90 protein-coding genes (1 of these 90 running past the window's edge) are annotated in these 115,343 nt (G+C 71.6%); 45 read left to right on the top strand and 45 right to left on the bottom strand.

Annotated elements, in window-relative coordinates; translation table 11 throughout:
• Positions 1 to 1,003, top strand: the 3' portion of a protein-coding gene (locus tag ACIGO6_RS23935) for a TerD family protein (RefSeq protein ID WP_399879498.1). 356 nt of this gene lie to the left of the window's left edge; only the last 1,003 of its 1,359 coding nucleotides appear in the window; its start codon lies off the left edge, out of view; the stop codon is at positions 1,001 to 1,003.
• 19 nt (positions 1,004 to 1,022) lie between these two features.
• On the opposite strand, the gene ACIGO6_RS23940 is transcribed toward ACIGO6_RS23935, so the two are convergent.
• Positions 1,023 to 2,240: a glycosyltransferase gene (locus ACIGO6_RS23940; RefSeq protein WP_399879500.1), complete on the bottom strand. Its 1,218-nt coding sequence runs from the start codon at positions 2,238 to 2,240 to the stop codon at positions 1,023 to 1,025.
• A gap of 93 nt (positions 2,241 to 2,333) precedes the next feature.
• Between ACIGO6_RS23940 and ACIGO6_RS23945 the strand changes: the two genes are divergently transcribed.
• From ACIGO6_RS23945 to ACIGO6_RS23970, 6 genes are all read left to right on the top strand, one after another.
• Positions 2,334 to 3,119 carry a glutamate racemase gene (locus tag ACIGO6_RS23945; protein ID WP_399879289.1) on the top strand — a complete coding sequence of 262 codons (786 nt, stop codon included), beginning with the start codon at positions 2,334 to 2,336 and terminating at the stop codon, positions 3,117 to 3,119.
• Between the two features lie 79 nt (positions 3,120 to 3,198).
• A complete protein-coding gene (locus ACIGO6_RS23950; protein ID WP_399879291.1) occupies positions 3,199 to 3,741 on the top strand; it encodes a hypothetical protein in 543 nt (180 codons plus the stop codon).
• A 95-nt stretch (positions 3,742 to 3,836) separates the two neighbouring features.
• Positions 3,837 to 5,450, top strand: coding sequence for an apolipoprotein N-acyltransferase (lnt, locus tag ACIGO6_RS23955; protein ID WP_399879292.1), 1,614 nt, complete (start codon positions 3,837 to 3,839; stop codon positions 5,448 to 5,450).
• 68 nt (positions 5,451 to 5,518) lie between these two features.
• Complete coding sequence (locus ACIGO6_RS23960; protein WP_399879294.1) at positions 5,519 to 5,998, top strand: NUDIX hydrolase; 480 nt, start codon at positions 5,519 to 5,521, stop codon at positions 5,996 to 5,998.
• A gap of 54 nt (positions 5,999 to 6,052) precedes the next feature.
• A complete protein-coding gene (locus ACIGO6_RS23965; protein WP_399879296.1) occupies positions 6,053 to 6,853 on the top strand; it encodes a 3-hydroxybutyrate dehydrogenase in 801 nt (266 codons plus the stop codon).
• Between the two features lie 100 nt (positions 6,854 to 6,953).
• Positions 6,954 to 8,924, top strand: coding sequence for a helix-turn-helix domain-containing protein (locus ACIGO6_RS23970; RefSeq protein WP_399879298.1), 1,971 nt, complete (start codon positions 6,954 to 6,956; stop codon positions 8,922 to 8,924).
• A gap of 39 nt (positions 8,925 to 8,963) precedes the next feature.
• On the opposite strand, the gene ACIGO6_RS23975 is transcribed toward ACIGO6_RS23970, so the two are convergent.
• From ACIGO6_RS23975 to ACIGO6_RS23985, 3 genes are all read right to left on the bottom strand, one after another.
• Positions 8,964 to 10,343 (bottom strand): MFS transporter, encoded by a 1,380-nt coding sequence (locus ACIGO6_RS23975; RefSeq protein ID WP_399879300.1) that lies wholly within the window; start codon positions 10,341 to 10,343, stop codon positions 8,964 to 8,966.
• 808 nt (positions 10,344 to 11,151) lie between these two features.
• Positions 11,152 to 11,676 (bottom strand): hypothetical protein, encoded by a 525-nt coding sequence (locus ACIGO6_RS23980; protein ID WP_399879301.1) that lies wholly within the window; start codon positions 11,674 to 11,676, stop codon positions 11,152 to 11,154.
• Between the two features lie 216 nt (positions 11,677 to 11,892).
• On the bottom strand, positions 11,893 to 12,123 hold the full coding sequence (locus tag ACIGO6_RS23985; RefSeq protein WP_399879302.1) for a hypothetical protein: 231 nt from the start codon (positions 12,121 to 12,123) through the stop codon (positions 11,893 to 11,895).
• Between ACIGO6_RS23985 and ACIGO6_RS23990 the strand changes: the two genes are divergently transcribed.
• The 7 genes from ACIGO6_RS23990 to ACIGO6_RS24020 all read left to right on the top strand — a co-directional run bounded on the left by ACIGO6_RS23990 (position 12,073) and on the right by ACIGO6_RS24020 (position 22,410).
• Entirely contained in the window at positions 12,073 to 12,375 is a 303-nt protein-coding gene (locus ACIGO6_RS23990) for an FCD domain-containing protein (protein WP_399879502.1), read from the top strand. The two genes, ACIGO6_RS23985 and ACIGO6_RS23990, sit on opposite strands and share 51 nt — an antisense overlap.
• Before the next feature lie 728 nt (positions 12,376 to 13,103).
• Positions 13,104 to 15,698: a Pls/PosA family non-ribosomal peptide synthetase gene (locus ACIGO6_RS23995; protein ID WP_399879504.1), complete on the top strand. Its 2,595-nt coding sequence runs from the start codon at positions 13,104 to 13,106 to the stop codon at positions 15,696 to 15,698.
• A 10-nt stretch (positions 15,699 to 15,708) separates the two neighbouring features.
• On the top strand, positions 15,709 to 18,972 hold the full coding sequence (locus ACIGO6_RS24000; protein ID WP_399879304.1) for an amino acid adenylation domain-containing protein: 3,264 nt from the start codon (positions 15,709 to 15,711) through the stop codon (positions 18,970 to 18,972).
• Positions 18,973 to 19,014: 42 nt separating this feature from the next.
• Positions 19,015 to 20,019: a TauD/TfdA family dioxygenase gene (locus tag ACIGO6_RS24005; protein WP_399879306.1), complete on the top strand. Its 1,005-nt coding sequence runs from the start codon at positions 19,015 to 19,017 to the stop codon at positions 20,017 to 20,019.
• The gene (gene sbnB, locus ACIGO6_RS24010; RefSeq protein WP_399879308.1) at positions 20,016 to 21,086 is read left to right on the top strand and encodes a 2,3-diaminopropionate biosynthesis protein SbnB; all 1,071 of its coding nucleotides are present in this window, start codon (positions 20,016 to 20,018) and stop codon (positions 21,084 to 21,086) included. The genes ACIGO6_RS24005 and sbnB overlap by 4 nt, the downstream gene beginning before the upstream one ends.
• 35 nt (positions 21,087 to 21,121) lie before the next feature.
• A complete protein-coding gene (gene sbnA, locus ACIGO6_RS24015; protein WP_399879310.1) occupies positions 21,122 to 22,147 on the top strand; it encodes a 2,3-diaminopropionate biosynthesis protein SbnA in 1,026 nt (341 codons plus the stop codon).
• 98 nt (positions 22,148 to 22,245) lie between these two features.
• Positions 22,246 to 22,410 carry a hypothetical protein gene (locus tag ACIGO6_RS24020; protein WP_399879312.1) on the top strand — a complete coding sequence of 55 codons (165 nt, stop codon included), beginning with the start codon at positions 22,246 to 22,248 and terminating at the stop codon, positions 22,408 to 22,410.
• An 85-nt stretch (positions 22,411 to 22,495) separates the two neighbouring features.
• Here ACIGO6_RS24020 and ACIGO6_RS24025 read toward each other — a convergent pair whose 3' ends face one another.
• The 3 genes from ACIGO6_RS24025 to ACIGO6_RS24035 form a co-directional block, all read right to left on the bottom strand.
• Positions 22,496 to 23,623, bottom strand: coding sequence for an alpha/beta hydrolase (locus ACIGO6_RS24025; protein ID WP_399879314.1), 1,128 nt, complete (start codon positions 23,621 to 23,623; stop codon positions 22,496 to 22,498).
• Between the two features lie 189 nt (positions 23,624 to 23,812).
• A complete protein-coding gene (locus ACIGO6_RS24030; protein ID WP_399879315.1) occupies positions 23,813 to 25,117 on the bottom strand; it encodes a glycosyltransferase in 1,305 nt (434 codons plus the stop codon).
• 165 nt (positions 25,118 to 25,282) lie between these two features.
• Positions 25,283 to 26,014: an SDR family oxidoreductase gene (locus ACIGO6_RS24035; RefSeq protein ID WP_399879317.1), complete on the bottom strand. Its 732-nt coding sequence runs from the start codon at positions 26,012 to 26,014 to the stop codon at positions 25,283 to 25,285.
• Positions 26,015 to 26,200: 186 nt separating this feature from the next.
• Here ACIGO6_RS24035 and ACIGO6_RS24040 point away from each other — a divergent pair, with 186 nt between their 5' ends.
• Positions 26,201 to 26,629 (top strand): VOC family protein, encoded by a 429-nt coding sequence (locus ACIGO6_RS24040; RefSeq protein WP_399879319.1) that lies wholly within the window; start codon positions 26,201 to 26,203, stop codon positions 26,627 to 26,629.
• A gap of 105 nt (positions 26,630 to 26,734) precedes the next feature.
• Here the strand turns inward: ACIGO6_RS24040 and ACIGO6_RS24045 are convergent, their stop codons facing one another.
• Positions 26,735 to 28,597, bottom strand: coding sequence for a glycoside hydrolase family 3 protein (locus ACIGO6_RS24045; protein WP_399879321.1), 1,863 nt, complete (start codon positions 28,595 to 28,597; stop codon positions 26,735 to 26,737).
• 211 nt (positions 28,598 to 28,808) lie between these two features.
• Here ACIGO6_RS24045 and ACIGO6_RS24050 point away from each other — a divergent pair, with 211 nt between their 5' ends.
• Positions 28,809 to 29,828: a LacI family DNA-binding transcriptional regulator gene (locus tag ACIGO6_RS24050; protein WP_399879323.1), complete on the top strand. Its 1,020-nt coding sequence runs from the start codon at positions 28,809 to 28,811 to the stop codon at positions 29,826 to 29,828.
• A 39-nt stretch (positions 29,829 to 29,867) separates the two neighbouring features.
• Here ACIGO6_RS24050 and ACIGO6_RS24055 read toward each other — a convergent pair whose 3' ends face one another.
• The 4 genes from ACIGO6_RS24055 to ACIGO6_RS24070 are packed head-to-tail and all read right to left on the bottom strand — an operon-like array spanning position 29,868 to position 34,477.
• Positions 29,868 to 31,223 carry a GH1 family beta-glucosidase gene (locus tag ACIGO6_RS24055; RefSeq protein WP_399879325.1) on the bottom strand — a complete coding sequence of 452 codons (1,356 nt, stop codon included), beginning with the start codon at positions 31,221 to 31,223 and terminating at the stop codon, positions 29,868 to 29,870.
• A 50-nt stretch (positions 31,224 to 31,273) separates the two neighbouring features.
• Complete coding sequence (locus ACIGO6_RS24060; RefSeq protein ID WP_399879506.1) at positions 31,274 to 32,113, bottom strand: carbohydrate ABC transporter permease; 840 nt, start codon at positions 32,111 to 32,113, stop codon at positions 31,274 to 31,276.
• 28 nt (positions 32,114 to 32,141) lie between these two features.
• Positions 32,142 to 33,146, bottom strand: a complete 1,005-nt coding sequence (locus tag ACIGO6_RS24065) for a carbohydrate ABC transporter permease (RefSeq protein WP_399879327.1) — start codon at positions 33,144 to 33,146, stop codon at positions 32,142 to 32,144.
• 14 nt (positions 33,147 to 33,160) lie between these two features.
• Positions 33,161 to 34,477 carry an ABC transporter substrate-binding protein gene (locus ACIGO6_RS24070; protein ID WP_399879329.1) on the bottom strand — a complete coding sequence of 439 codons (1,317 nt, stop codon included), beginning with the start codon at positions 34,475 to 34,477 and terminating at the stop codon, positions 33,161 to 33,163.
• 189 nt (positions 34,478 to 34,666) lie between these two features.
• On the opposite strand from ACIGO6_RS24070, the gene ACIGO6_RS24075 reads away from it, so the two are divergent.
• Positions 34,667 to 35,989, top strand: coding sequence for an ROK family protein (locus tag ACIGO6_RS24075; RefSeq protein ID WP_399879331.1), 1,323 nt, complete (start codon positions 34,667 to 34,669; stop codon positions 35,987 to 35,989).
• Between the two features lie 265 nt (positions 35,990 to 36,254).
• Here ACIGO6_RS24075 and ACIGO6_RS24080 read toward each other — a convergent pair whose 3' ends face one another.
• The 5 genes from ACIGO6_RS24080 to ACIGO6_RS24100 all read right to left on the bottom strand — a co-directional run bounded on the left by ACIGO6_RS24080 (position 36,255) and on the right by ACIGO6_RS24100 (position 45,514).
• A complete protein-coding gene (locus ACIGO6_RS24080) occupies positions 36,255 to 38,687 on the bottom strand; it encodes a beta-glucosidase (protein WP_399879333.1) in 2,433 nt (810 codons plus the stop codon).
• Positions 38,688 to 38,784: 97 nt separating this feature from the next.
• A complete protein-coding gene (locus ACIGO6_RS24085; RefSeq protein WP_399879335.1) occupies positions 38,785 to 39,864 on the bottom strand; it encodes a DUF1996 domain-containing protein in 1,080 nt (359 codons plus the stop codon).
• A gap of 70 nt (positions 39,865 to 39,934) precedes the next feature.
• Positions 39,935 to 42,106: a discoidin domain-containing protein gene (locus ACIGO6_RS24090; protein ID WP_399879337.1), complete on the bottom strand. Its 2,172-nt coding sequence runs from the start codon at positions 42,104 to 42,106 to the stop codon at positions 39,935 to 39,937.
• 134 nt (positions 42,107 to 42,240) lie between these two features.
• Positions 42,241 to 44,436, bottom strand: a complete 2,196-nt coding sequence (locus ACIGO6_RS24095) for a discoidin domain-containing protein (RefSeq protein ID WP_399879339.1) — start codon at positions 44,434 to 44,436, stop codon at positions 42,241 to 42,243.
• Between the two features lie 235 nt (positions 44,437 to 44,671).
• Entirely contained in the window at positions 44,672 to 45,514 is an 843-nt protein-coding gene (locus tag ACIGO6_RS24100) for a helix-turn-helix transcriptional regulator (RefSeq protein ID WP_399879340.1), read from the bottom strand.
• A gap of 214 nt (positions 45,515 to 45,728) precedes the next feature.
• On the opposite strand from ACIGO6_RS24100, the gene ACIGO6_RS24105 reads away from it, so the two are divergent.
• The 6 genes from ACIGO6_RS24105 (at position 45,729) to ACIGO6_RS24130 (ending at position 57,349) form a co-directional block, all read left to right on the top strand.
• Positions 45,729 to 46,667 (top strand): SDR family oxidoreductase, encoded by a 939-nt coding sequence (locus ACIGO6_RS24105; RefSeq protein WP_399879342.1) that lies wholly within the window; start codon positions 45,729 to 45,731, stop codon positions 46,665 to 46,667.
• 198 nt (positions 46,668 to 46,865) lie between these two features.
• Entirely contained in the window at positions 46,866 to 50,630 is a 3,765-nt protein-coding gene (locus ACIGO6_RS24110) for a S8 family peptidase (RefSeq protein WP_399879343.1), read from the top strand.
• A 220-nt stretch (positions 50,631 to 50,850) separates the two neighbouring features.
• Positions 50,851 to 51,408 carry a pyridoxamine 5'-phosphate oxidase family protein gene (locus ACIGO6_RS24115; protein WP_399879345.1) on the top strand — a complete coding sequence of 186 codons (558 nt, stop codon included), beginning with the start codon at positions 50,851 to 50,853 and terminating at the stop codon, positions 51,406 to 51,408.
• A 106-nt stretch (positions 51,409 to 51,514) separates the two neighbouring features.
• Positions 51,515 to 52,498, top strand: coding sequence for a hypothetical protein (locus ACIGO6_RS24120; protein WP_399879347.1), 984 nt, complete (start codon positions 51,515 to 51,517; stop codon positions 52,496 to 52,498).
• A gap of 58 nt (positions 52,499 to 52,556) precedes the next feature.
• Positions 52,557 to 54,404 carry an HSP90 family protein gene (locus tag ACIGO6_RS24125; RefSeq protein ID WP_399879349.1) on the top strand — a complete coding sequence of 616 codons (1,848 nt, stop codon included), beginning with the start codon at positions 52,557 to 52,559 and terminating at the stop codon, positions 54,402 to 54,404.
• 2 nt (positions 54,405 to 54,406) lie between these two features.
• On the top strand, positions 54,407 to 57,349 hold the full coding sequence (locus ACIGO6_RS24130) for a hypothetical protein (RefSeq protein ID WP_399879350.1): 2,943 nt from the start codon (positions 54,407 to 54,409) through the stop codon (positions 57,347 to 57,349).
• Positions 57,350 to 57,377: 28 nt separating this feature from the next.
• Here ACIGO6_RS24130 and ACIGO6_RS24135 read toward each other — a convergent pair whose 3' ends face one another.
• Positions 57,378 to 57,932 (bottom strand): family 1 glycosylhydrolase, encoded by a 555-nt coding sequence (locus ACIGO6_RS24135; RefSeq protein ID WP_399879351.1) that lies wholly within the window; start codon positions 57,930 to 57,932, stop codon positions 57,378 to 57,380.
• Positions 57,933 to 58,392: 460 nt separating this feature from the next.
• On the opposite strand from ACIGO6_RS24135, the gene ACIGO6_RS24140 reads away from it, so the two are divergent.
• The 5 genes from ACIGO6_RS24140 (at position 58,393) to ACIGO6_RS24160 (ending at position 64,303) form a co-directional block, all read left to right on the top strand.
• The gene (locus ACIGO6_RS24140; protein WP_399879353.1) at positions 58,393 to 59,697 is read left to right on the top strand and encodes an ABC transporter substrate-binding protein; all 1,305 of its coding nucleotides are present in this window, start codon (positions 58,393 to 58,395) and stop codon (positions 59,695 to 59,697) included.
• A gap of 10 nt (positions 59,698 to 59,707) precedes the next feature.
• Positions 59,708 to 60,664, top strand: coding sequence for a carbohydrate ABC transporter permease (locus tag ACIGO6_RS24145; RefSeq protein WP_399879355.1), 957 nt, complete (start codon positions 59,708 to 59,710; stop codon positions 60,662 to 60,664).
• Positions 60,661 to 61,479, top strand: a complete 819-nt coding sequence (locus ACIGO6_RS24150; protein WP_399879357.1) for a carbohydrate ABC transporter permease — start codon at positions 60,661 to 60,663, stop codon at positions 61,477 to 61,479. The genes ACIGO6_RS24145 and ACIGO6_RS24150 overlap by 4 nt, the downstream gene beginning before the upstream one ends.
• Positions 61,476 to 63,857, top strand: coding sequence for a glycoside hydrolase family 3 N-terminal domain-containing protein (locus ACIGO6_RS24155; protein WP_399879359.1), 2,382 nt, complete (start codon positions 61,476 to 61,478; stop codon positions 63,855 to 63,857). The genes ACIGO6_RS24150 and ACIGO6_RS24155 overlap by 4 nt, the downstream gene beginning before the upstream one ends.
• Positions 63,858 to 63,943: 86 nt before the next feature.
• A complete protein-coding gene (locus ACIGO6_RS24160; protein WP_399879361.1) occupies positions 63,944 to 64,303 on the top strand; it encodes a DUF6463 family protein in 360 nt (119 codons plus the stop codon).
• A 5-nt stretch (positions 64,304 to 64,308) separates the two neighbouring features.
• Here the strand turns inward: ACIGO6_RS24160 and ACIGO6_RS24165 are convergent, their stop codons facing one another.
• Positions 64,309 to 64,881 (bottom strand): dihydrofolate reductase family protein, encoded by a 573-nt coding sequence (locus tag ACIGO6_RS24165; protein ID WP_399879363.1) that lies wholly within the window; start codon positions 64,879 to 64,881, stop codon positions 64,309 to 64,311.
• Positions 64,882 to 65,104: 223 nt separating this feature from the next.
• Positions 65,105 to 66,769, bottom strand: coding sequence for a PucR family transcriptional regulator (locus ACIGO6_RS24170; RefSeq protein WP_399879364.1), 1,665 nt, complete (start codon positions 66,767 to 66,769; stop codon positions 65,105 to 65,107).
• Positions 66,770 to 66,974: 205 nt separating this feature from the next.
• On the opposite strand from ACIGO6_RS24170, the gene ACIGO6_RS24175 reads away from it, so the two are divergent.
• The 4 genes from ACIGO6_RS24175 to ACIGO6_RS24190 all read left to right on the top strand — a co-directional run bounded on the left by ACIGO6_RS24175 (position 66,975) and on the right by ACIGO6_RS24190 (position 74,944).
• Complete coding sequence (locus tag ACIGO6_RS24175; RefSeq protein ID WP_399879366.1) at positions 66,975 to 68,243, top strand: aspartate aminotransferase family protein; 1,269 nt, start codon at positions 66,975 to 66,977, stop codon at positions 68,241 to 68,243.
• Positions 68,244 to 68,302: 59 nt separating this feature from the next.
• A complete protein-coding gene (locus ACIGO6_RS24180) occupies positions 68,303 to 69,742 on the top strand; it encodes an NAD-dependent succinate-semialdehyde dehydrogenase (protein WP_399879508.1) in 1,440 nt (479 codons plus the stop codon).
• A 57-nt stretch (positions 69,743 to 69,799) separates the two neighbouring features.
• Positions 69,800 to 71,245, top strand: a complete 1,446-nt coding sequence (argG, locus tag ACIGO6_RS24185) for an argininosuccinate synthase (RefSeq protein ID WP_399879368.1) — start codon at positions 69,800 to 69,802, stop codon at positions 71,243 to 71,245.
• Positions 71,246 to 71,560: 315 nt separating this feature from the next.
• Positions 71,561 to 74,944 (top strand): CARDB domain-containing protein, encoded by a 3,384-nt coding sequence (locus tag ACIGO6_RS24190; protein ID WP_399879370.1) that lies wholly within the window; start codon positions 71,561 to 71,563, stop codon positions 74,942 to 74,944.
• Between the two features lie 37 nt (positions 74,945 to 74,981).
• Here ACIGO6_RS24190 and ACIGO6_RS24195 read toward each other — a convergent pair whose 3' ends face one another.
• The 3 genes from ACIGO6_RS24195 to ACIGO6_RS24205 all read right to left on the bottom strand — a co-directional run bounded on the left by ACIGO6_RS24195 (position 74,982) and on the right by ACIGO6_RS24205 (position 79,462).
• Positions 74,982 to 77,234 carry a hypothetical protein gene (locus ACIGO6_RS24195; RefSeq protein ID WP_399879371.1) on the bottom strand — a complete coding sequence of 751 codons (2,253 nt, stop codon included), beginning with the start codon at positions 77,232 to 77,234 and terminating at the stop codon, positions 74,982 to 74,984.
• Positions 77,235 to 77,334: 100 nt separating this feature from the next.
• Positions 77,335 to 78,780 carry a glyceraldehyde-3-phosphate dehydrogenase gene (locus ACIGO6_RS24200; RefSeq protein WP_399879373.1) on the bottom strand — a complete coding sequence of 482 codons (1,446 nt, stop codon included), beginning with the start codon at positions 78,778 to 78,780 and terminating at the stop codon, positions 77,335 to 77,337.
• Between the two features lie 79 nt (positions 78,781 to 78,859).
• The gene (locus ACIGO6_RS24205; RefSeq protein WP_399879375.1) at positions 78,860 to 79,462 is read right to left on the bottom strand and encodes a hypothetical protein; all 603 of its coding nucleotides are present in this window, start codon (positions 79,460 to 79,462) and stop codon (positions 78,860 to 78,862) included.
• A 186-nt stretch (positions 79,463 to 79,648) separates the two neighbouring features.
• Here ACIGO6_RS24205 and ACIGO6_RS24210 point away from each other — a divergent pair, with 186 nt between their 5' ends.
• Positions 79,649 to 80,050, top strand: coding sequence for an SseB family protein (locus ACIGO6_RS24210; RefSeq protein WP_399879376.1), 402 nt, complete (start codon positions 79,649 to 79,651; stop codon positions 80,048 to 80,050).
• A 7-nt stretch (positions 80,051 to 80,057) separates the two neighbouring features.
• On the opposite strand, the gene ACIGO6_RS24215 is transcribed toward ACIGO6_RS24210, so the two are convergent.
• From ACIGO6_RS24215 to ACIGO6_RS24235, 5 genes are all read right to left on the bottom strand, one after another.
• A complete protein-coding gene (locus ACIGO6_RS24215; RefSeq protein ID WP_399879378.1) occupies positions 80,058 to 80,474 on the bottom strand; it encodes a MarR family winged helix-turn-helix transcriptional regulator in 417 nt (138 codons plus the stop codon).
• Between the two features lie 72 nt (positions 80,475 to 80,546).
• Positions 80,547 to 81,578, bottom strand: coding sequence for a LacI family DNA-binding transcriptional regulator (locus tag ACIGO6_RS24220; protein WP_399879380.1), 1,032 nt, complete (start codon positions 81,576 to 81,578; stop codon positions 80,547 to 80,549).
• Positions 81,575 to 82,480: a carbohydrate ABC transporter permease gene (locus ACIGO6_RS24225; protein WP_399879382.1), complete on the bottom strand. Its 906-nt coding sequence runs from the start codon at positions 82,478 to 82,480 to the stop codon at positions 81,575 to 81,577. Before ACIGO6_RS24225 ends, ACIGO6_RS24220 begins: the two co-directional genes overlap by 4 nt.
• The gene (locus ACIGO6_RS24230) at positions 82,477 to 83,457 is read right to left on the bottom strand and encodes a carbohydrate ABC transporter permease (RefSeq protein ID WP_399879384.1); all 981 of its coding nucleotides are present in this window, start codon (positions 83,455 to 83,457) and stop codon (positions 82,477 to 82,479) included. The genes ACIGO6_RS24225 and ACIGO6_RS24230 overlap by 4 nt, the downstream gene beginning before the upstream one ends.
• Positions 83,454 to 84,773, bottom strand: coding sequence for an ABC transporter substrate-binding protein (locus ACIGO6_RS24235; RefSeq protein ID WP_399879386.1), 1,320 nt, complete (start codon positions 84,771 to 84,773; stop codon positions 83,454 to 83,456). Before ACIGO6_RS24235 ends, ACIGO6_RS24230 begins: the two co-directional genes overlap by 4 nt.
• A gap of 184 nt (positions 84,774 to 84,957) precedes the next feature.
• Here ACIGO6_RS24235 and ACIGO6_RS24240 point away from each other — a divergent pair, with 184 nt between their 5' ends.
• The 3 genes from ACIGO6_RS24240 (at position 84,958) to ACIGO6_RS24250 (ending at position 89,687) form a co-directional block, all read left to right on the top strand.
• On the top strand, positions 84,958 to 86,979 hold the full coding sequence (locus ACIGO6_RS24240; RefSeq protein ID WP_399879387.1) for a beta-galactosidase: 2,022 nt from the start codon (positions 84,958 to 84,960) through the stop codon (positions 86,977 to 86,979).
• A 67-nt stretch (positions 86,980 to 87,046) separates the two neighbouring features.
• Positions 87,047 to 88,609 carry a glycosyl hydrolase 53 family protein gene (locus tag ACIGO6_RS24245; RefSeq protein ID WP_399879388.1) on the top strand — a complete coding sequence of 521 codons (1,563 nt, stop codon included), beginning with the start codon at positions 87,047 to 87,049 and terminating at the stop codon, positions 88,607 to 88,609.
• Positions 88,610 to 88,850: 241 nt separating this feature from the next.
• Entirely contained in the window at positions 88,851 to 89,687 is an 837-nt protein-coding gene (locus tag ACIGO6_RS24250) for an undecaprenyl-diphosphate phosphatase (protein ID WP_399879390.1), read from the top strand.
• A 26-nt stretch (positions 89,688 to 89,713) separates the two neighbouring features.
• On the opposite strand, the gene ACIGO6_RS24255 is transcribed toward ACIGO6_RS24250, so the two are convergent.
• Positions 89,714 to 90,772, bottom strand: coding sequence for a fatty acid desaturase family protein (locus ACIGO6_RS24255; RefSeq protein ID WP_399879392.1), 1,059 nt, complete (start codon positions 90,770 to 90,772; stop codon positions 89,714 to 89,716).
• A gap of 144 nt (positions 90,773 to 90,916) precedes the next feature.
• On the opposite strand from ACIGO6_RS24255, the gene ACIGO6_RS24260 reads away from it, so the two are divergent.
• Positions 90,917 to 91,849 carry a glutaminase gene (locus ACIGO6_RS24260; protein WP_399879394.1) on the top strand — a complete coding sequence of 311 codons (933 nt, stop codon included), beginning with the start codon at positions 90,917 to 90,919 and terminating at the stop codon, positions 91,847 to 91,849.
• Between the two features lie 13 nt (positions 91,850 to 91,862).
• Here ACIGO6_RS24260 and ACIGO6_RS24265 read toward each other — a convergent pair whose 3' ends face one another.
• The 3 genes from ACIGO6_RS24265 to ACIGO6_RS24275 form a co-directional block, all read right to left on the bottom strand.
• Positions 91,863 to 93,044, bottom strand: a complete 1,182-nt coding sequence (locus ACIGO6_RS24265; protein ID WP_399879396.1) for a D-alanyl-D-alanine carboxypeptidase family protein — start codon at positions 93,042 to 93,044, stop codon at positions 91,863 to 91,865.
• A 113-nt stretch (positions 93,045 to 93,157) separates the two neighbouring features.
• Positions 93,158 to 94,297, bottom strand: a complete 1,140-nt coding sequence (gene rho / locus ACIGO6_RS24270; protein WP_399879398.1) for a transcription termination factor Rho — start codon at positions 94,295 to 94,297, stop codon at positions 93,158 to 93,160.
• Between the two features lie 300 nt (positions 94,298 to 94,597).
• Positions 94,598 to 94,999, bottom strand: a complete 402-nt coding sequence (locus ACIGO6_RS24275; RefSeq protein WP_399879400.1) for a nuclear transport factor 2 family protein — start codon at positions 94,997 to 94,999, stop codon at positions 94,598 to 94,600.
• An 84-nt stretch (positions 95,000 to 95,083) separates the two neighbouring features.
• Between ACIGO6_RS24275 and ACIGO6_RS24280 the strand changes: the two genes are divergently transcribed.
• Positions 95,084 to 95,671: a PadR family transcriptional regulator gene (locus ACIGO6_RS24280; RefSeq protein ID WP_399879401.1), complete on the top strand. Its 588-nt coding sequence runs from the start codon at positions 95,084 to 95,086 to the stop codon at positions 95,669 to 95,671.
• A 4-nt stretch (positions 95,672 to 95,675) separates the two neighbouring features.
• Complete coding sequence (locus tag ACIGO6_RS24285; RefSeq protein ID WP_399879403.1) at positions 95,676 to 96,401, top strand: class I SAM-dependent methyltransferase; 726 nt, start codon at positions 95,676 to 95,678, stop codon at positions 96,399 to 96,401.
• Positions 96,402 to 96,443: 42 nt separating this feature from the next.
• On the opposite strand, the gene ACIGO6_RS24290 is transcribed toward ACIGO6_RS24285, so the two are convergent.
• From ACIGO6_RS24290 to ACIGO6_RS24315, 6 genes are all read right to left on the bottom strand, one after another.
• Positions 96,444 to 97,187, bottom strand: coding sequence for a GntR family transcriptional regulator (locus tag ACIGO6_RS24290; protein WP_399879405.1), 744 nt, complete (start codon positions 97,185 to 97,187; stop codon positions 96,444 to 96,446).
• A gap of 161 nt (positions 97,188 to 97,348) precedes the next feature.
• Positions 97,349 to 97,495, bottom strand: coding sequence for a hypothetical protein (locus ACIGO6_RS24295; RefSeq protein WP_399879407.1), 147 nt, complete (start codon positions 97,493 to 97,495; stop codon positions 97,349 to 97,351).
• 12 nt (positions 97,496 to 97,507) lie between these two features.
• The gene (locus ACIGO6_RS24300) at positions 97,508 to 98,476 is read right to left on the bottom strand and encodes an acetylxylan esterase (protein ID WP_399879409.1); all 969 of its coding nucleotides are present in this window, start codon (positions 98,474 to 98,476) and stop codon (positions 97,508 to 97,510) included.
• A gap of 234 nt (positions 98,477 to 98,710) precedes the next feature.
• Positions 98,711 to 99,295, bottom strand: a complete 585-nt coding sequence (locus tag ACIGO6_RS24305) for a hypothetical protein (RefSeq protein ID WP_399879411.1) — start codon at positions 99,293 to 99,295, stop codon at positions 98,711 to 98,713.
• Between the two features lie 257 nt (positions 99,296 to 99,552).
• Positions 99,553 to 100,272, bottom strand: coding sequence for a ferredoxin reductase (locus ACIGO6_RS24310; RefSeq protein ID WP_399879412.1), 720 nt, complete (start codon positions 100,270 to 100,272; stop codon positions 99,553 to 99,555).
• Between the two features lie 49 nt (positions 100,273 to 100,321).
• Complete coding sequence (locus ACIGO6_RS24315; protein WP_399879414.1) at positions 100,322 to 100,927, bottom strand: sulfite oxidase-like oxidoreductase; 606 nt, start codon at positions 100,925 to 100,927, stop codon at positions 100,322 to 100,324.
• Between the two features lie 596 nt (positions 100,928 to 101,523).
• Here ACIGO6_RS24315 and ACIGO6_RS24320 point away from each other — a divergent pair.
• Positions 101,524 to 102,345 (top strand): putative protein N(5)-glutamine methyltransferase, encoded by an 822-nt coding sequence (locus ACIGO6_RS24320; RefSeq protein ID WP_399879416.1) that lies wholly within the window; start codon positions 101,524 to 101,526, stop codon positions 102,343 to 102,345.
• A gap of 42 nt (positions 102,346 to 102,387) precedes the next feature.
• On the opposite strand, the gene ACIGO6_RS24325 is transcribed toward ACIGO6_RS24320, so the two are convergent.
• A complete protein-coding gene (locus ACIGO6_RS24325; protein ID WP_399879418.1) occupies positions 102,388 to 104,469 on the bottom strand; it encodes a SpoIIE family protein phosphatase in 2,082 nt (693 codons plus the stop codon).
• A gap of 243 nt (positions 104,470 to 104,712) precedes the next feature.
• On the opposite strand from ACIGO6_RS24325, the gene ACIGO6_RS24330 reads away from it, so the two are divergent.
• From ACIGO6_RS24330 to ACIGO6_RS24345, 4 genes are all read left to right on the top strand, one after another.
• A complete protein-coding gene (locus ACIGO6_RS24330; RefSeq protein WP_399879420.1) occupies positions 104,713 to 105,606 on the top strand; it encodes a hypothetical protein in 894 nt (297 codons plus the stop codon).
• A 131-nt stretch (positions 105,607 to 105,737) separates the two neighbouring features.
• Positions 105,738 to 106,106: a hypothetical protein gene (locus ACIGO6_RS24335; protein WP_399879422.1), complete on the top strand. Its 369-nt coding sequence runs from the start codon at positions 105,738 to 105,740 to the stop codon at positions 106,104 to 106,106.
• A 110-nt stretch (positions 106,107 to 106,216) separates the two neighbouring features.
• Complete coding sequence (locus tag ACIGO6_RS24340) at positions 106,217 to 108,232, top strand: FAD-dependent oxidoreductase (RefSeq protein WP_399879424.1); 2,016 nt, start codon at positions 106,217 to 106,219, stop codon at positions 108,230 to 108,232.
• Positions 108,233 to 108,280: 48 nt separating this feature from the next.
• The gene (locus ACIGO6_RS24345) at positions 108,281 to 108,832 is read left to right on the top strand and encodes a PadR family transcriptional regulator (RefSeq protein WP_399879426.1); all 552 of its coding nucleotides are present in this window, start codon (positions 108,281 to 108,283) and stop codon (positions 108,830 to 108,832) included.
• Positions 108,833 to 108,870: 38 nt separating this feature from the next.
• On the opposite strand, the gene ACIGO6_RS24350 is transcribed toward ACIGO6_RS24345, so the two are convergent.
• Both ACIGO6_RS24350 and ACIGO6_RS24355 read right to left on the bottom strand, forming a co-directional pair.
• Positions 108,871 to 109,422 carry a hypothetical protein gene (locus tag ACIGO6_RS24350; protein WP_399879428.1) on the bottom strand — a complete coding sequence of 184 codons (552 nt, stop codon included), beginning with the start codon at positions 109,420 to 109,422 and terminating at the stop codon, positions 108,871 to 108,873.
• Between the two features lie 170 nt (positions 109,423 to 109,592).
• On the bottom strand, positions 109,593 to 110,615 hold the full coding sequence (locus ACIGO6_RS24355; RefSeq protein ID WP_399879430.1) for a fibronectin type III domain-containing protein: 1,023 nt from the start codon (positions 110,613 to 110,615) through the stop codon (positions 109,593 to 109,595).
• Between the two features lie 215 nt (positions 110,616 to 110,830).
• On the opposite strand from ACIGO6_RS24355, the gene ACIGO6_RS24360 reads away from it, so the two are divergent.
• Entirely contained in the window at positions 110,831 to 111,730 is a 900-nt protein-coding gene (locus tag ACIGO6_RS24360; RefSeq protein WP_399879432.1) for a glycoside hydrolase family 75 protein, read from the top strand.
• 54 nt (positions 111,731 to 111,784) lie between these two features.
• Here the strand turns inward: ACIGO6_RS24360 and ACIGO6_RS24365 are convergent, their stop codons facing one another.
• The 4 genes from ACIGO6_RS24365 to ACIGO6_RS24380 form a co-directional block, all read right to left on the bottom strand.
• Positions 111,785 to 112,195, bottom strand: a complete 411-nt coding sequence (locus tag ACIGO6_RS24365) for a PTS-dependent dihydroxyacetone kinase phosphotransferase subunit DhaM (protein ID WP_399879434.1) — start codon at positions 112,193 to 112,195, stop codon at positions 111,785 to 111,787.
• Complete coding sequence (gene dhaL, locus ACIGO6_RS24370; RefSeq protein ID WP_399879436.1) at positions 112,188 to 112,787, bottom strand: dihydroxyacetone kinase subunit DhaL; 600 nt, start codon at positions 112,785 to 112,787, stop codon at positions 112,188 to 112,190. Before dhaL ends, ACIGO6_RS24365 begins: the two co-directional genes overlap by 8 nt.
• 50 nt (positions 112,788 to 112,837) lie before the next feature.
• Entirely contained in the window at positions 112,838 to 113,830 is a 993-nt protein-coding gene (gene dhaK, locus ACIGO6_RS24375) for a dihydroxyacetone kinase subunit DhaK (RefSeq protein WP_399879438.1), read from the bottom strand.
• 598 nt (positions 113,831 to 114,428) lie between these two features.
• A complete protein-coding gene (locus tag ACIGO6_RS24380; RefSeq protein ID WP_399879440.1) occupies positions 114,429 to 115,103 on the bottom strand; it encodes a restriction endonuclease in 675 nt (224 codons plus the stop codon).
• Positions 115,104 to 115,343 lie beyond the last annotated feature (240 nt).

The following is a 115,343-nucleotide window of genomic DNA, read 5'->3' on the forward strand; positions in this document are numbered from 1 at the left end:
GGTGGCTCGCTTCGACAATCCGGGCGCGACCGTCGAAACGGCCTTCGTGCTCGGCGAGTTCTACCGGCGCCAGGGCGCCTGGAAGTTCCGCGCCGTCGGCCAGGGCTACGACAGCGGGCTGGAGGGCCTGGCGACCGACTACGGCATCACGGTGGACGAACCGCAGCAGGCGCCCCCGGCAGCCCCGCCCGCACCCGCGCCCACCATGCCGCCACCGGCCCCCGCGCCCGCCGTGCCGCCACCGGCCCCCGCGCCCGCCGTGCCGTCGCCGGCCCCCGCGCCCGCCGTGCCGCCCCCGGCCCCGCCCGTGACCCGGCCGGCCGCCGCCCCGCCGCCCCCGTCGGCGGCGCCCCCTGCCGAGCCGGTCCGCCTGACCAAGGTCACGCTCACCAAGGCGGCGCCCTCCGTCTCGCTGACCAAGCAGGGCGGCACCTCCGGCATCCTGCGCGTGAACCTCAACTGGCAGGTGCGCAAGCAGTTCTCCGGCTGGGCGCGCAAGCTGGGCCGCCCGGTCGCCATGCACGACGACCTCGACCTCGACCTGTGCTGCCTGTTCGAACTCTCCGACGGCAGCAAGGGCGTCGTCCAGGCCCTCGGCAACGCCTTCGGGTCCCTGCACCAGCCGCCGTTCATCCACCTCGACGGCGACGACCGCACCGGCGCCGTGGCGACCGGTGAGAACCTCACCGTCAACCTCGACCACCAGCGGTACTTCCGGCGCATCCTCGTCTTCGTGACCATCTACGAAGGGGCGCGCTCCTTCGCCGACCTGCACGCCACCGTCACCCTCCAGCCGCAGTACGGCGCCCCGGTCGACTTCTCGCTCGACGAGTGCACGGTTCCTTCCACGGTGTGCGCCCTCGCGCTGATCACCAACACCGGAGACGACCTCGTCGTCCAGCGTGAGGCCCGTTACCTGGTGCCCGAGCGCGGCGTGAGCCCTCAGCGCACGGTCGACCGCGCCTACGGATGGGGCATGAACTGGACGCCCGGCCGGAAGTGAACCGGCACCGGGTGGGCGCTCAGCCCTCGTCGGGCACGGCGTCCGGACGGGCGTAGGTGCGGCCCTTCCAGGCCGCACCGCGCCCCCGGTAGTGCTGCACCGCGGAGTCGACCGTCATCAGCAGGTACAGAAACGCGGTGAACGGCAGCAGCGGAGCGAGCCACAGCGGCTGCCGGTAGTAGCGCAGCATCGGCATGTACGTCCCTGCCATCACCAGCCAAGCGGCGCCGCCGAGGAGCGTCGTCGCCGTACTCCCCGTCGCCGCGCCCACGACGGCCGCCACCGGCGGCACCAGGTACACCAGCGCCAGGCCGACGACCGTCCCGGCGAGCACCAGGGGGTTGTGCCGCAGTTGCGCGTACGCGCTGCGCGAGACCATCCGCCACAGGTCACGCAGCCGCGGATACGGACGCACACTGTCCACCCGGTCGGCCAGCCCCAGCCAGATGCGGCCACCGCCGCCCTTGACCGCCCGGGCGAGGGCCACGTCGTCGATGACCGCGTGCCGGATGGCGTCCGGGATCCGCGCGCGCTCGGCGGCGTCCGTGCGCAGCAGCACACAGCCGCCCGCCGCTGCCGCCGTCCGCGGCCCCGTCCTTGCGGCAGGGTCCCTGCCGATCCACCGGAACGGGTACAGCTGCGCGAAGAAGTAGACGAAGGCCGGCACCACGAGTCGCTCCCACATGCTCGCCACCCGCAACCGGGCCATCTGGGAGACGGCGTCGAAACCGCCGGCGCGGGCCGCCGACACCAGCCGGCGCAGGCTGTCCGGCGCGTGGGCGATGTCGGCGTCCGTCAGCAGCAGGTACTCGGGTCCACGCGTGCGTGCCAGGTCGATGCCGTGCCGCACCGCCCAGAGCTTGCCCGTCCAGCCGGCGGGCGGCTCCCCGGGCGAGGCCACGGTGAGCGACAGTCCCTCCTGCCGCCGGGCCAGCTCGCACGCCAGCTTCCCCGTGCCGTCGGTGCTGCCGTCGTCGATCAGGAAGACCTCCGCCCGCCCCGGGTACTCCTGGGCGAGCAGCGACGGCAGGCTCGCGGGCAGCACCGCCGCCTCGTCGCGCGCCGGGACGACGACGCAGACGGACGGCCAGGTGTCCGGTTCCGCTTCGGGCGGCAGCCTGACGTCCGTACGCCAGAAGAAGCCCCGCGCGAGCAGGAGCCACAGCCAGGCGGCGAGCGACAGGGCGGAGACGGCGGTCACGGTGGTCGTGGCAGTCACAGCGGACACGTCGGTCATGGCAGTCACGGCGGGAGTCCACGCTTCGGCGCTCACGTGCGCAGTCTGCCCCACGGCAAGGGCCCGCAGCGGCCCATCGTCTATGGTTGCCGGGTGAAGATCGCGCTCATGGACTCCGGAATCGGTCTGCTGGCGGCCACCACCGCGGTACGGCGCCTGCGACCGGACGCCGATCTCATCCTGTCCCTGGACCCCGACGGCATGCCCTGGGGTCCGCGCACGCCCGAGGACCTGACCGGGCGGGCCGTCGCCGTCGCCGAGGCCGCCGCGGCCCATCGGCCGGACGCCCTGATCGTCGGCTGCAACACCGCCACCGTGCACGCGCTGCCCACGCTGCGCGCCCGGCTCGAGCCCGGCCTGCCGGTCATCGGCACGGTCCCGGCGATCAAGCCCGCCGCGGCCGGCGGGGGACCGGTGGCCATCTGGGCGACGCCCGCCACCACCGGCAGCCCCTACCAGCGCAACCTCATCGAAGAGTTCGCCGGCGGTGCGGCCGTCACCGAGGTGCCGTGCCACGGACTGGCCGAGGCCGTCGAGCACGCGGACGAGACCGCGATCGCCGAGGCCCTCGCCGCCGCGGCCGCCCTGACGCCCGCGGACGTAACGACCGTCGTCATGGGCTGCACCCATTACGAACTCGTCGCCGAGCGCATCCGGACCGCCGTGCAGCGGCCCGGCGGCCCGCGCCTCGTCCTGCACGGGTCCGCCGGCGCGGTCGCCGCGCAGGCGCTGCGCCGGATCGGTGCCCGGCCCGACCCCGGGGCCCCGGCCGTGGGCACCCTCACGGTGCTGCTGAGCGGACGCGAGGGCGCGCTGCCCGCACCCGCGCTGGCCTACGACGAGGGTCTGCTCCTGCGCGCGGTGACGCCCGCCCGCTGACCGGCGGGCACGCCCGGTCGGCCCACTCACGCAGCGCGACGAGGTACCCGCGCAGCGAAACGTGAGTAACCTCTTGTCCATGAGGCATCGCCACGGCGAGACCACCCCCCGGCCCGAGGTGTGGACCGGACGTGCCACCAACCGGGTCCAATGGTTCCTGGCGCTCATCGGCGTCGCCTGCATGGCGCTCGGCATCACGCTGGCCGTCGACTCCGCCTGGGAGTCCGGCGTCGCCCCGCTGGCCATGGCGGTCGTCGGCTGCATCGCGGCGGGGCTGCTGGTGCTCTTCGGCACGCTGGCGTTCGTGCACGTCGCGCTCAGAGTCGACGAGGACTGCCTCGAGGTGCGCTGCGGCCACATCGGCGTGCCGCGTCGCCGCATCCCTCTCTCCCACGTCGCCGGCGCCGAGTTCGCCCCGCACGTCACTCCGCGTCACTGGGGCGGCTGGGGCTACCGCTGGCGGCCGGAGAAGGGCACCGCGGTCGTCGTGCGGCGCGGGGAGGGCGTGATCCTCCGGCTGTGGGACGGCCACACCTTCACGATCACCGTCGACGACGCGGAGGCGGCCGTCCAGGTCATCAAGGACCGGCTGCGGCCCAAGGCACCCGGTCCTGCGCGCTGAGTGCGCCCCCGGCCCGTCGGGTGACTGAGCCTTGGCCCCCGGCGTCCCCGGGCCGCGCTGTCGGCCCCGTGGTGACCCGCCGTACACTCCGGGGGGTGACAGCCACCGCAACCTCCGTCGGCGAGCCGGACCGGACGAAGCCGCAGACCACGCCCCCTACGCGCGGCACCGCGCGGCTCCTGCGTCTCCTCCCGGCCGCCGCGGCCGCGCTCTCCGGAGTGCTGCTCTACGTCAGCTTCCCGCCGCGCACCCTGTGGTGGCTGGCCCTGCCCGCCTTCGGCGTCCTCGGCTGGGCGCTGCGCGACCGTGGCTGGAAGGCGGGCCTCGGCCTCGGCTATCTCTTCGGGCTCGGCTTCCTGCTGCCGCTGCTGGTGTGGACCGGTGTGGAGGTCGGCCCCGGCCCCTGGCTCGCCCTGGCGGCGATCGAGGCGATCTTCGTGGCGTTGGTCGGCGCGGGCGTCGCCGCGGTGTCGAAGCTGCCGGCCTGGCCGGTGTGGGCGGCGGCGCTGTGGACCGCCTCGGAGGCGGCACGCGCGCGTGTGCCCTTCGAGGGCTTCCCCTGGGGCAAGGTCGCGTTCGGACAGGCGGACGGTGTGTTCCTGCCGCTCGCGGCGGTCGGCGGTACACCGGTCCTCGGCTTCGCGGTCGTCCTGTGCGGCTTCGGCCTCTACGAGATCGTGCGCCTGGCCGTCCGGGCACGCCGCACCGGAGAGGTGCGGCGGAGCGCGGCGGCGGTGGCGCTCCTCAGTGTGGCCGTGCCCGTCGTCGGCGCCGTGGCCGCCCGGCCGCTGGTCAGCGACGAGGCGGAGGACGGCACCGCGACCGTCGCCGTGATCCAGGGCAATGTGCCGCGCGCCGGCCTCGGCTTCAACGCCCAGCGGCGGGCCGTACTGGACTACCACGCGCGTGAGACGGAACGTCTGGCCGCCGAGGTGAAGGCCGGCAAGGTCGACCAGCCGGACTTCGTGCTCTGGCCGGAGAACTCCTCGGACATCGACCCCTTCGCCAACGCCGACGCCCGCCTCGTCATCGACCGGGCCGCCAAGGCCATCGGCGCGCCCGTCTCGGTCGGCGGCGTCGTGGAACGCGACGGCCAGCTGCTCAACGAGCAGATCCTGTGGGACCCGGTCGAGGGACCCGTCGACACCTACGACAAGCGGCAGATCCAGCCGTTCGGCGAGTACCTGCCGCTGCGCTCGCTCATCGGGGCGATCAACGACGAGTGGACCTCCATGGTCAGCCAGGACTTCAGCCGCGGCACCGAACCGGGCGTGTTCACGATGGCCGGCACCAAGGTCGGCCTCGTCACCTGCTACGAGGCCGCCTTCGACTGGGCGGTGCGCTCCGAGGTCACCGACGGCGCCCAAATGATCTCCGTACCCAGCAACAACGCGACCTTCGACCGCAGCGAGATGACCTACCAGCAGCTCGCCATGTCCCGCATCCGCGCGGTCGAGCACAGCCGGACCGTCACCGTGCCGGTGACCAGCGGCGTCAGCGCGATCATCATGCCGGACGGAAGGATCACCCAGAGGACCGGCATGTTCGTGGCGGACTCCCTGGTGCAGGAGGTGCCACTGCGCTCCTCCCGGACGCCCGCCACCCAGCTGGGCGTGGTGCCCGAGATCGCCCTGGTGCTCGTCGCGGCCGGCGGGCTCGGCTGGGCCGTCGGGGCCGGTGTGCGCGGCCGACGCGCCCGCGGTGTGTAGCGGTACGCCCGCCGCACGCCCCACCACGTCGCCGGGTACCGCCCGACCGGCCCGTTAGGGTCGTGCGCATGGCTACTCCCGACTTCATCCGCGACCTGCGCGCCTCGGCCGGACACCAACTGCTCTGGCTCCCCGGAGTCACCGCCGTCGTCTTCGACGACGAGGGGCGGGTGCTGCTGAACCGGCGCTCCGACAACGGACGCTGGTCACTCATCGGCGGCATCCCGGAACCGGGGGAGCAGCCCGCCGCCTGCGCCGTGCGCGAGGTCGAGGAGGAGACGGCCGTACGGTGCTCCGTCGAACGGGTGGTCCTCGTCCAGGCGCTGAACCCGGTCACGTACGACAACGGTGACGTCTGCCAGTACATGGACATCACCTTCCGCTGTCGTGCCGTCGGAGGGGAGGCCCGGGTCAACGACGACGAGTCGCTGGACGTGGGCTGGTTCGCGGTGGACGCACTGCCGGATCTCATGGAGTTCGGGCAGACCAGGGTCAAGCAGGCCCTGTCGGACGCCCCCACATGGTTTGACCCCACTGGTTCCAGCTGAAGTATGGGGCGTGCCCACATGGGGGGCGGGACATGTGCTGCCTAGGGTCGGGACATGACCTCGCCCCGCCTCCTCCCGGCCCCCCACGCCTCCTCGCTCGACCTCGACGGCCGTACCGCCCTCGTCACCGGCGCGGCCGGCGGTATCGGCCGGGCCTGCGCACTGCGACTGGCCGCCGCCGGGGCCAAGGTCAGAGCGGTGGACCGGGACGCCGCCGGACTGGAGGCGCTCGCCGAGAGCGGCGGCAACCTCCCGGGCAGCGTCGAGCCGCACGTCCTGGACCTGACCGACCTGGACGCCGCCGAGCTCGCCGCCGCCGGCACCGACGTCCTCGTCAACAACGCCGGGCTGCAGCTGGTGCGGCCGATCGAGGAGTTCCCCCCGGACGTCTTCCACACGGTGCTCACCGTGATGCTGGAGGCCCCCTTCCGCCTCATCCGCGGCGCCCTGCCCCACATGTACGGGCAGGGCTGGGGCCGCATCGTCAACATCTCCTCCGTCCACGGCCTGCGCGCCTCGGCCTACAAGGCGGCCTACGTGTCCGCCAAGCACGGACTGGAGGGACTGTCCAAGACCGCCGCCCTCGAGGGCGCCGCCCACGGCGTCACCTCCAACTGCGTGAACCCCGCCTACGTGCGCACCCCGCTCGTGGAGCAGCAGATCACCGACCAGGCCAGGGCACACGGCATCCCCGAGGAGCAGGTGCTCACCGACGTACTGCTGCGGGACAGCGCCGTGCGGCGGCTCATCGAACCGGAGGAGGTCGCCGAGGCCGTGGCGTACCTGTGCGGTCCGCAGGCGTCCTTCGTCACCGGCACCTCACTCGTCCTGGACGGCGGCTGGACCGCGCACTGAACCCGACGGCGGTCCGCCGGACGGACAGGGCGCCGGCCCCGGCATCCCGGGTTTTCCACAGGGCTGCCGGACCGGCCCTGCGATGGGGAATCCTGTGACCATGTCCCGCGATCACGTGCAGTCCGACGAGCGCCTCGCCCACGATGCCGGAGCGCCGGCCGGCGATGCCGTGGGCCCGTCGCCCACCGCCGTCGAGACGCCGTTCCTGGAGCTGCTGGCCCGGGGCGCCCCGGCCGAGGCCTACGAGCAGCCGGTGCTGCGCGCCCGCGCGGAGTCGGGCCCGGCCGGGCGGATCGACGCGCTCGAACAGGCCAAGCGCCTCGCCCTGCGCGTGCGCTCCGAGCTGGAGGGCAGGCGCCGGCGGGAGGCCGAGCTGTCCGCGCTGTTCGAGACCGCCCACGACCTCGCCGGACTGCGCGACCTGGACGCCGTGCTGCGCGCGATCGTGCAGCGCGCCCGCTCCCTGCTCGGCACCGACGTGGCCTACCTCAGCCTCAACGACCCGGCGCGCGGCGACACGTACATGCGCGTCACCGAGGGCTCGGTCGCGGCCCGCTTCCAGCAGCTGCGGCTGGGCATGGGGGAGGGCCTCGGCGGCCTGGTCGCCCAGACCGCCCGCCCCTACGTCACCGACGACTACTTCAAGGACGCCCGCTTCCAGCACACGCGCACCATCGACGCGGGCGTGCACGACGAGGGCCTCGTCGCCATCCTCGGCGTGCCCCTGATGCTCGGCCACCACGTCATCGGCGTGCTGTTCGCCGCGGACCGGCGCGCCCGCGTCTTCGAACGCGAGCAGATCGCCCTGCTCGGCTCCTTCGCCGCCCTCGCGGCGGCCGCCATCGACACGGCGAACCTGCTCGCCGAGACCCGCTCGGCCCTCGCCGGCCTGGAGCGGGCCAACGAGATCATCCGGGACCGCAGCGCGGCCATCGAGCGCGCCTCCGACGTCCACGACCGGCTCGCCGAACTCGTCCTGCGCGGCGGCGGCGTCCACGACGTGGCCGCCGCCGTCTCCCAGGTCCTGGCCGGCACCGTCGAGTTCACCGAGGCCGTCCGGGCACCGGCGAGCGCCCTGGAGGCCTCCCGGGCCGAGGGGCACGCGGTGCGGCACGAGGACGACTGGATCGCCGCCGTCACCGCCGGCGGCGAACTGCTCGGCGCCCTCGTGCTGCACGGCCACCCCGGGCTCGACCCCGTCGACCAACTCACCCTGGAACGCGCCGCGATGGTCACCTCCCTGCTGCTGCTCGCCCGGCGCTCCGCCGCCGAGGCCGAACAGCGCGTCCGCGGTGAGCTGCTGGACGACCTGCTCGACGCCCGCGACCGCGACCCGCGCCTCCTGCGCGAGCGTGCCGCCCGGCTGCGCGCCGACCTCGACGCCACCCACGTCGTCCTCGCCGCCCGCCTCGACGCCTCCGCGCCCGACGCCGACCAGGAGGCGGACGCGCGCAGGCGCCTGTGGGCCGCGGCCTCCCACCTCGCCGCCACCCGGCACGGCCTGGCCGCCGCCCGGGACGGCGGCACCGTACTGCTGCTGCCCCTCGCCGCCCGGGACGGTGCCACCGACCTGGCCCGCCGCACCGCCCGGGAGCTCGGCACGGCCGTCCACGAGGCCGTCACCGTCGGCGCCTCCGCCCCCGTCGAGGATCTCGCCGCCGGTCCCGAGGCCGTGGCCGGTGCCTACACCGAGGCCAGACGCTGCCTGGACGCCCTGCGTCTGCTGGGCCGCTCCGGGGACGGCGCCGCCGCCGAGGACTTCGGGTTCCTGGGGCTGCTGCTGGCCGGGGACCAGGACGTCTCCGGCTTCGTCGACCGCACCATCGGCGAGGTCATGGCCTACGACCGGCGACGCGGCACCGAACTGCTGCGCACCCTCGACGCGTACTTCGCCTGCGGCATGAGCCCCGCCCGCACCAAGGACGAGCTCCACGTCCACGTGAACACGGTCGCCCAGCGCCTGGAGCGCGTCGGCCGCCTCCTGGGCGAGGACTGGCAGAACCCCGACCGTGCGCTGGAGATACAGCTCGCCCTGAGACTCCGCCGGTTGTCGGCCCCGGCACACGACTGACCCCCGTACGGGACGGGGGTCAGGGCTGCGGCGACGGGGTCAGGCGGTGTGCGCCCGGGTGGCGGGCGAGTCGGCCGGCCCCTCCAGGTCCTCGCCCGTCACCGCGACCTCGGAGAGGTCCCGGTTCCGGGTCTCCTTGGCCACGCCCACGGCGATCAGCGTCAGTACGACCGAGGCGATGACATAGAGGGAGATCGGGGTCGAGCTGTCGTACTCGCTCAGCAGCGCGGTGGCGATCAGCGGCGCGGGCGCACCGGCGGCGACCGAGGCGAACTGGGCGCCGATGGAAGCACCGGAGTAACGCATCCGGGTCGCGAACATCTCGGAGAAGAAGGCCGCCTGGGGCGCGTACATCGCTCCGTGCAGCACCAGTCCCACGGTCACCGCGAGCAGCAGGCTGCCGAAGCCGCCGGTGTCGATCAGCAGGAAGAACGGGAACATCCACAGCCCGACACCGGCCGCGCCCAGCAGATACACGGGACGACGTCCGATCCGGTCCGACAGCGCGCCCCAGGCCGGGATGACCGCGAAGTGCACGGCCGAGGCGATCAGCACCGCGTTGAGCGCGGTCTGCTTGGAGACGTCGGCCGCGGTGGTGGCGTAGACGAGGATGAAGGCGGTGATGACGTAGTAGCTGATGTTCTCCGCCATGCGTGCGCCCATCGCGATCAGCACGTCACGCCAGTGGTGTCGCATCACGGCGACCAGCGGAAGCGGCTCGGCGTCCGCCTTGCGGGACTCGGCCTGCGCCAACGCCTGCTTGAAGACCGGCGATTCGTCGACGGACAGACGAATCCACAGACCGACCATGACCAGTACCCCGGAGAGCAGGAACGGGATCCGCCAGCCCCAGCTGTTGAACGCGGAGTCCGACAGCACGGCCGTCAGCAGCGACAGCACCCCGGTGGCCAGCAGCTGTCCGGCCGGCGCCCCGGTCTGCGGCCACGACGCCCAGAACCCGCGCCGCCGCGCGTCCCCGTGCTCGGACACCAGCAGCACGGCTCCGCCCCACTCACCGCCGAGCGCGAAGCCCTGCACGAGCCGCAGCACGGTCAGCAGCACGGGAGCGGCCGTGCCGATGGTCGCGTGCGTGGGCAGCAGCCCGATCGCGAAGGTCGCCCCGCCCATCATCAACAGGCTCAGCACCAGCAGCTTCTTGCGCCCGAGCCGGTCACCGTAGTGCCCGAACACCAGAGCCCCCAGCGGCCGCGCGGCGAACCCGACGGCGTACGTCAGGAACGACAGCAGCGTGCCGACCAGCGGGTCGGAGTCCGGGAAGAAGAGCTTGTTGAAGACGAGGGCGGCGGCGGAACCGTAGAGGAAGAAGTCGTACCACTCGATGGTGGTGCCGATGAGGGACGCGGCGACGATGCGCTTGAGGTTGCCGGGTGTCGGGGGAGCGGATGCTGCTGAGGCCATGTGCGCCACTTCCTCGTGTGCGGTGGGGACGGGTACGTGTCGGCACACGGTAGGAAGCCGCAGGTCAAGGGCACATGTGGCGGGGCAACATAGTTCGGGGACCGGGTATGCGCGCGGCCACCATGCTTGCTCAGGGACGGGGGGTTCAGGTGCCTGGGAGAGGTCGAAACGAGCGCTGTCCGGGAAGCGTGGTTCGGGGTGATTCGACGGCGCGGTACTGGCTCCCGTGCTGGTTCTGTGCTGACTGCAAGGCCACGTCATCGCCCGTCTTCACCTGTCCCGTGCTGACGTGGTGCTGACTACGCTGCGTCGAACTCGGGCATATGGTTGCCGCTCGGACAGGGCCCATTTCCTCGTTGCTGCCGCGTGCGCCTCCGAAGTGGGGCTGTTCGAAGCACGCACCGTGCTTTCGGCGGACGGCTCGTTCGAGCCGAAGATCGTCAAGAAGCGGCAGAAGCGCTCGCCAGTTATCAGCCATCGTGTGCGCGTCGACGAGGGGACGGGCAGTCGGCGCCACCGGCACCAGCTCCCCGTCCCTGAGGAGTTAGGCGTCGAGTTTCGCCCTCGCCTCTAGCAGCATGTGCAGCTGGTGAACCAACGGCTTGGTCTTGTCGCTCACCTAGCACTGGACAGGTGCTGTCCGTCGGGAGCTTCGCGGGGAGGTGTCCGATGTTGTTCTTGGCAAGCTGCTGCGACGTCCCACAGGGCGAAGCCTTCGTCCGGAAGGCCAATGATCTCTGGCAGCTTCGCCCACGCTTGCTCGGCAGCGGGTGCTCCGCCAGTCACCGGTTCTGAAGCTCGGAACTCGTCATGGCACGTCTCCCTGTTCTTGCAGAAACTGGCTCACTTCGGCGGCGAGGGAGTCCTTGGTGCGAGCGGCCCGCTTGGAAGTGCGGGTAGCTGCTTCCGGTACGTCGATGCCGCCGACCCACACGTGTGGGTCGGCCGGCTCATCGTCGATGCGCATGTGGATCTGAATGTCGAGAATATCCAGGCGCCGGGCGGGTGCGGCTGCGTAGAAGGTCGCTGAGGCGCGGCGCAGCGGGTACAGCTTGAAGCCCTCGATCTCCCGGGAGTTGTAGTCGAGGTACACGGAGTCCCCGTCCTTGCCGGCCCGCACATCGAGGTGGCGCCGCTCAAGTTCGATCATGAACCATTCCTCGGCGCGGTTCTCGACTGTGACGCGGAAACTGAAGTATGTGAGTCCCTTTGCATCACTGTCCCGGCCTTCGGGCGGGACGTCCCCCTTCTTGACCGAGTGGACACGGACGCGTATCCCCTTGTGGTCATCGTCGTACTCGCGCCAGTCACCGATGACGTTCGGCCGATGCATCCCCACCCCTGGTGTCTCTCGCAGCAAAGCGTACGGTCGAGCCAAGGTTACCGACGACAATCACTGTCGGTTACTTACAACGGCTGACGCGATGAGGGAGTCGTTCGCTGGGAGACCATGAGGACCGCAGTAGGTTCGGGCGACGCCCGAGGCTTGCCGGCTACATGTCGCCAGTTCACCAACGTGTGTGGGCTTGGTCCTCGTCGGCAATGACGCTCATGCCGTGGAAACCGCTTCGGTCTTCTCCGTATTGCTTTCGCTCTCGGCCGCGGCGAGGCGCTTGTTGCGGCGGACCGAGGACCAGAACCCGCCGCCATCCTCGGACCCGGCTTCGTCCTGGACCGCGACGCCCTCGAAGCCGTCCGCGCCCAGCAGCAGCGCCTGGTCGACGGGGAGATCCGCACGATCGGCAACGCCCAGCTGTACGACCTCAACAGCCGTTTCCACGAGACCGTCATGGCGTGCAGCAACAACACGTTCTTCATCGACTCCCTGCGCCGCGTCGACCGACTGCGCCGCCTCATCGAGTACCGGCGCTCCCTGCAACGCGACCGCGCGGCCCTGCGCTGCGCCGAGCACGTGCGCATCGCCGACCTCCTTCTGGCCGGCGAACGCGCCGAGGCGTCGGCCTACCTGCGTGAACACCTGTCGTCCGTGAGCCAGGAGAAGACGCGCCGCAGGGCGGGTACCGCCGTCTGACGGTGCGCCCGGCGGGGCGGGACCGGCTTCGGTACCCGGCCCCGCACCGTGGTCAGTGAGCGTTCACCTTCCTGCGGCCGACTTCGACGAACTCCTCCAGGTGAGAGAAACGGCCGGGACCGCATGGCCGTGTTCAGGATCCGCATGGCGCTTCGCTGGAGGTCACGGAGGCGCATGGTGACGTGGTACTCGCCCCTGACGGTGACGGTGTAGGAGACCACCGGAGTGCTGTCGTCCCCGGGCACGGAGTGCACGACGTCCGTGACGCGGACGGCGGCCTTCGTCGTGGCGTCGGTGACGGGGTCGGCCAGTATCGACGTGCACTCAGACGGATCATGAGGCAGATGCACGGCCGCGCCGGGTTCGATCTCCTCCGCCACCGCATCATGCTCGCCTGACGGGGCGGGCCAGTGTCATTCCACGTTCACCAGTTTTGCACTCACCTGGTCCTGAGGGCCCGCCATTCGGGTGATCCGAGATGTGCCGCGATACCTGCGGTAGTCAAGGGATCACGGGGCTGCCGAGCACATTCCCGCTCACACGGTGATCGATTCGGAGTGGCGGCCTGACGGCAGTTGGCCGAAACTGGGGCGACAGTTTGTAACCGGAGAAGAGCACATGCCCGAGCTTCCGATGGCTCGGCAGGACTTTGTACGGCGCTCGAGCGCCAGGACCCCTCATCGGTTTTGGCCGAAGGCGATCCAGACGTCCTCCTCGAAGGAGATCACATCGTGGAGCAGTCGGATGTCCATATAGAAGGACCGGACGACAGCGCCGTCATCGGGCGGAGCAGTCCCGGTCCGACGAGGGTGGACACCGAAAGGCGACTGGCGGATGCGCTGGCCGACGTCGTAGGCGTCGAGAGCGTTCCGGCCGACGTGCACTTCTTCGACGTCCTTGGTGCGAACTCGCTGGTCATGGCACAGTTCTGCGCGCGAGTCCGGAAGCGGGAGGACCTTCCCTCACCGTCCATGAAGGACATCTACCGGTACCCCACGATTCGAAGCCTGACGGCGGCCCTCACGGAGTCCGCCCCGGATCCCGCTGATTCCCCGGCTGTTCTGGAGTCAGCTGCGCGGATGAGGCCGCCGGATCCGGTTACGCGGACGAGTAAGCTTTCACACGTCCTTTGCGGAACGCTTCAATTGCTGTTCTTCCTGGGATATTCGGTGGTCGCCGGATTCGTCACCGCAGGGGGATACGAGTGGGTCGCCGCCGGTTCGGGTCCGGTGGACATCTATCTGCGGTCGCTGCTGTTCGGCGGCGTCGGATTTGTGGCCCTGTGTGCTTTCCCGGTCGTCGCCAAATGGGTGCTCGTCGGTCGTTGGAAGCCATGCGAATTCCCCGTTTGGAGCATGACGTACCTGCGCTTCTGGGTCGTCAAGGCACTGCTGCACGCGAATCCGATGATCCTCTTCGTCGGAAATCCGCTGTACGTGCTGTATCTGAGGGCACTCGGTGCGCGGATCGGCAGAGGGGTCACGATCCTCTCCCGGTCCGTCCCGGTCTGCACCGACCTGCTGACGATCGGCTCCGGCACGGTCGTCCGCAAGGAGTCGTTCTTCCTCGGCTACCGGGCGCGCGCGGGACGTATCGAGACCGGTTGGATCACCCTCGGCCGTGACGTCTACATCGGTGAGAAGACCGTCCTCGACATCGATACGTCCATGGGCGACGGTGCCCAGCTGGGTCACACCTCGTCCCTGCACCGCGGCCAGACCGTCCGGGACGGCGAGCGCCGGCACGGGTCCCCCGCACAGCCCACGGAGGTCGACTACCTGCGCGTCGCGTCGGCCTCGTGCGGCGCCATGCGCCGGGCCTGGTACGGTCTCGCCTCCCTGCTCCAGCTGTTCTTCCTGTACATACCGCTGGCCGTGGGCGGGATGTACACGCTGTTCATCGAGGTGCCGGCGGTCCGCGAGCGGCTCGAACCCACGGCCGCGCTGTCGCTGCCGGAACTGGTGTCCGACGCGCTGGGCCTCTCCCTCGTGCTGTTCCTCGGCTTCGTCGTCCTGGGACTCGTCGCCCTGTGCACCCTCCCGCGTTTGCTCGGTCTGGCCGTCAGACCGGACAGGGTGTATCCGCTCTACGGGTTCCGGTACGCGGTACATCGTGCGACGGCGCGGATGACGAACATCAAGTTCTTCACCTGGCTCTTCGGGGACAGTTCGTACATCGTGCACTACCTGCGCGGCATCGGATACGACCTGTCGCACGTCGAGCAGACCGGGTCGAACTTCGGCACCGCGGTGCAGCACGAGAGCCCCCTGCTCGTGTCCGTGGGCACGGGAACCATGGTGGCCGACGGACTCTCCGTCATCAACGCGGACTACTCCGCAACGTCCTTCCGGCTGTCGCGGGCATCGATCGGGCCGCGCAACTTCCTGGGCAACAACATCGCCTATCCCACCGGCGGCAGGACGGGCGAGAACTGCCTGCTGGCGACGAAGGTGATGGTGCCCCTGGACGGAGAGGTCCGCGAAGGGGTCGGACTCCTCGGCTCGCCGTGCTTCGAGATCCCCAGGTCGGTGGAGCGCGACTCGCGGTTCGACGACCTCAGGACCGGCGAGAACCTGCGGCGCCGCCTCGCCGCGAAGAACCGTCACAACGTGCGCACGATGGCCCTCATGCTCTTCGTGCGGTGGCTGCACACACTCGTACTCACGTGCCTCGCCCTCGCCTCGGTGCACCTGTACAGCGTGCTCGGACACATCGTGATCGCCGCGTACATGGCACTGACGCTTGCCCTCTCCACCGCCTACTACATCCTGGTGGAACGCTGCCTCACCTCGTTCCGCCGGCTGCGCCCCATGCTGTGCTCCATCTACGAACCCGCCTTCTGGTCGCACGAGCGCCTGTGGAAGGTCCCGGACCATTACCTGAACATCTTCAACGGAACTCCCTACAAGACACTTGTCTGGCGCCTGCTGGGCGTTCGCATCGGCAGCAGGGTCTTCGACGACGGCTGCTTCCTGACGGAACGTACGCTCACCGCCATCGGCGACGAAGCCACCCTCAACGCCGGAAGCAAGGTTCAGTGCCACTCGCAGGAGGACGGCACCTTCAAGTCCGACGGCGCCACGCTGGGTGCCCGCTGCACGCTGGGCGTCGCCGCGCACGTGCACTACGGCGTGACGATGGGCGACGGCGCGGAACTGGCGCCGGATTCCTTCCTCATGAAGGGCGAGGAGGTCCCCCCGCACGCGCGCTGGGGCGGCAACCCCGCCGTCGAGATGCCGCAGGCCGCGGCACAGCCCGCCGGCACCGGCCCGACGACACCACCGCCCGTGGACAGCGCCGCCGCGGCGGCGACCGCGAACTGAGGAGCAATCGATGGGAGCGCGTGTGGAAGCGGACCGGGAGTTCTGGAGCCGTGTGCTGACCGCCGGTGGGTTCACCGCAGTGCCGCGATGGGTCCGGGAGCCGGTTCCCGGTACGGCCGAACACGAGACGCCGGTGCCCGAGACCGTGGCGGACGCGGTGCACGGCCTGGCACGGCAGCTTGGGGTGCCGGCCGGCGCGCTGCTGCTGGCGGCGCACGCGAAGGTGCTGGCCGCCCTCTCCGGCGAGCAGGACGTGGTGACGGGATACGCCGCCGAAGCGCGCGGCGAGCCCCTGCCCTGCCGCCTCGCCGTGGCCCCCGGTACCTGGCGCGCGCTGGTGTCGTCGGCTCACCGTGCGGAGGCGGACGTGCTGGCGCACCGGGAGTTTCCGGTGGAGGAGCTGCGTCACGAACTGCGGGTCGCGGAGCCGTCGTACGAGGTCGTGTTCGGACCCATGGCGGCGGACGGGCCCCCGGCCGGTGACGGCGTCCTGCACGTGCACTGGTCCGAAAGCGGCGGACGGCTCACGCTGCGGCTGCGCTATCGCACGGACGCCCTGGACGACGAGAGCGCGGCCCGGATCGCCGGCTACCACCTGACGGCGCTCGGCCTGATGACGGCCGATGCGGACGCCGGGCACACGCGGCAGAGCCTGCTGTCGGAGGCCGAGACGCACGAGCAACTGGAAAGACTGGCCGGCCCCCGGCGGGCGCTGCCGGACGCGCGGGCGCACGAACTGTTCGAGCAGCGCGCGCGGGCGCACCCGGAAGCGGTGGCGGCGGTGCACGGAGAGCGGCAGTGGACGTACGGCGAACTCAATGGACGCGCCAACCGGTTGGCACGGGCGCTGCTGGCCCGCGGACTGGGCCGCGAGGACGTGGTCGCCGTCGTCACCGAACGCGGTCTCGACTGGCTGGCCGCGACGCTGGCGGTCTTCAAAGCGGGCGGCGCGTACCTGCCCATCGAGCCCCACTTCCCGCCCGGCCGCATCGCGGCGACGCTGGCGCGGGCCGGATGCCGGCTGGTGCTGACCGAATCGGGCAGCACCAGCACCCTCGACCAGGCGATGGCCACCGTACCGGAGGCCGAGCGGCTGCTCATCGAGGACGCGTACGCGGAACCGCACGCCGACGACGACCCCGGCGTCGCGGTGGACGCCGGCCGGCTGGCCTACATCTACTTCACCTCCGGCTCCACCGGCGAGCCGAAGGGGGCGATGTGCGAGCACGCGGGCATGCTCAACCACCTCTTCGCCAAGATCGACGACTTGGGCATCGGCGAGGGCGACGTGGTGGCGCAGACGGCACCGCAGTGCTTCGACATCTCGCTGTGGCAGCTGGTGTCTCCGCTGCTGGTGGGCGGGCGGACGCTGCTGGTGGGGCAGGACGTGCTCGTGGACGTGGAGCGGTTCGCCGACACACTGGTGAGCGGCCGGGCCGGTGTCACCCAGCTCGTGCCCTCCTATCTGGAGGTCCTGGTCTCGTACCTGGAGCAGCACCCCCGCGAGCTCCCGGACCTGCGCTACGTGTCGGTGACCGGTGAGGCGCTCAAACCGGAGCTGGTCCAGCGCTGGTTCGCCGTCCAGCCGGGGATCAGGCTGGTCAACGCCTATGGTTTGACCGAGACCTCGGACGACACCAACCACGAGATCATCGACGGGGTGTGCGAGCGTGTCCTGCTGGGGCGGGCGGTCAACAACGTGCACGTCTACGTCGTGGACGAGCGGCTGGCGCTGGTGCCGCTGGGGGCACCCGGGCTGATCGCCTTCTCCGGTGTCTGTGTGGGCCGGGGCTACGTCAACGATCCCGAGCGGACCCGTGAGGCGTACCTCGAGGACCCGTACCGGCCGGGCGAGCGGCTCTACCTGGGCGGTGACCGGGGCCGCTGGCACCCCGGTGGCAAGCTGGAGTTCCTCGGGCGCAGGGACAACCAGGTCAAGATCCGTGGCTTCCGCATCGAGATCGGCGAGATCGAGAACACCCTGCTCCGGCTTCCCGGCGTCCGGGACGGCGCGGTGGTCGTCGACGACCGGGCAGGACAGGGCAAGCACCTGATCGCCTTCTACTCGGGGCGGCAGCTGCCCACGGACGAGCTGCGCCGAGCGCTCGCCACCGACTTGCCCGCCTACATGCTCCCTTCCGCCTTCCACTGGCGGTCCGCCCTGCCACTGACGGCGAACGGCAAGATCGACAGGAAGGCGCTCACCGTGCTGGCCGAGCGGAGCGTGTCTGCCGCGCACGGCGACACCGCAGGCGCGCAGGACCGCGTACCGCGCACCCAGGCCGAGCGGAGGCTGGCGGCCGCCTGGGCCGAGGTGCTCGGTGTGCCCGAGCACCAGATCGGCCGTACGGACCACTTCTTCGAATCCGGGGGCACCTCCCTGACGGCGGTGAAGCTCACGATCGCGCTCGACCGCGCGGTGTCCCTCAAGGACATCACCCGGCACCCGGTTCTCGCCGAGCTGGCCGCCCTCCTCGACGGCGCGTCCAGGCAGCGCACGGAGCTGCTCCAGCCGCTGTCAGCGGCGAACGCAGCTCCGGAGTGCACACTCGTGTGCTTCCCCTACGCGGGCGGCAACGCCGTCAACTACCGGCCGATGGCAGATGCGCTGGCGCAAAGCGGCACCCAGGTCCTCGCGGTGGACCTGCCCGGTCACGACCTCGCTGCTCCCCACGAGCCGTTCGCGTCGATCGCACAGGTGGCCGAGCGGGTCGCCGCCGAGATCACCGCGCGTGGCCTGACCCGGGTCATGCTGTGGGGCCACTCGTCGGGCACCGCACCGGCCATGGAGACGGCCCGTAGGCTCCAGGAGCGCGGTGTGGAGGTGAAGCGGCTGTTCCTCGGCGCGCAGTTGCTCGGCACCGCAGCCGAACGCCAGGCCCTCATCGACGAACTGACAAGCCGGGACGACGGCGCCGTCGCCGCACATCTGACCACGGAAGGCGGCTACGTGGAGCTGTCGGAGCTGAACGACCAGCACGCCGAGCACATCGGTGCCGCCTACCGGCACGACTGCCTGTCCGCGCACCGGTACTTCCGCGACGCCCTGGAGAACCCGCCACGGGTGAAGCTGTCGGTTCCGGTGTCGGTGGTCGTGGCCGCCGACGACCCGTACACGGCCGGACACGCCGACGCCCACCGGGACTGGCTGCTGCTGGCCGAGCACGTGGACCTGCACGAGCTCGCGGACGGCGGCCACTACTTCCCGCGCCTCCGCCCGGCCGAGGCGGCACAGGCCGTCCTCGCCGCCGGCGCCCCGCTGGCGTCCTCCTGAACCTTCTCAAGCCTCCAGACGGGCAACCGAAAGGAAACCGAGATGTCGACCTCATCCCTGGCAGCCCCGTTCGACGTGCAGCTGCGGCCGGACAGACCGGCGGTAGTGCACATCGACGCCCCTGCCGACGCGACGAGTTGGGCGGCGCAGCACCGCGAGGCGCTGCGCGCACAGGTCACCGAACACGGGGCGCTGCTGGTCCGCGGCCTGGGACTGCGGGACACGGATCAGGCCGGTGCCGTCTTCTCCCGTCTGACCGGCGGCCGCATGACGGAGCGGGAGTCCTTCGCCCCCCGCCAGGAGTTCGGCCCGGGGCTCTACTCCTCCACGACCTGGCCGGCCAACCAGCCGATGTGCATGCACCACGAGCTGAGCTACACCCTGAAGGCTCCCGGCCTCATGCTGTTCGCCTGCCTGACCGCGCCCGACCAGGGCGGGGCCACGGCGGTGGCCGACGCCGCCCGGGTCCTGCAGGCGCTGCCCGCCGAGCCGAGGGAACGCTTCGCGCGTGAGGGCTGGCTGCTGACCCGCTCCTACACCGACGAGATCGGGGCGTCCCTGGAGGAGTCGTTCGGCACCGGCGACCGAGCCGAGATCGAGCGCTACTGCCGGGCCAACGCCATCGACTTCGCCTGGCAGCCGGACGGTTCCCTGCGCACCACCCAGCGGCGCCCGGCCGTGGTCCGGCACCCCCTCACGGGCCAGGACTGCTGGTTCAACCAGATCGCCTTCCTCAACGAGTGGACGCTGGCCCCGGAGGTGCGCGAGTACCTCGTGGACCTCTACGGCGAGGACGGCCTGCCGTTCAACACCCGTTTCGGAGACGGCAGCCCGATCGGAGAGGACGTCGTCCGACTGCTCAACGCGACCTACGACGAGCACACCCGGCGCGAGCCCTGGCAGGCCGGTGATCTGCTGCTCGTCGACAACGTCCGCACCGCCCACAGCAGGGAGCCCTACACCGGAGAGCGGCAGGTGCTGGTCGGCATGGCCGAGCCCCACCGCCCGGCCGGCTCCGGCCCGACCCCCGAGGCAGGCCGGCGATGACCAACCTGTTGTCCACCACCACGCAGCCGGCCGTGCCCGACACGGCTTCGGCGCCGACGTTCGCGGTCATCTCCGGTGCGCAGGTTCAGCAGGCGCTCGACGGGCGAGAGAAGGAGATCGTCGAACTGGTCGAGGACACCTACCGGGTGCACGGCGCCGGGGACTCGGTCAACCCCCCGTCCTACTTCCTGCGTTTCCCCGACCGACCCACCGCACGGATCATCGCGCTGCCGGCCTCCGTCGGCGGGCCGGTGCACGTCGACGGGCTCAAGTGGATCTCCAGCTTCCCGGACAACGTACGGGCCGGGCTGCCCCGCGCCTCCGCGGTCCTCATCCTCAACGACCCCGCCACCGGCTACCCCTTCGCCTGCCTGGAGAGCTCCATCATCAGCGCGACCAGGACAGCGGCGTCCGCCGCGCTGGCCGCCGACTGGCTCAGCCGCTCCCGGCCGCGCCCGACCCGTGTCGGGTTCATCGGCACGGGCCTGATCGCCCGCTACCTCCACACGTTCCTCGCCGGCACCGGCTGGACGTTCGACACCATCGGCGTGCACGACCTCGCCGCCGACAGCGCCTCCGGATTCTGCGGGTACCTGAGGCAGAGCGGGACCACCGCCGAGGTCACCGTCCACGACAGTGCCGAGGACCTCATCCGCGCCGCCGACCTCGTGGTATTCGCCACCGTCGCAGGCGAACCCCACGTCACCGACCCGTCCCTGTTCGCCCACAACCCCCTGGTCCTGCACGTGTCCCTGCGCGACCTCGCCCCCGAAGTCCTCTTGGCCTCGGCCAACTTCGTCGACGACGTCGAGCACTGTCTGAAGGCCGACACCTCCCCCCACCTCACCGAACAGCGCACCGGCAACCGGGACTTCCTGAACGGCACACTCAACGACGTGATGCTCGGTCGGGCCGCCCCGCCGTCCGACCGACCCGTGGTCTTCTCACCCTTCGGACTCGGTGTCCTCGACCTCGCCGTCGGCAAGTACGTCTACGACGAGGCAGCCCGGGCGGGAAACCTGCGTCTCATCGACAACTTCTTTTACGACCTGCGCCGGTACGGCTGAGGCCATTGCCCCTTCCCGGTACCAGGAGGCCCAACGTGCCCGTCATATCCGCTCCCCATGACTTCAACGAAGGCCGTCTCTTCGTCGACCTCAAGTCGATCTTCGGATGGCCCCTCTACCTGAAGTGTGAGGGCTTCAACTTTGCCGGCTCCATCAAGTTGAAGGCCGCGAACGAGATGGTGGCGAGCGCCGAGCGGGACGGCATCCTGAAACCGGACTCCGTCATCGTCGAATCCTCGTCCGGAAACCTGGGCGTGGCGCTGAGCATGATCGCCGCCAGCAAGGGCTACCGGTTCCTGTGCGTGACGGACTCCCGTTGCAACCTGTCGACCCGACTGCTGATGGAGGCTCTCGGCAGCCAGGTGCACACCGTGGCCGACCCGGACGAGAACGGAGGTTTCCTGGGCACACGTATCGAGTACGTCCGCTCGCTGTGTGCCTCCGACAGCCGGTACGTGTGGCTCAGCCAGTACACCAATGCCGGCAACTGGCGGGCGCACTACCGTACGACGGCACAGCAGATCGCCCGCCACTTTCCGCGCCTGGACGCCCTGTTCATCGGAACGGGCACCGCCGGGACCCTGATGGGCTGCGCCCGCTTCTTCCGGCAGTGGCACCGGCCGGTGCGCATCGTCGCCGTGGACACCGTGGGATCGGTGGCCTTCGGCGGCGAACCCGGCCGCCGGATGATCCCCGGGCTCGGCATGAGCATGCGTCCCCCGTTGCTCGACGAGTCCTACGTCAACGAGGTCATCCACGTCGAGGAGGCGGAGACCATCCGCACCTGCCACCGTATGGCCCGGCGCGGCTTTCTGTTCGGCGGCTCAACGGGAACGGTGGTCAGTGGCGCGACGGACTGGCTGTCCCGTCACGATGCCCGGGACATCACCGCAGTGGCCATCGCCCCCGACCTCGGTGAGCGCTACCTCGACACCATCTACCAGACCAACTGGCTGCAGGACCTGTACGGCGACCAGATCTTCGAGCCGGAACAGATGACCGCCACGATCCAGACCGAGGAGCCCCAGCCCCGCGCACGGGACCGTCGGCCACAGCCGTAGGCGACGCCGCCGTGCGGCACACTGCACCTGGGCCGGTCACGTCCGCCGGAGCCCGCGCAGGTTCGAATCCTGCCGGGGGGCCGGGGGCGTGCGTGCCCATGGGGCACGAGGTCCCCTGCGTCGTCGAGGGGATCGGTTCGCAGGTCACCGGCCCAGAACGCGGCGACTTCGTCATCGCGCCGTTCGCGTTCACCGACAACACCTGCCCGTACGGCGTCGGCGGCGTCGGGGCGCGCAGGTGCGGATGCATGCCGGCACCCTGACAGCGTGCCGGCAGCCGTCGGTTCGAGGTGCGGGGCGTCATGGTTCGAAGAAGGGTGGGTTGGCGATCAGCGCCCGCCCTTGCGGTCAGGCGAGGTTCTGGGTGAAGAACTCGTCGAGCCTGTCGAACGGGATGAGGTCCTTGCGGTCGTAGAGGTCGACGTGGTCCGCGCCCGGGACGATCACGAGGTCGACGGTGTCGGGGGCCATCTTCTGGACGTCCTCGGAGTAGTAGCGGGAGTGCGCGTCGGCGCCGGCCACCAGGAGGGCCTTGCGGGGTGCCAGCATGTCGAGGTTCGTCATCAGCGGGAAGGCGAAGAACGACATCGGCGTGGTCCCGGTCCACGCGGTGGTGGAGTTGATCGAGCGCGGGTGGTGGCCGCGCTGGGTGCGGTAGTAGTCGAAGAAGCTCGCCGTGATCGGGTCGGCGTCCGCCGGGAGGGTCCTGGGCAGGACGCGGTTCGTGGGGGCGACGTTGCCGTTGTCGTCGAAGGGGACCTCGTGGGAGAGCCGCGCGTAGGTGCCGTTCTCGGCGTCGGTCCAGCGCTGCCGGCTGAGGTGGTCCACGACCTTGTGGCGCTGCTCGGGCGTGTAGTAGTCCTCGTGGCCGCGGGACATGCTGCGCGACATGTCGTACATCGAGGCCGTGGCGACCGCCTTGATACGGCTGTCCGCGGCCGCCGCGGTGAGCGCAATGCCGCTGAGGCCGCAGACGGCCTGCGCGCCGATCCGCTCGCGGTCGACGATCCTCTGCAGGCCGAGGAAGTCGACGGCGGCGCTGTAGTCCTCGGTGTAGATGTCGGGCGAGGCCACGTCGCGCACCGTGCCGCCGCTCTCCCCGGTGAAGGAGGGGTCGAAGGCGAGGGCGACGTAGCCGCGGCGGGCGAACTCGTTGGCGTAGAGCCCCGAGGACTGTTCCTTGACCGCGCCGAAGGGGCCGCTGACCACCAGGGCGGGCAGCCTGCCCCGGGCGTTCCTCGGCACGTAGAGGTCCGCGGCGACCTCGATGCCGTAGCGGTTCGTGAACCGCACCGGGGTCCGCTCGACGTTCTTGTCCAGCGCGAAGGTGTAGCCGTCCCTGGCCGTGGCCCTGCCCTGTCCTGCGGCGCCCGCGGGCTGGCCGGTCACCGCACCGAAGGCGGGCACAGCCGTGAAGGAGGCGGCGGTGGCGGCGCCGGTGGCGGCGATCAGTCCGAGCGCTTTGCGACGTTCCATGGAGTGGTCCTCATACTCGGTCGGTGGAGGAGTAGGCGCGACGGTCGGTGGTGTCGTGACCGAGGCGCGTTTCCAGGGAACCGCTTCTGCGCCGGGCGTGGCAGGTTGGGCTTGTGGGGGGTACAAGCTCAACCCCCCAAACCCGCGGGGTGGTCCACCGCCACCCCGGACGTCCGAGGGCCGGTGGGATCACCCCGTGGCGGCCCGCTCGATCAGATCCGCGGCCCTGCGCAGTCCGTCGCGGGCCCGGATCGTCTCACCGACCTCGGTGAGGGCGCGCCGCAGAGTCGTGTCGCCGAGCAGGCGGCCGATCGCGCCGTGGAGTTCGGCGTCGGTGAAACGGTACGGGTCGAGCCGGATGCCGTGGCCCAGTTCGGTCATGCGCTGGGCGTTGTCGTGCTGGTCCCAGAACAGCGGCAACAGGATCATGGGCTTGCCGAAGTGGAGGGCCTCGGTGGTCGTGTTGTTGCCGCCGTGCGTGATGACGAGGTCGACCAGCGGGAGGATCCGGGTCTGCGGCAGGAACTCCTCGCCCCACATGTTCGGCGGCAGCTCGATCTCCTCGTGCAGCGGGCCTTTGGAGACGATGCAGCGGTGCGGGGTGCGGGCGAGCGAGGCGATGACCCTGCGCATGAGGTCCACGTCGGCCGATCCGAGCGATCCGAGGCTGAAGTAGATCAGCGCGCCGCCGCCGTCGGCCAGGTCGGGCGGGGGTGTGAACGCCTCCTGCGTCTCACGGACCGAGGAGTCCAGCCGGTGCCAGGTGGGGCCCAGCGGACGAGCGTCCGTGTAGTCGGCCGACTCGGGAAAGACGTACAGGTTCAGATCGCCCTCGTGGATGAACTCCAGGTCGGGCAGCGGAGGCGCGCCCTGCTCGGTCACCCAGGCGCTGAAGTCGCTCCACAGGCTCCGGTGCGTGCGGTCGTACTCGGCGCGGAACTCGTCCCATCCGCTCCTGTCCTCGGCCGGAAGCCCGGAGAACGGCGGTGGAACGTGCCCGCCCTTCATCTCCAGCGGGTTGCAGGAAACGGAAACGATCCGCACGAAGGGCACCCCCGCCGTGGTCAACGCCGGGAAGCACACGACGTTGTCCTCGACGATCACATCCGGCCGGACCCGGTCGATGATCTCCTTCAGCTGGGGCTCGCAGTACCGGGCGCCGGAGACCAACTCCTCCCACACCGGCTTGATCCAGGTGCCTAGCTGCTCGATGGTCGGCTTGCGGAACTCGGGTGCGGTGTCGCGCACGAAGTCCTTCCAGAACTGGCCCGCGTCCTGGGGCTGTTCGGGCGGCGGGGCCAGATCGACCAGCTCCTCCTCGAAACCGAGGGGCGTGAGGCGGCCCTTCCAGGACGCCTCCGCGGCGAACACCACACGGTGCCCCCGGCGGCGCAGGACGTCCCCGATCCCTACGCAGTTGTTCGTCGGCCCGTACGCGCTCTCCGGTGCGAAGAGGACGGTCAGGGGTCGTAACGGTCTTCCCGTGGGTGACAAGCCCAACTCCTTCACCGACTAAGGCGGTTCAGAAGTTTCGCACCGGATCGGAAGGCGGGGCAAGACCACCGGGACCGCCTTGTGCGTGCTGGTCGGGCCGCCGAGCCAGGACCGGGACGCCTCGGAGGCGAGGGTGGGCAGAGCCGATCGCCACAGCCGGATGGTTCAGGAGAGCCAGTCGCGGTAGTGGGTGGGGGCGATGCGGGCGTCACCGTGGGCGGTGAGGGCATCGCCGTGGACGGCGGCGAACATGCCGGCGGTGTCGTCGGTCACCACCGTACGGCCGTCGGGGTGGGCGTCCAGGGTGATCCGGCCGAGTTCGTCGAGGGGGAAGACGTCGGGACCGGCGATGTCGACGGTGCCGTTCAGCGGGGGAGCGACGGCGACTTCGGCGACAGTGTCGGAGATGTCCTGGGCGGCGATCGGCTGGACAGGGGTGGCGGGCAGGCGGACGGTGTCGCCCTCGGTGGTCCAGGACATGACGGCGTCGACGAACTCCATGAACTGGGTGGCGCGGACGATCGAGTAGGGGACCGGCCCGGCCTTGAGGACGTCTTCCTGGAGGACCTTGGCCCGGTAGTAGACGAGGTCGGGCACCTGGTCCGCGCCGACGATCGAGAGAATGACGACGTGCCCCACCCCGGCCTCGTGGCAGGCGGCCAGGAGGTTGTCCATCGAGGTCCGGAAGAACGCCGGGGACGCGTCGTCGAAGGTCGGGGAATTCGTCAGATTGACGACCACGTCGGCGCCGGCCACCGCCTCCGCCAGGCCCTGGCCCGTGATCACGTCGACACCGGTGGACAGCGACTGCGGCACGGCCTCGTGCCCGGCAGCGTTCAGCTTCTTCACGACCTGCGACCCGATCCGGCCGGTACCGCCGATGACTGCGATTCTCATGGAGCACCCTTCGTCCCGCACCGATAGGTCATACGCCCAGATTGCGGCCGTTCGGTGTGCGGCGCACGCGGGCGGTGCGCTCATGCGCGCCCCATGGCTCACGATTCCTGGTCGCCGCACGCCTGTGTGCCCGCTCCGCTCCGCTTGGGGTGATGAACGGCAGAGTCCCGCTGGTACGGTGCGCCCATGTCGGCGATCAAGACGTTCCAAGTCACCTTCGACTGCGCGGAGCCCGAGCGCCTCGCTCGCTTTTGGTGCGAGGTCCTGGGCTACGTCGTGCCGCCGCCACCGGAGGGCTTCGCCACGTGGGACGACTTCAAGCGTTCGCAGCCGCCAGAACAGCAGGATTCATGGTTCGCCTGTGTGGATCCCTCGGGTGTGGGCCCGCGACTGTACTTCCAGCGCGTCCCCGAAGGAAAGGCCGCCAAGAACCGGGTGCACCTCGATGTGCGGGTCGGCACCGGTCTCGTGGGCGAGGAGCGCCTCGCCGCACTCGAGGCCGAACGCGCACGCCTGGTGCCGCTCGGCGCGGTTCACGTGACCACGCTCTACGACGGCAACGATTCGTGCATTCCGATGCTGGACATCGAGGGCAACGAGTTCTGTATCGACTGAGCACGGTCGGTTCGCGACAGCTGCCTTGTCGCGGGTGACGCTCTCGGCCCCGGTGCTCCTCCCTTCAGGGGCACCGGGGCGGGAAGGTGTGGGCGGACGCGGACGTCAGTCGTCGTACGACAGGCCGTGGCCGGAGCGGAAGAGGATCCTGGCCGGGTCGTCGGCCCGCTGGACGGGCACGGGCAGCTTGCCGCGCGGCTCGACGCGGCCGGCGATCACCCGGGCGGCGGCGCGCAGTTCGACCTCGGTCCAGCAGTAGGAGACCAGTGAGGCCGGGACGTCGCCGAGGTGGGCGATGTCGTAGGGGTTGCGCACCGCGAGGTGGACGACGGGGACGCCCGTCGCGAGCAGCCGGGACACCAGAGTGCGCTGGGCGCTGGCGGCGCCGACGTTGTCGGTGGTGACCACCACCGCGTCGCGTCCCTGTGCGGCGGCCACGGCCTCGTCGATCTTCGCCGCGTCGGGCTCCCGGCCGGTGGCGAGGTGGGTGGTGCTGTACCCCAGTTCGTCGAACGCCTGGGCCAGCTCGGGCACCGTGGTGCGGGTGGCGTCGGTCGGGAAGGCCGGGCTGGCGCCGACCACGAGCAGCTTCCTCTGCCGGCGGCCGAGCGGGAGCGCCTCGTCCTCGTTGACCAGCAGGGTGGTGGTGCGCTCGGCGATCCGGGCGGCGGCGATCCGGTGCCGGCGGGCGCCGACGACCCGGTCGACCTCCTTCGGGGAGACGTAGGGGCTGCCGCTGAGCAGACCGACCTTGTCCTTGACCCGCAGGATGCGCAGGACCGACTCGTCGAGCCGGTCCTCGGTGATCTCTCCACTGCGGACGGCGGCCAGGACGCCGTGGTAGGCGACGTCGATGTTCGGCGGGAAGAGAAGCTGATCGGCGCCGGCCTTGAGGGCGAGGACGGGCACGCGGTCGTCGCCGTACTTGGTGCGCACACCCTGCATGTTGAGGGCGTCGGTGACGATCACGCCCTCGAAGCCGAGTTCGTCGCGCAGCACGCCCTGGAGGATCCTGGGCGACAGGGTCGCCGGTTCGTTGCTGGGGTCGAGAGCGGGGACCTGGAGGTGCGCGGTCATGATCGAGTCGACACCGGCGGCGATCGCGGCCCTGAAGGGCGGGGCGTCGATGCGGTCCCACTCCTCGCGGGTGTGGGTGATCACGGGCAGTCCGGTGTGACTGTCCTGCGCGGTGTCCCCGTGGCCCGGGAAGTGCTTGGCGCAGGCCACCACGCCGGCGTGCTGATACCCCGTCACCTGCGCCGCGACCATTCGGCCGACCTCGCGGGCGTCGGCGCCGAAGGAGCGGATGTTGATGATGGGGTTGGCCGGATTGACGTTGACGTCGGCGACCGGGGCGAAGTTCTGATGGATGCCCAGGGCGGCGAGTTCGGCGCCCGATATCCGTCCGGCGGTGCGCGCGTCGGAGAGCGAGCGGCCCGCGCCGAGCGCCATCGCGCCCGGCAGCTGGGTGGCGCCGCTGCCGATGCGGACGTTGGCCCCGTGCTCCTGGTCGATGGAGATCAGGGACGGGATGGGGGTGGGCAGGGCGAGCGAGGCCCGCTGCACCCCGTTGGTCAGGTCCGCGATCTGGCGGGGGTCCTGGATGTTGTTCGCCCAGCCGGAGAAGTAGATGACTCCGCCGATGTGGTACTTGGCGATCAGCTCGGCCACCGTGCGGACGCCGAGTTCCCTGAGGTTGCGGTCCTGGTCGAACTGGCTGGGAGAAGTCGCCGACGTACCGTAGAAGTACGGCACGAACAGCTGGCCGATCTTCGCCTCGGTGCTCATCCTGGAGATGATCTTCTTGAGACGCCTGTCGCGGCTGTCGCGGCTGTCGCGCTTGTCGCGGTTCTCGTGCTGGTGTGCGACCGCGGGGGTGGTCGTCACGCCCACGGCGCCGGTCGCGCTCGCGGCGACCACGGTCGCGGAGGCGAGAACGGTCCGTCTGGACAGACTCCGGTCCTGCATGCGGACATGCTCCTTCCAGCCTTGCTCGTCAAGGGGATTGAAGGAAACGTGAAGGACTCCGAACTGCGGGAAACGTAGTCCGCGGGTCACGAGCAGAGCAAGAGGTCTAGACACAATAGGTCTAGACAAAGTGCGGCTTCGGTGTCACCGGGGTGTGCCGCGATCGGAGGACGGTCTGCCCGTGAGAGTGCCCGGCGTTAGAGTTCCGCCCATGAACAGGCAGGTCCCGACGCTGGAGGACGTCGCGCGGGAGGCGGGGGTCTCCCGCGCCACCGTGTCGCGGGTCGTGAACGGCGTACGCAACGTCGATCCCGGTATCCAGGACCTGGTCCGCAGTGCGATCGAACGGACGGGTTACACACCGAACCGCGTGGCGAGGGCGTTGGTCACCCGACGCACCGGGACGGTGGCCCTCGTCGTCTCCGGCGCAGGCGACGCCTTCGCCGGCCGCGTGTTCGCCGACCCGTTCTTCGGCCGTGTCGTCAACGGCGTCGTGGGGTATCTCCGGGCCCGCACGATGCAACCGGTGCTGCTGTTCGCCGAATCGGAGGCGGCCAGGAAGCAGGTGGTCGACTACCTGCGGCAGGGCAGTGCGGACGGCGCCCTGGTGGTCTCCGTGCAACCGGACGACCCGCTGCCGGACATGCTCGTCTCCACCCGCGTCCCCACGGTGCTGTTCGCACGTCCCACGCGGGCGACACCGGTCAGTTGCGTCGATCTGGACCACTACGCGGGGGGACGACTGGCCGGGGAGCGTCTCCTGGCTCGTGGTTGCCGCCGTATCGCGGTGATCAGTGCTCCGCCCGATCTCCGGGCCGGCCGGGAACGTCTCGCCGGATTCCGCGACGTCCTGGCTCGAGCCGGGTACGACGGCCCGCCCGTGGCCGAGGGCGTCTTCACGCTGGACAGCGGGGCGGCGGCGATGGCCACGCTGCTGCGGGCCCACCCCGCTGTGGACGGCGTGTTCGCCGCCAACGACCTGATGGCCCAGGGCGCCTGCCAAGTCCTGCGGGAACAGGGCAGGCGCATACCGGAGGACGTCGCCGTCGTCGGGTTCGACGACTCGAGCATCGCCGTGACCTGCCGGCCGTCGCTGACCACCGTGCGCCAGCCGGTGGAGGACATGGCGGCGGCCATGGCCAGGATGCTCGGCGAGCAGCTCCAGGGCACCCGTACCGAACCCCGCACCCTCGTCTTCGAACCGGAACTGGTCGAACGCGAGTCCGCCTGATCAAGGCCGCCGTCCGCCGGGCGGACACCGCCCGCGAGGTCAGGAGTGGGACTCCCGGTGGGCCCGGATGATCTCCGCGTACCGCAGGCCGCTCGTCTTGACGGTGCGGGCCTGAGTCGCGTAGTCGACGTGGACGAGGCCGAAGCGCTTGTCGTAGCCGTAGGCCCACTCGAAGTTGTCGAGCAGGGACCAGGCGTAGTACCCGGCCAGCGGCGCGCCCTTGCGGACCGCCCGGGCGCAGGCGCTCACGTGCTGCTCCAGGTAGCGGGCCCGGTCGGGGTCGTGGACGGCGCCGTCGGGCGCGACGGTGTCGGGGAAGGCGGAGCCGTTCTCGGTGACGTACAGCTTGCGGACTCCGTAGTCGTCGGTCAGGCGCAGCAGGAGGGCCTCCAGGCCCCCGGCGTCGATGTGCCAGTCCATGCCGGTGCGCGGTACGTCGGGCAGCCGGACCTCACGGGCGTACGGGACGGGGCCTTGGGGGTCGTCGGTGACGGTCGCCGGGAAGTAGTAGTTGAGGCCGTGCCAGTCGAGGGGCGCGGCGATCGTGTCCAGGTCGCCGGTGCGCTCCGGCAGGTCCACGCCGTACAGGTCGCGCATGTCGGCGGGGAAGCCGCGGCCGTGGACGGGGTCGAGCCACCAGCGGTTGGTGTGGCCGTCCATGCGGGTGGCCGCCGCGATGTCCTCCGGGCGGGTCGAGGCCGCCTCGACGGTGGAGTGGTTGGTGACCAGGCCGACCTGTGCGCCGGGGGCCGCCGCGCGGATCGCCCGTGTGGCGAGGCCGTGGGCGAGCAGCAGGTGGTACGAGGCGTGCACGGCGGCGGTCAGGTCGGTCAGGCCGGGCGCCATGCGGCCCTCCAGGTGGCCGATCCAGCCGGAGCAGAGGGGTTCGTTGAGGGTGGCCCACTGGGTGACGCGGTCGCCGAGCCGGGCAGCGACGGCGGAGGCGTAGGCGGCGAGGTGTTCGGCGGTGTCGCGTACGGTCCAGCCGCCGCGGTCCTGGAGGGCCTGGGGGAGGTCCCAGTGGTAGAGGGTGATGTTGGGGGTGATGCCGGCGTCGAGGAGGGCGTCGACGAGCCGGTCGTAGAAGTCGAGGCCGGCCGCGTTGACCGGTCCGTCACCGGCGGGCATCACGCGGGGCCAGGCGACGGACATGCGGTAGGTGTCGGTGCCGAGCCGCTTCATCAGGGCGATGTCCTCGGGCCACCGGTGGTAGTGGTCGCAGGCCACGTCGCCGTGATCGTCATTGTCGACCTTGCCCGGCGTGTGGGAGAAGGTGTCCCAGATCGACGGTGCCCGGCCGTCCTCGGCGACGGCGCCCTCGATCTGGTAGGCGGAGGTGGCCGTGCCCCAGGTGAAGCCGGCGGGGAAGGCGGCGAGGTCAAGCGATTCGGACACAGAGAGCCTTTCTGGGATGGTCGGGTGGTGCGGCGGTGGTGCCTCGGCGGTTACTTGACGGCGCCGGCGGTGAGGCCGGTGACGAGGTAGCGCTGGAGGAGCAGGAAGCCGGCGACGACGGGGAGGCTGACGACGAGTGAGGCGGCCATGATCTGGTTCCAGTACACGTCGTTCTGGGTGGAGTAGCCCTGCAGGCCGACGGCGAGGGTGCGGGTGGTGTCGTTGGTCATGACGGAGGCGAAGAGGACCTCGCCCCAGGCGGTCATGAAGGCGTAGACGCCGACGGCGACGATGCCGGGGACCGCGGCGGGCACGATGACCCGGAACAGGGCGCCGAGCGGCCCGCAGCCGTCCACCTTGGCCGCCTCGTCGAGGTCTCTGGGTACCGAGTCGAAGTACCCGATCAGCATCCAGATGGAGAAGGGCAGCGAGAAGGTGAGGTAGGTGAGGATCAGGCCGCCGCGGGAGCCGAAGAGCGCGATGCCGGTGGCGTTGCCGATGTTGACGTAGATGAGGAACAGCGGCAGCAGGAACAGGATGCCGGGGAACATCTGGGTCGACAGCACCGTCACCGTGAAGAGGCGCTTGCCGCGGAAGGAGTAGCGGCTGACCGCGTAGGCCGCGAACACGGCGATGGTGACGGAGCAGACGGTCGCCGCGCCGGCCACGATCAGCGAGTTCGTGAAGTAGTCGGCCAGCGGGACCGTTTCCCAGATGTCGACGTACGGGCGGACGGTGAGGCCCGAGGGGATCCATGCGAACTTCCCCGACACGTCCTCCAGCGGCTTCAGCGAACTGGAGATCATGACGTACACCGGCAGCAGCACGAAGACGGTGAGCAGGGTCAGGAAGATCCGCCGGCTCCACAGGAAGGACCGCGGTGCGGCCATCGGGGAGCGGGGCCGGCGGACGGCTCGGCTAGGCATCGGTGGCCTTCCTTCCTCGGGGTCCTCGGGAGGTGAACCAGAGGTAGGCGCCCGTCACCACGAGCAGGAACAGGAGCAGCAGCACCGACATCGCGGAGCCCGCCCCGAAGTTCCAGGTCTGGAACGAGGACTGGTAGATGTGGATCGAGATCAGGTCCGCGGCTTCCGGCGCCGCCTTGCCGAACAGGACGAAGGGGGTGTTGAAGTCGTTGAAGGTCCACAGGAACAGCACCAGGACCAGGACCTGGTTCACGGGGCGCAGCGCCGGCAGGGTGATGCGGCGGACCTGCTGCCAGACGCCCGCGCCGTCGAGGGCGGCGGCCTCGTAGATGTCCTTCGGGATGTTCTGGAGCCCGGCCATGATGATGAGGAAGGCGAAGGGCCAGCCCTTCCACACCGAGACGACGAGCAGGGCGATGAAGCTGTTGTCGCCGATCAGCCAGAACGGAGGGCTGTCGGTGAGGCCGAGCTGGTCGTGCAGTACGTGGTTCACCAGGCCGTTGTCCCGTTGGAACATGAACGCCCAGGTGATGACGGCGGCGTAGACGGGCAGCGCGTACGGCACCAGGAAGAGGGTGCGCAGGATGCCCCGGCCGCGGAACGCGTCCTGCATGAAGATCGCGGCGGCGGCGCCGAGCAGCCAGCACAGGCCGACCGACAGCACCGTGAACAGGCAGGTGGTGAAGAAGGACTTCAACAGCGCCTCGCCCACGGGGGCGTCGAAGTCGACCGCCATCGTGTAGTTGTCGAGGTCGGCCCAGGGGGCGGTGCTCCAGTCGCGGATGTAGAACTGGGTGAGTTCCCGGAAGCTGACGACGATGCCGATCACCATCGGCGCCAGGTGGACCAGGAGTTCGAGGACCAGGGCGGGCAACAGCAGCAGATACGGCAGTGAGATGCGGCGCAGCCGCCCGGAGCGGCGCTTGTGCGGTGCCGCCCCGGGGTCGCTCCTGCGTGCCGTCCGCTCGCCTGTGCTCAGGGCAGCGGTGGTGGTCATGGTGGTGTCCGCGCTCACTTCTTGGGCATCTGCTGCTGGGCCTTTTCGAGCTTCGCCCGCACCGAGTCGGTGGTCACCGCACGGCCGGCGGCGGCGTCGGCGAAGAGCTCCTTGACGGCGGTGCCGACGACGGTCTCGAACTGCGATTCCTCGGGGACCTGCGGCAGCGCGGTGGCACTGGTGGCGAGGGTGTCCCTGAGTACGGCGAGCGCCGGGGCGCTGAAGGCCGCGTCCTGCTGGGCGGCCTTGACCGGCGGGATGGAGCCGTACGCCTTGTTCAGGACGACCTGCTCCTCGTCGCTGGTCATGAACTTCACGAACTTCTTGGCGCCGTCGATGTTCTTGGTGTTCTTGAAGACGGCCATGTTGATGCCGGCGACCATGGAGTTGGTGGCCTTGCCCGGGCCGGGCTCGCCGGACTGCACGGGGGCGGGGGCGACGCCCCACTCGTCCTCGTTCATGCCCTGCGTCTTGAAGGTGGCCGACGCGGTCTGCCACAGCACCATGGCCGTCTTGTCCTTGGCGAAGTCGCTCAGCGACTGGTTCTGCGCGTACTCGGCGTTGCCCGGCGCGACGATCTTGTCCTTGGCCATCAGGTCGACGTACTGCTTCACCGCGGCGACCGCTCCGTCGGAGGTGAAGTCGGCCTTGCCGTCGGAGGTGAAGAAGTCCGCCCCGTGCTGCTTGCCCAGGACGAAGACCTGGTGGATGTTGTTCGACAGGTTGGAGCCCTCGGCGCCGAGCCCCCACTTGCCTTTCCTGGACAGCTTCTTGCCGGTCTCCGCCAGCTCGTCCCAGGTGGCCGGCGGCTTGTCGACGCCGGCCTTGGCGAACATCTTCTTGTTGTAGTAGAGCGCGTAGGCCATGGAGTACAGCGGGACGGCGGCCGGGTCCTGGCCCTGGGCACCGGTGGAGCCGAGCGCGGACTCGACGAAGCGGTCCTTGCCGCCGATCGCCTCGAAGTTCTTCGCGTCCCAGGGCAGCAGGGCCCCGCTGGACTGGAGCGAGGCGCTCCAGGTGTTGCCGATGTTGAGGACGTCCGGGCCCTGGCCGGAGGTGGTGGCGGTGAGGATGCGGTTGAGGAGGTCCGCCCAGGGCACGACCTCGAGCTTCACCTTGATGCCGGTCTGCTTCTCGAACTTGTCGAGCTCCGGCTGGAGGACCTTCTTGTCCACCTCCAGGTTCGCGCCCTGGTTGGAGGCCCAGTAGGTGAGCGTCTTCGGCTGCTCGTTGGACCCCTCCGAGCCGGAGGTCCCCCCGCCGCAGGCCGCCGCGGTGAGAACGAACGAGAGGGTGACGGCACCGACGGCCGCGGCTCTGATTCTGCGCATGACTCCAGAGGCCTTCCGGGAAGTGGAGGATGTCGCCCGCGGGAGCCGAGGCCCGAGCAGCGCCCCGCATACTGGCCCTGAAGCCCCCCACGGCTTAATTTAGGATGTGAGTTAAACCTCAAGCGAAGGTCGCGTCAAGGGCTCCGTCACATGTAGGTTGCGAGAATGACTTCGGAGCAAGGGGGCAGGGTGAGAGTGCGCAACGGCCGTACGGTGCGTGACCTGCGGCGGGAGAACCGCACCGCGGTATTGCAACGGTTGTATTTCGACGGGCCCTTGAGCCGCTTCTCGCTCGGTCCCGCCACCGGGCTGAGTTCCGGCTCGGTGAGCAACGTGGTCTCCGAACTGGTCGCCGAAGGACTGGTGGAGGAGGCCGGAAGCGTCGACTCGGCCGGCGGCCGTCCCCGCACGCTGCTGCGCGTCAGCGCGCGGAGCGGGTACATGATCGGTGTCGACATCGGCGAGACCAGGGTGCGGATCGAGCTCTTCGACCTCGCCCTCACCGAGCTGGCCCGGGTCGAGAAGCCGCTGGAGACGGGCGGCCCGCGCCGCCTCGACCGCTATGACGTCGGCGTCGTCGTGACGCACCTGCGGGAGGGCATCCCCGAGGTGCTGGCCGAGGCCGGAATCGCGGCGGAGCGGCTGCTCGGCGTCGGGATCGGGGTGCCGGGCATCGTCGCCAGGACCCCGGAGGACGGCGCCGTCGTGCACGGCCAGACGATCGGCTGGGACGCCGTCCCCCTGGAGCGGCTGCTGCGCGAGGCCCGCCTGCTGCCCGACACCGTGCCGTACTACATCGACAACGGAGCCAAGACGCTCGGGCAGGCGGAGATGTGGTTCGGCGCCGGGCGCGGCGCGCAGAGCGCGGCGGTGGTGCTCTTCGGCTCCGGCGTCGGCGCCTGCGTCGTCAGCGACGACATGGGTCCGGGCAGGGCCGTGGAGTGGGGGCACCTGACGGTGCGGGTGCGCGGTCGCCGGTGCCGCTGCGGTGCCCAGGGCTGCCTGGAGGCGTACGCGGGCGCGGAGGCACTGCTCCAGCGCTGGGCGGAGGCGGGCGGGCAGCCGCCGGCGGGTGCGGACGAGGAGACCGCGCTCACCGCGATGCTCGCGGCCGCGTATCCGAATCCGGACGCAGCGGGGACCGTGCCGGAACCCGATGGCACCGCCCTGGCCGTCCTCGAGGAGACCGCCGAGTATCTGGGCGCGGGGTTCTCCGACCTGATCAACCTGTTCCAGCCCGAACGCATCCTGGTCGGCGGCTGGGCCGGACTGCAGCTCGGTCGGCGCTTCCTGGACTCGGTGACGGCCCACGCCACCTCGTACGCCCTGACCTATCCCGCCGCCCAGGTCCGTATCGACCTCGGCACCCTGGGACCGGACGCCGTCACCGTGGGCGCCGCGATCCTGCCGCTCGCCGGTTTCTTCGCGCGTGGCGGCAGACCGGAGGAGGCCGAACCGGTGGAGCCGGACCCGGCGTGGCGGACGGCCCTGCGGGAGCGCTCGGTGCAGTGAGCGGCGCCTGCCGCCCCGGCTGTGTTCTCCACCGGCAGCCGGACCGGCCGCGGCCCATGGCTCCCGCCGCCGTGGAAGCGCCCCGCGCACGCGCCGACCTCGGGTCCTGTGCCACGGAACCGGCGCAGCCGGCCCCCACCGCGGGCCACGCGTGGTGATGCCCGGGCATCGGCCGAAGGCGCGGCGCCCGCGGAGTCCCCACGGCACACGCGGGCCTCGGCCCGGCGCCGCTGCCCCGTCGAACGTGCTGCCTGGACCGCCCCACTCAGGGGCCGCTGACGGTGATCCTCCCCTCCACCTGTGTGTCCCCCGCCGACCTGCCCACCATGAGCCGGTAGGGGCCGGGCTCAGTGGACCAGCCGTGGTCCGCCTCCGACCAGTGCCGCAAGGCGCGCGGACCCACCACCACCTCGGCACTCGCTGTCCGGCCCGCTTCCGCACGAACGGCCGCGTATCCGGCGAACCAGCGCTCGGGACGCTCCACCGCCGAATCGGGGCGGGCCAGGTAGACCTGCACGACCTCGCGCCCGGCGCGGGTGCCGGTGTTGCGCACCGTCACCCGGACCGTGAAGGGCCGACCCGCCGCGACGTGCGCGGGAGCCTCCACGGCCGCGTACTCCCACGTCGTGTAGCCGAGTCCGTGGCCGAACCAGTAGGCGGGCTCGCCTCCGGCTCGCAGCCACGCCCGGTGGCCGATGTGCAGTCCCTCGGCGTAGTCGAGCCGGCCGTCGACCGGCCGGGTGGACGTCACGGGCGCGTCCGCCAGGGTGGCCGCCCAGGTGGTGGGGAGTCGACCGCCGGGTTCGGCGAGGCCGAACAGGACGTCGGCCAGCCCCGCGCCGGCCTCCTGTCCCGGGAACCACGTGAGCAGCACGGCGCCCGCTTCCCGACGCCAGGGCAGCTCGACCGGACCGCCGCTGTTGACGACCACGACGGTGCGCGCGTTCGCGGCGGCCACGGCGCGGACCAGCGCGTCCTGGTGCCCCCCGAGCGACAGTCCGGCCCGGTCGTACCCCTCGGTCTCGCTGTGCTCGGTGGTGCCGACGACCACGATCGCGGCGTCGGCGTCCCGGGCTGCCCGCACCGCGTCCTCCAACGCGGTCGCCGGGTCCGGTTCCGGCGGCGCCGCGGCGACGACGGTGGCGCGTCCGCGGCCGGGTATCAGCTCACGCCGGGCCACCACGTGCACGGGCCGTTCGGCGGTCAGTACCGTCCGCGCCGTGTGTACGGGCGGGTTGACGTGGACGACGGCCGGGTCGTCCGTGTCACCGGGGAAGTCCCCGTCCAGGAGCGTGCGGTCGTCGACGGTGAGCGTCATGCGTCCGAAGCCCCCGACACCGAACGTCCACTCTCCCGGTCGCCGGGGATGCAGCACCGCGCCGATCTCCACCGTGTGTGCGCCCGGGGGCAGGTCCGGCTCCAGCTGCCGGCCCGAGAGCCGGTGCTCCGCGTACAGCTCCCGCCCCGCCGCGTCCAGCACCCGCAGGAGCACGCCAGGGGCACCCGATTCCGGGTCGGTGCACCGGTCGGTGCCGAGGGGGAGGGGCGGGGACCCCAGTGCCGGACCGGGCTCGTACACCACCCGGGCCCGCCCCCGCAGCCGGGCCCGGACGCCCGCCAACGGGGTGACCACGCCGGAGCAGAAGACACCCGCGCTGCCGCCGCCCTGGACCCGGGGGGACGCGGCGTGCACACCGACGACCGCGACGGTGGACAGCCCGGCGGGGTCGAGCGGCAGGACGGCGTCGTTGCGCAGCAGGACCGAGCCGGCACTGACGGCGCGGCGCAGCAGCGCCCGGGTGTCCCGGGACGCCGTCGCCGGCACCCGGCGCGGGCGATGCGGTTCCAGCGCGCCGACGCGGTGGGCGAGCCGGAGCAGCCGGCGCACCCTCCCGTCGACGGCCTCCTCGGCGACCAGGCCGTCCTTCACCGCCCGCACCAGCGAGGAGCCCCAGGGACTGTCCGGGCCCGGCATCGCCAGGTCGAGGGCGGCGCGGCCGGTTTCCTCGGTCGTGCGCACGGCCGCCCAGTCGGAGACGGCGACCCCGTCGAACCCCCATTCGCCCTTGAGGGGTTCCGCCAGGAGCGGGCTGGCCGTCATGGTCGTGCCGCCGACGGCGTTGTAGCCCGCCATGACCAGCCACACGCCGGCCTCGACGGCTGCCTCGAAAGGTGCGAGGTACACCTCGCGCAGGGCGCGTTCGGACGCCCGGACGTCGACGGTCAGCCGGTCGGTCTCGGAGTCGTTGCCGACGTAGTGCTTGGCGGTGGCCGCCACCCCGAGAGCTTGGATGCCCCGGATCAGCGCGGCCCCGGTACGGCCGGTCAGCTCCGGGTCCTCGGAGAAGCACTCGAAGTGCCGGCCGCCCAGCGGGCTCCGGTGGAGGTTGAGCGTGGGGGCCAGTACCACGTCGACGCCCTTGCGGGCGGCCTCGGCGGCGAGCAGGCCCCCGAGCCGCTCGACCAGTTCCTCGTCCCACATCGCCCCGAGGGCGGAGCCGGAGGGCAGCAGGACCGAAGTGCGCCGCTCGTCCCATGCCTCGCCCCGCACCCCGGCGGGCCCGTCCGAGGCCACCATCTCCCGCAGCCCGATCCCGGGCTCGCCTGCGGTGCGCCAGGTCGTCGCGCCGGTGAGCAGGCGCACCTTCTGTTCGAGGCTCAGTCTGCTGATGAGCTGGTCGACTGTCTCGTCGTCCATTTCCGCCCCCACTTCCTTTCCCCTTCACCCTTCAGCGGAGGGGGCCCGGCGGCACCCGCGCCGAGCGGGTGGCCGGACCCCCTGTGAACCGGCCGGGTCAGGGCAGCCGGTGATCCTCGTTCAGCACCGGGGCGAGCTCCGGGTAGTTCTGGTCGTAGCCACGCGTGTCGCACTGGAAGCCGCCCACGATGCAGCGGTCGACCAGTGCCTTGAGGGTCCTCTCCTCCCAGGCGTTGAAGAAGTCGTAGTGGAAGGAGTAGCCGCGACCGCTGGCCAGGCGGACGTCGCTCATGTCGCCGTTGACCGGCCAGGCCATCTTGAACTCGATCATCGGCAGGGCGACCGGGTGGGAAGCCGGGCACATGTTGTCGTTGGTGCCGGGTTTGACGACCGGGTAGGCCATGTGGCTCTTGTGGTCGGGGGTGTCGAGGTACGTGCCGTCCCAGCAACTGGGCGCCTGCATGCGCAGGTTGAGTTGGACGTCGGGCCGCTCCGGGCAGCTCGCCGGGATGTCGACGTTGAAGAAACTGTCGCCGCATTCCCAGCCCTCGACGAAACCCTTGTGGCTGCGGAACTCCTGGGCGCTCTGCATGGGGTCGCCGACGACGAACCGCAGCCCCTTGGGGAAGGGCCGCACGCTCGTGTAGTCGGTGACGCCGGCCTTGTAGTAGATGACCTGCGGGCCGACCGGAAGGATCTTCCTGTCCCCCTTGTACAGGGACGGCATCCAGTACGCGGAGGCATCGGCCGGCGCCTTGCACGTGGTGTTGCCGCCGTAGAGGCTCGCCGTCGTGCTGCCGGCGTTTGTCGTCGTGTTGCCCATGAAGGTGTGGTCGTGGGACTTGCCCGGCTGCCCCGGGTACACGATCGGGTCGTCCGGCGCGGTGTGTGTGACGGCGCAGTTGGCCTGGAACTCCTTGTGGTAGCGCGACGGCGGGGTGGCCTCGGACGGGGTCACGCCGGCGACCGGGGGAACGGCGGGTATGTACCCGTCGCCGTCGGGGTCGTCGGCGGACGCCCGGGTCGACACCGCCGTCGTGTGCCCGGTGTGAGCGCCGGCCGAGGCGGTCGGGGCGTCGCCGGGTCCGGCCGCCGTGGCGACGGTGCCGATGCCGAGCATGCTTGCGATCAGTGCGCTGCCGAGCAGCAGCGCGGGGAGATTCGAACGCGGTCTCATGGGGCCTCCTGCCCGCTGAGGTGCTGAAGGGGGTGGTGCGAAGGGCGCCGCCGGACGCCCTTCGCCGTCGTCAGCTGTAGATGCCGAGCTCGTGCAGCGAGTAGCCCCAGCCGGTGCCACGCGCCGTCAGGTGCAGTCGTACGTGCCGTGCGGTCGTCGCGACGTCGATGGTGTCGATGTCGCCGTTGCCCGCGGTGGTGGTGTGGACCGTGCGCCAGGTGGTGCCGTCGTCCGAGACCTGGACCTCGTAGGACTTGGCGTAGGCGGGGTCCCAGACGAGCTGGAGCTTGCGGACGGGGGTGGGGGCGCCGAGGTCGACCCGGATCCACTGCGGGTCGCTCCAGTCACTGGCCCAGCGCGTGTCGGCCCTGCCGTCCGTCGCCTTGGCGGGCTCGCATGGGCAGTCGCCGTACGACGGCTGGAAGGAGGACGCGGTGGTGGGCTTGTTCAGCGCCACGTTCGTGCCGGTGACCGGCGGGGCGACGACCTTGACCGACCTCGTCTCGATGCCGGCGTTGCCGCGGCCGTCCTCCGCCTGGATGTACACCTTCCACACGCCGAGCTTCTCCGGGGCCGTCACGGCGAAGGTCCCGTTGCCGGTGGACCGCCACTCGGCCTCGACCAGGCGCTTGTCGCCGTTCGCATAGTTGCCGCTGAGGAAGACCTTGTACGTGATCGGATCGCCGTCGGGGTCGCGTACGTCCGCGCGGACGGTGAACTCGCCGCCCGCCGGAGCCGAGGAGGCGGGGGCGACGGACATGGTCGTGATGACGGGCGGGGTGTTGTCACCGCTGGTCGATCCGCTGTACGCCTTCTTGACGGCGTAGTAGGACAGCCTCTTCAGCCCGTCGGGCACGAGGTTGAACCAGATGCCGCCGAAGTCGTGCTCGACGCCGTAGTGGAAGAGGGTGGCACCGAGGGCGACGCCCCGATGGCCGGTGACGCAGTCCCAGGCCTTGGTGTAGCCCTCGGCCTTCTGCACGTCGGTCGGCTCGTCGGGGATGCCGTTGGCGTCGTCGGGCACCTCCCACTCACCGGCCGGGCCGCCCTCGGTGATGACGTACGGCTTGGTGTAGCCGCCCTCCTCCCAGTCCTCCTGGACGTTGCAGATGTCGCCGTAGGAGTTCATCGAGTACAGGTCGAGGTCGGGCGCGTTGCGCTTGTAGTACGGCCAGGCGCCCGTCCACGCGTCGGTCGACGTGACGGGGTGGTCGGGGTCGATGCCGTGGATCTTCTTGGCGACGTCGTTGACGAAGCCGGTGTACGCGTTGCGCTGCGCCTCCAGCTCCGTCCCGCTGTAGCAGTTCTGCAGACCGAGGACCGACTCGTTGCCGACGTTCCACATGAGGATCGCCGGGTGGCTCTTGTACGCCTCCACCCACTTGGCGAACTCGGTGAGCATGTTGTTCTTGTACGTGGTGTCGGTGACGTAGTTGACGCAGCCGCCGGAGCCGGGCCCGCCGCCTGGTTGCAGCCAGAAGCCGTTGACGACTCGGATGCCGTTCGCGGCGGCGCTGTCGAGCAGCGGCTTGGTGCCTGCGTCGGTGCCCCAGGTGCGGATCGTGTTGACGCCCATGGACTTGACGTCGGGCATGTACTTCGGGGCGTCCGCGATGGCGGGACCCCAGGTCAGGCCCTTGACCGTGTAGGGCCGGCCACCGACGGTCAGTTGCCAGTTCCCCTGGGAGCCGGTGACCGCGACCGCTCCTCCTCCGACCGGGGGTGTGCCGTCCGTGGTCCCGTACACCTGGAACTCCCACAGGGAGTAGCCGTAGCCGCCGGAACGCTCGGTGCCCAGCATGCGGACGTAGCGGCCGGAGCCGGTGACGGCGACCTCGTCCGTGCCGCCGTCACCGCCGGTCACGGTCTTCAAAGTCCGCCAGTCCGTGCCGTTGTCGGACGCCTGGATCTGGTAGCTCTTGCCGTACGCGCCCTCCCAGGTCAGCACGACACGGCTGAGGTCGGACCGCTGTCCGAGGTCGACCTGGAACCATTGCGGGTCGCTCCACCGGCTGGCCCAGCGGGTGCCGGTGAGGTTGCCGTCGACGGCTGCCGACGCGGCGTAGCCGTCGCCTTCCTGGGACGAGGCGGTGGCGGGCCTGCCCTGGGAGAGGAGCGTTTCCGCGGCCTGGGCGGGCGGAGCGGTGAGGGCGAGCGACGACGCCACCAGTGCGCCGAGGGCGAGCAGGGGGACGCCGGCGCGGCGGCCGACTGGTCTGCGGTACGTGGGGGCTGTGGACACATCTGCTCCTGGCGGGTTGGGGAGAGCCGACGGGGCGGGGCTGTGGGAGCGCCGCGTGATGGCCCCTCCGGGCCGGAGGGGGCGCGGGGATGTCGTCCGGCCCGGAGGGGAGTTGGGGCCGACGGGCGGCTTGGTCAGGGGAAGGACACGACGGTGGACGGCACGGTCGAGGTTCCGCCGGGCTCGGTCGAGGCGCCGGTGTCGTTGACGACGTGGTTGTAGTGGCCCATGCCGCCGAGGGAGACCACGAGGAGGCTGTGGAACTTCACTCCTGGCTTGACGGGCGTCTTGAAGCCGTGATCCTGGCGGATGTTCGGGTCGACGTTGTAGTTGCAGTAGCTGCCCAGACCCCACGCCTCGTGGGTGTCCACCGAGTCGTCGACCCGGTAGGCGGCGTACCCCTTGGTCGTGCCGTTCTGGATGGCGGCCTGGTTCGGGGCGTCGTACGCCTTCTCGTTCTGGTAGAAGATCGTCCGGCCGCGTTCGCCGTACCACTCGACGTCGTACTTGTTGAAGTGCTCGACGAACAGACCGGTGGCCAGGACGTCGTCGCCGTTGACGCGGACGCCGTAGTCGGCCCGGTTGGTCTCCCAGCCGACGCCCTCGCCGTGGTCGGCCCGCCAGACCCAGGTGTGGTCGATGATCGTGTCGTGGCTGTTGACCACCATGCTGGTGGTGGCCTTGCCCGCGCCCGCGCCGCCGATGCGGATGTAGACGTCCTGCACGGTGGTGGGGTTGGCCGCGTGGTCGGTGGACGCGCCCTGCGGGCCGACCTCCAGCAGGGTGGGGGAGTTGACCGGTCCGGCGTCGATGAGGAAGCCGGCGAGTCGCACGCCGTCGACGTCGGCGACCTTCATGGCGGTCACCCCGTTCTCCGGGACGATCGTGGCGAGGCCGAGTCCCAGCACGATGGTGTTCGCGCGGTTGACGTTGATCGTCTGGTCGACGTGGTAGACGCCGGGGGTGAAGAGCAGGTGCAGGCCCTGGGCGAGGGCGGCGTTGATGGTGGCGGCGGTGGCGCCGGGCTTGACGACGTAGAACTTGCTCAGCTGGATCGACTCGCCCTGAGGCGTGCCGTTCGCCCAGGTGGTGCCGCGCGCGTTGGTGCGCTTGGCGGGGGCGAAGACCTTGTACTCGTCGCCGTCCAGGTAGAGGAAGGGCTTCTCGCGGGAGATCGGCGTCGTGTCGAGCGTGGTGTAGCGGGGCTCGGGGAAGCTGGTGGCGGGCGCGCCCTCGACACCGGAGAAGACCTGGTTCCAGACGCTGTTGGACCAGCCACCGATCGAGCTGTCGCGGGTGTACCACTGCTGCTGCGAGTAGTTGCCGACCTGGCCGTCGATCTTGCTGTCGGCGATGTAGCCGCCGCTGGCCCAGCCGTAGCCGTTGGGCGCGAGGTTGAGGCCGCCCTTGACGTGCATCCGGCGGAAGGAGGCCGCCTGTGAGACCGCCCACCGGTTGGTGCCGTTGACCGGCTTCACGGCGAGGTTCTCCGCGCCGCGCCAGAAGTTCTGGGTGGCGTTGCCGTTGAACCAGCCGGCGTCGACGGTGATGTCACCGTTGATCGTCGTGTCGTCGGGGCGCAGGCCGAGACCGAGGATCTGGGTGTAGAAGCCGATCTGGGCGTTGAGGTTGTTGTAAGTCCCCGGCTTGAAGAGGAAGGCGTGCCGGCCGGAGCCGAACTGGGCCGACTCCTGCTCTTGGAAGACCTGGTCCAGCTTGGCCTGGATGCCGGGCGTGGACGGGTCGAAGACGTGCACGTTCGGGCCGAGGTCGCCGCCGCCCGGGATGACCGGGCCGGGGTCGTCTCCGGTGGTGCCGTACACCTTGAACTCCCAGAGGGAGTAGCCGTATCCGGTGGCGCGGGTGGTGCCGAGCATACGGACGTACCGGGCCGTGCCGGACACGTTCACTGTCTCCGTGCCGCCGGCGCCGGTGGTGGTGGAGTAGGCCGTCGACCAGTCCGTGCCGTTCTGGGACGTCTCGATGCGGTACGACTTGGCGTAGGCGGCCTCCCAACGCAGCTCGACCTGGCTGAGGGTGGCGGGGGCGCCGAGGTCGATGCGGATCCACTGCGGGTCGGAAGCGGCGCTGGACCAGCGGGTGCCGTTGTCGCCGTCGACGGCCGCGGTCGCGGGGGTGCCGTAGTGCTCCTGGCTGGAGGCGGTGACGGGCTTGCCCTGGGACAGCAGCCCGGGCGCGGCCTGGGCCTGCGTGGCGGGGGCGACGGCGAGCATGGCCGCGGCCAGGGCGGTGACCAGGAGAGCGACGAGGCCGCGGCGACCGGGTCTGCGCGACACCGGCACCGCCGGGGGTATGCCGACAGGGGGCATGGAGAGACTCCTTGACACGGGTTGGGTGGGAGAGCGCTCTCCGGCACCTTGCCCGGCATGCCAGTCGCGGTCAAGGTTCCTGACACGCCTTTTCTTTCGGCTTTCATTAAGTGTGGTTGGTGAACCTTCGGGGCACCGGGGCGAGGCCGGAGCGGTCGCGGGGCGAAGTGGCTTCGCCACCGTGAACCGGGGCCGGCCGCAGGGCCGGAGAGGGCCGGAGAGCCCGGAAGGAGAGTCAGCCGACTGTCTGGGTGCCGATGACCGAGAGCAGCCGCAGCTTGTCGTGGCTCTCGGAGCCGGGGGCGGCGGTGTAGACGAGCAGTTGGTGCGACTGGTCGGGGTCGAGGAGGGTCTGGCAGTTCAGCTCCAGGGGCCCGACCTCGGGGTGCACGAAGCGTTTGACCCGGCTGGGGCGGACACTCACCTCGTGCGTGTCCCACAGGTCCCGGAACTCCTCGCTGCGCTCCAGGAGCAGACCGGCGTAGTGGGCCGCCAGGGAACCCGGGCCCCTCAGCGTGACGATCCGGCGCAGTCCGGACGTGAACACGCGGGAGAGCAGCGCGTGGTCCTCCGGTGCGTACAGCGCGCGGGTGGCCGGCAGGGTGAACCAGCGGAAGCCGATGCTGCGTTCGGCTCCGGTGAACCGGGTGGTGTCGCCGGTCAGGGCCACGCCGAGCGGCGTCTGGCGCAGGGTCTCCCCGAGTTCGGTGACGATCTCGGCGGGGGTGTCCGACAGGCGGTCGAGGATGCGCAGCAGGCCCGGGCCGACGTGCTCGCCGACCGCGCCGCGGACGGGTGGGTGGTGCCCGGCCAGACGGAACAGATGGTCGCGCTCGTCCAGGGACAGATGGAGGCCCTGTGCGATCGAGGCGACCATCTGTTCGGAGGGTTGCGGGCCGCGCTCCTGCTCCAGACGCGCGTAGTAGTCGGTCGACATGTGGCACAGCGCCGCGACCTCCTCGCGGCGCAGGCCGCTGGTCCTGCGGCGCTGTCCACGCGGGAGTCCGACGTCCTCGGGCTGCAGCAGCTCCCGCCGGCGCCGGAGGAAGGCCGCCAGCCCGGTCCGGTCGATCTCCATGGTGCTCTCCTTCTGTGCCGCTTCCCTTTCTAGCGCCCCTGCGGCGCCGCAGCCACGGATCGTCGATCCCCCTCTCCGGCACCCGCTGCCGCCACCGCCCGGCGGAAGGGCCGGAGGAAGCCCCGGTCCCGGAATCAGAGGATCGGCAGGTCCTGCCTCCCATCGGCGGATTCGGTCACGGTGGAAGCAAGCACAGCAATGAGGGAGCGAACCCATGACACGCACCGGCTTCGACATCACCGTCCCCGATCTGTCCGGCAGGCGCGCCGTCGTCACCGGCGCGAGCGACGGCATCGGACGCGGCGTCGCGACCCGCCTCGCGGCCGCCGGCGCGGAGGTGCTCCTGCCGGTCCGCAATCCGCGCAAGGGCGAGGCCGCGCTCGACGCGATCCGTGCGCTGGTCCCCGACGCGGACGTGTCCCTGCGCACGCTGGACCTGTCCTCGCTCACGTCCGTGGCCGCGCTGGGCAGGACACTGCTGGCGGAGGACCGCCCCATCCACCTGCTCGTCAACAACGCCGGCGTCATGACACCGCCCGAGCGGCAGACGACCGCGGACGGTTTCGAGCTGCAGTTCGGCACCAACCACCTCGGCCACTTCGCCCTCGTCGCCCACCTGCTGCCCCTCCTGCGGGCCGGCCGGGCGCGTGTGACGTCGCAGATCAGCGTCGCGGCGAACCGGCACGCCATCAACTGGGACGACCTGCACTGGGAACGCTCCTACGACGGCATGCGCGCCTACAGCCAGTCGAAGATCGCGTTCGGACTCTTCGGCCTGGAGCTTGACCGCCGCAGCGCGGCCGGTGACTGGGGCATCACCAGCAACCTGTCCCACCCGGGCGTCGCCCCCACGAACCTGCTCGCCGCCCGCCCCGAAGTGGGCCGAGCCCAGGACACCCGGGGCGTACGCGTCATCCGCGCCCTGTCCGCCCGCGGCGTCCTCTTCGGCACGCTCCGCACCGCACCGCTCCCCGCGCTGTACGCGGCCACGGCGCCGCATGCCGAACGGGGAGCGTTCTACGGCCCCGGCGGCCCGGGCCACCTGGGCGGCCCGCCCGCGCGGCAGAAGCTCTACAGCCGTCTGCGCAGCACGGACGACGCCCGCCGGATCTGGGAACGGTCCGAGGAACTCACCGGAGTGCGCTGCGCGTGACCGGGTGCGCTGTGTTCCGGTGACGCGCCGCACCGCGCCTCCGAGCGACCCCGACAGGGGAGCCAACTCCCGTCACAGAAGGGCCAACTCCCGTGGCGGATACCGGCCACGGCGCAAACCCGCCTCAGGACATCATCTCTGCATCACTCGCCTCTCTGCCAAGGTGTCGCCACCGCACACCTCGAGATGGGGAGATCGATGCGCGCGATATTGCGCAGTGCCGTGGGCACGGCCATAGCCGTGACCCTGGCCGCCACCGCGGCCGTGCCGTCCGGGGCACAACCACGGGCGGCCGAACCGGAGAAGAGACCCCTGGTGGGCAGCGAGGCCGCCGCCGCGCAGGGGAAGCGCTCGACCGTCACCCTGGTCACCGGGGACCGCGTCCTGGTGACCACCGACACGTCCGGCCGCAGTACGGCCGTGGCCCTGCCCCGCGAGGACGGCAGCACGCCCGTCGTCCAGACGCGGCAGGCGGGCGACGATCTGTACGTCTACCCGGAGGCCGCCGTCGAGGCGCTGGCCGCGGGCCGCGTCGACGAGGAGCTCTTCAACGTCACCGGGCTGATCCGCCAGGGCTACGACGACGCCCACACCGGGTCGCTGCCGCTGATCGCCGTGTACGACACGTCGGTCGACGTGGCCCGCACCGCCCCCGCCGCTCCGTTCGGCGCGCAGCGCGGCCTGGTCCTCGACGCCGTCGACGGTGTCGCACTGAAGGCCGACAAGAAGAAGGCGGCCGGCTTCTGGGCCGACGTCGCCCGCGCCGAGTCCCGTGCGTCCACCGACCTGAAGAAGCTCTGGCTGGACCGGAAGGTCGAGGCACAGCTCGACCGGTCGACGCGGCAGGTGCACGCCCCCGAAGCGTGGGCCGCCGGCCACGACGGCAAGGGAAGCAAGGTCGCCGTGCTCGACACCGGTGCGGACGCCGAGCACCCGGACCTCAAGGGCCGTATCACGGCGCAGAAGAACTTCACCGACTCCGACTCCACCGACGACCGACAGGGCCACGGCACGCACGTCCTGTCCACGGTGGGCGGCAGCGGCGCCGCGAGCGACGGGAAGAACAAGGGCGTCGCGCCCGGCGCGGAGCTGCTCAGCGGCAAGGTCCTCAACGACGGCGGCTCGGGCGCCGAGTCCTGGATCATCGCCGGGATGGAGTGGGCGGTCGAGCAGAAGGCCGACGTCGTCTCCATGAGCCTCGGCAGCCAGGTCCCCACCGACTGCACCGACCCGATGGGCGTCGCCGCGCAGCGACTCGCCGAGAGCTCGGACGCGCTGTTCGTCGTGGCCGCCGGAAACACGGGACCGTCCCTGAACACCGTCTCGTCGCCGGGCTGCGCCCCCGGCGTGCTCACCGTCGGCGCCGTCGACCGGGACGACTCCACCGCCTGGTTCTCCAGCCGCGGCCCCGCCCCCTTCACCCACACCCTGAAGCCCGAGATCACCGCCCCCGGAGTGGGCATCTCCGCGGCGGCGGCGGGCGGCCGGGGCGTCTACGCCTACCAGTCGATGTCGGGTACGTCGATGGCCACCCCGCATGTCGCGGGTGCCGCCGCCGTCCTCAAGCAGCGGCACCCGGACTGGACGGCGCAGCAGCTCAAGGCTGCCCTGGTGTCCTCCGCCGACACCGACATCCCCGGCGACGTGCGCGAGACCGGCGGCGGCCGGCTCGATGTGAAGGCCGCGACCGACACCACCGTCCTCGGCGCCCCGGCCGTCCAGGGCGGCAGCTTCAACTGGCCGCAGGACGCCGCCGACCGCACCACCATCGACGTGCCCTACACCAACACGGGCGACAAGGCGGTGCGGCTCCGCCTCGGCGTCGAAGGGGTCACCGGCAACGACGGCTCGCGCGTCCGGTCCTCCGTGGCCCGGCTCGGCGAGCGCTCGGTCACCGTCCCCGCGGGCGCCACGGTGAAGGTCCCGCTGCGCATCGACCCCACCGCCCGCCTCGCCGACAGCCAGTACGGCGACGTCACCGGCCGCATCGTCGCGACGGCGGACGGAGTGGCGGTCTCCACGCCCTTCTCGCTCTACGTCCAGCCGGAGACCGTCACCCTGCGGGTCAAGCTCGTGGACCGCGCGGGCAAGCCCGCCGGCGCCTCCTCGTCCCTCGACGTGATCGGCACCGACGACGCCACCGGTGAGCGGCGCTTCAACGACGGCGCCGCCGACCAGACGTACCGGCTGCGCCCCGGCAGCTACTTCCTGTCCAGCTTCGTCGAGACACCGGACGCGGGCGAAGGCGCGGAGCTGACCGACTCGGTCACCTATCTCGGCCGTCCGCAGGTGAAGCTGACCAAGGACACCACCGTCGTCCTCGACGCGCGCACGGCGCACCGGCTGAAGGTCGCCACCGACCGGCCGGCCCAGACCCGCGCCGCCACGCTCTCCTTCTCCCGTACCTGGGGCGAGAACTGGCTGCACGCCGGAAGCGTCACCGGCCAGGGCACCGTCCGCGGCTTCTACGCCTCGGTCGAGGGCCGCGCCCAGGACGGCGACTTCACGTTCGGCAGCCACTGGCGGCAGTACGCCCCGCTCATCTCCGACCTGCGGACCAGCGGCGGCCTCGAGCTGCACCCCCTCCCGTCCGGCGAGGGAAGCACCAACCTCGACGGCACCGGACAGGCGGAACTCGTCGACGCGGGCAAGGGCTCGCCCGAGGAGCTGAAGGCCGCGGACGTCAAGGGCAGGGTCGCCCTGGTGCTCGTGCCGGAGGGCGGCGCCGTCACCCCCCTGGCCGCCGACGCCAAGGCCGCGGGCGCCACGGCGCTCGTCGTGCACCGCACCGCTCCCGGCCGGTGGCAGCCGCGGGCCGGCATCGCGGGCGCGGTCCTGCCGACGCTCGCGATCCCGGCGGACGACGCCCGCGCGCTCCTCGACGAGCTCGCCGCCGGCGAGGTGACCCTGCGCTGGAAGGCCACCGCGAAGAGCCCGTACGTCTACAACCTGTCCTTCCCCGAGGACGCCCCGATCCGCGGCGACCGCACCTACCGGGTGCGCGACAGCCGGCTCGGCAAGGTCGAGTCGACGTACCACGCGATGGGCGTGGCCGGTGACTTCCTCGACACCACCGGCGCGTACGCGCCCGACGGGACCGCCGCGTTCCTGGGCTTCAGCGAACCCGTCCCGGCGCCCGGCAGGCGCACCGAGTTCTACTCGGCGGGCGACATCGCCTGGGACCACTTCGTCTCCAGCAGCTACCCGTGGGGCGAGACGATGACCGACCAGCGGCGCACCCACCGGGCCGGCAGCGAGCGTTCCGAGAGCTGGTACGACGGTGTGGTGGCGCCCACCGCACCGCGCGACACCGACGGCAAGCCGGTGCTCGTCGCCGAACGGCAGGGCAACCTGATCGGTTTCGCCGCGGCGATGTGGGGCGACGGCACGCACTACGCGCAGCAGGGCTCCTTCGGCGACGTGGGCAACCTGGTCCTGCGCAGGGACGGCGAGGAACTCGGCCGCACCGGCTGGCCGTCCGGTGTCTTCGAGGTGCCGGCCGAGGAAGCCACGTACGAACTGGAGCAGAGCGTCGCCAAGTTCGGCTCGCCAGCCCGGGTCTGGGAGCGGTCGCAGCAGGTGCAGACCGTCTGGACGTTCCGCTCGAAGCTCGACGAGCAGCAGTACTCGCAGGGCCTGGGCATCCTCTTCCCGCGCTACAGCCTCCCGGAGGACGGTCTCAAGACCGTGGCCGCGAAGGACGGTCTGCGCATCGGCCTGGGCATCACCGGCCATGCCGGCTACACCCCCGGCAAGCTGAAGTCCGCGAAGCTGTCCTACTCCTACGACGAGGGCGCCACGTGGACCGAGGCGGACGTCACCGTCACGGACAGCGGCGCCACGGCCACGGTGAACCACGCCGGAGCCGCCGGCCGGCAGGTCTGGCTGCGGGCCGAGCTCACGGACGCCACCGGCAACTCCGTGCGCCAGACCGTCTCCCGCGCGTACGACGTGCGCCCGTAGCACCCTCGCAGGTCGACAACCGGCCCGCCGGGCGGTCCTCCCTGGAGGGAGGGCCCGCCCGGCGGGCCCTTTCCGTGTCCGTCCGGGCGGGGCCGGCGCAGTGGCAGTGGTCCAGGCGGTGGCTGACTTCGTCGGGCCGAACGGCGCAAGCGACGGTTTCGGTCCGGACACCCGGTCGTCGGGTGTGGCGGGATGGGGGGACAGAGGAAGGAGCCCCGCCATGCCCACACCGGGATCCGCACACCGGCCCACGACCGAGCTGGACGCCCGCTACAGCTCCGCGCTCAATCCCCGCCCGGGTGCCGCGGAGGTCACCGCCACGGACTGGTCCGAAGCCCAGCGACAGCTGGAGGAAGCCGAGATCTTCTGGGTGTCCACGGTGCGGCCCGACGGACGCCTGCACGTCACTCCCTTGATCGCCGTATGGCACGCCGGGGTGCTCTACTTCTCCACCGGCACGGGGGAGCAGAAGGCGCGGAACCTCGCTCACGACGGACACTGTGCGCTGACCACCGGAGGAAACTCCCTCACCGAAGGGCTCGACCTCGTGATCGAGGGCCGGGCCGAGCCGGTGGCCGATCCTGCGCTGCTGGAGGAGGTGATCGCGGCGTACGAGGCGAAGTACGGAGCCCACATCACCTCGCCGGAGGGCACGTTCCACGGAATGGGGGACACGTTCCGGAACGGGGAGGCGCTGGTGTTCGGGGTGGCCCCGATCACGGCGTACGGCTTCGGCCGCGACAACGGGGTCTACAGCCATACGCGCTGGTCGTTCTGAGGGAGCCGGGATCGTCACGCACCCGTGAAAACCCTGTGGAACCGATGTCGGTGCTGCCGCTTATGCTGCTCCGGCATATTCACGCAGGACCTGGGGAGGGCGCGGCATGTTCGGCAAGATGTTCGGCAGGGGCGGGGAGAGACCGGCGGCGGACCCGCACGCCCTTGCCGCCCCGCGCAGACAGCGCAACGGGACGTACCCGCTGCGCGCGCTCGGCGACGTGCGGGTGCTCGCGCTGGTGGAGGCGGCCGACGCGGGGGACTGGGAGGCGGTCAAGACGGCGCTGGCCCCCTTCGATCTCGGCCGTGACCACCAGGTCCTCGGTGAACTGGTCGACCTGGACGGTGTGCAGGACTGGATCGGCCGGGCCGTCGAGGAGGACAAGGAGCACCGGGCGACGGCCCTGCTGATCTCCGGGGCCCGCCACATCGTCTGGGGCTGGGAGGCACGCACTGCCGCGCGTGCCGTGGACGTCACGCAGGCACAGTGGCGGGTCTTCCACGAGCGGCTCGAGATCGCCGAGGAACAGCTGCTCGAGGCCGCCGAGCTGCGCCCGGACTGGATCACCCCCTGGCGCCAACTGCTCACCTCCGCACGCGGCATGTCGCTCGGCTCCTCCGTCGCCGAGACCCGGCGCGACGCCGCCCTGCGCCGCGACCCGCTGGACCTGGCGACCCACGTCGAGTGGCTGTCGCAGTTGCAGCCCCGCTGGGGCGGTGAGCCGGGGCAGGCCCTGGAGTTCGCCCGCAAGGCCTTCGCCGCCGCTCCCGACGGCCACCGCCTCGGCTGCGTCATCGCCATGGCGTACATCGAGGAATGGGTGGAGTCGGACGACAGCGACTGCCTGCAGCAACCCAGGATCCGGACCGAGCTGAGGGAGGCGGCGGAGCGCAGCATCCTGCACCACGCGTACGAGCGCCGCCTGGGCTGGCAGGGCGACTACAACATGTTCGCCATGGCCCTCTCACTGGCCGGCAGCAGCACGGCCTCGAATGTCTTCCGCGAGCTGGACGGCGCGTTCACCGAGTGGCCGTGGACGTTCATGGCGGACCCGCAGAAGGCGTACGCGCGCTTCCGCAAGGCCTTCTGAGCCTTCCGGTGCTCCGTCTCCCGTCGCCGCCCCACCCCTTCACCCACCCGGACCGCCCATGACTTCGCCCGAGAACACCGCCGCCGACCGCACCTTCCAGGTCGACCTGCGCGGCCTGGTCGACCTCCTCTCCCACCACCTCTACTCCAGCCCCCGCGTCTATCTGCGCGAACTGATGCAGAACGCGGTGGACGCGCTCACCGCCCGGCACACCCTCGAACCGGCCGCGCCCGCAGGCGCGTTCGGCATCCGCCTGTACGCCGACGGCTCGGTGGTGCGCGTCGAGGACGACGGCGTCGGTCTCACCGAGGCCGATGTGCACACCTTCCTCGCCACGATCGGCCGCAGCAGCAAGCGCACCGAGAAGATCGCCGAGCAACGCGCCGACTTCATCGGCCAGTTCGGCATCGGTCTGCTCTCCTGCTTCCTGGTCGCGGACGAGATCCACGTCGTCAGCCGCTCCGCCCGCACCCCCGACGCGCCCGCCGTGGAATGGCGGGGCCGCGGCGACGGCTCGTACACCGTCCGCGCCCTGTCCGCCTCCGCCCGCCCCCGGCCCGGCACCACCGTCACGCTGACGCCCCGGGCCGACGCGGCCGAATGGACCCGGCCCGCACAGGTGCACGCGCTGGCCCGGCACTTCGGCTCACTGCTGCGCCATCCGGTGACCTTCGACGACGGAACCGGCGGCGGGCCGGCCGGCCCGGGCGCGCCCGTCAACCCCGAACCCGCGCCCTGGGCGCGCACCCACCCCACACCGGGTGCCCGCGCCCGTGCGCTCGCCGCGTACGGCGAGGAGGTCTTCGGGTTCACCCCGCTGGACACCATCGAGCTGGACCTGCCAGCCGTCGGCCTCAAGGGCATCGCCTGCGTGCTGCCCGAGGCCGTACCGGCCGGACGCCGCCATGGTCACCGCGTGCACGTCAGGGGCATGCTGCTGTCCGAGCAGGCCGAGGAGATCCTGCCCGAGTGGGCGTTCTTCGTCCGCTGCGTCGTCGACGCCGAGAGCCTGCGCCCCACGGCATCCCGCGAGTCCCTGTACGAGGACGACACCCTCGCCGCCGTCCGCGACGCCCTCGCCGAGCGGCTGCGCGCGTGGATCGCCCGGGCCGCCGCCAGCGACCCCGACCTGCTGGGCCGCTTCCTCCAGGCCCACCACCTGGCCGTGAAGTCGCTCGCGGTGCACGACGACGAGATCCTGCGGATGCTGCTGCCCTGGCTGCCGTTCGAGACCACCGACGGGCACACCACCCTCGACGAGTTCGCCCGCACCCACCGCACCGTGCTCGTGACGTCGAGCGTCGAGGAGTTCCGGCAGGTCGCCGCGATCGCCTCGGCCGCCGGGCTCGGCGTCGTCAACGGCGGCTACACCTACGACCGCGAACTGGTCCACCGGCTGCCCGAGATCAGGCCCGAGGCCGCCGTCGCCGACCTCGACCCGGCGACCCTCACCGCCCACCTCGACCCCGTGGACCGGGAGACGGAACTGGCCGCCGCGGCGTACCTCGCCGTCGCCCGCGACGCCCTCGCCGTCTTCGACTGCGACGTCGCGCTGCGCACCTTCCAGCCCGCCTCCGCCCCCGCCCTCCTCGTCGACAGCCGCGAGGCCCGGCACGAACGCACCCGCTCCCAGCTCGCCCGTGAGCAGGAGGGCGGCCTGTGGGGCGACATCCTCGGCGCCCTGCGCCAGGAGGCCCCGCGCGCCCAGCTGATCCTCAACCAGCTCAACCCGCTGGTCCGCACCGCCGTCGCCATCGACGAGCCCGAACTGGCCCGCACCAGCGCCGAAGCCCTCTACGGACAGGCCGCGCTGCTGTCCCGACGCCCGCTCAGGCCCGCCGAGTCGAGCCTCATCAACCGCTCCTTCCTCGACCTTCTCGCCCACGCCCTCCGCAAGGACAGCTGACGATGCCGACCGCACCCCATCCCCAGAACACGGACGAGCTGTACCAGGCGCTCCAGGAGAACCATCGGCGTCCCTACGGCCGCACCCGCACCGTCACCGCCGAGGAACTCGTCGACGCCGCCGAGCAGTTCGCGGAGCCCCTCCCTCTCGTCCGCTCGCTCCTCGAGCTCCAGGAGGCGTACACCTACGGCTCCGAACCCCGGAAGTCGCCCGTCGTCTTCGCCCGCCTGCTCACCCTCTTCGACGAGCAGCCCGACGTCTTCGACGAGAATCTGCGCCACCTGCTGTACTGGCGGTTCAAATGGGTGGCCCACGCCCTGCGTCAGCTGCCCGAGATACCCCTGGCCAGCCTGCGCCAGTGGCTCACCGAGATGCGCGACCGGTACGAGAAGGCCGGCCTCGGCCTCCAGCCCTACTACGGCCAGGCGTACCAGCTCGCCGCCCACCTCGGCGAGGACACCGCCCTCGCCTACGAACTGTGGGCGGGCCGTACCCGCTCCCGGCTCAGCGACTGCGAAGCCTGCGAGATCTGCCTGCGCGCCCGCCACCACCTCGCGGACGGCGACGACGAGCGGGCGCTGCGCGCCTGGGAGCCCGTCCTCGCCGGGAAGGAGTCCTGTCAGGAGGAGCCGGCCCGCTCCGTCTCGTACGCACTGTTGCCCCTGCTGCGCACCGGCCGCACGGACCGGGCACGGGAACTGCACCTCGCCGGCTACCGCGGCTGCCGCCGCAACCCCTCGATGTCCGGCGAGGTCGGCCGGCACCTGGAGTTCTGCGCGCTGACCGGCAACGAGGCACGCGGGCTGGAACTGCTCGCCGAGAACCGGAGCCTGTTCGACGAGGTCGACTCGCCGCTTGACCTGCTCGACTTCCTCACCGGAGTGGAGGTCCTCCTCCAACGTGTCGAGTTCCTCGGTCACGGCGACCTGCCCGCCACCGGCTACGCGGGCCGCACCTGGACCGTGACCGCCCTGCGCGCCGAGGTGCGGGGCCGCGCCGACGACCTCGCCGCCCGCTTCGACGCCCGCAACGGAACCACGGCCCACACCGACCGCCGCAGGGCCCGCCTCGACCGGGCCCCGCTGCTGGACGCCCTGGAACTGACCCTGCGCACCCGCGCCCTCGACGACGTGACCCCCTCCGCCCCTGTCACCACCCCCGCCGCCCGTACGGTCCCCGACGTGCCGGAGTCGCTCGGTGAACTCGTCGCGCAGGCGCGGGCCCTGGACGAGGAGGGGCACCCGGACGCACGGGCCCGGTGGGCGCGGCTGCGCACGCTCGTCGCCGCCCGTGACTACACCCACCCCGACGATCCGGCCGTGGGCCCGCTCGTCCGGCTGCGCGCCGACCTGCTCGCCGACGAGGCGAGCCTGGCGAACGACAAGGACGATCACGCCCTCGCCGCCGCCCTCCACGAGGAGGCCGCGGGCCTGTACGACGACGCCGGGAGGCCAGGAGACGCGGCGCTCTCGCGCGGCCTCGCCCTGCTCGCCGACGTCGAGATCCCGGCGGAGGGCGCCGACACGGCCGCGGCCAGGACCGCCGCGCTGACCGCCGCCCACGAGACGATGGTCCGCCTGCACGAGGAGACGCCCGGTCTCGCCCCCTACCAGGAGGCCAGGCTGCTGCGGCTGCGGGCGACCGCACTCGGCCTGCGCCTGCAGACGTCGAGGAGCGAGGAGCACATCGCGCCGGTCTTCGCCGAGGTGGACCTGCTGCACGCGTTCGCCACCCGGCACGACCTCGCCGGGCAGATCTCCGGCGCCCTGCTGCTGCGGGCCAGCACCGACGCCCTCTCCGGGGACCTGCCCGCCGCGGTCACCGCCATCGACGCCCTGCTCGACCGGCTGAAGACCCACGGCCCCGCCTGGCACCTTCCCCGCACACTCGGTCTGCGCGGCCGGCTCCAGCTCGGCCTCCGGGACGCCGAGGCCGCGCACGCGACCCTGACCGAGGCCCTGCGCCTGGCCGCCGACTGGCCTGCCGACACGATCGACACCGCCCGTCTGCACGGCGATCTGGCCGAGGCCTGCATGCACCTGGGCCGCCCCGACGAGGCACTGCGTCACCTGACCCGCTCGGCGGAACTCGAACTGCGCACCGGCAGCCGTACCGACGCGTTCTGCACCTACAGCAACGCCGCCCAGCTCAGCCTCGACCTGGGCCGCGTCGAGGACTGCATCGCCCTGCTCGACTCCCTCCTCGCCGAACCGGACGTCACCGCCAAGGAGCTGGACGACCGGCTCGTGGCACAACTGCGCCTGACCCGCGCCCGCGCGCTGCACGCCGGGGAGGACCTCAAGGCCGCCACCGCCGAGTTCGTCGCCCTCGCGGCCGAGTCGGCCGGCTGGGACGACGACCCGGGGAGCCATGCCATGATCGCCGCGGAGACGGCCGTACTCCTCGGCGAGTCCGGCGAGTTCGGCCGGGCCCGCGAGGCGGCGGATCAGGCACTGGCCGCCCACGCCGAGGCCCCGCGCTACGAGCAGCTCAGCGGCTGCCTGCGCGAACTCGCCCGCCTCCAGGCCGAGCGGCAGGGCCCCGACGGCCTTGCCGACGCCCTCGCCTTCCTTGCCGACGCCGGCCGGATCGCCGACGAGGCCAGGGCCGCCGGGCACGAGACCCACGGCCGCTCCCTGGACACCGCCCTGGCCTACGAACACGGTCGGGTCAACGCCTACGCCGGGGAGTACGAGGACGCCCTGACCGCCCTGGAGAAGGCCCTCACCCTGCTCGGCGACCCGGGACCTGAGGAGGGGGACCGCGTCGGCGAGTGGGCCGAGTGCCTCCGTCTCGCGGGTGCCGTTGAGGGCATCTACCTGGAACGCCCGGCCCCCGCCCTCACCCGCCTCGACGCGGCGATCTCCCGCCTGACCGCCCTGGGCCACACCGAGGAGACCGAGCCGCTGACCTCCTTGGCGGCGCGACTGCGCGACGAGGAGTGACGCGGGCCCGCCCGTCGAGGGACGCGGTTCAGTTCCCGCTGCCGGCGGGCGCGCCGCGGTAGCTCCGCACCACTTCGGCGTACACCTTCGCGCTCGGCTTCGGGCGGCGCCCGAACGTCTCGCGGTCGACCTCGTGCAGCCCGAGCTGAGCCCCGTAGCCGAAGATCCACTCGAAGTTGTCCATGAGCGTCCAGTGGCAGTGGCCGAGGACGGGCGTGCCCGCGCCCGCCTCGGCCGCGAGCGCGTGGACCGCGGCGGGGACGAAGGCGGCGCGCTGTGCGTCGTCCGAGGTCTGGATGCCGTGCTCGGTCACGAGGACCGGTACTCCCGCCACCTCGTGGGCGTAGCGCACCGCGCCGGCGAGGGACTCGGGTGCGATGGCCGTGCCCATGCCGTTGAGCTCACCGTCTCCGGGAACCTCGCCGTCGGGGCCGTGGACGATGCGCTCGTAGTTCTGTACGCCGATGAAGTCGTCGTGCCGGGCCTCGCGCAGCCAGTGGTCGTAGACCGCGGCGCGCTTGGCGGGCCCGGCGTTCCTCGCCGCCGGGCAGCGCCACTTCGTCGGCGACGGCGAGGGAGACACCGACGGGCAGGTCGCCGCGGCGGGCCTCGATCGCGTCGCGGGCGGCGCCGTGGGCACGGGTGAACGCCGCCTGGAACTCGTCCTGCCGGTGGGCGGGGATGACGTTCGCGCCGGTACAGGTGTCGCTTCCGGCGGCGCGTGCGACGGCTCGGCGCCCTGGTCACGCCGGCGGCCCTGCTGCTCTCCCTGTTCATCCCGCCGCTGCGCGACCCGGCCGACGAGGACCCGCTGCCCGACACGTCCCTGACCTGAGCCGCGGACCTCGCCGGGCCCGAACGACCGGTCGCCCCTTCGAAACAGTCGAAGGGGCGACCTTTCTTGTCTCTCCGGCCACCTCGCCGTGCATCGATAACGTTTTGAGTCGGCTTCTGCACGCCCATTGACCAGAAATCCCGCCTCACTCTACTGTCCGGCAGCATGGACTTTCGGCGATGCGGCCGAAACTTTCGAGAGGCGAACGATGAAGACACGTGCGCGCTTGCCCAGACTGGTCGCCACCGGTGCGACGCTCGCCCTGGCGCTGAGCCTGTCGGCCTGCGGCGACGGGAACGGCGGGGCGTCGTCGGACGACGGCAAGATCCATGTCCTGGTCTACGGGGACGCCAGTAACAAGGTCGAACAGCAGATCGTCGACACCTTCAACAAGACGTCCGACGTCAAGGTGGTCCTCGACACCATCCCCGGCGCCGACTACCAGAAGAAGCTCCAGACGATCATCAGCACGCCGCAGGCCCCGGACGTCTTCTTCAACTGGGGCGGTGGCAGCATCAAGCCGTTCGTCAAGGCCGACCTGCTGCTCCCGCTCGACGACTTCATCAAGAAGAACCCGGACCTGAAGGCGAAGTTCCTGCCGTCCGTCTTCGACAGCGCCGTCGTCGACGGCAAGCCGTACGGCATCCCGATGCGCGGCACCCAGCCGGTCCTGCTCTTCCACAACAAGAAGGTCCTCGAGGAGGCGGGCGTCCAGCCGCCGAAGACCTGGGACGAGCTGCTGGCCGCGGTGGAGAAGCTCAAGGACGAGGGAGTCACACCGATCGCGCTGGGCGGCGGCGACGTCTGGCCCACCCAGATGTGGTTCCAGTACCTCTACGACCGCATCGCCGGTCCCGAGCTGTTCGCCAAGGCCGTCGGGGGCGACAAGAGCGCCTGGGAGAGTCCCGACAGCAAGAAGGCCCTGGACATGATCAAGGAGCTCGTCGACACCGGTGCCTTCGGCAAGAACTACGACTCCGTCAAGTACACCAACGGCGGCTCGGTCCAGCTGCTGGCCTCGGGCAAGGCCGGCTTCGAGCTGATGGGCTCCTGGTACTACTCCCAGCAGCTGACGGACCACCCGGACTTCGCCGGGGAAGGTCTCGGCTACTCCGCCTTCCCGGCCGTCGCGGGCGGCAAGGGCGACCCGGCCAACGTCGCCGGCAACACCAACAACTACTACTCGGTGATGAAGAAGACCAAGCACCCCGAGGCCGTCGCCGAGTTCCTGAAGCTCATGTACTCCGACGAGTTCGTCAAGGCGCAGCTGGACATCGGCAACCTGCCGACCACCACCGACACCGGCAAGTTCATCGACGGCTCGGGCACCCCCGAGTACTCGCGCTTCCAGTACGACCTCGTCGCCGACGCCCCGTCGTTCCAGCTGTCCTGGGACCAGGCGTACCCGCAGAAGGCGAGCTCGGACATGCACAAGGCCGTCCAGCAGTTCTTCAACGGACAGCTCGACACGGACGGCTTCATCAAGGCCATGCAGGCCCTCCCGACCGAGTGACGAACGGCTCATGACCTCACAGATCACGAACGCCCGGCCCGTCGCCGGACCCCGCAAGGAGTCCCGGCGGCGGCCGCCCGCCTCGTCCGCGACGACGGTGGGCCGCCCCGGCTTCGCCTGGGCGCTGCCCGCCGCAGTGTTCTTCGCCCTCTTCGCGATCGTCCCGCTGATCATGGTGGCGGTGCTGTCCTTCATGAGCTGGGACGGGCTCAGCTCGCCCGAGTTCGTCGGCACGGACAACTGGTCGCGCCTCATCGACGACCCGGTCATGCTCAAGAGCGTCTGGCTGACCCTGCTGCTGACCGCGCTCGGCGTGGTCCTCCAGACCCCGCTGAGCATCCTGCTCGGCGTCTGGGCCGCCGGTCACCAGCGCAACCGCGCCGTCCTGTCGGTCATCTACTTCATCCCGCTGCTGCTGTCCGCGACGGCCGTGTCGGTGCTGTGGCGGGCGCTGCTCGACCCGAACTTCGGCATCCCCGCCTCCGCGACCTGGCTGTTCGGCGACGGCAACCTGTTCGGTGAACAGGCAACCGCCATCGGGGTGCTGGCGTTCGTCAGCACCTGGCAGTTCACCCCGTTCCACACGCTGATCTACCAGGGCGCCGCCCGCGCGGTCCCGCCGGTGCTGTACCAGGCGGCGGAGATCGACGGGGCCGGCCGCTACCGGCAGTTCTTCCACATCACCCTGCCGCAGCTGCGCACCTCCATGATCACCTCGATGATCCTGATGATCGTCGGCGGTCTGACCACGTTCGAGACGGTCCTCATCCTGACCCAGGGCGGCCCCGGCACCGACACCACCATCAGCGCCTACTACATGTACGACAAGGCCTTCAAGAGCTTCGACTACGGCACCGGCTCCGCCATCGCCCTCGCCCTGGTCGTCGCGGCCACGATCATCTCGCTGATCGTCGTCCGGGTCTCCGGCTACGACAAGATGCGCAGCTCCATGGAGGGTGTGTCATGAGGCGCCGACCGAACTACCTGGCCGGCGCCGGCTCGCTCCTCTGGCTCTTCCTGGTCGGCCTGCCGCTGTACGTGATGCTCGCCGCGACCCTGCGCACCCGCCAGGACTACGCCGAGAACGGCCCGGTCTCGATTCCGGACAGCTTCACCCTCGACAACTACACCGGTGCCTTCGACTCGGGCTTCGGGCAGTACTTCCTCAACACCCTCGTCGTCACCGCCAGCGTGATCGCCATCGTGCTGCTGCTGGTCCCGCCGCTCGCGTACGCCATCGTCCGCAGCCGCGGCAGGGTCACGTCGGCGATCTTCCGGCTGTTCCTGCTCGGTCTCGCCATCCCGGCCCAGGCCGTGATCGTGCCGATGTTCTACCTGATCAGCGAGGCCGGGCTGTACGACAACCTCCTCGGCGTCATCCTGCCCACGGCCGCCTTCTGCCTGCCGATGTCGGCGCTGATCCTCAGCGGCGCGATGCGTGACATCTCCTCGGAGCTGTACGAGGCCATGGCGATGGACGGCGCGAGCCCGCGGCGGATGTTCTTCCAGCTCGTCGTGCCGCTGTCCCGGGGCGGACTCTCCACGATCGTGGTGTTCTCCGCGCTCCAGGCCTGGAACGGCTTCCTGTTCCCGCTCGTCCTGACCCAGTCCGACTCCACCAAGGTGGTCACCCTGGGTCTGTACAACTTCCAGACCGAACACGGCATCGACATTCCCGGTCTGCTGGGAGCCGTGGTGCTGTCCATGGTGCCCGTCCTGCTCGTCTACCTGTTCGCCCGTCGCGCCCTGGTCCAGGGCCTGATGGGCGTCGGAGGAAAGTGATCGCCAACGTGGCCGTTGAGACCACCCCCGAAGTCCCCCTCTGGAACGACCCTGCCCACTCCGTCTCCACCAGGGTGTCCGCGCTGATCGAGGCGATGACCCTTCAGGAGAAGATCGCCCAGCTGTACGGCGTGTGGGTCGGAGCTTCCGACGAGGGCGGAGACGTCGCCCCCCATCAGCACGACATGGAGGAGGCCGTCGACCTCGACGCACTCCTGCCCACCGGACTGGGCCAGTTGACCCGCCCGTTCGGCACCGCCCCCGTCGACCCGGCGCTGGGCGCGCTGTCCCTGTTGCGCACCCAGGCCCGCATCGCCGCCGCGAACCGCTTCGGCATTCCCGCCCTCGCACACGAGGAGTGCCTGGCCGGCTTCGCCACCTGGGGTGCGACCGCCTACCCCGTCCCCCTGTCCTGGGGCGCCACCTTCGACCCCGGCCTGGTCCAGCGCATGGCCGCCGCCATCGGCCGCGACCTGCGGTCCGTCGGCGTCCACCAGGGCCTCGCGCCCGTCCTGGACGTGGTGCGCGACGCCCGCTGGGGCCGGGTCGAGGAGACCATCGGCGAGGACCCGTACCTCGTCGGCACCATCGGCACCGCCTACGTCCGCGGACTGGAGGACGCCGGCGTCGTCGCCACCCTCAAGCACTTCGTCGGCTACTCCGCCTCCCGCGCCGGACGCAACCTCGCACCCGCCCCGATGGGGCCGCGCGAACGCGCCGACGTCCTGCTGCCGCCCTTCGAGATGGCGGTCCGCGAGGGCGGCGCCCGGTCCGTGATGCACGCCTACACCGATGTCGACGGCGTCCCCGCGGCGGCCGACGAGAACCTGCTGACCGGGCTGCTCCGGGACACCTGGGGCTTCGACGGCACCGTCGTCGCCGACTACTTCGGCATCGCCTTCCTCAAGACCCTGCACGGCATCGCCGCCGACTGGGCGGGCGCCGCCGGGGCCGCGCTCAGGGCGGGCGTCGACGTCGAACTGCCCACCGTCAAGACGTTCGGCGCACCCCTGGCCGAGGCCGTGGCGGACGGCCGGGTCCCGGAGGCGGTGATCGACCGCGCCCTGCGCCGGGTGCTCACGCAGAAGGCCGCGCTCGGGCTGCTCGACCCGGACTGGAACCCCGTGCCGTCCGCGCTCGACGGCGCGGACCTGGACGACCCGGAAGCCCTGCGCGGCCGGATCGACCTCGACGGCCCGGAGAACCGGGAGCTGGCCCGCACGGTCGCCGAGGAGGCGGTCGTGCTCCTGAGCAACGACGGCACCCTGCCGCTCGACCGGCCGCGCCGCATCGCCCTGGTCGGACCCAACGCCGACGAACCCACCGCCGTACTGGGCTGCTACTCCTTCCCCCAGCACATCGGTGTCCACCACCCCGGGATCCCGGTCGGCATCGCACTGCCCACCCTGCGCGAGACACTGGCCGCCGAGTTCCCCGAGGCGGAGATCACCGTCGTACGGGGCACCGGTGTCGACGACGGCGACGTCTTCGGCATCCCCGAGGCCGTCCGGGCGGCCCGGGACGCGGACGTCGTCGTCGCCGTGCTGGGCGACCGGGCCGGGCTGTTCGGGCGCGGCACCAGCGGCGAGGGGTGCGACGCCGAGTCGCTGGCGCTGCCCGGCGCGCAGCAGCAGCTCCTCGACGCGCTGCTCGACACGCGCACGCCGGTCGTGACCGTGCTGCTCGCCGGCCGCCCCTACGCCCTGGGCCGGGCCGTGGCGGAGTCCGCCGCGATCGTCCAGTCGTTCTTCCCCGGGGTGGAGGGGACTGCCGCCCTCGCCGGGGTGCTCAGCGGACGGACCAACCCTTCCGGCCGGCTGCCGGTCAGCGTGCCCCGCGGCGCGGGCGCCCAGCCGACCACCTATCTCGGGGCGCGGCTCGCCCACCTCAGCGAGGTGTCCAACATCGACCCGACGCCCGCCTTCGGCTTCGGGCACGGCCTCACGTACACCACGTTCGCGTGGAGCGACCTCGTGGTGGACGGCAAGGAGGCGCCCACCGACGGCGCGTTCTCGCTGGCGCTCACCGTCCGCAACACGGGCGAACGGCCCGGCACCGAGGTCGTCCAGCTCTACCTGCACGACCCGGTCGCCTCCGTCGTCCAGCCGGTGCAGCGGCTCATCGGCTACACGCGGGTGCCGCTCGCCCCCGGCGAGGCCCGCCGGGTGCGCGTCACGGTCCCGGCCGACCTCGCCTCGTTCACCGGCCGCGACGGCCGCCGCGTCGTCGAGCCGGGCGACCTGGAGCTGCGGCTCGCCGCGTCCAGCACCGACCCGCGCCTGACGGCGACCGTCACCCTGACCGGCCCGGAACGCCGGGTCGACCACACCCGGCGGCTGCACGCCGACTTCGGCCGGGACGGCGCCGCCGACGCCTGATCCGCCGGCGGAACACGAGCGGCGCACCCGACAACTCGTCCGGGTGCGCCGCTCGTCGGTGTTCGGCACGCCCGTACGATGAGGCCATGACGCGACGCTCGGCGGGACGCCAACTCCAGTTCGTCGGCCTGGCCCACGGTGCCATCGGCGCCGTGATCTACCGCGACGTGCTCGCCGACATCGCGCGCGGCGACCTCCTCGGCTCCGTGCCGGACCGCGGTGACCGGGCCGCGGCCTTCTGGTTCCTGGCCGCCGCGCCCGCCCTGTGGATGGGCGGCCGGCTCCTGCGATCCGCGGAGGAGCACCGGGACGTCCCGGCCCAGCGCGCCGCCGGTGCCGTGCTGGCCGCCGTCGGAGTGGCGGGGACGGCGGTCATGCCGAAGGGCGGCTTCCCCGCCCTCGCGGCGATCGGCGGGCTCGTCCTGCGCAGGACGCTGCGCGGCTGAGCCCCTCAGCGCACCACGTCGAAGATCTGCTTCTGCAGGCCGTTGGCGTACACCTCGTGCTCGACGAGCTTCAGCTTCTGGGCGTCCTTGTCCGCGGTGCTGAACAGCCGCTTGCCCGCGCCGAGGAGGAGCGGGAAGACGAGCAGGTGGTAGCGGTCGATCAGGCCCGCGTCCGAAAGGCTCCGGTTCAGGGCGGCGCTGCCGTGGACGATGATCGGGCCGCCCTCGGTCTCCTTCAGCGCGGCGACCTCGTCGAGTGAGCGCAGGATCGTCGTCTCGCCCCAGTTCGTCACCAGGTCGTCCTCGGTAAGGGTGGTGGAGACGACGTACTTCGGCATCACCTTGTAGCCGGGAAACTCCTCCATGTCCGGCCACACCGGGCTGAACGCCTCGTAGCTGACCCGGCCCAGCAGCAGGGCCGTGGCCTCCTTCTGTTCCCGGTCCTTGATCTCGTACGCCTCCGGCAGGAACTCCACGTCCTTGAAGGTCCACCCCGAGTTCCGGTAACCGGGCTCGCCGCCCGGGGCCTCCACGACACCGTCGAGCGAGACGAAGGCAGTGCTGATCAGAGTACGCATGTGAGGTTCCTCAGTGCTTCGGGTCCGGTCTGTGCATGTCTGGGTCGGTGTGCGCTTTCGCCGCTTCCGCAACGCCGTGCACCGACACCATTCTGACCGGAGGTCGGGGGAAAACTCATCGGTCGTGGCCGACCCTGGACGAGGTGCGGCAGGTCGGCGACGGTGCGGTCGTCGACGCCCCCGGTCGGGACACTTCGACCGGGGCTCTACGGGGAGCACGGGTTCATCCGCCGGATGGACGACCCCGGCCGGTGGGCGGGGGCGCCCGCAGCGCGTCGAGCGCCTGGAGGGCCACGTGGAGTTCGGTGCGCTGCTCGCCGGACTCGAGGTCGCGGCCGAGCAACCGTTCGATCGTGCGCAGCCGTTGGTAGACCGTCTCGCGGGACAGCCCGACCGAGCGGGCGGCGACGGTCTTGTTGCCGGCGGCGTCCAGGTAGCGGCGCAGGGTCGTCAGAAGGTCGGTGCCGTGGCGGGCGTCGTGGTCGAGGAGCCGGCCCAGTTGCCGTTCCGCGTAGTCCTGGACCCGGGGGTCGTCGCGGAGCGCGAACAGCAGGCGGCGCAGGCCGATGTCGGACCGCTCGTGGAAGGAACGGTCCGCGGGCAGGGGCCGGCCGGGCTCGGTCGCCTCCGCCACCCGGGCCGCCTCGCGGAACGAGCCGGCGACGTCGGCGAGGTCCCGGACCGGGGAGCCGACGCTCACGGTCGTGCCCGGGACCGGGCCCAGCACGGTACGGCTCAGCCGTTCGACGGCCCGGCGCCAGGGCTGGGCGGGCCGCAGGGCCAGCAGGACGCCGAGACGGGTGGGGCCCAGGAGCCCGACGAGGGCCCGGGTGCCCGTCGCCTCCAGCTCCTCGCCGAGACGGAGTTCGGCCCGCTCGGTGTCCTCTTCCGCCGGCACGTCCGCGAGCACGGCGACGAAGCGGCGGTCCTCCGTGGGCAGACCCAGTGCCGCGACCCGGGCGCGCGCGTCGGCGGGGGAGAGGTGGCGCTGCTCGACGAGGTCGCGCAGGGCGTGCCGGTGCGCGGTGCGTTCCCAGGGCGCCGGATGGGTCAGGCGGGCGATGGTGAGGGCCATCGCGGTCCGCTCCAGGACGGTGACGTCCTCCGGGCCGAAGGGCGGGGAAGCGGCCGTGCCCGACGGGGCGGGAAGCATGACCACCCTGCCCCAGGCTTCGCCCTGGTACGCCACCGGGGCCACGAGCCAGCCCTCGGGGCCCCGGACACCGGTGCGGTCGGCGGGTGGGGTGGCCCGGGAGCGCCGTTCCCAGTCGGTGAGCGCGTCCCCCGCCGTACTGCCGGAGGGCTCGCAGATCAGCGCCCGGTGGACGAGGTTCTCCAGCACGACCGTGTGACCGCTCATCTCCGCCGCGGCGCGCATCACGTCCTCGGGGCCCGCACCGCGCAGGGTGAGGGCGGTGAACGCCTCGTGGACGCGCTGGGTCCGGCGCATCGCGTCCGCCTGGTTGCCGAGGAGGAGCGCGTGCACCACCTGGGTGACCTCGAGGAAGTTGACGTCCCTGGCGAGGGTGACGAGGGGCAGGCCGCGGGCGCGGCAGGACTGGACGAGGGCGTCGGGCGGCCGGTGATACCGGCGGACGAGTTCGATGACCAGGGCCGCGGCACCGACGGAGGCGAGCTCGTCGACGTAGCGGCGTACCCCGGCCGGGTCGTCGGGCAGGGGCATGCCGGTGGTGAGGACGAGTTCGCCGCCCTTCAGGAAGGAGGCGGGGTCCGTCAGTTCGGTGATGTGGACCCAGCGGACCGGCCGGCCGATCCGGTCCGGGCCGGCGACCACCTGGGGATCTCCCTGGGCCAGGACGGGCAGGGCCAGCACGTCCGCCACGGTGAGCGGGCGGCCGGCCGGCTCCGGCTGGTCGTTCTCGCTCACGGTGCCTCCCTGCGCGCCCCCGTCACTCTGACAAGCCGCACTGACCTGCGCAAGAGCGGCCGGGCGGCGCGAGCGGGACCACGGAGGGCTGACACAACGTCCGGAGAGCGGGCCCCGGCTGGACGGAACACGTGTTGTCGGCGCCCGGGACCGCGGGAATCCTCAAAGGCACCGAGCAGACCGACGACCAGGCCGGGAGACGAGCATGACCGCACTGTCGCCGCACCTTCGTCAGGCCACGCCCGTGGTGGCGGTCCGGGGCGAGGGCGTCCACCTCCACGGCGAGGACGGCCGCCGCTACCTGGACTTCACCGCCGGCATCGGCGTCACCAGCACCGGGCACTGCCACCCCCGGGTCGTGGCCGCGGCCCAGGAGCAGGTGGGCACGCTGATCCACGGCCAGTACACGACCGTCATGCACCAGCCGCTGCGCCACCTGGTCGACAAGCTGGGCCAGGTGCTGCCGGCCGGCCTGGACAGCCTGTTCTTCACCAACTCCGGCAGCGAGGCGGTGGAGGCGGCGCTGCGACTGGCCCGCCAGGCCACCGGCCGGCCGAACGTCCTGGTCTGCCACGGCGGTTTCCACGGCCGGACCGTGGCCGCCGCCTCCATGACCACCTCCGGCACCCGCTTCCGGTCCGGTTTCTCTCCACTGATGAGCGGCGTGGTCGTCACCCCCTTCCCGACGGCCTACCGCTACGGCTGGGACGAGGCGACCGCGACCCGCTTCGCCCTCCAGGAGCTCGACTACACCCTCCAGACGATCTCCTCGCCCGCCGACACGGCCGCGGTCGTCGTCGAGCCGGTGCTCGGCGAGGGCGGGTACGTCCCCGCGAACCGCGCCTTCATGGAGGGCCTGCGGGAGCGGGCGGACCGGCACGGCTTCCTGCTGATCCTGGACGAGGTGCAGACCGGCGTGGGCCGCACCGGCCGGTTCTGGGGCCACGAGCACTTCGGCGTCACCCCCGACGTCCTCGTCACCGCCAAGGGGCTGGCCAGCGGTTTCCCGCTGTCCGGCATCGCCGCCCCCGAGGAACTGATGCGCAGGGCCTGGCCCGGCTCGCAGGGCGGCACGTACGGCGCCAACGCGGTGGCGTGCGCGGCGGCCTGCGCCACCCTCGACGTCGTACGCGACGAGAAGCTCGTCGAGAACGCCGAGGCCATGGGGGCGCGGCTGCGCCACGGGCTGGAGGCGGTGGCGGCCCGCACGCCGGCCGTCGGGGACGTACGCGGGATGGGGCTGATGCTGGCCTCCGAGTTCGTCACCGCGGACGGCGACCCGGACCCCGAGACCGCCGCCCGGGTCCAGCGGGCCGCCGTCGACGAGGGCCTGCTGTTGCTGCTGTGCGGCGCCTGGAACCAGGTGGTCCGGATGATCCCGGCACTGGTGATCTCCGAGTCGGGGATCGACGAGGGGCTGCGGGCCTGGGCGGCCGCGGTGGAGACCGGCACCGCACAGGCCGCGGACCGGTGAGCGAGAAGCGAGGAGGGACCCCCATGACCGACCGCACCCCGACCGACGCACCGGCCCACGTGTCCGACACCCCGACGCGACTGTTCATCGGCGGAGCCTGGGTGGACGCCGTGGACGGCGCCACCATGCCGGTGGACGACCCCGCGACCGGGGAGATCCTCTGCCAGGTCGCCGACGCGGGCCCCAAGGACGCCCGGCTCGCCGAGGACGCGGCGGTCCAGGCACAGGAGGAGTGGGCCCGTACGGCGCCGCGGGCCCGCAGTGAGATCCTGCGCCGCGCCCATGAGACCGTCCTCGACCGCACCGACGAACTCGCCCGCCTGATGACGTCCGAGATGGGCAAGCCGCTCGCGGAGGCCAAGGGAGAGGTGGCGTACGCGGCCGAGTTCCTCCGCTGGTTCTCCGAGGAGGCCGTCCGCATCGGCGGCGGCCACGGCGTCCTCCCCGACGGACGCAACCGCATGCTGCTCTCCCGGCGCCCGGTCGGACCCTGTCTGCTCGTCACCCCGTGGAACTTCCCGCTCGCCATGGGCACCCGCAAGATCGGCCCGGCGATCGCCGCCGGCTGCACGGCGGTGCTCAAGCCGGCCCCGCAGACCCCGCTGTCCAGCCTGGCCCTCGCCGCGATCCTCAAGGAGGCGGGACTGCCGGACGGCGTACTGAACGTCGTCACCACGTCCCGGGCGGGAGAGGTGTGCGAACCGCTCCTGCGCGGCGGGAGGATCCGCAAGCTGTCCTTCACCGGCTCGACGGCCGTCGGGCGGCTGCTCCTGGCCCAGTGCGCCGACCACGTCGTACGGACCTCGATGGAGCTGGGCGGCAACGCGCCCTTCGTCGTCTTCGACGACGCGAACCTGGACAGGGCCGTGGACGGCGCGATGGTCGCGAAGATGCGCAACATGGGCGAGGCCTGCACCGCCGCGAACCGCTTCTTCGTGCACCGCTCGGTGGCCGACGCGTTCGGCCGGCGCCTGGCCGAGCGCATGGGCGCCCTCGTGGTCGGTCCCGGCACCGAGGACGGCGTCGACGTCGGTCCGCTGATCGACGCCGCCGGACGGGCCAAGGTGGAGGACCTGGTGGCCGACGCGGTGGAGCGCGGCGCCCGGGTGCTCGTCGGGGGACGTACTCCCGAGGGGCCCGGCTGCTTCTACCCGCCCACCGTGCTCACCGGGGTCTGTCCGGACAGCCGGCTGATGGAGACGGAGATCTTCGGACCGGTCGCGGCGATCCTCACGTTCGACGACGAGGACGAGGTCGTACGCCGCGCCAACGACACCCCCTGGGGGCTCGTCGGCTACGTCTTCACCGAAGGCCTCGACCGCGCCCTGCGCGTCAGCGAACGCCTCGAGGTCGGCATGGTCGGCCTCAACACCGGACTCGTCTCCAACCCGGCCGCGCCCTTCGGCGGCGTCAAGCAGTCGGGGCTGGGCCGCGAGGGCGGAACGGTGGGCATCGAGGAGTTCCTGGAGTACCAGTACGTGGCGATGCCGGCCCGGTGACCGGCCCATGGCCACCCAGGCTTTGCATGGTCATGCGTCATCATGCATACTCTTCCTATGTCCAAGGTCCTCACCTCCCTCCCCACCGGCGAGCGCGTCGGTATCGCCTTCTCGGGCGGCCTCGACACTTCGGTCGCGGTCGCGTGGATGCGTGACAAGGGCGCCGTCCCCTGTACGTACACCGCCGACATCGGCCAGTACGACGAGCCCGACATCGCCTCGGTGCCCGACCGCGCGAAGACCTACGGCGCCGAGATCGCCCGCCTGGTCGACTGCCGCGCGGCGCTGGTCGAGGAGGGGCTGGCCGCCCTCACCTGCGGTGCCTTCCACATCCGCTCGGGCGGGCGCGCCTACTTCAACACCACGCCGCTCGGCCGTGCCGTCACCGGCACCCTCCTGGTCCGGGCGATGCTCGAGGACAACGTCCAGATCTGGGGCGACGGCTCCACGTTCAAGGGCAACGACATCGAGCGGTTCTACCGGTACGGCCTGCTCGCCAACCCCCAGCTGCGGATCTACAAGCCGTGGCTGGACGCGGACTTCGTGACCGAGCTCGGCGGCCGCAAGGAGATGTCGGAGTGGCTGCTCGCCCACGACCTCCCCTACCGGGACTCGACGGAGAAGGCGTACTCCACCGACGCCAACATCTGGGGCGCCACCCACGAGGCCAAGACGCTGGAGCACCTCGACACCGGCGTGGAGACCGTGGAGCCCATCATGGGCGTGCGGTTCTGGGACCCGTCGGTCGAGATCGCCACCGAGGACGTCACGATCGGCTTCGACCAGGGCCGCCCGGTGACGATCAACGGCAAGGAGTTCCCCTCCCCGGTCGACCTGGTGATGGAGGCCAACGCCATCGGCGGCCGGCACGGCATGGGCATGTCCGACCAGATCGAGAACCGGATCATCGAGGCCAAGAGCCGCGGGATCTACGAGGCGCCCGGCATGGCCCTGCTGCACGCGGCCTACGAGCGCCTCGTCAACGCGATCCACAACGAGGACACCCTCGCCCAGTACCACACCGAGGGACGGCGCCTGGGCCGGCTGATGTACGAGGGCCGCTGGCTCGACCCGCAGGCCCTGATGATCCGCGAGTCGCTGCAGCGCTGGGTCGGCTCGGCGGTCACCGGCGAGGTCACCCTGCGGCTGCGGCGCGGTGAGGACTACTCGATCCTCGACACCACGGGCCCGGCGTTCAGCTACCACCCGGACAAGCTGTCGATGGAGCGCACCGAGGACTCCGCGTTCGGTCCGGTGGACCGGATCGGCCAGCTGACCATGCGCAACCTCGACATCGCCGACTCCCGCGCCAAGCTGGAGCAGTACGCCGGCCTCGGCCTCATCGGCACCGCGACCCCGACCATCGGTGCCGCCCAGGCCGCCGCGACCGGGCTGATCGGCGCCATGCCGGAGGGCGGCGCGCAGGCCATCGCCTCCCGTGGCGAGGTCTCCGGCGACGACGAGCTGCTGGACCGCGCCGCGATGGAGTTCGGCACGGACTGATCGACCTCGGGGGAGACCCCACCGGCAAGGGCCGGCTCGACGCCTACGGGCGTGGAGTCGGCCCTTCTGTTTTCTCGCTCCGGTGCATGACTTGCGTGCACTGTGAGATCCGACCGGCGCTCTCGTGTGCCTACTGCTGCCTCTTCCCAGTTCAACGTCAACGCAAGCTGTCCGCAAGCAACGCAAGCTACTTACGTACCAAATTCCGCCGTAACGAGGACCGTTGACAAACAGGTGACGCGCTAGAAACCTGATGCCGCAGTTTCCGCAAAGAATCGACTGTCCTACTCAATTGGCGCGCATGGAGGACACCTCATGAGATGGAGATCCCTCGGCCGACGGTCGCTGACGGGCGCCGTCGCGGCCGGGCTGATGACGGTCGGGCTGCTCCCGCTGCCCTTCGCGGCCGGCGCGCAGGCCGCGACGGCCGCCGCCGACGTCAACCTCGCGCTCGGCCGCCCGGCCACGGCGGGCGGCTCCCACAGTGCGTACCCGGCCGCCCACACCACCGACGGCACCCAGGCGTCCTACTGGGAGGGCCCGGCCGGCGCGTTCCCCCAGTGGGTGCAGGTCGACCTCGGCGACGCCCGGAACGTCGAACGGGTGGTCCTCAAGCTGCCCACCGGCTGGGAGAGCCGCAGCCAGACCCTCTCCCTCCAGGGCAGCACCGACGGCTCCACCTTCCACGCCCTCGCGGCATCGGCCGCGCGGGCGTTCAGCCCGGACCGGGCCAACACCGTCGCCGTCGACCTCGCCGAACCCTCCGACGCCCGGTACGTCCGCGTGCACGTCACCGGCAACACCGGCTGGAACGCCGCACAGCTCGCCGAGCTGGAGGTGTACGGCGAGGACGTGGTCACCGAGCCACCGCCCACCGGCACCAACCTGGCCCGCAACAAGCCGGTCGAGGCCACCTCGTCGACGCAGACCTACGTCGCCGCCCACGCCACCGACGACTCCACCTCCACCTACTGGGAGGCGGCCGGCCACCCCGCCGACCTCACCGTGAAGCTCGGCGCCGACGCGGACGTCGGCGCCGTGGTCGTCAAACTCAACCCGGACCCGGTGTGGGCCGCCCGCACCCAGGGCATCCAGGTGCTGGGCCGCGCACAGGGCGAGAGCGACTTCACCTCACTGCGCGCCCGCGCCGACTATGCCTTCAACCCGGGCCAGGACAACTCGGTGACCATCCCCGTCACCGGCCGGGTCTCCGACGTACGCCTCAGGTTCTTCTCCAACACCGGCGCGCCCGGCGGCCAGGTCGCCGAGTTCCAGGTCGTCGGCACCGCCGCGCCCGCGCCCGACCTCACGGTCACCGGCCTGGACTGGTCACCCGCCGCGCCCTCCGAGCGCGACGAGGTCACCGTCACCGCCACGGTCCGCAACGCCGGCACCGCCCGCTCGGCCGCGACGACCACCGAGGTCACCGTGGAGGGGACGACCGCGGGCAGCGCCGAGGTACCCGCGCTCGACCCCGGCGAGTCCACCGAGGTCGCCGTCGCCACCGGCACCCACGCGGCCGGCAGTTACGGGGTCGCCGCGGTGGTCGACCCCCGCGACACCGTCGCCGAAGCGGACGACTCCAACAACAGCCGCACTGCCACGGACCGACTGGTCGTCGACCGGGCCCCCGGACCCGACCTGGAGGTGCGCTCCGTCACCACCGACCCGGCCAACCCGGCCGTCGGCGCCCCCGTCTCCTTCACCGTCGCCGTGCACAACCGCGGCACCGGCGCCGCCCCCGCCGGATCGGTGACCCGGGTCCAGGCCGGCACCACCACGCTGAACGGCACCACCGGACAGGTGGCCGCCGGCGCCACGGTGAACGTACCGGTCTCCGGCACCTGGACGGCGACCGGCGGCGGCGTCACCCTCACCGCCACCGCGGACGCCACCGGCCTCGTCGCCGAGACCAACGAGAACAACAACGTGCTCGCCAAGTCCCTCGTCGTCGGACGCGGCGCCGCCGTCCCGTACACCGAGTACGAGGCGGAGAACGGCCGTCACAACGGCACCCTGCTCACCACCGACGCCAAGCGCACCTTCGGTCACACCAACTTCGGTACCGAGTCCTCGGGCCGGAAGTCCGTCCGGCTCGACTCCACCGGCCAGTACGTCGAGTTCACCTCCACCACGCCCACCAACTCCGTCGTCGTACGCAACTCCATCCCGGACGCCCCGGCCGGCGGCGGCACCCAGGCCACGATCAGCCTCTACGCCGACGGCGCGTTCGTGCAGAAACTGACCCTGTCCTCCAAGCACAGCTGGCTGTACGGCAACACCGACGACCCCGAAGGACTCACCAACCGGCCCGGCGGCGACGCGCGACGGCTCTTCGACGAGTCCCACGCGCTGCTGTCGAAGACCTACCCGCAGGGCACCACGTTCCGCCTCCAGCGCGACGCGGGCGACTCGGCCGCCTTCTACGTCATCGACCTGATCGACCTGGAGCAGGTCGCGCCCCCGGCGGCCAAGCCGGCCAACTGCACCTCGATCACCGAGTACGGCGCCGTCCCCGGCGACGGACTCGACGACACCGACGCCATCCAGCGCGCCGTCACCGACGATCAGAACGGCCGGATCGACTGTGTGTGGATCCCGGCGGGGCAGTGGCGCCAGGAGCAGAAGATCCTCACCGACGATCCGCTCAACCGCGGCCAGTTCAACCAGGTCGGCATCCGCGACGTCACCATCCGCGGCGCGGGCATGTGGCACTCCCAGCTCTACACCCTGACCCCGCCGCACGAGGCCGGTGGCATCAACCACCCGCACGAGGGCAACTTCGGCTTCGACATCGACCACAACACCCGAATCTCCGACCTCGCCATCTTCGGCTCCGGCACCATCCGCGGCGGCGACGGCAACCACGAGGGCGGCGTCGGGCTCAACGGCCGCTTCGGCAAGGACACCAGGATCAGCAACGTGTGGATCGAGCACGCCAACGTCGGTGTCTGGGCCGGCCGCGACTACTCCAACATCCCCGAGCTGTGGGGCCCCGGTGACGGCCTGGAGTTCACCGGCATGCGGATCCGCAACACCTACGCCGACGGCATCAACTTCGCCAACGGCACCCGCAACTCCACCGTCCACAACTCCTCCTTCCGCAACACCGGCGACGACTCGCTCGCCGTGTGGGCCAGCAAGTACGTGAAGGACACCGCCGTGGACGTCGGTCACGACAACCACTTCCGCAACAACACGATCCAGCTGCCGTGGCGGGCCAACGGCATCGCGGTGTACGGCGGTTACGGCAACACCATCGAGAACAACGTCATCTCCGACACCATGAACTACCCCGGCATCATGCTCGCCACCGACCACGACCCGCTGCCCTTCTCCGGTCAGACCCTCATCGCGGGCAACGCCCTGCACCGGACCGGGGGCGCGTTCTGGGGCGAGGCACAGGAGTTCGGCGCCATCACCCTCTTCGCGCAGGGCCAGGACATCCCGGGGGTGACCATCAAGGACACGGAGATCCTCGACTCGACCTATGACGGCATCCAGTTCAAGACGGGAGGCGGTGCGATGCCGGACGTGAAGATCACCGGCGTCCGTATCGACAAGTCGAACAACGGCTCCGGCATCCTCGCCATGGGCGGCGCCCGCGGCAGCGCGACCCTGACGGACGTCACGATCACCAACTCGGCCGAGGACGCCGTACGGGTCGAGCCGGGCTCCCAGTTCAAGATCAACCAGTAGGGCCGGCCGGCGGTCCGTTCCGGGAGCGCCGGCAGCCTCACCCGCTCGGCGACGCGGCTCCCACCGCGTCGCCGAGCCGGTCCGGTGACCGCCCGACAGGGTAGCGGGTGTCTTCCTGGAGGCGTTCGGCGTTCAGCTCCTCGACCGCGCCGAGCGCGTCGCCGATCGTCGCGTAGTCCACCGCGATGAAGTTGACCGGTCTGCCGCGCTGCCGCTCGCAGGCGTGGGCCCGCTCCAGCACCCGCTGCCGGGAGTTGACGACACCTGCGTCCAGCCGCAGTCCGCCGCCGGCCGTCACGAAGTGGTTCAGCAGGAACAGCCGCTTGTCCGTGCCGCCCCGGTTCGGCAGGCAGGTCATCTCGTCCGGACTGCGGAAGGCGAACGGCGTCTCCATGCCGTACCGGTAGAAGTTGCGGTACCAGGGCGCCGGGCCGTCCGCCTTCTCCGCGAAGACGACCAGCCGCCGGCCGCTGTCGATCATGTCCTTGAGCCTGGGCCACGGGCGATCCGGGTCCGTGTCCGGCTCGTACAGCAGGTCGCCCAACCCCGCCTGCTCGAAGGCGCGCTGGGCCAGCACGGAGCCGACCCCGTCCTGCACGACCAGGGTGACGACCTCCGTGGGGTTGGCCCGCAGCCAGTCACCGATCTGCCGCAGCGTGGGAGCCAGCTCGAGGGCCCCGGCACCGCAGACCGAATGGCACAGCCACAGCCCCGGGTGGGGCGGGTTCACCCGCTCCAGGATCCCGGTGAGCCGCCGGCGCAGTTCCGGGGAGAAGTCCGAGGTGTTCAGCCGGTCCGCGACCTCCTCGGGCCGTTCCCAGCGGTGCGTGTCGAGGAGCAGCACGCGCACCCCGGCGTTGAGCTGGCCGACGATGTCCGGGTCCTGGAGGGGGCCGATGAACCGGTCCGCCGTCGTGGCCATCGCGTTGTGCGCCGCGAGCTGGGCGATCTCGTCGTAGCGGGCGTCGCACAGCTCGGCGCTGCCCTGGCAGATGCGCGGTGAGGACCCGGTGATCGCCACCGGTGCCACCATCGTGCCGACGAGCGCGCACGCCGTGACGGCGAAGGTGAGCGCCGGACCGTGCCGGGGGTCGGTGAGGACCGGCACACTGGGCCTGGTCTGCCAGACCCAGCCGACGGTGATCAGCAGGGCGCCGGCGGCGAGCAGGATCACCGCGACGACGGTGGTGGTGGTCAGGAGTCCGTCGAGAGCGGTGGCCTGGATGTCGCCGAGGAGTTCCGCCGCCGACGGGGGCCACGACGCCGGCGGAGCGAAGAGGGCGTCGCTCAACGCGAGACGCAGGACGAACACCGTCAGGGCCAGCAGCGAGGCGGCGGCGGCCGGCACCCAGCCCAGCGACATCAGCCGGCGACTGGCGGGGGAGGGCGTGGAGAACCACAGCAGCGTCAGCGCCGCCGCGCAGAGCACCGCTGCCGCCGGTTCCACCACCGACTGGAAGAGGCGGGTGACGGAACGCGCGCGGTCCACCGGTGCCAGCGCCTCGTACGAGGGGTCCAGCTCGACGGTGACGACCCACGTGCCCTCCTTCGCCTCCCGCAACAGCTCCGCGGCGGCGGCCCGCACCTGGTCCGTCAGGGCGACCGGCGTGAGCGCGGCCAGCGCGGAGGCCACGTCACCGCGGTCCAGCGCGGTCTGCACGGTGGGCCGCAGCTCGGCACGCGCGGCCGGGGGCACCAGACGCAGCAGCGCGTCCGTGGCCGCGACCGCCTGGCCGTGGGAGAGCGGCAGCGACGGCAGACCCTCCAACGGAGCCTCACCGGCCACGACCTGCGCGGCCAGTTCGGACAGGCGTTGCACGAAGGCCTGGAAATCGGGTTCGGACCGCTGCTGCAGTGCGGCGACGGCCTCGCCGAAGTAGGCCCGGCTGAGCCGTTCGACGTTGGCGACGACGGGCTCGAGGTCGACCGTGACCCGCAGCCGGTCGCGGTCGCCCTCGAGATAGTGGACGACCTCGGCGATCTGACGGTCCCCCATTTCCCGCAGGGTTTCCGGCGGGATCACCACCTTGAGGTTCGAGGTGATGGTCGACTGCGGAACGGGCAGCCGGTCCAGCAGCTCGCGGGCCAGCGGCGTACTGTCCGGGTCGACCAGCACCTCGTCGTAGAACCGCTGGTAGGCCCGCTCGTCCTCCAGGGCCTGGCCGTAGAACTCGGGATCGAGGACGGTGCTGCGCACGACGGCCGCTGCGGCCAGGACGGTCAGACTCACCACCGCCACGCACCAGATCAGCACCTCGCCCCAGGGCGAGCGCCGAACCGGTCCGTTCATGGCTCCATTCTCCCCGCCCGGTACCGGCTGACGCGGCATGCGCGCGGGGCGGTGGGAAGCAGGTCCCACCGCCCCGCGCGCGCACGCGCCGTGCTCCGGTTCAGACCGCCGGGGCCGGGTACGTCGGGTACTCCACCCCGGAGACGTGCTGGACGACGCGGACGACCTGGCAGGAGTAGCCGAACTCGTTGTCGTACCAGAGGTAGAGGATGGCGTTGTCGCCCTCGACCTTGAGCGCGCCGGCGTCGACGATCGAGGCGTGGCGCGAGCCGATGAAGTCGCTGGAGACCGCGTCGGGGGCGCTGATGAAGTCGATCTGGCGCTTGAGCGGCGAGGTCAGCGACACCTCACGCAGGTGGTCGAGCACGTCCTCGCGGGTGGTCTCGCGGGCGAGCTGGAGGTTCAGGATCGCGATCGAGACGTCCGGGACCGGGACGCGGATCGAGCTGCCGGTGATCTTCGCCTTGAGGTCCGGGAGCGCCTTGGCGACGGCGGAGGCGGCGCCCGTCTCGGTGATGACCATGTTGAGCGGCGCGGAGCGGCCGCGGCGGTCGGACTTGTGGTAGTTGTCCAGCAGGTTCTGGTCGTTGGTGAACGAGTGGACGGTCTCCACGTGGCCGCGCAGCACCCCGTACTCGTCCGCCATGGCCTTCAGCGGCGGGACGATCGCGTTGGTGGTGCAGGACGCGCAGGACAGGATCTGCTCGTCCGGCTTGATGGTGTCGTGGTTGACGCCGTGCACGATGTTCGGGACGTCGCCCTTGCCCGGCGCGGTCAGGACGACCTTGTCGATGCCGGGGCGCAGGTGCTTCGACAGGCCCTCGCGGTCGCGCCACTTGCCGGTGTTGTCGATGAGGATGGCGTTCTTGATGCCGTACGCCGTGTAGTCGACCTGCGTCGGGTCGTCGGCGTAGATCACCTTGATCGCGTTGCCGTTGGCGAGGATCGTGCTGTTGTCCTCGTCCACGGTGATCGTGCCCTGGAACTGGCCGTGCACGGAGTCGCGGCGCAGCAGGGAGGCGCGCTTGACGAGATCCTGCTCGCCGCCACCGCGGACCACGATGGCGCGCAGGCGCAGGCCGTTGCCCGAGCCGGCCTTCTCGATGAGCAGACGGGCGACGAGCCGGCCGATGCGGCCGAAGCCGTACAGGACGACGTCGCGTCCCTCGCGACGGTCGATCTTGTCGGCGCCGGTGGCCCCGGCGACGGCGTCGGCGGTGAACTCCTCCACCGACAGCCCGCGGTCGTCGCTCTTGTAGGTGGCGGCGAGCATGCCGATGTCGATCTGCGAGGGGCCGAGGTCGAGCGTGGTGAGGGCCCGCAGGAAGGGCATCGTCTCGGTGACCGACAGCTCCGCGCCGGCGATCTGCCGGGCGAAGCGGTGGGTCTTGAGGATGCTGACCACCGACTTGTTCACCAGGGAGCGGCTGTGCAGCAGGACGGTGACGTCCCGCTCACGGTGCAGCTTCCCGATCATCGGGATCATCGACTCCGCGATCTCCTCGCGGTTCTTCCAGTTGGTGAACGAGTCGTCGTTGACAGTCACGTCTCTATCTTTCGAGCTAGGCGGCGCTCATATGCTAACCCCATCATCCTTATGATCGATCAAGTGGGCCCCTGGATGATCAGATGAGCCGCCCCCAGGAGTGGGCGACGTCCACCACCACACGCCCGTCCTGCACCAGCACCCGGAAGGGCAACCGGGCCCGGACACCCAGCCCGAACTGCGTCTCTCCCTCGAAGCTGCCGGCGAACCGGGTGTCCCGGAAGGCGCGGTACCCGGCGAGGTCCACGCCCGGCAGGGGCCGGCCGACCCGGCCGGGATACGTCGCGGCGCCGGTCTCGGGGCGGTAGCCGGGCGCGGCGACCCGGACCTCCAGGACGGCGCCGCCGCCCACCGCGATCGGGCGGCCCGAGCCGTCCTGGTGGAGCCGGTCGACGTACCGCACGCGGTGACCGAGGTCGGCGGCGCGCGCGCCGGGCACGTCGACGACGAACCGGTCGAAGCACGCGTGGCGGCCGGTCCTGACGTCCTTCACCGGTGTCGTCGTCCCCGCGGCGCGGGTCTTGTCGAGGCTGCCCCAGCCGGTGGGGCAGACCCTGGTGGGCGCGGTCCGCACGGTGCCGGACGCGTCGGTGACCGGGGCCGCGTCGGCCGCGACCGTGGCCGTCCCCAGGGCGGTGCCCGCGAGGACGACCGCCACCCATGCCGCTCTGCTTCGTCGCATTGTGTCCCCCCGGAGGGTTCATGTTCCGTTATTGGAGGAGACGAGCGAATTGACCGAAAGGTTGCGGGCCGGGTGGGGTGGGGCGCCGAACAGGATTGCGCCCCGGACGATCGGGTACGCGAGGTGGGACCGCCCCCGTACCGATCACCGGGGCGGGTCCACCACCGCCGCTACCAGGGATCTGTCATGGAAACACCCGCGAACGACAACTCCGTCTCGCCCGCCCAGCGCGCGCTGGACGTACTTGCCGAGAACACCGAGGACACGGCGGCGCTCGACACGCTCGCGAGCAGCGACGTGCTCGTCCCGGTGCCCGACGACGCGAACGAGCAGGAGGGCGCCGACCCCGGGATGCTGGCCCTGCCGGTCATGGAACAGCAGGGCGGCCGACAGGTCGTGCCCGTGTTCACCTCGGAGCTGGAGATGGCCGACCTGCTGCCGTACGTCTCCCGCTACCGCATGGTGCCGCTGGGGGCCCTCGCCGCGCAGTGGCCGGCCGACGACCTGTCACTGACCATCGACGCGGGCTCGGAGCACCGCCTCACCCTCACGTCGGACGGCGTGCGCACCCTGCTGGCCCGCCCCTAGGCCGTCCTCAGGCACCCTCGGAACGAGGGGCCTCGTCGTCGCCGAGCATGCGGGCCAGCACGGCCCGCTGCAGCGGCAGTACCTCGGCGTGCAGGGCGCGGCCGCCGTGGGTCAGGGCGACGTACACACCGCGCCGGTCCTCCGCGCACATCGTGCGCTCCACCAGCCCGTCCTTCTCCAGCCGGGCGATGAGCCGGGACAGCGCGCTCTGGCTCAGGTGGACCCGGCCGACCAGGTTCTGCACCCGGCACTGGGAGCCCTGCTCGGGCTCCTCGGTCGCGAGGATGTCGAGCACCTCGAAGTCGCTCGCGCCCAGACCGTGCGGGTGCAGCGCACGGTCGATCTCGCACATCGTGCGTGCGTGCACCGAGAGGATCTCCCGCCACCGCTCCTCGAGCCGCACACCGGCCGTCTTGACTGCCATACCTGCACGGTAACACCGAAACGCCTGATCGTTTCCTGTGCAACTAGTGCACGTGCAAGGAAGGGGCGGGGCTCAGGCGGACTCCCGCCGCACCAGCTCCGTCGGCAGGATCACCGTCGCCGGGTCCTCCCCGCTGATCTGGGCCAGCAGCACCCGGACCATCTCCGCGCTGATCCGGTCCCAGGGCTGCCGGATGGTGGTCAGCTCGGGGCTGGCGGCGACGGCGGCGGGCGAGTCGTCGAAACCGCCCACGGCCACATCCTCGGGCACCCGTCGCCCGGCCCGCTGCAACGCCGTCAGCACGCCTTGTGCCATCAGGTCGGAGGCCACGAACACGGCGTCCAGGTCAGGGGCCTGCGCCAGCAGCCGCTCCCCGCCCGCCTCACCGCTGGCCCGGCTGTAGTCGCCGGAGACCACCAGCCGCTCGTCGAAGGCGACGCCCGCCTCGGCGAGCACCTCCCGGTAGCCGGCGAGACGCTCCACTCCGCCCGGAGTGTCCAGCGGGCCGGTGACGACGCCGACGCGCCGCCGCCCCAGCGACAGCAGATGCCGGACCATGTCCCGGGCGCCGTCCCGGTCGTCGGCGGCCACGTAACTCACCTTCGAGCCCAGCCCGATCGGCTTGCCGCACGCGACCAGCGGCACGCCCGCCGCGCGCAACTCCTCGGCGACCGGGTCCCCGGAGTGGCTGGAGACCAGCAGCACGCCGTCGACGTGCCCCGCCGTGATGTACCGCGTGATGCGCCGCCGTTCGTCCTTCGTCCCGGCGAGCATCAGCAGCAGCGGCACGTCGTGCGCGGCCAGCGCCTGGGTGCAGCCGCGCAGCAGGACGTTGAAGTTGGGGTCCTCGAAGAACCGCTCCTGCGGTTCCGTGAGCAGGAAACCCACCGAGTCCGAACGCCCGGTGATCAGTGACCGGGCGTGCCGGTTGACGACGTAACCCGTCTTGCGGATGGCCGCGTTGACGGCCTCCTGCGCGGCCGGGCTGACGTAGTGCCCGCCGTTGAGCACGCGTGACACCGTGCCCCGCGAGACTCCCGCCTCGCGCGCCACGTCGTGGATCGTCGGCGGTCGGCGCCGGCCCCCCGTGTTGCTCATGGTCATGACTTTACGGCCCCGGAGAGCAGGTCGAGGCTCCAGAACCGCTGGACGACCAGGAAGAGGGCGACCAGCGGAATCACCGCGAGGAAGGCACCGGTGATCACCAGGGTGTAGAGCGCGGGCGTGTTCGCGCCCTGCTCCAGCAGCGTGTGCAGACCAAGGGTGATCGGGAACTTCTCGTCGTCGCTGAGCATGATGTACGGCAGCAGGAAGTTGTTCCACACGGCCACGAACTGGAACAGGAACACCGTCACCAGCCCAGGCACCATCATCGGCAGCGCGACCCGGGTGAAGATCCGCCACTCGCTCGCCCCGTCCATCCGCCCGGCCTCCACCACGTCCGCGGGCACGGCCGCCGACGCGTAGATGCGGGCCAGGTAGACGCCGTAGGGGGAGAGGATCTGGGGGAGCAGCACGGCCAGGTAGGAGTCCGTCAGGTCCGCCTCGGCCAGCAGCAGGTACTGCGGGACGGCGAGGATCACCGGCGGCATCAGCACGCCCGCGAGCAGCACGTTGAACAGCGTTTCCCGGCCGCGGAAGCGGTAGATCGCCAGCGCGTAGCCGCTGAGCGCCGACACGACCGTGGACAGCAGGGCGCCGAGACCGGCGTAGAGGGCCGAGTTGGCCATCCACTGCCAGTAGACGCCGTCGCGGTAGGCGCTGAGGTCGCTCACGTTGTCGGCGAAGCCCGTGCCCGGGAGGAAGGTGAAGGTGGAGAACAGCTCGCTGCCCGACTTGGTGGCCGCGATCACCACCCAGGCCACCGGCAGCAGGCAGTAGGCCGCGCCGAGCAGCAGCGTGAGCGTCGGGACCAGGGCGATCCGGCGGCGCAGCGGCGGACCCTGGGCGGTGCCGGGCGTGGTGCCCGCCGCCGGCTGCGCCTTGCGGACGGCAAGGGAACTCATCGGGCTGCCTCCTGCTTGTTGCGCCGGTTCGTCGCCCGCAGGAACCCGAAGGACAGCACCAGGGTGACGACGGCGATGATCGCCGCCTGGGCGGCAGCGGAGTGGATGTCGCCGTTGCCGAAGGCGTCCTGGTACACCTTCATCAGCGGACTCCAGGTCGTGGAAACCGAGTTGGTGAGCGGTTTGAGGGTGGTCGGCTCGCTGAACACCTGAAGGGTGGCGATGATCGAGAAGAAGAACGTCAGCACCAGGGACGGCGCCACCATCGGGATCTTGATCCGCAGCGCGATCTGCAGGGGGGAGGCCCCGTCCAGCTTGGCCGCCTCGTACACCTCGGCCGGGATGGACTGCAGCGAGGTGTAGATGACGATCATGTTGAAGCCGGTGCCGCCCCAGACCGCGATGTTCGACAGCGCGAGGTACAGCGGGCCGCCGTCCAGCAGGTCGGGCTGCGGCAGGCCGAGCCTGTCGAGCACGAAGTAGAACGGGCTGACGTCCGGCAGGTACAGGAAGCCCCACAGCAGCGCCGCCACCACGCCGGGGACGGCGTACGGCAGGAAGATCGCGAGCCGGGTGACCGAGGTGAACCGCACCTTGTCGGAGTCGAGCATCAGCGCGAACAGCAGGGCGAGGCCCAGCATCACGGGCACGACGATGCAGCCGTAGCCGAGGACGCGCAGCGCACCGTCCAGCAGCTCGCTGTCGCCCAGGGCGTCGGTGTAGTTCTGGAAGCCGGCCCAGACCTCCTTCCGCGCTCCGGCGCCCAGGCCCAGCCCGGAGACCTCCACCTTGCGGAAGCTGAGGTAGACGGCGTAGCCGATGGGCAGGGCGAAGAAGAGCAGGAACAGGGCGGTCGCGGGGATCAGGAAGAAGTAGGGGGCGCGAAGCGCTCCTTTGAGGGCGGTGGTGGGAGACGGGTGGGCGTACGGGGCGCTCTTGACCCCGTACGACCTCCGGCGTGCCGTCGTGCCGGTCACGGAGCGACCTCGAAGCCCTGCTTCTTCAGGTCGGCGACCGTCTCGTCCTGCATGGTGGTCAGGGCGGCGGTGAAGTCCGACTTGTTCTTGGCGGCGGCGGCGAACGCGTCCTTGAAGGTGGTGTAGGCGACGTTGACGTTCGGCCCCCAGGCGGAGGGCGCGGTCGTCTTCGCGATGTCGGCGGCCCTGGTGTAGAAGTCCGGCTGGTTGGAGAAGTACTCCGGCGGGTTGGTGAAGGCGCCGCTGAGCTGGGCGGAGGTGGCGGCCGGGTAGATGCCGCCCTCCTTGGCCAGGGCGTTCAGCGCGTCGCGGTCCGTGTTCAGCCAGGCGGCGAACTTCGCGGCGGCGTCCTTGTGCTTCGAGTCGGTGGTCACGCCGGTGGAGGAGCCGCCCCAGCTGCCGGTGCGGTTCTCGCTGTCGGACCACTGGGGGAGCGGGGCCATGGCCCACTTGCCCTTGGTGTCGGGCGCGGCGGTGCTCAGCGTGCCCGGTGCCCACACGGCGCTGACCCAGGCGATCTGCTCGCCGGTGTTGAGCGCCTTGTTCCAGGCCGGGGTGTACATCGGCTGGTTGTCGATGGCGCCCTCCTTGACGAGGCCGCCCCAGAACTCGGCGACCTTCCTGGTCGCCTCGTCGTCGATGCCGACCTTCCACTTCTGACCCTCGGTGGTCCACCACTGGGCGCCGGCCTGCTGGGCGAGGCCCGCGAAGAGGCCGGAGTCGTTGGCGGAGAAGGTGGTGAGGTCCTTGTCGGGGGCCGCCTTCTTCAGCTTGCGCGCGGTCTCGGCGAACTCGTCCCAGGTGGCGGGCACCTTCAGGTCGTACTTCTTGAACAGATCCTCGCGGTAGTAGAACATCATCGGCCCGATGTCCTGCGGGACCGCGTAGACGGCGTCGGTGCCCAGCGTGGTCTGCTGCCAGACGCCCTCGGCGAACCGGCTCTGCTCGTCGCCGACCTCGCCGGATATGTCGGCGAGTGCGTCGTTGCTGACCAGGGTCGGCAGTGCCTGGTACTCGGCCTGGACCAGGTCGGGCGCCTTGCCGGCCTTGTGCGCGGTGAGGATCTTGGTGACCAGCGTGTCGCCGGACGCCTGCTTCTTCACCGTGACGGTGATCTGCTCCTTCTTGCCCGGGCCCTTGTTCCACAGGTCGACGACCTTGTCCATGCCGGGCGTCCAGGTCCAGTACGTCAGCGACACCGGGCCCGACTGGGCGTCGCTGTCGTCGTCGGACGAGCCGCAGGCGGCGAGGGCGGTGGCGCCGAGCGCGACGGCGACGGCGGACGTCACCAGGCGGCGGCGCTTCGTGTACGGCATGGAACTCTCCCCTGACCTGGGTCTCCGCCTGCTGCGGAGACCTGCCATGCTTCTGTGAGCGTTCACAGTAGAGAAACATCCCGGACACTTGTCAATGGTTGTTGCTGTGCGGTTATGTTGGGCTTGCACCGCTGACCATGTGTGTGCACGTTCCCAATTGATCGATCACATCGGGAGACCAGCCATGCCGGAGACCACCCCCAGGGGCCTGACCGGGCTCGCCTTCGGCGGGGACTACAACCCCGAGCAGTGGCCGGAGAGCGTCTGGCAGGAGGACGTCCGGCTGATGCGCGAGGCCGGCGTCACCATGGTGAGCGCCGGCATCTTCTCCTGGGCCCTGCTGGAGCCCGCCCCCGGCACGTACGACTTCGGCTGGCTCGACCGGCTCCTCGACCTGCTGCACGAGAACGGCATCCGCGCCGACCTCGGCACCCCCACCGTCGCCCCGCCCGCCTGGTTCTACCGGGCCCACCCCGAGGCCCTCCCGGTCACCGCCGACGGCGTGCGCTTCGAGTTCGGCTCCCGCGGCGCCATCTGCCACAGCAACGCCGACTACCGGGCCGCCGCGGCCAACATCACCACGAAACTCGCCGAGCGCTACGGAACCCACCCGGCCCTGGCGCTGTGGCACGTCCACAACGAGTACGGCGTTCCCGTCTCGGCCTGCTACTGCGAGTCCTGCGCCGGGCACTTCCGCCGCTGGCTGGCGACGACGTACGGCACGGTCGACGCCGTCAACGAGGCCTGGGGCACGGCCTTCTGGGGCCAGCGCTACGCCGACTTCGACCAGATCAACCCGCCGCGCACGACCCCGACGGTGGGCAACCCGGCCCAGGCGCTGGACTACAAGCGCTTCGCCGACGCCACCATGCGGGAGAACTTCACGGCGGAGCGGGACATCCTGCACCGTCTCTCACCCGGCGTCCCGGTCACCACCAACTTCATGACCGCCCTCAGCCAGTGCGACTCCGTCGACTACTGGGCCTGGGGCCGCGAGGTCGACCTCGTCACCAACGACCACTACCTGATCACCGACGGCCGCCGCACCCACGTCAACCTCGCCATGGCCGCCGACCTCACCCGCTCCGTCGCGGGCGGCACCCCCTGGCTGTTGCTCGAACACTCCACCTCGGGCGTCAACTGGCAGCCCCGCAACCCGGCCAAGGCGCCCGGCCAGATGGCCCGCAACTCCCTCGCCCACGTGGCCCGCGGCTCCGAGGGCGCCATGTTCTTCCAGTGGCGCCAGTCCCGGCGCGGCGCCGAGAAGTTTCACTCGGCGATGCTGCCGCACGGCGGCACGGACACCCGCGTCTGGCGCGAGGTGGTCGAACTCGGCGCCTCCATCGACTCGCTGAACCCGCTCCGCGGCACCCGCACCGAGGCCGACGTCGCGATGGTCTGGGACTGGCACTCCTGGTGGGCCCAGACCCTCCAGTGGCGCCCCAGCGAGGACCACGACCCGCGCGAGCGCGCCGACGCGTTCTACGAGGCCCTCTACGACCGCCACCTCACCGTCGACTTCGCCCACCCGGAAGCCGACTTGTCGGCCCATCCCCTTGTCGTCGTCCCCGCGCTCTACCTCACGACGGAGGCGGCGGGGAACAACCTCAGGGAGTACGTCGAGCGGGGCGGCACCCTCGTCGTCTCCTACTTCTCCGGCATCGTCGACGAGCACGACGCCGTCCACGAGGGCGCCTACCCGGGCGCGCTCCGGGACGTGCTCGGCGTCACCGTCGAGGAGTTCTCGCCCCTGCTGGCGGGCGAACGGGTACGGATCACCGGCCCGGACGGCGCCGAGCTGACCGGCGACGTGTGGACGGAGTTCGTCGTGCCGCGCGGCGCCGAGCCGGTGTGGACGTACGCCGACGGCCTGACCGCGGGCCGGCCCGCCGTCACCCGCCACCGCCTCGGCGAAGGCACCGCCTGGTACGTCTCCACCCGCCTCGGTGCCGAGGGCCTGGACGCCGTCCTCGGCCGGGCGGCCGAGGACGCGCGCATCGCTCCCCGCGATGACCTGCCCCGCGACGTCGAGGTGGTGCGCCGCACCGGCGAGTCGGGCACCTACCTGTTCGCGATCAACCACACCGCCTCGGACGCCAAGGTGCCGCTGGACGCGCACGGCACCGAACTGCTCACCGGGGAACGCGCCGCGGGCCGCCTCGCGGTCCCGGCCGGCGCCGTCCGGGTCGTCCGGCTCGACGGCTAGCCGCCGCTCTCGCTCCTCCCAGCCCCCACCTCCAGTCATCCTCCAGTCGAAGGGACCACGGACGACGATGTTCCATCCCAGACGCACCCTCAAGGCCCTGCTGCCGCCCCTCGTGGCCGGTCTCGCCCTCGCCGCCCTGCCGGCCCAGAGCGCCCACGCGGCGAGCACGCTCACCAACGGTGGTTTCGAGGCCGACGGCGCAGGCGCGGCCGTACCCGCCGGCTGGTCGGAGTACGGTTCGACCGGCGCCTCCTACACCGAGGCGGGCGGCCACGGCGGCAGCAACCGGCTGAGCCACTGGTCCTCGTCCGCGTACCGGGTCGAGACCTACCAGTACCTTTCCGGACTCACCAACGGCAGCTACCGGCTGACCGCCTGGGTCCGCTCCGGCGGCGGCCAGAACGCCGCATGGATAGCACTGAAGAACTGTGGGTCGGCCGAGCAGCGCACCGACCTTCCGGTGTCCGCCAGTGGGTGGATCCGCATCGTCGTGCCGGTCGAGGTGACCGCCAACCAGTGCACGGTCAGCATCAACAGTGACGCGAACGCCGGCAACTGGATCAATGTCGACGACCTGACCTTCACGCAGGGCGCCTCCTCGGGACTGCCGGTCAAGGGCGCCGACGTCTCGTCCCTCGCCAAGAGCGAGGCCCACGGCGGCACCTACCGCACGAGTTCGGGGTCGGCGGGCGACGCGCTGGGCATCCTGAAGTCCGCCGGCATGAACTACGCCCGCCTGAAGGTCTGGGTGAACCCGGCCGACGGCTACAACAACAAGGCACGGGTCCTGGCGACCGCCAAGCGCGTCAAGGCGCAGGGCATGAAGCTGCTGGTCGACTTCCACTACTCGGACACCTGGGCCGACCCCGGCGCCCAGAGCAAGCCCGCCGCCTGGGCGGGGCACACCTACGACCAGCTCAGGACGGACGTGTACCGCCACACGTACGACGTGCTGAGCGCGCTCAGGAAGCAGGGCACAGGCGCCGACATGGTCCAGGTCGGCAACGAGATCAACGGCGGCATGCTGTGGAACGAGGGCTCCACGGACAACTGGCCGCAGCTCGCCGGGTTGATCAACAGCGGGTACGACGCGGTCAAGAAGGTCGACGCGGCCACCCCCGTCGCGCTGCACCTCGCCAAGGGCGGCGACCTGGCGGGCACCCGCTGGTGGTTCGACAACGCCGTCGCGCACGGCGTCCGGTTCGACGCCGTCGGCCTGTCGTACTACGGCTACTGGCACGGCCCGCTCTCCGACTTCCAGACCACCCTGGACGACACGGCCGCCCGCTACGGCAAGCCGGTCTTCGTCGCCGAGACGGCCTACCCGTTCCGGCTGGACAGCGAGGACGCGCACGAGAACATCATCGACCTCGACGGCGAGCTGGTCCCCGGCTACCCGGCGACGCCGGCCGGGCAGACGGCGTGGATGAACACGGTGGCGAACATCGTGGAGGCCGTCCCGAACGGCCGTGGCCTCGGCGTCTTCTACTGGGAGGCGACCTGGACGGCGGTGGACGGCAACGGCTGGGACCCCACCGACCCGTCCTCCGGCAACGGCTGGGAGAACCAGGCCCTGTTCGGCTACGACGACAGGGCACTGCCGGCGACGGAGTGGTTCCGCCACCGCTGAATCCTCACGAGCGGCCGGGGTCCCGGACACCGGGACCCCGGCCGCTGCGAGACGCTCGCGCGTGTGGCGGTCGGCCTCGGAGCGGTGTTCGCGGGGGTGACACCGGCCGACGCGCTCCGGGCATGACGCGAGGCACCGTCCCGCGTGTAGTAGGACTGGCCGTGGGAGGACCGGCCATGGGAGGACCGGCCCCGCCACGACCGTCGCCCTCGCGTCCGCAGCCGGAGCAGAACGGGAACCCATGAGCGTCATCAGCATCGGTCAGGCCGTTGTCCTCGGAGCCGTCGAGGGGGTGACCGAGTTCCTGCCCGTCTCCTCCACCGGCCACCTCAAGATCGTCGAGGGGCTGATGGGCATCCCCGTCGACGACGACGCCGTCGTGGGGTTCTCGGCCGTCATCCAGGTCGGCGCGATCGCCGCCGTGCTCGTCTACTTCTTCAAGGACATCGTGCGGATCGTCTCCGCGTGGCTGCGCGGACTGACCGACCGGGAGCAGCGCTACCACCACGACTACAAGTTCGCCTGGTGGGTGATCTTCGCGACGATCCCGATCGTCCTGGTGGGGCTCGCCGCAAAGCCCCTGATCAAGGGACCCCTCGCCTCACTGTGGGTAGTGGCCGGCTCGCTGATCGTCGGCAGTGGCGTCATGTGGGCGGCGGACCGGATGGGCCGGCACAAGCGGGGCGAGGACGACACCTCGTTCAAGGACGCCATGCTCGTCGGCGGCTCCCAGATCCTGGCCCTGCTCTTCCCGGGCTTCTCCCGTTCCGGCGCCACCATGTCCACCGCGCTGATGCTCGACCTCGACCGGGTGGCCGCCACCCGGCTCTCCTTCTTCCTCGGCATCCCGGCCCTGACCGGCGCAGGCCTGTACGAGCTCAAGGACGCCCTGGGCACGGGGGCGGGTGCCGCACCGCTGGCGGTCGGCACCCTCGTCTCCTTCGTGGTGGCGTACGCCTCCATCGCCTGGCTGCTGAAGTTCGTCGCCAAGCACTCCTTCAACGCCTTCGTGATCTACCGGATCGTGGTCGGCCTCCTGCTGTTCGGGCTGCTGGGCACGGGCGTGCTGCACAGCTGACCGCGGCACGCCCGAGCCGCTCCGTCTCACTGGGCCCTGCGCAGCGGCTCCCCGACACTGCGCATGTGACGCAGCGCCTCCCGGTGCGAGGCGAGCAGCCCGGTCTGGTGGTACGGGACGCCCAGCTCGGCGCAGTACCGCTCGGTGATGACCTGGGCCCTGCCGAGCGCCGGGGTCGGCATGCTGGGGAAGAGGTGGTGCTCGATCTGGTAGTTGAGGCCGCCCATGAAGGCGTCGATGAACGCACCGCCCCGCACGTTGCGGGAGGTGAGGACCTGGCGGCGCAGGAAGTCGAGCCGCGTGCCCTCCTCGATCATCGGCATGCCCTTGTGGTTGGGGGCGAAGACGGAACCCAGGTAGACACCGAACAGGGCCTGGTGGACGGCGATGAAGGCGAGCGCCTTGCCGGGGGAAAGGAGCGTGAACAGACCGCCGAAATACAGGATGAAATGGGCGACGAGCAGCGTTCCCTCGAGAACCGGCCGCTTCATGGAAGGGCTGCGCAGTGCCTTGAAGCTGTTGAAACTCAGATTCAGGCCTTCGAGAGTCAGCAGGGGAAAGAACAGAGCGGCCTGGTGCTTTCCGACGAAGCGGGGAAGCCCTTTCGCCTTGCTCGCCTGGCGCCGTGACCAGACCAGGATGTCGGGGGAGACGTCCGGGTCCTTCTCCTCGTGATTGGGGTTGGCGTGGTGGCGGGTGTGCTTGTTCATCCACCAGCCGTAGCTCATGCCCAGCAGCAGGTTGGCCACCAGGAGGCCGCCGATCTCGCTGGGACGCCGGCGCGTGAAGACCTGCCGGTGGGCGAGGTCGTGGGCGGCCAGTCCGAGCTGGCCGAAGACGACGGCCAGGGCCACGGCGACGAACAGCTGGCTCCAGCTGTCCCCCAGTACGAGAAGGGCCGCGACCCCTCCCGCGAGGGCGAGGGCAACGGTGCCGAAACGCACCGTGTAGTAGAGGGGGCGGCGTCGAAGCAGCCCCGCGTCGGCTATGCGCCGTGACAGTTCGGCAAAGTCGCTGCCTTTTTCGCGCCCCTTTTCCCGTTCGCGCGTGGGAGGGGTTTCGGCGAGCACCGTTGGATTGGCCATGCGCTCCAGTATGTGAACGCCTGTCCCGCGGCAGAATGATGTCTGCCCCCGAGGAAGGGTGGAGCTAGCACCACCCCGGACCCGGGGGTTCCTCGCCCGGCCGGCGGCGGACGGTGGGCGCGCGCCGGGGCCGGTCGGGGGAGAATGGCGATCATGAGTGCGTCGCCGACCTACCAGCCGGTCCTCGAGCGCATCGCCGAGGAGATCGCGCGTACCCCCGGCAGCGGCCGGCCCGCCGACTACATCCCGGCGCTCGCCGCCTGCGACCCGCGCCGTTTCGGCATGGCCGTCGCCGAGCCGGACGGCACGGTCTACGGCGTGGGGGACTGGCGGGAGCCGTTCTCCGCGCAGTCCATCACCAAGGTGTTCACCCTCGCCCTCGATCTGTCCCGCGAGGGCGACACCCTGTGGGAGCACGTGGGCCGGGAGCCGTCCGGCAATCCCTTCAACTCCCTGGTGCAACTGGAGTACGAGAACGGCATCCCGCGCAACCCGTTCATCAACGCCGGCGCCCTCGTCGTCACCGACCGCCTGCACACCCGTACCGGGGACGCGGCCGGCGAGCTGCTCGCCTTCCTGCGCGCGGAGAGCGGCAACCCCGGCCTCACCTACGACGAGGAGGTCGCCGCCTCCGAGACCGCGCACGGCGACCGGAACGCCGCCCTCGGCCACTTCATGGCGTCCTACGGCAACATCGACAATCCCGTGCCGGTCCTGCTGGAGCAGTACTTCCGTCAGTGCTCCGTCGCCGCCTCCTGTGCCGACCTGGCCCTCGCGACCGGCTTCCTGGCCCGGCACGGCATCCGCGCCGACGGCACCCGGCTGCTGAGCCGCAGTCAGGCCAAGCAGGTCAACGCGGTGATGCTGACCTGCGGGACGTACGACGCGGCCGGTGACTTCGCCTACCGGGTGGGGCTGCCGGGCAAGAGCGGGGTCGGCGGCGGCATCATCGCGGTCGTGCCGGGCCACTGCACGCTGTGCGTGTGGAGCCCCGGGCTGGACGAGCGGGGCAATTCGGTGGCCGGCGTGGCGGCCCTGGACCGCTTCACGACGCTGACGGGACTGTCGGTGTTCTGAACGGCCCCGTGGGTCAACTCCTGTCACCCCGCGCGAGTCTGCGCCGCAGGGTCAGGGCCGCGACGCCCGTGCCGAGCCCGGCGACGCCCAGGATCGCGCCGGTCTCCGGCCAGCCCGGTCCGTCCTGCGACGGCTTCACCGCGGTGACCGCCGTGGGTGCGGCCTTTGGGCCGGGCCGCGGTCGCGCGGCCCGGGGCTCCAGCGAACCCACCGGTTCGACCCGCCCGGCCGCCTCGAAACCCCAGTCGAGCAGCGAGCGGGTCTCCTCGTACACGGCGTACCCGCCGCCCTCCTGCGGGTTCATCAGGGACACCACCAGGGTCCGCCCGTCCCGGCGGGCGGCGGCGATCAGGGTGTTGCCGGCATCGCTCGTGTAGCCGTTCTTGATGCCGATCAGCCCCGGGTACGGTTCCACGCCGTCCTCCCCGGTGAGCAGCCGGTTGGTGTTCATGATCCCGTACGACTCCCCGTTCCGGCCGGGGAACATCGCGTCGATCCGGGAGCAGTACCGCGCGAAGTCCGGGTTGCGCAGCCCCGCCCGGCCGAAGACCGCCAGGTCGTACGCCGACGAGACCTGGCCCGGCGCGTCGTAGCCGTCGGGCGAGAGCACATGCGTGTCGTGGGCGCCGAGGGCGCGGGCCTCGGCCTGCATCCGGTCGGCGGTCTCGCTCCAGCCGCCGGTGAGCGAGGCCAAAACGTGGACGGCGTCGTTGCCGGAGTTGAGGAAGACACCGTTCCACAGGTCGGAGACCCGGTACGTGAGGCCCTCGACGACACCGACGAGGCTGCTGCCCGTTCCGATCCCGGCCAGCTCGTCCGCGCTCACCTCGTGGTGGATGTCACCCGGCAGGACCGGCAGCACCGTGAGGGCGAACAGGGTCTTGAGCGTGCTGGCGGGTGGCAGCTTGCGGTGCGCGTCGTGGGCGGCCAGCACCTCGCCCGTGTCGGCGTCGGCCACCACCCAGGACAGGGCCGAGACATAGGGGATCTCCGGCGCTCCGGGCTGGAGGCGGACCTTTGTACCGGACTGGTACAGCAGCGACGGTTGCGGTGCCACCACCCCTGTCCCGCCGGGCGGGCCGGGGTCCGACCGGCCCGTCCGGGCAGCCGCGGCCGCAGGCATGAGCGTCAGCATTCCGGCCGCGCAGAGCATGCAGGTCGATCGAGCCACCCGGGATGAGAATCTGATAGTCATACCGCCAACGTAGGAAGGTGCCCCCAGAAGGCCACGCTGCCCGGGCCGAGACGCGCTCGCAAGCACTCGGATGCCGTAGGAGCGCCGGCCGGCGGTCGGTCGACGGGCCGGGGTCAGTCCGTCGGCAGCGTCGGCTGGACGCGGCGCAGGAACGTGGCGTTGTCCGGTGTCTCGCGCATCCGCTCCAGCAGCGTCTCCAGGCCGGAGTGTCCGTCCCGGCTCCCCAGGGCGCGCCGCAGCCCGCGTACGGCGGTCGACTCGGCGGTGGACAGCAGGAGTTCCTCGCGGCGGGTGCCGGAGCCGGTCATGTCCACGGCCGGGAAGACGCGGTGGGAGGCGAGTTCCCGGCTCAGCCGCAGCTCCATGTTGCCCGTGCTCTTGAGCTCCTCGAAGTAGAAGTCGTCGGCGCGCGAGCCGGTCTCCACCAGGGCGGTGGCGAGGATGGTGAGGGAGCCGCCCTCCTCGGCCTGGCGGGCGGCACCGAAGAACCGCTTGGGTCCGAGCAGCGCGCCGGCGTCGACGCCGCCGCTGAGCGTGCGGCCGCTGGAGGCGGCGGCGTTGTTGTGCGCCCGGCAGAGCCGGGTGAGGGAGTCGAGGAGGACGACGACGTCCTCGCCCGCCTCGACGAGGCGTTTGGCCCGCTCGACGACGAGTTCGGCGAGCGCGATGTGCTGCTTGGCGCTCCGGTCGAAGGTGGAGGCGTACACCTCGCCCCGCACCGAGCGCCGCATGTCGGTGACCTCCTCGGGGCGTTCGTCGACCAGCACCACCATCAGCCGGACCTCGGGGTGGTTGCCGGCGACGGCTGCGGCGATCTGCTGCAGCAGGACGGTCTTGCCGGTCTTCGGCGGGGCCACGATCAGGCCGCGCTGGCCCTTGCCCACCGGGGCGAGCAGATCGACGACCCGCCCGGTGAGCGCGGACGCCGGGTGTTCGAGCCGCAGCCGCTCGTGCGGGTGCAGGGGGGTCAGGTCGCGGAAGTGCCGTCGGGTGTTCCGCCGGTCGGGCGTGCGGCCGTTGACCCGGACCACGTCGGTCAGGGCGGGTCGGTCGCCGCGTACGCCCTCGACCAGGTCGCCCTTGCGCAGGCCGTGACGGCGGATCAGCGCGGGGGACACGGCGAGGTCGGAGGGCTCGGGCAGGAAGCCGGCGCCCCGCAGGTGCCCCTTCCCGCCCGCGTCGATGTCGAGGACACCGTGCGCGATCTCGGCCGGGGGCTGCTGGACAGGGGGGTGTTCGAGTGTGGTGGTCATGGTGTTCGGTCCTTTCACGGACGCGGGCATGTGGCATGCGGAGGGAAGACAGGAAGAGGAGAGAAGCCGTGCGAGGGGTCGGACGACACGCCTCATGACGGCGGGTACAGCACCTCGGGTACGGCGGGGAGAACCCTGCTCACGAGGCTGTGCTGAGAAGCGGACGCGCCGGTCGCATCAGGGCGGGCGGGTCGGCGAACCGAAGAGAACTGCACCGGCGCCCATGAAAGGGCGTACACAAGTGCTGTCAGCACCGTACCACAAGGTGTGGTCGTTCCGTCTTCCGCATGCCTGGGCGGATCAGTCGCCCGAACGAGCCCGTGCCTCCTGGGCGATCCGCTCGAACTGCGCCGCCATGGCCGCCTGCAGCGCCTGCGCTCCCGACAGCGGACGCACCATGACCGTGAGTTCGTCGATCCGGCCGTGCTCGTCGAGGTGCAGGAAGTCGCAGCCGCCGAGCTCGCGGTCACCGACCCGCGTCCGGAAGACCAGCGCGTGATCGCGGCCGTCCGCCTCGCCGATGGCGCGCTCGTAGCGGAAGTCCTCGAAGACGTCGGCGACCGCGCGCAGGATCGCCGCCGTGATCGCTTTGCCGTGGTAGGGCTTGAACACGACCGGGCTGGTGAAGACCACGTCCTCGGCCAGCAGCGCTTCGACGGCGTCCAGGTCGTGTGCCTCGATCGCGGCGCGGAATGCCTGCATCACAGCTCCTCGGGTCAGCGCACTGGTAATCAACTATTTGAATAGGTGAGGAGTAGACTAGTGTGCGCTTGCTAGCGTGTCGACATGTCTCTCAAGTACGCCGTCCTGGCCGCCCTGCTGGAGGGCGAGGCCTCGGGCTACGAGCTGTCCAAGGTGTTCGACGTCTCGCTTGCCAACTTCTGGCCCGCGACACCGCAGCAGCTCTACCGCGAGCTGGAGCGCCTCGCCGGGGACGGACTCATCGAGGCCCGGACGGTGCCGCAGGAACGCCGGCCCACCAAGCGGCTCTTCTCGCTCACGGAGGCCGGCCGGGAGCAGTTGGACGCTTTCGCCGCCGAGCCGACCCGGCGCCCCACCGCCATCCGTGACGAGTTCCTGATCAAGATCCAGGCCATGGACGGCGTCGACTCCGAGCAGGTCCGCGCGCTGGTCGAGGAGCGCAGGGCGTGGGCCCTCGGCAAGCTCGCCCGCTACGAGCGCGTCCGTGAGCGCCTGCTGGACGGCCGCACGGAGGAGGAGCACCTGCGCGCCGCCGACCGTGTCGGCCCCTACCTCACCCTGCTCGCCGGGATCACGTTCGAGCGGGAGAACGCCCGCTGGTGCGAGCACGTCCTCACGGTGCTGGCAGAGCGACGAGCCCCCGCCGGCCCCACCGGACAGGCCCTAGGCTGACCGGATGTTCAGCCCCGAAGGCCCCACCCTGCGTGAGCTCGCCGTCCAGGCACTCTCGTCGGTCGAGCGCGGTTACGACCTGCTCGCGCCGAAGTTCGACCACACCCCGTACCGGACGCCGGACCGGGTGCTCGACTCCGTGGCCTCGGCGCTGGCGTCGATGGGGCCGTTCGGCGCCGGGCTCGACCTGTGCTGCGGCACCGGCGCGGGCGTGGACGTGCTGTCCCGGGTGTGCCGGGAGCGGGTGACGGGGGTCGACTTCAGTGCGGGCATGCTGGCCGTCGCACGTCGGCGCGTCGCGCCGGCGGGTCCGGCGCTCTCCTGGGTGCGCGCGGATGCCCGTGCCCTGCCGTTCGGTCCCGCGTTCGACCTGGTGGTGAGCTTCGGCGCGTTCGGGCACTTCCTGCCCCGCGAGCTGCCGGGCCTGTTCGGCCAGGTGCGTTCCGTGCTGCGGTCGGGCGGGTGCTTCGCCTTCCCCGTCGTCGCGCCGCCCCGCCCCGGCTCCCCGGCGTACTGGACGCTGCTGGGCTTCGACGCCGCGATGCGGGTGCGCAACGCGCTGTGGCGCCCGCCGTTCGTCATGTACTACCGGACGTTCCGGCTGGGCGACGTGGGGCGCGAGCTGGCGCGCGCCGGCTTCCGTGCGGAGCTGCACGCCCTGCCCGAGTTCGGGCACCGGCCCGACGGCAGCCCCCGCGTCCGGCTGGTCGTGGCCCGGCGCCTGCCGTAGGGCCCGCCCGGCCGTCCCCGCGCCCGGCGCGCGCACGCCGGTTCAGCTCGCCGCCGGTTGGGTGAACTCGTAGACCAGCGCGTCCTGTCGGGCGTCCACGAGGAGGTCCGTGATCTCCAACGGGCGCGTGTACTGGTCGTGCACGCGCCGTACGACCCGGACCGACGCGGTGTCCGGCAGCCGCGTGATGGTGTCGCGGTGATGGAGCGTCAGGCCCGCCCTGCGCATCCAGTCGTAGGCACGCCGGAGCTGCGCCGAGGCGGTGCCGTCGGCGCGGTCGCGGTAGCGGGCGAGCTCCTCGACCTCGGCGAGCGCCACCGCGGAGAACGAGGTCACGGCCGTCCGCCGGCCGCTTCCGTCCGCGCTCGCGGACGCGTAGCGGTGCACCAGGGTCGCCCGGCCCGGGGCCAGCCCCAGCGCCGCGGCGTGCTCCGGCGGCGGCGTCTCCCAGGCGACGGTCGCCCGGTCGCCGGTGCACGGCTCCGCCGCCCGGGCGCCGACCGGGAAGGTCAGGGACGCCGGGCTCTGGGCCGGCGCTCCGGGCAGGGCGGCGTGGCTGCCCCGCCGGTCGGTGGCGAGCAGGCCGTCCCGGCGCAGCACCTCCAGGGCCTGCCGTACGGTCTCGCGGCTCACCCCGAAGTGCTCGGCCAGCCGCCGTTCGCCCGGCAGTCGTTCGCCGGGCGGGACGGTCCCGTCGCGCAGCTCGCCGAGCAGCTGTGCGGCCACCCGCCAGTAGAGCGGCTGTCCGTCGGTGAGGGGGTGGTCGTGCGGGGTGGTGCGGGCCATGCCGCGCCCTCCTGTTGGTGACGTACGGTAGCCACGCGGGCTCGGTGCGCCACCACAAGTATCATTGGTCTAAACCACCAGGGAAGGGCTGCCCGCCGGTTCGGCCGAAACACCCCCGCGCCCGTGCCGCCCCCACCGGCCCGGGCGCCCCGTCCGGTTCATCACACAGCCCAGCGACACCCCGGCGTCCGGGCCTGCTCCTTGCCCGCCGCGGCGAACTCCGGCCAGTACGAGGCCTCGAACGCCGTGCGCACCGCCGCGAAGCGGGTGTCGCAGTGGCCGTGAACCTGTGTCTCGTGCTCGGACATGGTTCGGGCGGCTCAGACGTACGTACGCAGCCAGCGCAGCTTGGCCGCCTGCTGGAAGGGCCCGCCGCCCTCGTGGTCGTTGAAGTCGTACACCTCGATCGCCTTGTCCTCGTGCGCCCAGGCGTTGAACGCCGCGAAGACGGTCGACGGCGGGCAGGTCTGGTCCTCCAGCGCCGCCGAGAACAGCGCGGGCGCCCGGCCGCGCGCCGCGAAGTGCACGCCGTCGAAGTAGGAGAGCGTGCGCAGCGCGTCCTCGGTGCGGCCGCGGTGCGTCTTGAGGTACAGGCCGATCTCCCGGTACGGGTGCCGGTCGGTGAGCTTGGTCGCGCGCGGGAAGTCGCAGAGGAACGGTACGTCCGGCGCCACGGCCGTGAGGTCCGGCACCAGGCCACCGACGGCGATGCTGATGCCGCCGCCCTGGCTCCCGCCGAGGACGGCCGTGCGTGCCGGGTCGGTCAGCGGGTGCGAGCGGGCCGCCTCCACCGCACGCACGGCGTCGGTGAAGACCCGGCGGTAGTAGTAGTTCTCGGGGGCGTCCAGGCCGCGGGTCATGAAGCCCGGGTAGGCGGGCGCGCCGCCGACCGGGTCCGCGGTGCCGCCACCGCCGCCCCAGGCGCTGCCCTGGCCGCGGGTGTCCATCACGAAGTGCGCGCGACCCGTGGACGCCCAGAGCAGGTGCTCGTGCGGCAGACCGCGCCCGCCGCCGTAGCCGACGAACTCCACGAGCAGCGGCAACGGCTCCTCGGCCCCGGCGGGCAGTATCAGCCAGCCCTTGACCGGGTGGCCGCCGAACCCGGCGAACGTCACGTCGTGGACGCGCACCGTGGACAGCCCGGTGTCGACCGGTTCGAAGCGGGCGTCCAGTTCGTGGGCGCGGGCCTCCTCGAGCGTCTTGGTCCAGAACGCGTCGAAGTCCTCGGGCTCGGCCGATGCGCTGCGGTAGGCGCGGAGTTCGTCGAGCGGAAGGTCGAACAGGGCCATCGAGAACCGCCTTTGCGGAGGGACTGTGCCGGAGCGTACGGACGATCACACCGTACGTGAATGGTCGGAGGTCTCGCCAGATCCCTGGTCGATGCACCTGATGTCCGGTGTGGTGGCCGTCTGTGTTCGACCCGTCGAACCGCAGGTCAGGATGATGGCCCGCTCTCCGCGGGCGGACGAAGGCGGCGACGGCCCGTCGGGAGCCGGGTCAGTGGTCGGGTCACCGCGCCGGCATCAGGCCCGGCGGTGCGTCCACTGAGGCTCGGTGAGGGCCCAGTCGCGGTCCCACTCGGCCATCCGGCGCCGCAGCGCCACCCTGCGTACGGCGCAGTGCGCGAGGAGGATCGGGAGCGCCGCCCCGAGCGCGGTGAACGCACCGATGGTGATGCTGTGCTGCCAGACCGTGGAGTCGTCCGCCGGTGGCGGCACGCTCCGGCCCCGGGAGTCCAGCCACACGTGGACCGTGTCACCGTGCCGGGTGCCGGCCGGGACCCGGGCGGTGGTGGTCCGTTCGCTGCCGTCCGGCGTGCTCCAGTGGACGGTCGCGCGATACGAGTGCTGCGGAATGCCCTCGACCGACGGAAGCCTCTCGGAGGTGGCGCCGGCCACGACGGCGCGGACACGGTGCCGCTCGGCCCGCTGTTCCGCCACGACCGCCTGCGCCCGGTCGTGACCCCACCAGGCCGTGGCGGCGCCCAGCAGTGGTGCTCCCACGAAGAGCAGGAGGGCGACGACCACGGTCGTCCACGCCTCCACGACGTCCGACCGGCGTCGCAGCGGATTGCGCCGCCGGCGCCAGCCGCGCACCCGGGTTCGCATGTCGACCTCCTCGCGATCACCGCGACCGGAGGGCCGGACGGACGGCCGTACGAGCCGGGGACCGCCGTGCCTCCGCATCGCGCCACGCGTGCGAGTGCCCGCACAGGTCTGGTACCCCGCCCGGCGGGTTTCGCCACCGTGTCGCCCACCCCGAAACAACGGACGACCGATCCGCGCCGCGGGACAGGTGCCCGACGGCGGCGCGGGGAAACCCGGCCCGGCCCCGCGCCGCGGGAGGGGCGGGACCGTGGCGCGGGTCAGCCGAAGCGTTCGATCCGGATGCGGTGCACCGGCTGACCGGCCGCCACCAGCAGCCGTGAGGCGTGCTCCGCGAAGGCGTTGGAGCCGCACACGTAGGCCTCCCAGCCGCCGACGGGCGGCTCGGACAGGAACGGTGCCAGGTGGGAGGCCGTCATCCGGCCCACGGGTGCCCCGTCCGGCGCGCTGCGGGTGAAGACCGGCGTCGTCTCCGCACCGAACTCACGGGCGTAGATCAGCTCCTCGGGGCTGCGGGCGGAGACCAGGAGCCGCAGCGGCACCGACAGCCCCCGCGCCCGGTGGTGCCGCACCATCGACATCAGCGGGACGACCCCGGACCCCGCGCCCAGCAGCAGCGCGGGCCGGTCGCCCGGCCAGGCGAAGAAGCCGCTCAGCGGGCCGCGCACCTCGATCCGGTCGCCGGGCCGGGCGACGGTGTGGAACCAGCCGGACACCTCGCCGTCCGCGACATGGTCGAGGGTCAGCTCGATGTGCCCGGAGTCGTCCGGCGCGGACGCCAGCGAGTAGTGCCGCTGGGCCACGTACCCGTCCTCGGCGGTCAGCCGCAGCATCAGGTGCTGGCCGGGCAGATGGCCCGCCCAGCCGGGCACCGCCAACCGGAAGGTGGAGGCGCGGGGCGTCTCCCGGCGGATCCCGGTGAGCGTGGCGGTCTGCCACGCCCCGGCCACCCGCCCGTCCACCTCGATGCGCCCGGGCACGGCGAACCGTGTCGGGGGAGCGAAGCCCGCTGTCGTGTGTGTCGCCGTCTCAGTCACCGGAGTACCGCTGCTCCTGCCAGGGGTTGCCGCGTGCGTGGTAGCCGTTGCGTTCCCAGAAGCCCGGCTCGTCGTGGTCGAGGAGCTCCAGGCCCGCGATCCACTTGACGCTCTTCCAGAAGTACAGGTGCGGCACCACCAGCCGCGCCGGACCGCCGTGCTCGGCGGCGAGCGGCCGCCCGTCGTACTCCCACACGATCCAGGCGCGCCCGCCGGTCAGGTCCGCGAGGGGCAGGTTCGCGGTGTAGCCGGTGTGCGCGTAGGCGACGGCGTGGGTGGCGGACGGCAGCGGACGCACCGCGTCGAGGAAGGCGTCCAGGGACACGCCCCCGAACCGCACCCCGAACTTGGACCAGCCGGTCACGCAGTGGATGTCGCCCGCGTACGCCGACGCCGGCAGCCGGTGGGCCCCGGCCCAGTCCCAGGTGCCGGGCTCCGCCGCCAGCCCGCCCACGCGGAAGGTCCAGTCGGCGGGCGACAGGTCGGGTGTGACCTCGGCGGACAGGACGGGCCAGTCGTCGCCGGCGTCGTACTGGCCGGGCGGCAGCCCCGGCCGGGTGGCGTGCGGGCGCCCGGTGAAACCGCGGGTGGTGTGCATGCGAGGGGGCCTTTCGGGCCGCCGTGGAGGGGGTGGCCCCCGGCGGCGTGATCAGTGCGTACCCGCTCCACGGTACGTGTTCCCGGGACGGTCCTCGGTCCTGGTCCCCGCCCCGGTCCCCGTCGGGTGCGGTGTCCTGCCACGCGTTGTACCGCTCCGGATACGCGGCGCAGCGGACCAGGTCTTCCTCGGGCCGGTCGGCGAGCCGCTCCCGGAAGACGATCCGGCGGCTCTCGGTGCCCCGGGCCGGGACGCGCCGTGGCCCGGCAGCCCCCGCGTTCCTCCAGATGACCGAGCAGCGTGGACGAGACCGGGGACGGCTCCGCCGTCCCTCGCGAAGCACGCGCGGCCGCAGGAGCAGAAGGCCGTTTCGACAGCGGGGGACGAAGCGGACGATGAGGCCGAGGAGACCGTCGGTGTGTGATCACCGGTGTAGTGTGGCCGTCGGCCGCGGACAGTCCCGGCCGCCGAACGCCTGGGAGGTGAGACCCATTACCGCTGTGTCGACCCGGGTGCTCTCACCTCACGGCAGTGCGGTCACCGGCAACGGGTGACCGTGAGAGCGCCCTTCGGTTCCCGAAAGGCTCTCGGCTTCCATGCCCCCACTGTTCTCCGCGTCACCCTCTCCTTCCCCTTTCTCCTCCGCCTTCCCCTCGCGTGACTCCGTCGTGGACGCGCTCCGCGCCGCGGGCTGTGTCTTCGCCGAGGACGAGGCGGAACTCATACTGGGCGCCGCCCGCACCCCCGGCGAACTCATCGCCCTGGTGGACCGCCGCGTCACCGGCCTGCCCCTCGAACTCGTCCTGGGCTGGGCCGAGTTCCGCGGCCTGCGGATCGCCGTCGCCCCCGGTGTCTTCGTCCCCCGCCGCCGTACCGAGTTCCTGGTGGCCGAGGCCCTCGCCCATGCGCCGGACGCGGCCGTGGTCGTCGACCTGTGCTGCGGCTCCGGCGCCGTCGGTGCCGCCCTGGCCGCCGCGCTCGACCGGCCCGAGGTGCACGCCGCCGACGTCGACCCGGCCGCCGTGGACTGCGCGCGCGGCAACCTCGCCGGCGCCGGCGGGCGGGTGTACGCCGGTGACCTGTTCGACGCGCTGCCCGACGCGTTGCGCGGCCGGGTGGACATCCTCGCGGCCAACGTGCCCTACGTCCCCACCGGCGACGTCGCCCTGCTGCCCACCGAGGCCCGGGACCACGAGCCGCTGGTCGCCCTCGACGGCGGCTCCGACGGACTCGACGTGTTGCGCCGGGTCGCCGCCGAGGCGTCCCGCTGGCTCGCGCCCGGCGGCTGCCTGCTGGTCGAGACGAGCGAACGCCAGGCGTCGGCTGCCGTCGACGCCTTCACCCGCGGCGGCCTGAGGACCCGCCTCGCGGTCTGCGAGGAGCTGTACGCCCACGTGGTGATCGGCGTCAGGGACTGACGCCCCCATCCGGTCCGTCCGGGACCGACCGCACCCGGTCCGTCACGACGGCGGCGTGGCCCGGGCGATGAGCAGGGCCACGTCGTCGGAGTTCTCCGGCTCGTGCAGGGTGCGCAGCAGCAGGTCGCAGACCTCCTCCAACGGGCGGTCCGGACCCTCCAACAGGGCGAGCAGGGCGTTCAGCCGCTCGTCGAGCGGATGCCGGCGCGTCTCCACGAGACCGTCGGTGTAGAACACCAGCCGGTCGCCCGGCTCCAGGTCGACGGTGGTGGTCGAGAAGGCGACACCGCCCACCCCCAACGGCACCCCGGTCGGCAGGTCGAGCAGCTCCGGCGGACGGCCGGCCCGCAGGCGGACCGGCGGCAGGTGCCCGGCGTTGGCGATCCGGCACTGCCGCCGGTGCGGGTCGTGGACGGCGTAGACACAGGTGGCGATGGCCTGGTCCAGGCCCGCCGTGGTCCGGTCGAGGTGCTCCAGCAGGAACGCCGGATCGAGGTCGAGGGCGGCCAGGGTGTTCGTCGCGGTGCGCAGCCGCCCCATGGAGGCCGCCGCCGCGATGCCGCTGCCCATCACGTCGCCCACCACTAGCGCGGTCTTGCAGCCCTCCAGCTCGATCACGTCGAACCAGTCGCCGCCGACCTCGCTGGTGGCCTCGGCGGGCTGGTAGCGGGAGGCGACCTCCAGCCCGCCCGTCACCGGCGGATGCCGGGGCAGCAGGCTGCGCTGGAGGGTGAGCGCGGAGTCGCGGGCGTTCTGGTACCAGCGGGCGTTGTCGATCTGCAGCGCCGCGCGGGCGGCCAGCTCCCGGGCCAGCAGCAGGTCGTCCTCGCCGAAGGGCAGGGGGTTGCCGATCCGCTTGAGGTCCAGGGCGCCGAGCACCTCGCCGCGCGCGATCAGCGGCACGGCCAGGTACGACCGCACCCCCGCCCGGCGCAGCAGCTCGGCCGCCTCCGGCGAGCGGGCGATACGGAACAGGTCCTCCTCCGTCACCTGCGCCACCATCACCGGCCGGCCGGTGCGCACGCACTCGGTGACCAGGCGGTCCGGACCGTAGCGGGCGACCTGCCCGGGCGGATCGGCCGCGAGCAGGGCCTGCGGGGCGTCGTCCGCCTGCACGGCCAGGGCGCGGATCACCGCGGGCTCGGCCGGGCCCAGGGTGCTGCGCCGGCCCTTCACCACGCTCTCCAGGAGATCCACGGCCGCTATGTCGGCGAGGTCCGGCACGGCCACGTCGGCCAGTTCGTGCGCGGTGCGGTCAAGCTCCAGCGTGGTGCCGATCCGCGCGGACGCGTCCGCCACCGCGGCCAGCCGGCGCCGGGCCGCCTCGGCCTCCACGCCCGCCCGGTACTGCTCGGTGACGTCCGCGATCGAGCAGGCCACGCCCAGCACGGTGCCGACGGCGTCCTCCAGCCGGTACAGCGAGACCGACCAGGCGTGGTCCTCGTGCGGGTCGCCGGGGGTGCGCCCGGTCGCGGACTGGTCGACGATCGGCCGTCCCGTCTCCAGTACCCGGCGCGCCGCCGCCTCCAGGGCGTCGGCGTCCATCCGGGGCAACACCTCGCGGACGGTCCGGCCGAGGTGGTCCTCGGCGGGGATGCCGCTGATCCGCTCCAGGGACGGGTTGACCGAGACGTACCGCAGCTTCGTGTCCAGCACGGCCAGCCCGATCGGCGACTGCCGGATCACCCGGGTGGACAGCGCCACGTCCTGCTCCAGCCGGCGCACGGTCGACTGGTCGGCCGCGAGCCCCAGCGCGTAGACGTCCCCCCGGTCGTCCAGCAGGCGCATGTTGCGGAACTCCACGAGCCGCGTGCTGCCGTCCTTGCGGCGGATGGGGAACGCGCCGGCCCAGCTCTGGCCGGTCTTCATGACCTCGGCGAACAGCTTCACGACCAGGTCGAGGTGCTGCTCGTGGACCATGATGCGGGCGGCGTACTGCCCCAGCGCCTCCCGTGCGGAGTATCCGAACAGCTCCTCGGCCTGCGGGCTCCACAGCACGATCCGCCCCTCGGTGTCCAGCACGACCGAGGCCACGTTCAGCACGTCGAGCAGCCCGCTGGGCCGTAGCGGTCCGCGCCGCGACGGCGCCTCGCCCTCGAACCCGGCAGACCCGGCTGCACTCATCCCACGCCCCGCCTTCGCCGCTGCGCGCGGCACGTCTTTTTGATGCCGACTCCTTTGTTCTACCGCGTTCCACCGTGTACAGGGCCGTTTCCCGAGGCCGCTGCCGTCTCCCCCCAGCATCCCCCGGCGCGGCAGCGACCGCCCCACGGAGCACGACCTGGTTTTGGTCTGTACATGACTTCCCGCTCGCGTCACACTGTGCGCCGAGTGCGTACCCTCCGTCGCCCCCACCGAGGAGCCCTCATGCCCCTGTCCCGCGCCCCGCGTGCCGCCCGGCAACGTTGTCGCACCACCGTCCTGACCGGACTCGCCGCCCTCGCCCTCACCCTGGCGGGACCGGCCGCGACAGCCGCCCCCGCCGCCGGCACCTGGACCGAGGTGGGCTCCGACCGGGCCGACCCGCTCACCGAGAGCCAGGGCCTGGCCTCGGTCGAGGTCCCGGCCGGCAGCCCCAACCGCTACACCGGCATCGGCACCATCCCCCTCAGTCTCAGCAGCCGCGGCTGGAACCACGTCGGCGACCCTGACGCCTCCTACGACGGCCACTACGTCGAGCCGTACCAGCGCGACGACGGAAACACGAAGATGTTCCGCGTGCAGGCACCGGACGGCAGCTGGTCGGAGTACGTGCACACGCTGAGCGCGGGGGAGGCACGGAACAACTCCTGGTCCGCGATCTCGCCGGACGGCCAGTGGATGCTCGCGGGCGAGTGGGGCACCATGAACCGGCTGCTGGTCTTCCCCACCCCCGGCGTCCATCCGGGCACCTCGCCCTCGGCGAACCTCCCGCAGGCGGCCACCGTCCACCTGGACCACGCCGTGCGGGACGTCCAGGGGTGCGACTTCCTCGACGCGACCACGCTCCTGTGCTCCTCCGACGACCCGGCGGGCACCCTCTTCGGCATCACCAAGCCGCTGCTGAGGATCGACCTGTCCGCCGCGCCGAACGGCACGGCGGACGTCACCGGCCACGTCACCGCCCTGCGGCAGCTGCCTCTGCGCAGCGCCTGCTCCGGCAGCTTCGAGGCGGAGGGCATCGACTACGACCGCCGCACCGGCACCCTGCGCGTCGTCGTCGTTTCCCCGGGCTTCTGTGTGCTGACGGACAGCAAGACCTACCGCTTCACCCTCGGCTGAGGCGGCCGTGCGCGGTCCGCGCCGGTAGTGCTTCGCCCGAGGTGGTGCTTTTCTGGGGTTATGGGTGCGGTGTCCGCGCGGCGCCCGGGTGCCCGCGGTGCCGCGCCGCGGCCAGGAGAGGAGCGATCACGATGGACGGTGAGCGACTGCATCCGGAGTCCGTCTCGGTGGAGCTGAGCGGATGCAGCAAGGAGGACGCCCGGACCGTGTTCGAGGCCCTGTGCACGTGCTTCTCGTCCGACCGGCGCTCGGACGAGGTGCCCCGGGACTACGACGAGGTGCGCCCGACGGTGTGGCTCGGCACCTTCGACGTGGCCGACGCCCACGGCATGTGCGACCCCGCCCGGCTCACGGCCTCCGTGGAGGCTGACGTACAGGGCGGCTACTGGGCGATCGAGCGCTTCCGCACCACCCTGGACTCCCTGTTCACCGTGCACGACCTGAGCACGGCCTCCGGGGACCAGGAGCGGGAGCTTCACGTGAGGCTGGAGAGCCACTGAGCGGAAACCGCCGCGGGCCCGCTGTGTGCGACGCCACCTTATGCAACTAGTTGCAAAAGGTGGCGGCCGTCCTCTACAACAGAGGCACGACACCGCGCACGGAGGGCCCGATGAGCCGCTACCCCCACCTGCTGAGCCCGCTGGACCTGGGCTTCACCACGCTTCCCAACCGGGTCCTCATGGGCTCCATGCACGTCGGCCTGGAAGAGGCCGAGCGCGGCTTCGAGCGCATGGCCGCGTTCTACGCCGCCCGGGCGCGCGGGGGAGTGGGCCTGATCGTCACCGGCGGCATCGCCCCCAACGACGAGGGCCGCCCCTACCCGGGCGGCGCCAAGCTCACCACCGGCGCGGAGGCGGAGCGGCACCGGGTCGTCACCGACGCCGTGCACCGCGAGGGCGGCCGCATCGCCCTCCAGATCCTGCACTTCGGCCGCTACGCCTACCACGAGGACCTGGTCGCCCCGAGCCCGCTCCAGGCGCCGATCAGCCCTCATGTGCCCCGCGAACTGACCGACGCCGAGGTCGAGCGCACCATCGACGACTACGCCCGCACCGCCCGCCTCGCCCGCGAGGCCGGGTACGACGGCGTCGAGATCATGGGCTCCGAGGGCTACCTGATCAACGAGTTCATCGCCGCGCGGACCAACCACCGCACCGACCGCTGGGGCGGCTCGTACGAGAACCGGATGCGCTTCCCCGTCGAGATCGTCCGCCGGGCGCGCGAGGCGGTCGGCGAGGACTTCATCGTCGTCTACCGCCTGTCCATGCTCGACCTGGTCCCCGGCGGCTCCACCCTCGACGAGGTGATCACCCTCGCCAAGGCCGTCGAGGCCGCCGGAGCCACGATCATCAACACCGGCATCGGCTGGCACGAGGCCCGCATCCCCACCATCGCCACCTCCGTCCCGCGCGGCGCCTACACCTGGGTCACCAAGCGGCTGATGGGCGAGGTGAAGGTCCCGCTGGTCACCACCAACCGCATCAACACCCCCGAACTCGCCGAGCAGCTGCTCGCCGACGGCACGGCCGACATGGTCTCCATGGCCCGCCCGATGCTCGCCGACCCCGACTTCGTCGCCAAGGCCGCGGCCGGCCGGCCCGAGGCCATCAACACCTGCATCGGCTGCAACCAGGCCTGCCTGGACCACACCTTCGGCGGCAAGCTCACCTCCTGCCTGGTCAACCCGCGCGCCTGCCACGAGACCGAACTGGTCCTCGCCCCGACCCGGCGGCGCAAGCGCGTCGCGGTCGTCGGCGCCGGACCGGCCGGACTGGCCTGCGCGGTGAGCGCGGCCGAACGCGGCCACGAGGTCACCCTGTTCGACGCCGCGAGCGAGATAGGCGGCCAGCTCAACGTCGCCCGCAAGGTCCCCGGCAAGCAGGAGTTCGACGAGACGCTGCGCTACTTCCGTACGCAACTCCAGGAGCACGGCGTCGACGTACGCCTGAACACCCGGGTCACGGCCGACGACCTCGACGGTCACGACGAGGTCGTCGTCGCCACCGGCGTCACCCCGCGCACCCCGGACATCCCGGGCGTCGACCACCCGAGCGTGGTCGGCTACCTCGACGTCCTGCGCGACGGCGCCCCCGTCGGCGACCGCGTCGCCGTCCTCGGCGCCGGTGGCATCGGCTTCGACGTCGCCGAGTACCTCACCGACGGCGGCGGCAAGGCGCACGAGGACCCCGAGACGTACTTCCGCCTCTGGGGCGTCGACATGGACTACCGCGCCCCCGGCGGGCTCGGGGCACCCGAGCGCCCCGCGCCGCCGCGCACCGTGCACCTGCTCCAGCGCAAGACCACCAAGGTCGGCGCCGGCCTCGGCAAGACCACCGGCTGGATCCACCGCACCGAGCTGAAGCACCGCGGCGTCACCATGGTCCCGGGCGTGCGCTACGACCGGATCGACGACGCCGGACTGCACGTCACCGTCGACGGCGAGTCCACGGTGCTCGAGGTCGACACGGTCGTCCTGTGCACGGGCCAGGAGCCGAGCCGCGTCCTGTACGACGACCTGGTCGCCGCCGGGCGCAGCGCGCACCTCATCGGCGGCGCCGACGTGGCCGCCGAACTGGACGCCAAGCGCGCCATCAAGCAGGGCACCGAGCTGGCGGCGGCGCTGTAGGAGGTGCGTGGGCCCAGGAGGCGCGTGGGCCGTCCCTAGGATGAGCGCATGTCACTCCCGCACGCGATCCTCACCGCCCTGGTCGAAAAGCCGTCGTCGGGGCTGGAGCTGACCCGCCGGTTCGACAAGTCGATCGGCTACTTCTGGTCGGCGACCCACCAGCAGATCTATCGCGAGCTGGGAAAACTGGAGGCGGACGGCCTGATCCGCGCACTGCCCGCACAGGCACCGGCCCGCGGGCAGAAGAAGTCGTACGAGGTCCTGCCCGCGGGCCGCGACGAACTGGCCCGCTGGACCGCCGCCGCCCAGGACCCCAGGCCCCTGCGGGACACGATGCTGCTGCGGCTGCGGGCCGCCGCGGTGGTCGGCACCACCGGCATCGAGGCGGACCTGCGGCGCCATCTGGAGCTGCACGAACGGCAGTTGGCCGAGTACGAGGAGATCGAGAAGCGGGACTTCCCGCCCGGCAGCGACAGCACCGAGGACCGGCTGCGGCACCTGGTGCTGCGCGCCGGCATCGACCTGGAGACGTTCTGGACCCAGTGGCTCAGACACGCGCTGGCGGAGTTCGCCGAGCTGCCCGGCGACGGGCCGGCCTGACGGCTCCCCGATGAGGTTCTTTTCAGCGGAAGCGGCGCTCAGAACCGCGACGGCTTCGACCGGCGGCGCAGGAACCAGGCCGCGGCGATGACCCCGGAGCCGACCAGCACGCCGCCCGCCACGAGGGTGACCGTGCCGTAGTCCTGCACGGTCCCCCCGAGACCGCCCAGGACGCCGCCCGGAGAGGCGGACGGAGCGGGGGAGGCGGGGCGGCTGGGCGACGGGGAGGGCGCCGCGGAGACGATGACCGTCTGGGTGCCGGCGGTGCTGTTGTTCGAGCACATGACGATGACCGTGTACGTGCCCGGCGTGATGCCCGACCAGGCCGCGGACTGTCCGGAAGCGCTTCCGGACAGCGCCACCTGACGCCCCTGCGCGAAGTTCCCCTGACCGCCGGTGACCAGCGATGCGGTGCCCCAACTGCCGTTGAGCTGGGCACAGGCGGTGGTCGTGACCGACACCGTGCTCCCGGTGGTGCTCACGGAGATCCCCGGGCCCCCGGCGGCCGGCCCGGCGGCCAGGGCGACGGGCAGCGCGGCGGCGATCGCCACGATCGGGCCGGAGCGGAGAAGCGGCGATGAGATGCGCATGTGTCGACTGCCCTTCGGTGGCACGGTCGGCGGTACATCCCTTGCGCCGCCGGGATCGGGAACGCCCGTGCTGCCTCAGGGGCAGCCAACAGGGCGCCGGCCGCGCCCGCATGCCGAGCGCGACCGCCCAGGTGACGCGTTCCCCACCCCGGCGCACCGCCTCCCGGATGTCATCGGCCCGCGCCCGTGGTCACCTTCCGTTCCTCCGAGAAGCCGCCCCAGGTCCCGTCGGCCAGCCTGGCCCTGACCCGCACCCGGTGGGTCACGCCGGCCTCCCGCCCCGCGTAGAAGCTGTACTCGGCCCGGTCGCGCGGGGCGTCGCCGCCGTAGACGAGTGAGGTCGCCGGGCGGCCGTCCAGGTGGATCTGGTATTCGGTGACCGTGCCGTCGGTGCGCGGCGGGACCCAGGTGAGGTCCAGGTAGTACGCCCCGTCGGCCCGGTGGGAGGCGGCGCGCAGGTCGGTGGGTGCGGTGGCGTGTCCGTCGTCGGAGCCCGGGGTGGTGAGCGGGACGGCGACACTGGCGGGGGAGACGTTGTCGGCGGCGTCGCGCGCCCGGACCGTGAAGGAGTAGTCGGTGCCCGGTCGCAGCCCGGTGACGACGGCCGCCGTCTGACCGCCACCGACGCTGTGCACCTTCGTGCCGCCCTGGTGGATGTCGTACGACACCACCCCTCGGTCGTCGGTCGCGGCGGACCAGCTCAGCTGGACCGCACGGCTGCCCGCCGCCCGGCCCCGGACGCCCTGCGGGCGCGTCGGCGCCGAGGCGTCGGCGACGGCGGCGGGGGTGGACGCCCGGACCTCCCGGCTGCGCGGCCCGAGCCGGCCGTCGGCGTCGCGGGCCCGCACGGTGAAGGCGTAGGCCGTCGAGGGGCGCAGCCGGGTGACGTCCACCATGCGGTCGGACGCCGGCACCTCCTCGACCTTCGCGCCGCCGCGGTACACCTCGTACGCGTCGACCCCTTCGACGGCGTTCCACATCACGTGCACGGTCGTCGCACTGCCCGCTTCGGCGGTGACGCCCGTCGGCACCCCGGGCAGTCCGCCGTCGCCGTCGTCACCTCCGCCTCGGCCGCAGGACGTGACCAGGACGAGTGCGCCGCAGAGCAGGGCGCAGCGGCGCAGGACGACACCACGACCGGGATCAGGGGCGGGAGCAGGGGCGGGATCAGCGGGGACGGGAACGTCTCGCACGGCTCTGCCTCCCGGGACGGCGGCGACTCGACGGCAATGGTCCGGACCAATATGACCCTTGTGACGCGATCACATCAAGAGCCCCATCAAGAGCCCCATCAAGAGGTCACCGCGAGAGGTCACCTCAAGAGGCCGTCGACGGTGACTACACGGCCGTGCGCCGTCTGGCCCATAAAAGGTGGCCGCGCGACCGATTCGGGGACAGATGTGGCCGAATGACCGTCCATGTCCCCGAGGAGAGGCCCCTCAACGTGCGTGTCCAGTCGCTGACACTGGTCGCGGCCAGCGCCGCCCTGCTCGCCCCCACGACGTTCCCCGACGTCCGGCCCTCGCCCCCGGACCTCTCCGGCCCCCGGGTCCAGCTCCGGTCCGGCCACCCGCCCCAGACGGGACCGGCCCGCGCGGACCGGTCCGGCCCCCGGATCGGACCGGTGCCGCAGGCCGGGGCCGGGCGGCCCGTTCCGCCGTCCGGGGTCCGGCCCGGGTCCGAGGCCGCAGCCGGGCCGCAGAAGGCGCGGCGCGCGGGACCCGTCAGCGCCGCCGACCTCCTGGCCAAGGTGCGGGACTGCGCCCCCGTCTCGCGCGGGCGCTACCGCAGCGACGCGGGAGCGCCCGCGAACATCCCGGTCTGCGGTACGCGGGACGCGGTGTACTGGAAGGCCGACCTGGACGTCGACTGCGACGGCCGGCCCGGCGACCACTGCAACAGCCGTACCGACCCGCACTTCAGCTCCGCCACCGCCTACACCCAGTCGGACGGCCGCCCCCTGGACGCCGAAAAGCTGCCCTATGTCGTCGTGCCCCAGCCGAGCACCATCTGGGACCACCGCGCGTACGACGTCCGCGGCGGATCGGTGGCGGCCGTCGTCCACGGGGACCGGGTGCGGTACGCGGTCGTCGGCGACGTAGGCCCCCGCGACATCATCGGCGAGGCCTCCTACGCCGCCGCGCGGTCGCTCGGCATTCCGGCCGACCCGCACGCGGGCGGCGTCGCCTCCGGCGTGACGTACATCGTCTTCCGGGGCAGCAAGGTCGACCCCATCGAGGACCGGGCCGCCGCCGAGAAGGCGGGGGAGCGGCTGGCGCGCGAGTTCGTGGGCGGCGCACGCGACTGACACCCGCAGCGGGGGCGGCCGGAGCGCGTCCTCCCGCCGCCACCCGGTGTGCCCTCAGACCTTTCGGTAGGCGTACGCCTCCGCGGCCGCCGCCTCCACGGCCGCGAGGTCGGCGCCCGTCGCGGCCGTGACGACCGCGGCCACCGCACCCTCGACGAAGGGGGCGTCGACCAGCCGGGTGTTCCCCGGAAGCTCGTCGCCCTCGGCGATCAGCGCCTTCACGGTGAGCACCGCGCTGCCGAGATCGGTGAGGACGGCGACCCCCGCCCCCCGGTCCACGGACGCGGCGGCGGCCGCGACCAGCTCGGAGCTCGTGCCGAACCCGCCGGACGCCGTCCCGCCCGCGGGTGCGACGGGCACCGCCACGCCACCGCCCGACAGTGCCTTCGCCAGTTCGGCCACGGACGCGGCCACCTCCGCGCTGTGCGACACCAGCACGATCCCGACCAGCTTCTCGTCACTCACCGGCCGCCTCCTCCAACGCGGCGACGAGCAGCGCCGACGAGGTCGCCCCGGGGTCCTGGTGCCCGATGCTGCGCTCGCCGAGATAGCTCGCCCTGCCCTTGCGGGCCTGCATCGGCGTGGTCGCCACGGCCCCCTCCTCGGCCGCGGCGCGGGCCGCGGCGAACGAGTCGGCGAGGGCGTCCACGGCGGGCACCAGGGCATCGATCATGGTCTTGTCACCTGGTGCGGCACCTCCGAGCTGCCGGACGGCGTCCACCCCGGTCCGCAACGCCTCGGCCAACTGCTCCGCGCTCACCTCGGCGGCATCCCCGAGCGCCTTGCCCGTACGGCGCAACAGCGTCCCGTACAGCGGGCCGGAGGCGCCCCCGACCGTGGAGATGAGCTGCCGCCCGGCGAGGGTGAGAACCGCCCCCGGCGTGTCGGGCGCCTCCTTCTCCAGCGTGGCCGTCACGGCCGTGAACCCGCGTTGGAGATTGCTGCCGTGGTCGGCGTCGCCGATGGGCGAGTCGAGGGCGGTGAGCCGTTCCGCCTCGCGGTCGACCGACGCGGCGGTCGCCGTCATCCAACGGCGGAAGAAGTCGGCGTCGAGCACTGGATCTCCTTGCCTGGTAGGTACGCTGCGATCCTTTCCCCGGTTCGCCGTCACATGCCCCACCTCAGGCCCGGCGTCTTCACCGGCGCGTCCCACAGGCCCAGCAGTTCCTCGTCGATCTCGCAGAGGGTGACCGAGGCACCCGCCATGTCCAGCGAGGTGACGTAGTTGCCGACGAGAGTGCGGGCGACCGCGACACCGCGCTCGCCGAGGACCCGCTGCACCTCGGCGTTGAAGCCGTACAGCTCCAGCAGCGGAGTCGCGCCCATGCCGTTGACCAGCACCAGTACGGGATTGCGCGGGTCCAGGTCGGTCAGCACCGCGTCGAGGGCGGCCTCGGCGATCTCGCCCGAGGTCATCATCGGGCGCCGTTCCCGGCCGGGTTCCCCGTGAATGCCGATGCCGAGCTCCAGTTCACCGGCCGGCAGATCGAAGGTGGGGCTGCCCTTGGCCGGCGTCGTGCAGGCGCTGAGCGCGACACCGAAACTGCGGGAGCTGTCGTTCACCTGGCGGGCGATCGCCGCCACCCGCTCCAGCGGCCTGCCCTCGTCCGCCGCGGCCCCCGCGATCTTCTCCACGAACAGCGTCGCGCCGGTGCCGCGCCGGCCGGCCGTGTAGAGACTGTCCGTCACCGCCACGTCGTCGTTGACCAGCACCTTCGCGACCTGGATGCCCTCGTCCTCGGCCAGCTCGGCGGCCATGTCGAAGTTGAGCACGTCACCGGTGTAGTTCTTGACGACGAACAGCACCCCGGCCCCGCTGTCCACGGCCGCCGCCGCCCGCACCATCTGGTCCGGCACCGGCGAGGTGAACACCTCACCCGGACAGGCCGCCGACAGCATCCCCGGACCCACGAACCCCCCGTGCAACGGCTCGTGCCCCGAGCCGCCCCCCGACACCAGCGCGACCTTTCCGGCCACGGGAGCGTCCCGCCGCACGATCACCCTGTTCTCGACGTCCACGGTCAACTCGGGATGAGCGGCCGCCATACCGCGCAGGGCATCCGCGACCACGGTCTCCGGGACGTTGATGAGCATCCTCATGGGTACCTCCTGGGAAGCCTGGCAGGCCAGTCGATGACCTGTGTTTTTGCTGTTCAGAGTGTGGTGGGACCGATTTTCGATCTTGGCGTTCTGTGACGGCTCGGAGCGGGTTCTGGCGGTACTGATGCTGCGTTAATGCTGACTTTCGTGACGGTTCGTCAGGTCCGTCGGACGGAGGGTGCGGCTTGGTCGGGATCCCTGCTGTCGGCAGTATCGGCCTTGCGGCAGCGAAGGTCACGCGCACGAACGGCATGGGCGCGCCCAGGTCCCGAAACGGGCTGTGCCGAATGTCGGCGTCTTGCGGCTTTGATCAGCAGGTCGCCGGTTGAGCAGGTCACCTGGAGAGAGCCTCCACGGGCATCCGGTCGATGCGCTGGTGCGCGGCACCGATGGCACAGCAACCCGGGCCGTGCTGCTCGATCGGGGGCCAGATGAAGGCGCCGACGCGGCACGTCACCTGCGGCTGACGCTGCACCGGCGGAACCTGCTGAGCGGCAGCGGCGAGAAAGAAGAAGCCATCCGCTGGCCGGCGTGGCGGCTGTACGACACGAAAGGGGCTGATCAGGCAGGAGCCCTGCCTCCTGCCCCTCTACAGGGGTTACTCGCTGTACGCCTGCTTCCAGCGTGTCCGGTGCCGGGCGTTCCCCTGACCGGCACCGTCGATCTCGGCGACTGACATCAAGGAGGCCCCTCCGTTCCACACTCCCAGGTGGTCACGGTGTACAGCGAGAATCCCGTGCTGCAACGCGAACTTCTCGGACGGCCGACTGAACCGCGTGGTCGTCACGAACACGGCCAGGTCGGCACCGAAATGCACCCGGGCCCCCAGCAGGTCCCGCAGTTCACGGCTCGCGATCGTGCTGGTCGGTGCGTACCGCTTGCACTGGATCACCATGCTCCGGCCGTCCGGCAGACGGCCGACGACATCAGCTCCGCTGTCGTTCGCGCCGCCCACCCGGCGTACCTCGACGCACCCGTCTCGTCGGCAGAGGTTCGCGACCAGTTCCTCGAACTCTGTACCGGTCATGGCATCCACCTCGGTCAGCGTCCGCCGACCGGCCTCGATCATGTCGGCCTGTCGCCAGAGGTGGTCCCGCTTGCGCACCAGCCGGTCAATACGCCACAGCCACCAAGCGACCGTTCCCACGCAGCCCAGCAGCAGTACCCCCGTGACATAGGGCCAGACCACCGACCAGAACATCGCCAGGAGAGCTATGGCGATGGCCCCACACACCGACGCCCGCTTCAGCCAGATCGCCCTCCGCTTTCGCACAGCCGCACCTCGTCCACGCCGAGCTGCCATACCTGCCTCCCGCCCCCGGCCACCTCGATGCCGCAGTCTGACCAACGAAGGCCGGCCCGAGTAGAGCGCGGAGTCGGCCACTGGCCGGATCAGGCGGCGAACCGGGCCGGACGCTCGGCATCTACAGAAGTGCTGCCGCCCGTCGCGAGGCCGGCATGTGGTGCGCTGAGCGACGCACACGGTGGCCGGTGCCGCACCGGACCATGGCAT

The sequence above is a fragment of the Streptomyces sp. NPDC053750 genome, from assembly GCF_044544295.1.
Classification (GTDB): Bacteria; Actinomycetota; Actinomycetes; order Streptomycetales; family Streptomycetaceae; genus Streptomyces.

Coding starts and splice junctions, on each gene's coding strand:
- ACIGO6_RS24110 (WP_399879343.1), top strand. CDS start 46,866: ATGCGCGCGATATTGCGCAGTGCCGTGGGCACGGCCATAGCCGTGACC.
- ACIGO6_RS24070 (WP_399879329.1), bottom strand. CDS start 34,477: ATGCGCAGAATCAGAGCCGCGGCCGTCGGTGCCGTCACCCTCTCGTTC.
- ACIGO6_RS24120 (WP_399879347.1), top strand. CDS start 51,515: ATGTTCGGCAAGATGTTCGGCAGGGGCGGGGAGAGACCGGCGGCGGAC.
- ACIGO6_RS24100 (WP_399879340.1), bottom strand. CDS start 45,514: ATGGAGATCGACCGGACCGGGCTGGCGGCCTTCCTCCGGCGCCGGCGG.
- ACIGO6_RS24240 (WP_399879387.1), top strand. CDS start 84,958: ATGCCGGAGACCACCCCCAGGGGCCTGACCGGGCTCGCCTTCGGCGGG.
- ACIGO6_RS23960 (WP_399879294.1), top strand. CDS start 5,519: ATGGCTACTCCCGACTTCATCCGCGACCTGCGCGCCTCGGCCGGACAC.
- ACIGO6_RS24275 (WP_399879400.1), bottom strand. CDS start 94,999: ATGCAGGCATTCCGCGCCGCGATCGAGGCACACGACCTGGACGCCGTC.
- ACIGO6_RS23950 (WP_399879291.1), top strand. CDS start 3,199: ATGAGGCATCGCCACGGCGAGACCACCCCCCGGCCCGAGGTGTGGACC.
- ACIGO6_RS24340 (WP_399879424.1), top strand. CDS start 106,217: ATGAGCCGCTACCCCCACCTGCTGAGCCCGCTGGACCTGGGCTTCACC.
- ACIGO6_RS23965 (WP_399879296.1), top strand. CDS start 6,053: ATGACCTCGCCCCGCCTCCTCCCGGCCCCCCACGCCTCCTCGCTCGAC.
- ACIGO6_RS24085 (WP_399879335.1), bottom strand. CDS start 39,864: ATGAGACCGCGTTCGAATCTCCCCGCGCTGCTGCTCGGCAGCGCACTG.
- ACIGO6_RS24205 (WP_399879375.1), bottom strand. CDS start 79,462: ATGCGACGAAGCAGAGCGGCATGGGTGGCGGTCGTCCTCGCGGGCACC.
- ACIGO6_RS24150 (WP_399879357.1), top strand. CDS start 60,661: ATGAGGCGCCGACCGAACTACCTGGCCGGCGCCGGCTCGCTCCTCTGG.
- ACIGO6_RS24360 (WP_399879432.1), top strand. CDS start 110,831: ATGACCGTCCATGTCCCCGAGGAGAGGCCCCTCAACGTGCGTGTCCAG.
- ACIGO6_RS24145 (WP_399879355.1), top strand. CDS start 59,708: ATGACCTCACAGATCACGAACGCCCGGCCCGTCGCCGGACCCCGCAAG.
- ACIGO6_RS24080 (WP_399879333.1), bottom strand. CDS start 38,687: ATGGACGACGAGACAGTCGACCAGCTCATCAGCAGACTGAGCCTCGAA.
- ACIGO6_RS24265 (WP_399879396.1), bottom strand. CDS start 93,044: ATGACTATCAGATTCTCATCCCGGGTGGCTCGATCGACCTGCATGCTC.
- ACIGO6_RS24045 (WP_399879321.1), bottom strand. CDS start 28,597: ATGCAGGACCGGAGTCTGTCCAGACGGACCGTTCTCGCCTCCGCGACC.
- ACIGO6_RS24125 (WP_399879349.1), top strand. CDS start 52,557: ATGACTTCGCCCGAGAACACCGCCGCCGACCGCACCTTCCAGGTCGAC.
- ACIGO6_RS23980 (WP_399879301.1), bottom strand. CDS start 11,676: ATGCATCGGCCGAACGTCATCGGTGACTGGCGCGAGTACGACGATGAC.
- ACIGO6_RS24050 (WP_399879323.1), top strand. CDS start 28,809: ATGAACAGGCAGGTCCCGACGCTGGAGGACGTCGCGCGGGAGGCGGGG.
- ACIGO6_RS24320 (WP_399879416.1), top strand. CDS start 101,524: ATGCCCCCACTGTTCTCCGCGTCACCCTCTCCTTCCCCTTTCTCCTCC.
- ACIGO6_RS24140 (WP_399879353.1), top strand. CDS start 58,393: ATGAAGACACGTGCGCGCTTGCCCAGACTGGTCGCCACCGGTGCGACG.
- dhaK (WP_399879438.1), bottom strand. CDS start 113,830: ATGAGGATGCTCATCAACGTCCCGGAGACCGTGGTCGCGGATGCCCTG.
- ACIGO6_RS24215 (WP_399879378.1), bottom strand. CDS start 80,474: ATGGCAGTCAAGACGGCCGGTGTGCGGCTCGAGGAGCGGTGGCGGGAG.
- ACIGO6_RS24285 (WP_399879403.1), top strand. CDS start 95,676: ATGTTCAGCCCCGAAGGCCCCACCCTGCGTGAGCTCGCCGTCCAGGCA.
- ACIGO6_RS24280 (WP_399879401.1), top strand. CDS start 95,084: ATGTCTCTCAAGTACGCCGTCCTGGCCGCCCTGCTGGAGGGCGAGGCC.
- ACIGO6_RS24175 (WP_399879366.1), top strand. CDS start 66,975: ATGACCGCACTGTCGCCGCACCTTCGTCAGGCCACGCCCGTGGTGGCG.
- ACIGO6_RS23940 (WP_399879500.1), bottom strand. CDS start 2,240: ATGACCGACGTGTCCGCTGTGACTGCCACGACCACCGTGACCGCCGTC.
- ACIGO6_RS24020 (WP_399879312.1), top strand. CDS start 22,246: ATGGGGCACGAGGTCCCCTGCGTCGTCGAGGGGATCGGTTCGCAGGTC.
- ACIGO6_RS24190 (WP_399879370.1), top strand. CDS start 71,561: ATGAGATGGAGATCCCTCGGCCGACGGTCGCTGACGGGCGCCGTCGCG.
- ACIGO6_RS24345 (WP_399879426.1), top strand. CDS start 108,281: ATGTCACTCCCGCACGCGATCCTCACCGCCCTGGTCGAAAAGCCGTCG.
- ACIGO6_RS23975 (WP_399879300.1), bottom strand. CDS start 10,343: ATGGCCTCAGCAGCATCCGCTCCCCCGACACCCGGCAACCTCAAGCGC.
- ACIGO6_RS24025 (WP_399879314.1), bottom strand. CDS start 23,623: ATGGAACGTCGCAAAGCGCTCGGACTGATCGCCGCCACCGGCGCCGCC.
- ACIGO6_RS24315 (WP_399879414.1), bottom strand. CDS start 100,927: ATGCACACCACCCGCGGTTTCACCGGGCGCCCGCACGCCACCCGGCCG.
- ACIGO6_RS24005 (WP_399879306.1), top strand. CDS start 19,015: ATGTCGACCTCATCCCTGGCAGCCCCGTTCGACGTGCAGCTGCGGCCG.
- ACIGO6_RS24250 (WP_399879390.1), top strand. CDS start 88,851: ATGAGCGTCATCAGCATCGGTCAGGCCGTTGTCCTCGGAGCCGTCGAG.
- ACIGO6_RS24000 (WP_399879304.1), top strand. CDS start 15,709: ATGGGAGCGCGTGTGGAAGCGGACCGGGAGTTCTGGAGCCGTGTGCTG.
- ACIGO6_RS24300 (WP_399879409.1), bottom strand. CDS start 98,476: ATGGCCCTGTTCGACCTTCCGCTCGACGAACTCCGCGCCTACCGCAGC.
- ACIGO6_RS24325 (WP_399879418.1), bottom strand. CDS start 104,469: ATGAGTGCAGCCGGGTCTGCCGGGTTCGAGGGCGAGGCGCCGTCGCGG.
- ACIGO6_RS24220 (WP_399879380.1), bottom strand. CDS start 81,578: ATGACCATGAGCAACACGGGGGGCCGGCGCCGACCGCCGACGATCCAC.
- ACIGO6_RS24130 (WP_399879350.1), top strand. CDS start 54,407: ATGCCGACCGCACCCCATCCCCAGAACACGGACGAGCTGTACCAGGCG.
- ACIGO6_RS24330 (WP_399879420.1), top strand. CDS start 104,713: ATGCCCCTGTCCCGCGCCCCGCGTGCCGCCCGGCAACGTTGTCGCACC.
- ACIGO6_RS24210 (WP_399879376.1), top strand. CDS start 79,649: ATGGAAACACCCGCGAACGACAACTCCGTCTCGCCCGCCCAGCGCGCG.
- argG (WP_399879368.1), top strand. CDS start 69,800: ATGTCCAAGGTCCTCACCTCCCTCCCCACCGGCGAGCGCGTCGGTATC.
- ACIGO6_RS24255 (WP_399879392.1), bottom strand. CDS start 90,772: ATGGCCAATCCAACGGTGCTCGCCGAAACCCCTCCCACGCGCGAACGG.
- ACIGO6_RS24260 (WP_399879394.1), top strand. CDS start 90,917: ATGGCGATCATGAGTGCGTCGCCGACCTACCAGCCGGTCCTCGAGCGC.
- rho (WP_399879398.1), bottom strand. CDS start 94,297: ATGACCACCACACTCGAACACCCCCCTGTCCAGCAGCCCCCGGCCGAG.
- ACIGO6_RS24295 (WP_399879407.1), bottom strand. CDS start 97,495: ATGTCCGAGCACGAGACACAGGTTCACGGCCACTGCGACACCCGCTTC.
- ACIGO6_RS24165 (WP_399879363.1), bottom strand. CDS start 64,881: ATGCGTACTCTGATCAGCACTGCCTTCGTCTCGCTCGACGGTGTCGTG.
- sbnB (WP_399879308.1), top strand. CDS start 20,016: ATGACCAACCTGTTGTCCACCACCACGCAGCCGGCCGTGCCCGACACG.
- ACIGO6_RS24335 (WP_399879422.1), top strand. CDS start 105,738: ATGGACGGTGAGCGACTGCATCCGGAGTCCGTCTCGGTGGAGCTGAGC.
- ACIGO6_RS24305 (WP_399879411.1), bottom strand. CDS start 99,295: ATGCGAACCCGGGTGCGCGGCTGGCGCCGGCGGCGCAATCCGCTGCGA.
- ACIGO6_RS24105 (WP_399879342.1), top strand. CDS start 45,729: ATGACACGCACCGGCTTCGACATCACCGTCCCCGATCTGTCCGGCAGG.
- ACIGO6_RS24115 (WP_399879345.1), top strand. CDS start 50,851: ATGCCCACACCGGGATCCGCACACCGGCCCACGACCGAGCTGGACGCC.
- ACIGO6_RS24040 (WP_399879319.1), top strand. CDS start 26,201: ATGTCGGCGATCAAGACGTTCCAAGTCACCTTCGACTGCGCGGAGCCC.
- ACIGO6_RS24160 (WP_399879361.1), top strand. CDS start 63,944: ATGACGCGACGCTCGGCGGGACGCCAACTCCAGTTCGTCGGCCTGGCC.
- ACIGO6_RS24290 (WP_399879405.1), bottom strand. CDS start 97,187: ATGGCCCGCACCACCCCGCACGACCACCCCCTCACCGACGGACAGCCG.
- ACIGO6_RS24235 (WP_399879386.1), bottom strand. CDS start 84,773: ATGCCGTACACGAAGCGCCGCCGCCTGGTGACGTCCGCCGTCGCCGTC.
- ACIGO6_RS24195 (WP_399879371.1), bottom strand. CDS start 77,234: ATGAACGGACCGGTTCGGCGCTCGCCCTGGGGCGAGGTGCTGATCTGG.
- ACIGO6_RS24095 (WP_399879339.1), bottom strand. CDS start 44,436: ATGCCCCCTGTCGGCATACCCCCGGCGGTGCCGGTGTCGCGCAGACCC.
- ACIGO6_RS24350 (WP_399879428.1), bottom strand. CDS start 109,422: ATGCGCATCTCATCGCCGCTTCTCCGCTCCGGCCCGATCGTGGCGATC.
- ACIGO6_RS24245 (WP_399879388.1), top strand. CDS start 87,047: ATGTTCCATCCCAGACGCACCCTCAAGGCCCTGCTGCCGCCCCTCGTG.
- ACIGO6_RS24065 (WP_399879327.1), bottom strand. CDS start 33,146: ATGACCACCACCGCTGCCCTGAGCACAGGCGAGCGGACGGCACGCAGG.
- ACIGO6_RS24225 (WP_399879382.1), bottom strand. CDS start 82,480: ATGAGTTCCCTTGCCGTCCGCAAGGCGCAGCCGGCGGCGGGCACCACG.
- ACIGO6_RS23970 (WP_399879298.1), top strand. CDS start 6,954: ATGTCCCGCGATCACGTGCAGTCCGACGAGCGCCTCGCCCACGATGCC.
- ACIGO6_RS24035 (WP_399879317.1), bottom strand. CDS start 26,014: ATGAGAATCGCAGTCATCGGCGGTACCGGCCGGATCGGGTCGCAGGTC.
- ACIGO6_RS24060 (WP_399879506.1), bottom strand. CDS start 32,113: ATGGCCGCACCGCGGTCCTTCCTGTGGAGCCGGCGGATCTTCCTGACC.